The 113926-nt window shown below is 66.8% G+C and carries 105 protein-coding genes and 2 pseudogenes (2 of these 107 cut by a window edge); 83 read left to right on the top strand and 24 right to left on the bottom strand.

What is annotated here, in order from left to right; genetic code table 11:
* Window positions 1-810, bottom strand: the 5' portion of a protein-coding gene (locus ACT535_RS17105; RefSeq protein ID WP_476365455.1) for an IclR family transcriptional regulator. Its footprint begins 168 nt before the window's first position; 810 of the gene's 978 nt are visible here — the first part of the coding sequence; the start codon lies at window positions 808-810; its stop codon lies beyond the left edge, outside the window.
* A 133-nt stretch (window positions 811-943) separates the two neighbouring features.
* Here ACT535_RS17105 and ACT535_RS17100 point away from each other — a divergent pair, with 133 nt between their 5' ends.
* From ACT535_RS17100 to ACT535_RS17015, 18 genes are all read left to right on the top strand, one after another.
* Window positions 944-2095, top strand: a complete 1152-nt coding sequence (locus tag ACT535_RS17100) for an acyl-CoA dehydrogenase family protein (RefSeq protein ID WP_476365336.1) — start codon at window positions 944-946, stop codon at window positions 2093-2095.
* 10 nt (window positions 2096-2105) lie between these two features.
* A complete protein-coding gene (locus ACT535_RS17095) occupies window positions 2106-3209 on the top strand; it encodes an acyl-CoA dehydrogenase family protein (RefSeq protein ID WP_476365335.1) in 1104 nt (367 codons plus the stop codon).
* On the top strand, window positions 3209-4432 hold the full coding sequence (locus ACT535_RS17090) for a CaiB/BaiF CoA transferase family protein (RefSeq protein ID WP_476365334.1): 1224 nt from the start codon (window positions 3209-3211) through the stop codon (window positions 4430-4432). The genes ACT535_RS17095 and ACT535_RS17090 overlap by 1 nt, the downstream gene beginning before the upstream one ends.
* Entirely contained in the window at window positions 4429-5205 is a 777-nt protein-coding gene (locus ACT535_RS17085) for an enoyl-CoA hydratase-related protein (protein WP_168459401.1), read from the top strand. Before ACT535_RS17090 ends, ACT535_RS17085 begins: the two co-directional genes overlap by 4 nt.
* Window positions 5206-5290: 85 nt before the next feature.
* A complete protein-coding gene (locus tag ACT535_RS17080) occupies window positions 5291-6088 on the top strand; it encodes an ABC transporter ATP-binding protein (protein WP_476365454.1) in 798 nt (265 codons plus the stop codon).
* Between the two features lie 28 nt (window positions 6089-6116).
* Entirely contained in the window at window positions 6117-7013 is an 897-nt protein-coding gene (locus ACT535_RS17075; RefSeq protein ID WP_168459403.1) for an ABC transporter permease, read from the top strand.
* 212 nt (window positions 7014-7225) lie between these two features.
* Window positions 7226-8308 carry a phosphotransferase family protein gene (locus ACT535_RS17070; RefSeq protein WP_476365333.1) on the top strand — a complete coding sequence of 361 codons (1083 nt, stop codon included), beginning with the start codon at window positions 7226-7228 and terminating at the stop codon, window positions 8306-8308.
* 21 nt (window positions 8309-8329) lie between these two features.
* Window positions 8330-9601, top strand: a complete 1272-nt coding sequence (locus ACT535_RS17065; RefSeq protein ID WP_476365332.1) for an acyl-CoA dehydrogenase family protein — start codon at window positions 8330-8332, stop codon at window positions 9599-9601.
* Between the two features lie 70 nt (window positions 9602-9671).
* Complete coding sequence (locus ACT535_RS17060) at window positions 9672-10406, top strand: FadR/GntR family transcriptional regulator (RefSeq protein WP_476365331.1); 735 nt, start codon at window positions 9672-9674, stop codon at window positions 10404-10406.
* A 171-nt stretch (window positions 10407-10577) separates the two neighbouring features.
* Window positions 10578-11600 carry an NADPH:quinone oxidoreductase family protein gene (locus ACT535_RS17055; RefSeq protein WP_476365330.1) on the top strand — a complete coding sequence of 341 codons (1023 nt, stop codon included), beginning with the start codon at window positions 10578-10580 and terminating at the stop codon, window positions 11598-11600.
* Between the two features lie 164 nt (window positions 11601-11764).
* Window positions 11765-13261: a class I adenylate-forming enzyme family protein gene (locus ACT535_RS17050; RefSeq protein WP_476365329.1), complete on the top strand. Its 1497-nt coding sequence runs from the start codon at window positions 11765-11767 to the stop codon at window positions 13259-13261.
* Window positions 13258-14079 carry an enoyl-CoA hydratase/isomerase family protein gene (locus ACT535_RS17045; RefSeq protein WP_476365328.1) on the top strand — a complete coding sequence of 274 codons (822 nt, stop codon included), beginning with the start codon at window positions 13258-13260 and terminating at the stop codon, window positions 14077-14079. The genes ACT535_RS17050 and ACT535_RS17045 overlap by 4 nt, the downstream gene beginning before the upstream one ends.
* Before the next feature lie 28 nt (window positions 14080-14107).
* Window positions 14108-14959, top strand: coding sequence for an enoyl-CoA hydratase-related protein (locus ACT535_RS17040; RefSeq protein WP_476365327.1), 852 nt, complete (start codon window positions 14108-14110; stop codon window positions 14957-14959).
* Window positions 14960-15057: 98 nt separating this feature from the next.
* Window positions 15058-16374 carry an ABC transporter substrate-binding protein gene (locus ACT535_RS17035; RefSeq protein WP_476365326.1) on the top strand — a complete coding sequence of 439 codons (1317 nt, stop codon included), beginning with the start codon at window positions 15058-15060 and terminating at the stop codon, window positions 16372-16374.
* 113 nt (window positions 16375-16487) lie between these two features.
* A complete protein-coding gene (locus ACT535_RS17030; RefSeq protein WP_168459410.1) occupies window positions 16488-17384 on the top strand; it encodes a branched-chain amino acid ABC transporter permease in 897 nt (298 codons plus the stop codon).
* Window positions 17384-18370 (top strand): branched-chain amino acid ABC transporter permease, encoded by a 987-nt coding sequence (locus ACT535_RS17025; RefSeq protein WP_476365325.1) that lies wholly within the window; start codon window positions 17384-17386, stop codon window positions 18368-18370. The genes ACT535_RS17030 and ACT535_RS17025 overlap by 1 nt, the downstream gene beginning before the upstream one ends.
* 10 nt (window positions 18371-18380) lie before the next feature.
* A complete protein-coding gene (locus ACT535_RS17020) occupies window positions 18381-19124 on the top strand; it encodes an ABC transporter ATP-binding protein (protein ID WP_476365324.1) in 744 nt (247 codons plus the stop codon).
* Window positions 19121-19789, top strand: coding sequence for an ABC transporter ATP-binding protein (locus tag ACT535_RS17015; RefSeq protein ID WP_476365323.1), 669 nt, complete (start codon window positions 19121-19123; stop codon window positions 19787-19789). The genes ACT535_RS17020 and ACT535_RS17015 overlap by 4 nt, the downstream gene beginning before the upstream one ends.
* 10 nt (window positions 19790-19799) lie before the next feature.
* On the opposite strand, the gene ACT535_RS17010 is transcribed toward ACT535_RS17015, so the two are convergent.
* Window positions 19800-20735 carry an NAD(P)H-dependent flavin oxidoreductase gene (locus ACT535_RS17010; RefSeq protein WP_476365322.1) on the bottom strand — a complete coding sequence of 312 codons (936 nt, stop codon included), beginning with the start codon at window positions 20733-20735 and terminating at the stop codon, window positions 19800-19802.
* 441 nt (window positions 20736-21176) lie between these two features.
* Here ACT535_RS17010 and ACT535_RS17005 point away from each other — a divergent pair, with 441 nt between their 5' ends.
* Together ACT535_RS17005 and ACT535_RS17000 are read left to right on the top strand one after the other, a co-directional pair.
* Entirely contained in the window at window positions 21177-22253 is a 1077-nt protein-coding gene (locus ACT535_RS17005) for a 3-hydroxyacyl-CoA dehydrogenase family protein (RefSeq protein WP_476365321.1), read from the top strand.
* 47 nt (window positions 22254-22300) lie between these two features.
* On the top strand, window positions 22301-23485 hold the full coding sequence (locus ACT535_RS17000) for an acetyl-CoA C-acyltransferase family protein (protein WP_476365320.1): 1185 nt from the start codon (window positions 22301-22303) through the stop codon (window positions 23483-23485).
* Window positions 23486-23604: 119 nt separating this feature from the next.
* On the opposite strand, the gene ACT535_RS16995 is transcribed toward ACT535_RS17000, so the two are convergent.
* The 5 genes from ACT535_RS16995 to ACT535_RS16975 all read right to left on the bottom strand — a co-directional run bounded on the left by ACT535_RS16995 (window position 23605) and on the right by ACT535_RS16975 (window position 28429).
* Window positions 23605-24183, bottom strand: coding sequence for an amino acid synthesis family protein (locus ACT535_RS16995; protein WP_168459417.1), 579 nt, complete (start codon window positions 24181-24183; stop codon window positions 23605-23607).
* Complete coding sequence (locus ACT535_RS16990) at window positions 24170-25102, bottom strand: NAD(P)-dependent oxidoreductase (protein WP_476365319.1); 933 nt, start codon at window positions 25100-25102, stop codon at window positions 24170-24172. Before ACT535_RS16990 ends, ACT535_RS16995 begins: the two co-directional genes overlap by 14 nt.
* A 123-nt stretch (window positions 25103-25225) precedes the next feature.
* Window positions 25226-26368 (bottom strand): acyl-CoA dehydrogenase family protein, encoded by a 1143-nt coding sequence (locus ACT535_RS16985; protein WP_168459419.1) that lies wholly within the window; start codon window positions 26366-26368, stop codon window positions 25226-25228.
* Between the two features lie 17 nt (window positions 26369-26385).
* Window positions 26386-27441: an acyl-CoA dehydrogenase family protein gene (locus tag ACT535_RS16980; protein WP_476365318.1), complete on the bottom strand. Its 1056-nt coding sequence runs from the start codon at window positions 27439-27441 to the stop codon at window positions 26386-26388.
* Window positions 27442-27508: 67 nt separating this feature from the next.
* A complete protein-coding gene (locus ACT535_RS16975) occupies window positions 27509-28429 on the bottom strand; it encodes an NAD(P)-dependent oxidoreductase (RefSeq protein ID WP_476365317.1) in 921 nt (306 codons plus the stop codon).
* Window positions 28430-28863: 434 nt separating this feature from the next.
* On the opposite strand from ACT535_RS16975, the gene ACT535_RS16970 reads away from it, so the two are divergent.
* From ACT535_RS16970 to ACT535_RS16930, 9 genes are all read left to right on the top strand, one after another.
* Entirely contained in the window at window positions 28864-30162 is a 1299-nt protein-coding gene (locus ACT535_RS16970; RefSeq protein ID WP_476365316.1) for an ABC transporter substrate-binding protein, read from the top strand.
* An 87-nt stretch (window positions 30163-30249) separates the two neighbouring features.
* Window positions 30250-31002 carry an ABC transporter ATP-binding protein gene (locus ACT535_RS16965; RefSeq protein ID WP_476365315.1) on the top strand — a complete coding sequence of 251 codons (753 nt, stop codon included), beginning with the start codon at window positions 30250-30252 and terminating at the stop codon, window positions 31000-31002.
* A 2-nt stretch (window positions 31003-31004) separates the two neighbouring features.
* Window positions 31005-31709: an ABC transporter ATP-binding protein gene (locus ACT535_RS16960; protein ID WP_168459657.1), complete on the top strand. Its 705-nt coding sequence runs from the start codon at window positions 31005-31007 to the stop codon at window positions 31707-31709.
* Between the two features lie 3 nt (window positions 31710-31712).
* On the top strand, window positions 31713-32585 hold the full coding sequence (locus tag ACT535_RS16955) for a branched-chain amino acid ABC transporter permease (protein WP_168459423.1): 873 nt from the start codon (window positions 31713-31715) through the stop codon (window positions 32583-32585).
* A complete protein-coding gene (locus ACT535_RS16950; protein ID WP_210254552.1) occupies window positions 32582-33604 on the top strand; it encodes a branched-chain amino acid ABC transporter permease in 1023 nt (340 codons plus the stop codon). Before ACT535_RS16955 ends, ACT535_RS16950 begins: the two co-directional genes overlap by 4 nt.
* A 56-nt stretch (window positions 33605-33660) precedes the next feature.
* Window positions 33661-34902: a CaiB/BaiF CoA transferase family protein gene (locus ACT535_RS16945; RefSeq protein ID WP_476365314.1), complete on the top strand. Its 1242-nt coding sequence runs from the start codon at window positions 33661-33663 to the stop codon at window positions 34900-34902.
* A 99-nt stretch (window positions 34903-35001) separates the two neighbouring features.
* Window positions 35002-35805 carry a helix-turn-helix domain-containing protein gene (locus ACT535_RS16940; protein WP_168459425.1) on the top strand — a complete coding sequence of 268 codons (804 nt, stop codon included), beginning with the start codon at window positions 35002-35004 and terminating at the stop codon, window positions 35803-35805.
* Between the two features lie 231 nt (window positions 35806-36036).
* On the top strand, window positions 36037-36957 hold the full coding sequence (locus ACT535_RS16935) for an alpha/beta fold hydrolase (RefSeq protein ID WP_476365313.1): 921 nt from the start codon (window positions 36037-36039) through the stop codon (window positions 36955-36957).
* Window positions 36958-37136: 179 nt separating this feature from the next.
* Window positions 37137-38063, top strand: coding sequence for a LysR family transcriptional regulator (locus ACT535_RS16930; RefSeq protein ID WP_168459426.1), 927 nt, complete (start codon window positions 37137-37139; stop codon window positions 38061-38063).
* A 106-nt stretch (window positions 38064-38169) separates the two neighbouring features.
* Here the strand turns inward: ACT535_RS16930 and ACT535_RS16925 are convergent, their stop codons facing one another.
* Window positions 38170-38763: a thiamine pyrophosphate-dependent enzyme gene (locus ACT535_RS16925; protein WP_476365312.1), complete on the bottom strand. Its 594-nt coding sequence runs from the start codon at window positions 38761-38763 to the stop codon at window positions 38170-38172.
* The gene (locus tag ACT535_RS16920; protein WP_168459428.1) at window positions 38760-39317 is read right to left on the bottom strand and encodes a thiamine pyrophosphate-binding protein; all 558 of its coding nucleotides are present in this window, start codon (window positions 39315-39317) and stop codon (window positions 38760-38762) included. The genes ACT535_RS16925 and ACT535_RS16920 overlap by 4 nt, the downstream gene beginning before the upstream one ends.
* A 299-nt stretch (window positions 39318-39616) precedes the next feature.
* Between ACT535_RS16920 and ACT535_RS16915 the strand changes: the two genes are divergently transcribed.
* From ACT535_RS16915 to ACT535_RS16865, 11 genes are all read left to right on the top strand, one after another.
* Window positions 39617-41044 (top strand): aldehyde dehydrogenase family protein, encoded by a 1428-nt coding sequence (locus ACT535_RS16915; protein WP_476365453.1) that lies wholly within the window; start codon window positions 39617-39619, stop codon window positions 41042-41044.
* Between the two features lie 76 nt (window positions 41045-41120).
* Window positions 41121-42017, top strand: coding sequence for an NAD(P)-binding domain-containing protein (locus tag ACT535_RS16910; protein WP_210254551.1), 897 nt, complete (start codon window positions 41121-41123; stop codon window positions 42015-42017).
* A gap of 71 nt (window positions 42018-42088) precedes the next feature.
* The gene (locus ACT535_RS16905; RefSeq protein WP_476365311.1) at window positions 42089-43321 is read left to right on the top strand and encodes an ABC transporter substrate-binding protein; all 1233 of its coding nucleotides are present in this window, start codon (window positions 42089-42091) and stop codon (window positions 43319-43321) included.
* Between the two features lie 97 nt (window positions 43322-43418).
* On the top strand, window positions 43419-44906 hold the full coding sequence (locus ACT535_RS16900; RefSeq protein ID WP_476365310.1) for an aldehyde dehydrogenase: 1488 nt from the start codon (window positions 43419-43421) through the stop codon (window positions 44904-44906).
* 55 nt (window positions 44907-44961) lie between these two features.
* Window positions 44962-46125, top strand: coding sequence for an acyl-CoA dehydrogenase family protein (locus tag ACT535_RS16895; protein ID WP_476365309.1), 1164 nt, complete (start codon window positions 44962-44964; stop codon window positions 46123-46125).
* A 13-nt stretch (window positions 46126-46138) separates the two neighbouring features.
* Window positions 46139-47290 (top strand): CaiB/BaiF CoA transferase family protein, encoded by a 1152-nt coding sequence (locus ACT535_RS16890; protein ID WP_476365308.1) that lies wholly within the window; start codon window positions 46139-46141, stop codon window positions 47288-47290.
* Between the two features lie 5 nt (window positions 47291-47295).
* Window positions 47296-48165, top strand: a complete 870-nt coding sequence (locus ACT535_RS16885) for an HTD2 family dehydratase (RefSeq protein WP_476365452.1) — start codon at window positions 47296-47298, stop codon at window positions 48163-48165.
* Between the two features lie 2 nt (window positions 48166-48167).
* Window positions 48168-48998, top strand: coding sequence for an HpcH/HpaI aldolase/citrate lyase family protein (locus ACT535_RS16880; protein ID WP_476365307.1), 831 nt, complete (start codon window positions 48168-48170; stop codon window positions 48996-48998).
* A 340-nt stretch (window positions 48999-49338) separates the two neighbouring features.
* Window positions 49339-50775: an aldehyde dehydrogenase family protein gene (locus tag ACT535_RS16875; protein WP_476365306.1), complete on the top strand. Its 1437-nt coding sequence runs from the start codon at window positions 49339-49341 to the stop codon at window positions 50773-50775.
* 87 nt (window positions 50776-50862) lie between these two features.
* Window positions 50863-51642, top strand: coding sequence for an SDR family NAD(P)-dependent oxidoreductase (locus tag ACT535_RS16870; RefSeq protein WP_476365305.1), 780 nt, complete (start codon window positions 50863-50865; stop codon window positions 51640-51642).
* Window positions 51643-51677: 35 nt separating this feature from the next.
* Entirely contained in the window at window positions 51678-52904 is a 1227-nt protein-coding gene (locus tag ACT535_RS16865; RefSeq protein ID WP_210254549.1) for an ABC transporter substrate-binding protein, read from the top strand.
* 112 nt (window positions 52905-53016) lie between these two features.
* On the opposite strand, the gene ACT535_RS16860 is transcribed toward ACT535_RS16865, so the two are convergent.
* The 3 genes from ACT535_RS16860 to ACT535_RS16850 all read right to left on the bottom strand — a co-directional run bounded on the left by ACT535_RS16860 (window position 53017) and on the right by ACT535_RS16850 (window position 55242).
* Window positions 53017-53541 (bottom strand): carboxymuconolactone decarboxylase family protein, encoded by a 525-nt coding sequence (locus tag ACT535_RS16860; protein ID WP_476365304.1) that lies wholly within the window; start codon window positions 53539-53541, stop codon window positions 53017-53019.
* Between the two features lie 22 nt (window positions 53542-53563).
* Entirely contained in the window at window positions 53564-54385 is an 822-nt protein-coding gene (locus ACT535_RS16855) for an SDR family NAD(P)-dependent oxidoreductase (protein ID WP_476365303.1), read from the bottom strand.
* A gap of 152 nt (window positions 54386-54537) precedes the next feature.
* The gene (locus ACT535_RS16850) at window positions 54538-55242 is read right to left on the bottom strand and encodes a GntR family transcriptional regulator (RefSeq protein ID WP_476365302.1); all 705 of its coding nucleotides are present in this window, start codon (window positions 55240-55242) and stop codon (window positions 54538-54540) included.
* Between the two features lie 825 nt (window positions 55243-56067).
* On the opposite strand from ACT535_RS16850, the gene ACT535_RS16845 reads away from it, so the two are divergent.
* Together ACT535_RS16845 and ACT535_RS16840 are read left to right on the top strand one after the other, a co-directional pair.
* Window positions 56068-57282, top strand: a complete 1215-nt coding sequence (locus ACT535_RS16845) for an ABC transporter substrate-binding protein (RefSeq protein WP_476365301.1) — start codon at window positions 56068-56070, stop codon at window positions 57280-57282.
* 249 nt (window positions 57283-57531) lie between these two features.
* On the top strand, window positions 57532-58491 hold the full coding sequence (locus ACT535_RS16840) for an Ldh family oxidoreductase (protein WP_476365300.1): 960 nt from the start codon (window positions 57532-57534) through the stop codon (window positions 58489-58491).
* Window positions 58492-58512: 21 nt separating this feature from the next.
* Here the strand turns inward: ACT535_RS16840 and ACT535_RS16835 are convergent, their stop codons facing one another.
* Window positions 58513-59391 carry a LysR family transcriptional regulator gene (locus ACT535_RS16835; RefSeq protein ID WP_476365299.1) on the bottom strand — a complete coding sequence of 293 codons (879 nt, stop codon included), beginning with the start codon at window positions 59389-59391 and terminating at the stop codon, window positions 58513-58515.
* Window positions 59392-59483: 92 nt separating this feature from the next.
* Here ACT535_RS16835 and ACT535_RS16830 point away from each other — a divergent pair.
* The 4 genes and pseudogenes from ACT535_RS16830 to ACT535_RS16815 all read left to right on the top strand — a co-directional run.
* Window positions 59484-60644 (top strand): annotated as a pseudogene (locus ACT535_RS16830) (alpha-hydroxy acid oxidase); the annotation flags it as partial.
* 161 nt (window positions 60645-60805) lie between these two features.
* Window positions 60806-61810: an ABC transporter substrate-binding protein gene (locus tag ACT535_RS16825; RefSeq protein ID WP_476365298.1), complete on the top strand. Its 1005-nt coding sequence runs from the start codon at window positions 60806-60808 to the stop codon at window positions 61808-61810.
* Between the two features lie 10 nt (window positions 61811-61820).
* The gene (locus tag ACT535_RS16820) at window positions 61821-62642 is read left to right on the top strand and encodes an ABC transporter permease (protein WP_168459441.1); all 822 of its coding nucleotides are present in this window, start codon (window positions 61821-61823) and stop codon (window positions 62640-62642) included.
* Window positions 62643-62723: 81 nt separating this feature from the next.
* Entirely contained in the window at window positions 62724-63515 is a 792-nt protein-coding gene (locus ACT535_RS16815) for an ABC transporter ATP-binding protein (protein ID WP_476365451.1), read from the top strand.
* Between the two features lie 317 nt (window positions 63516-63832).
* Here the strand turns inward: ACT535_RS16815 and ACT535_RS16810 are convergent.
* Window positions 63833-63977, bottom strand: a pseudogene (locus tag ACT535_RS16810) (IS3 family transposase); the annotation flags it as partial.
* A 72-nt stretch (window positions 63978-64049) separates the two neighbouring features.
* Window positions 64050-64826, bottom strand: a complete 777-nt coding sequence (locus tag ACT535_RS16805) for an IclR family transcriptional regulator (RefSeq protein WP_476365297.1) — start codon at window positions 64824-64826, stop codon at window positions 64050-64052.
* Window positions 64827-64961: 135 nt separating this feature from the next.
* On the opposite strand from ACT535_RS16805, the gene ACT535_RS16800 reads away from it, so the two are divergent.
* The 8 genes from ACT535_RS16800 to ACT535_RS16765 all read left to right on the top strand — a co-directional run bounded on the left by ACT535_RS16800 (window position 64962) and on the right by ACT535_RS16765 (window position 72377).
* Complete coding sequence (locus ACT535_RS16800) at window positions 64962-65804, top strand: cyclase family protein (RefSeq protein WP_476365296.1); 843 nt, start codon at window positions 64962-64964, stop codon at window positions 65802-65804.
* A 77-nt stretch (window positions 65805-65881) separates the two neighbouring features.
* Entirely contained in the window at window positions 65882-66808 is a 927-nt protein-coding gene (locus ACT535_RS16795; protein WP_476365295.1) for a 3-hydroxyacyl-CoA dehydrogenase family protein, read from the top strand.
* The gene (gene kce / locus ACT535_RS16790) at window positions 66805-67740 is read left to right on the top strand and encodes a 3,5-dioxohexanoate:acetyl-CoA acetone transferase (protein WP_476365294.1); all 936 of its coding nucleotides are present in this window, start codon (window positions 66805-66807) and stop codon (window positions 67738-67740) included. The genes ACT535_RS16795 and kce overlap by 4 nt, the downstream gene beginning before the upstream one ends.
* Before the next feature lie 35 nt (window positions 67741-67775).
* Complete coding sequence (locus ACT535_RS16785) at window positions 67776-68915, top strand: ABC transporter substrate-binding protein (RefSeq protein WP_476365293.1); 1140 nt, start codon at window positions 67776-67778, stop codon at window positions 68913-68915.
* A gap of 30 nt (window positions 68916-68945) precedes the next feature.
* Window positions 68946-69821 carry a branched-chain amino acid ABC transporter permease gene (locus ACT535_RS16780; protein WP_476365450.1) on the top strand — a complete coding sequence of 292 codons (876 nt, stop codon included), beginning with the start codon at window positions 68946-68948 and terminating at the stop codon, window positions 69819-69821.
* Window positions 69822-69824: 3 nt separating this feature from the next.
* Window positions 69825-70874 carry a branched-chain amino acid ABC transporter permease gene (locus tag ACT535_RS16775; protein WP_476365292.1) on the top strand — a complete coding sequence of 350 codons (1050 nt, stop codon included), beginning with the start codon at window positions 69825-69827 and terminating at the stop codon, window positions 70872-70874.
* Window positions 70871-71662, top strand: coding sequence for an ABC transporter ATP-binding protein (locus ACT535_RS16770; RefSeq protein ID WP_476365291.1), 792 nt, complete (start codon window positions 70871-70873; stop codon window positions 71660-71662). The genes ACT535_RS16775 and ACT535_RS16770 overlap by 4 nt, the downstream gene beginning before the upstream one ends.
* 1 nt (window position 71663) lies before the next feature.
* A complete protein-coding gene (locus tag ACT535_RS16765; protein ID WP_476365290.1) occupies window positions 71664-72377 on the top strand; it encodes an ABC transporter ATP-binding protein in 714 nt (237 codons plus the stop codon).
* A gap of 56 nt (window positions 72378-72433) precedes the next feature.
* Here the strand turns inward: ACT535_RS16765 and ACT535_RS16760 are convergent, their stop codons facing one another.
* A complete protein-coding gene (locus ACT535_RS16760; RefSeq protein ID WP_476365289.1) occupies window positions 72434-73414 on the bottom strand; it encodes a LysR substrate-binding domain-containing protein in 981 nt (326 codons plus the stop codon).
* A gap of 134 nt (window positions 73415-73548) precedes the next feature.
* Here ACT535_RS16760 and ACT535_RS16755 point away from each other — a divergent pair, with 134 nt between their 5' ends.
* From ACT535_RS16755 to tcuB, 13 genes are all read left to right on the top strand, one after another.
* Window positions 73549-75000 carry an aldehyde dehydrogenase family protein gene (locus ACT535_RS16755; RefSeq protein WP_476365288.1) on the top strand — a complete coding sequence of 484 codons (1452 nt, stop codon included), beginning with the start codon at window positions 73549-73551 and terminating at the stop codon, window positions 74998-75000.
* A gap of 34 nt (window positions 75001-75034) precedes the next feature.
* Window positions 75035-76825 (top strand): thiamine pyrophosphate-binding protein, encoded by a 1791-nt coding sequence (locus ACT535_RS16750; RefSeq protein WP_168459452.1) that lies wholly within the window; start codon window positions 75035-75037, stop codon window positions 76823-76825.
* 35 nt (window positions 76826-76860) lie between these two features.
* Complete coding sequence (locus tag ACT535_RS16745; RefSeq protein WP_476365287.1) at window positions 76861-78096, top strand: ABC transporter substrate-binding protein; 1236 nt, start codon at window positions 76861-76863, stop codon at window positions 78094-78096.
* A gap of 54 nt (window positions 78097-78150) precedes the next feature.
* Window positions 78151-79020, top strand: a complete 870-nt coding sequence (locus ACT535_RS16740) for a branched-chain amino acid ABC transporter permease (protein ID WP_168459454.1) — start codon at window positions 78151-78153, stop codon at window positions 79018-79020.
* Window positions 79017-81584, top strand: coding sequence for a branched-chain amino acid ABC transporter ATP-binding protein/permease (locus ACT535_RS16735; protein ID WP_476365286.1), 2568 nt, complete (start codon window positions 79017-79019; stop codon window positions 81582-81584). The genes ACT535_RS16740 and ACT535_RS16735 overlap by 4 nt, the downstream gene beginning before the upstream one ends.
* Entirely contained in the window at window positions 81584-82420 is an 837-nt protein-coding gene (locus tag ACT535_RS16730) for a sugar phosphate isomerase/epimerase family protein (RefSeq protein ID WP_476365285.1), read from the top strand. Before ACT535_RS16735 ends, ACT535_RS16730 begins: the two co-directional genes overlap by 1 nt.
* Window positions 82417-83331, top strand: a complete 915-nt coding sequence (locus tag ACT535_RS16725; RefSeq protein WP_476365284.1) for an NAD-dependent epimerase/dehydratase family protein — start codon at window positions 82417-82419, stop codon at window positions 83329-83331. Before ACT535_RS16730 ends, ACT535_RS16725 begins: the two co-directional genes overlap by 4 nt.
* A gap of 10 nt (window positions 83332-83341) precedes the next feature.
* The gene (locus ACT535_RS16720; RefSeq protein WP_168459458.1) at window positions 83342-83764 is read left to right on the top strand and encodes a cupin domain-containing protein; all 423 of its coding nucleotides are present in this window, start codon (window positions 83342-83344) and stop codon (window positions 83762-83764) included.
* Between the two features lie 11 nt (window positions 83765-83775).
* Entirely contained in the window at window positions 83776-84744 is a 969-nt protein-coding gene (locus tag ACT535_RS16715) for an NAD-dependent epimerase/dehydratase family protein (protein WP_476365283.1), read from the top strand.
* 170 nt (window positions 84745-84914) lie between these two features.
* The gene (locus tag ACT535_RS16710; protein WP_168459460.1) at window positions 84915-85625 is read left to right on the top strand and encodes an SDR family oxidoreductase; all 711 of its coding nucleotides are present in this window, start codon (window positions 84915-84917) and stop codon (window positions 85623-85625) included.
* A complete protein-coding gene (locus tag ACT535_RS16705; protein ID WP_476365282.1) occupies window positions 85622-87331 on the top strand; it encodes an FAD-dependent oxidoreductase in 1710 nt (569 codons plus the stop codon). Before ACT535_RS16710 ends, ACT535_RS16705 begins: the two co-directional genes overlap by 4 nt.
* Window positions 87332-87345: 14 nt before the next feature.
* Window positions 87346-88776 (top strand): FAD-dependent tricarballylate dehydrogenase TcuA, encoded by a 1431-nt coding sequence (tcuA, locus tag ACT535_RS16700; protein ID WP_476365281.1) that lies wholly within the window; start codon window positions 87346-87348, stop codon window positions 88774-88776.
* On the top strand, window positions 88760-89971 hold the full coding sequence (gene tcuB, locus ACT535_RS16695; RefSeq protein ID WP_476365280.1) for a tricarballylate utilization 4Fe-4S protein TcuB: 1212 nt from the start codon (window positions 88760-88762) through the stop codon (window positions 89969-89971). Before tcuA ends, tcuB begins: the two co-directional genes overlap by 17 nt.
* Window positions 89972-90235: 264 nt before the next feature.
* Here the strand turns inward: tcuB and ACT535_RS16690 are convergent, their stop codons facing one another.
* The 6 genes from ACT535_RS16690 to ACT535_RS16665 form a co-directional block, all read right to left on the bottom strand.
* Window positions 90236-91783, bottom strand: a complete 1548-nt coding sequence (locus tag ACT535_RS16690; RefSeq protein ID WP_476365279.1) for a multicopper oxidase family protein — start codon at window positions 91781-91783, stop codon at window positions 90236-90238.
* 71 nt (window positions 91784-91854) lie between these two features.
* Window positions 91855-92229, bottom strand: a complete 375-nt coding sequence (locus tag ACT535_RS16685) for a hypothetical protein (protein ID WP_168459463.1) — start codon at window positions 92227-92229, stop codon at window positions 91855-91857.
* An 11-nt stretch (window positions 92230-92240) separates the two neighbouring features.
* Complete coding sequence (locus tag ACT535_RS16680; protein ID WP_476365278.1) at window positions 92241-95372, bottom strand: efflux RND transporter permease subunit; 3132 nt, start codon at window positions 95370-95372, stop codon at window positions 92241-92243.
* An 8-nt stretch (window positions 95373-95380) separates the two neighbouring features.
* The gene (locus tag ACT535_RS16675) at window positions 95381-97027 is read right to left on the bottom strand and encodes an efflux RND transporter periplasmic adaptor subunit (RefSeq protein WP_476365277.1); all 1647 of its coding nucleotides are present in this window, start codon (window positions 97025-97027) and stop codon (window positions 95381-95383) included.
* Window positions 97028-97105: 78 nt separating this feature from the next.
* Window positions 97106-98428 carry an ATP-binding protein gene (locus ACT535_RS16670; protein ID WP_476365276.1) on the bottom strand — a complete coding sequence of 441 codons (1323 nt, stop codon included), beginning with the start codon at window positions 98426-98428 and terminating at the stop codon, window positions 97106-97108.
* The gene (locus tag ACT535_RS16665; protein WP_476365275.1) at window positions 98425-99138 is read right to left on the bottom strand and encodes a response regulator; all 714 of its coding nucleotides are present in this window, start codon (window positions 99136-99138) and stop codon (window positions 98425-98427) included. The genes ACT535_RS16670 and ACT535_RS16665 overlap by 4 nt, the downstream gene beginning before the upstream one ends.
* A gap of 223 nt (window positions 99139-99361) precedes the next feature.
* On the opposite strand from ACT535_RS16665, the gene ACT535_RS16660 reads away from it, so the two are divergent.
* Window positions 99362-99604 (top strand): hypothetical protein, encoded by a 243-nt coding sequence (locus tag ACT535_RS16660; protein WP_168459468.1) that lies wholly within the window; start codon window positions 99362-99364, stop codon window positions 99602-99604.
* A 38-nt stretch (window positions 99605-99642) separates the two neighbouring features.
* Here ACT535_RS16660 and bla read toward each other — a convergent pair whose 3' ends face one another.
* Both bla and ACT535_RS16650 read right to left on the bottom strand, forming a co-directional pair.
* Window positions 99643-100545, bottom strand: a complete 903-nt coding sequence (gene bla, locus ACT535_RS16655; protein WP_476365274.1) for a class A beta-lactamase — start codon at window positions 100543-100545, stop codon at window positions 99643-99645.
* A gap of 154 nt (window positions 100546-100699) precedes the next feature.
* The gene (locus ACT535_RS16650; protein ID WP_476365273.1) at window positions 100700-101086 is read right to left on the bottom strand and encodes a hypothetical protein; all 387 of its coding nucleotides are present in this window, start codon (window positions 101084-101086) and stop codon (window positions 100700-100702) included.
* Between the two features lie 285 nt (window positions 101087-101371).
* Here ACT535_RS16650 and ACT535_RS16645 point away from each other — a divergent pair, with 285 nt between their 5' ends.
* The 15 genes from ACT535_RS16645 to ACT535_RS16575 all read left to right on the top strand — a co-directional run.
* Window positions 101372-101773, top strand: a complete 402-nt coding sequence (locus ACT535_RS16645) for a MarR family winged helix-turn-helix transcriptional regulator (protein ID WP_476365272.1) — start codon at window positions 101372-101374, stop codon at window positions 101771-101773.
* A gap of 114 nt (window positions 101774-101887) precedes the next feature.
* Window positions 101888-102058: a hypothetical protein gene (locus ACT535_RS16640; RefSeq protein ID WP_476365271.1), complete on the top strand. Its 171-nt coding sequence runs from the start codon at window positions 101888-101890 to the stop codon at window positions 102056-102058.
* Window positions 102059-102082: 24 nt separating this feature from the next.
* Window positions 102083-103483 carry an MATE family efflux transporter gene (locus tag ACT535_RS16635; RefSeq protein WP_476365270.1) on the top strand — a complete coding sequence of 467 codons (1401 nt, stop codon included), beginning with the start codon at window positions 102083-102085 and terminating at the stop codon, window positions 103481-103483.
* A gap of 455 nt (window positions 103484-103938) precedes the next feature.
* Window positions 103939-104859 carry a hypothetical protein gene (locus ACT535_RS16630; RefSeq protein ID WP_476365269.1) on the top strand — a complete coding sequence of 307 codons (921 nt, stop codon included), beginning with the start codon at window positions 103939-103941 and terminating at the stop codon, window positions 104857-104859.
* A 133-nt stretch (window positions 104860-104992) separates the two neighbouring features.
* On the top strand, window positions 104993-105964 hold the full coding sequence (locus tag ACT535_RS16625; protein WP_476365268.1) for a c-type cytochrome: 972 nt from the start codon (window positions 104993-104995) through the stop codon (window positions 105962-105964).
* Window positions 105965-105986: 22 nt separating this feature from the next.
* Window positions 105987-106481, top strand: a complete 495-nt coding sequence (locus ACT535_RS16620; protein ID WP_476365267.1) for a lipocalin-like domain-containing protein — start codon at window positions 105987-105989, stop codon at window positions 106479-106481.
* Between the two features lie 286 nt (window positions 106482-106767).
* The gene (locus ACT535_RS16615) at window positions 106768-107403 is read left to right on the top strand and encodes a response regulator transcription factor (RefSeq protein WP_168459477.1); all 636 of its coding nucleotides are present in this window, start codon (window positions 106768-106770) and stop codon (window positions 107401-107403) included.
* The gene (locus ACT535_RS16610; protein WP_476365266.1) at window positions 107403-108728 is read left to right on the top strand and encodes a histidine kinase; all 1326 of its coding nucleotides are present in this window, start codon (window positions 107403-107405) and stop codon (window positions 108726-108728) included. The genes ACT535_RS16615 and ACT535_RS16610 overlap by 1 nt, the downstream gene beginning before the upstream one ends.
* A 93-nt stretch (window positions 108729-108821) precedes the next feature.
* A complete protein-coding gene (locus ACT535_RS16605) occupies window positions 108822-109772 on the top strand; it encodes an AAA family ATPase (RefSeq protein ID WP_476365265.1) in 951 nt (316 codons plus the stop codon).
* A complete protein-coding gene (locus tag ACT535_RS16600; protein WP_476365264.1) occupies window positions 109766-110614 on the top strand; it encodes a DUF58 domain-containing protein in 849 nt (282 codons plus the stop codon). The genes ACT535_RS16605 and ACT535_RS16600 overlap by 7 nt, the downstream gene beginning before the upstream one ends.
* Window positions 110601-110942: a hypothetical protein gene (locus ACT535_RS16595; RefSeq protein WP_476365263.1), complete on the top strand. Its 342-nt coding sequence runs from the start codon at window positions 110601-110603 to the stop codon at window positions 110940-110942. The genes ACT535_RS16600 and ACT535_RS16595 overlap by 14 nt, the downstream gene beginning before the upstream one ends.
* On the top strand, window positions 110939-111892 hold the full coding sequence (locus tag ACT535_RS16590; RefSeq protein WP_476365262.1) for a VWA domain-containing protein: 954 nt from the start codon (window positions 110939-110941) through the stop codon (window positions 111890-111892). Before ACT535_RS16595 ends, ACT535_RS16590 begins: the two co-directional genes overlap by 4 nt.
* A complete protein-coding gene (locus ACT535_RS16585; RefSeq protein WP_476365261.1) occupies window positions 111889-112761 on the top strand; it encodes a hypothetical protein in 873 nt (290 codons plus the stop codon). The genes ACT535_RS16590 and ACT535_RS16585 overlap by 4 nt, the downstream gene beginning before the upstream one ends.
* Window positions 112758-113381 carry a hypothetical protein gene (locus tag ACT535_RS16580; protein WP_476365260.1) on the top strand — a complete coding sequence of 208 codons (624 nt, stop codon included), beginning with the start codon at window positions 112758-112760 and terminating at the stop codon, window positions 113379-113381. The genes ACT535_RS16585 and ACT535_RS16580 overlap by 4 nt, the downstream gene beginning before the upstream one ends.
* Window positions 113378-113926: the 5' end (the start) of a hypothetical protein gene (locus tag ACT535_RS16575; RefSeq protein ID WP_476365259.1), read on the top strand. It continues 645 nt past the right edge of the window; 549 of the gene's 1194 nt are visible here — the first part of the coding sequence; its start codon is at window positions 113378-113380; its stop codon lies off the right edge, out of view. Before ACT535_RS16580 ends, ACT535_RS16575 begins: the two co-directional genes overlap by 4 nt.

Genomic DNA, 113926 nt, shown 5'->3' with positions numbered 1-113926 from the left:
CACCAGGGCGCGCGAGAAGAAATAGCCGTCGCTCCGTGCCCGGCGCACATGGGCGAGTGTCTCGCGCAGGTCGATGGGCGTGCGCCCTTCGGGCGCCTCCGCATTGGTCCGCGCGACCACAGCGCGGATCTCCTCGTCAGACGACTGTGTAAGCAGCGCGAACCCGCTGCCGGACCAGGCGAGCAGCCGGCGCGAACCCTGGGGCACGTGGTAGCGGATCGGCGTCAGGGCCTGGATGACGTGGATGTACTGCGAATAGATGCCATTGCGGACCGCGAGTATGACGGTGTCACGGCTCGCTTCCGACAATTCTTCCATCATGCGCAGCAGGCGCCCGTCCTGAACCGGGCCTTCCTTCATCCAGGTGCCGAGCAACGCCACCCGCGCCGTCGGCACGAAGGTGCGGCGGACCCGGTCGTAATCGAGATAGCCGAGTTGTGCCAGGCTCTTGAGCAGCGCCGAGGTTGACGACTGCGGGAGCTTCAGGTGCGCCGCGATCTCGGTCACCCGGGCGTCGCGCTGGACCTCGTCGAAATATTCCAGGATGCGCAGCACCCGCGCGGCGGACTTCACAACCGCGCTTTCCTTCATGTCGTCGACGGGGGGGACGACGCGCACAGCTTCCGCATCCAGCGGCGGCTCGGCGGTCACGGATCGTTGCGCTCTGGACACCGACAACCTCCTGGCTGGAGCGCCACCCGTGCGGAATCGGTTTTCCTGCCGGGTGGACACGCCGTCAAACTCAATAAAGACAACGCGACCCGCGATCAGGACGGTCCGTTGCCCCTCGGGACGGGGCTTCAATTCCATCACGGATATGATCTTTTCGCTACATATATGCAATCCTGTTGCGACGGCGGACCTTCCCGTGTCTCCTATGCCGAAGCAAGCACCCTTTGGCGACACGCGCGTCCAAATAGAAGGGGCACCAGGGGACGCCCAGATGAAGAGTTTTCGCTTCGATATCCCGCGATTCCCCGAAGAGGTGGAAGAACTCCGTCTCGAAGTGCGCGCGTTTCTGGCGCGGGAGCGCGCCGCGGATCGTTTCATTCCGCATCGCTCATCCTGGAGTTCGTTCGATCCCGACTTCAGCGGGCGTGCCGCAGAGGCGGGATATGTCGGCATGACCCTGCCGAAGGCTTACGGGGGCCGCGAACGTTCAAGCCTCGAGCGCTTCGTCGTGACGGAGGAGATGCTGGCGGCCGGAGCGCCCTGTGGCGCGCACTGGATTGCCGATCGCCAGTCGGGGCCGCAGATTCTGCGCCACGGCACGGAAGAGGCCAAGGCGCTCGTCATTCCGCGCATCTGCGCCGGCTCCTGTTATTTCGGCATCGGCATGAGCGAGCCGGATTCCGGTTCAGACCTCGCCGCCGTGCGCACGAAGGCGGTGCGCGCGGATGGCGGCTGGGTGCTCAATGGCCAGAAGATCTGGACCACGAATGCCCATCGCGTCCATTACCTGCTGGCCCTCGTGCGTACCGGGGAGCCGGGCGCGGACCGCCACGGCGGCCTGACGCAATTTCTGATCGACCTTGCCGCGCCGGGCATCGAGGTGCGCCCCATCCTCGACATTGCCGGCCACCACGAGTTCAACGAGGTGTTCTTCACGGAGCATTTCGTGCCCGATCGGTTCGTGGTCGGTGAGGTGGGCAACGGCTGGGACATGGTCACCCAGGAACTGGCCTTCGAGCGCTCCGGCCCCGACCGCTTCATGTCCGACTACCGGCTGCTGGCCGCGCTGGTGGATCGCGTCGGTATCGATCCCGGGCCACGGGAGGCGGTGGAGACCGGACGCCTTGTGGCCCACATGGCGGCTTTGATGGCCATGTCCGGCTCGGTCGCCGGGCTGCTGGGGGCCGGCGAGATCCCTAATGTGGAGGCGGCGCTGGTAAAGGACGTGGGCACGGCCTTCGAGCGCGACATTCCCGAGGTCGCGCGCCGTCTCGTGCCGGTCGAGGCGAGCCTCGACACGACGGACGACCCGTATGGCGAGGCGCTCGCCGATGTGATCCTGCGCGCGCCGTCCTTCACCCTGCGCGGCGGCACACGCGAAATCCTGCGCAGCATGATCGCGCGCGGCCTGGGCCTGCGTTGAGGTTTTCCAAATGCTTCATACCCAAACTCACGCGCCCCATACCGAGGCGCCAGCGGCCGACGATTTCGCCGCCATCCTGGTGGAGCAGACGGATCGCCTGCTGACGCGGGAGGTCACCGCCGCCTGTCTGCGTGAGGCCGACGCGGGAGCCTTCCCCGCCGCGGCCTGGCAGGCGGTCTCCGATGCGGGCCTGCCCCACGCGCTGGTGCCAGAAGAGGACGGAGGCGTGGGCCTCGATGCCCCGGCTGCGGCCCGCATCCTGCGGCGCGCAGGCTTCCACTCTCTGCCGGCGCCGCTGGGCGAAGACATGATGGCGCGGGCGCTTTGGTCGGCTGCGGGCGGCGCGCCCGTGGATGGGCTGGTGACCTTCGCGGGCGGCCTGTGGCCGGCGGCCCGGCTCTGCGCAGCGCCGCTGCCGGCGGTGCCGTGGGCCGGCGTCGCCGACCACGTACTGGTGGCGCTATCGGACGATGCTGGCGAGCGCCTGATATTGCTGCCGCGCGATGCCTATGCCGTGGAGACACGCCGCAACCTGGCTGGTGAGCCACGCGATGCCCTGTCCATCGCCGGCGAGGATCTGGGACGGCATCCCTCGCGACCCTGGTCGTCGGCGGCGGGGGCGGACGGGCTGTCCGCCTATGGCGCCTTCGTGAGAGCGCAACAAATGGCGGGCGCGATGGAGCGCTGCCTCGGCCTCGCCGTTGCCTATGCCAATGAGCGCAAGCAGTTCGGCAAGCCCATTGGTCGCTTCCAGGCGGTCCAGCACATGCTGGCCGTGGCGGCGGGCGAGAGCGCGGCCGCTGCGGCGGCGGCCGAGGTCGCGGCCGCAGCCTTCGGGACGTCGCATTTCGCCGTCGCAGTTGCTGTGGCCAAGGCGCGTTGCGGCGAGGCTGCGGGCAAGGTGGCGGAGATCTGCCATCAGGTGCATGGGGCCATGGGCTTCACCCGCGAGCACACCCTACATGTCTTCACCCGTCGCCTTTGGGCATGGCGGGACGAGTTCGGCAACGAAACCCTGTGGCAGGAGCGGATCGGCCGGGCGGTCTGCGCGGAGGGTGGTGAAGCGCTGTGGCCACGGCTGGTCGCGCTGCGGACCGCAGGGGGATTTGCGTGATGCCATCGGACCGGCGCGGAGGGCCCCTCAATGGGGTCCGGGTGATCGACCTCACCAACGTCATCATGGGTCCGTTCGCCACCCATATCCTCGCCGACCTCGGCGCGGACGTGGTCAAGGTGGAGGCGCCGGACGGCGATAGCTTTCGTGGCTATTTGCCGGCGCGGCACGCGGGCATGGCGGGCAACTTCCTCCACCTCAACAGGAACAAGCGCTCCATCGTGCTCGACCTGAAACGGGCGGAGGCGCGCTCGGCTTTGGATCGCCTCATTGCCGGCGCCGACGTGTTCGTCCACGCCATGCGCCCTGCCGCGGCGGAGCGACTGGGCTATCCCTACGAGCGCGTGCGCGGCCTCAATGCCGGCATCGTCTATTGCGGTGCATATGGCTTCGGTGCCGGCGGCCGCTACGCCGACAAGGCGGCCTATGACGACATCATCCAGGCCGGCTCGGGGCTTTCGGCACTCCAGGAAGCCATGCACGGCGCGCCGGGCTATCTGCCCACGGTCCTGTGCGACAAGATTGCCGGGCAGGCTATTGCCTATGCCATTCTGGCGGCGCTGTTCCAGCGGGCCTCAGGCGGCGGCGGGCAGGCCGTCGAGGTGCCCATGTTCGAGACCATGGTGGAGTTCAACCTGGTCGAGCACATGATGGGCGCCACTTTCGTCCCGCCGCTTGGGTCTCCGGGCTTCAACCGGGTGATCTCGCCGCGCCGCAAGCCCTATGCGACCAGAGACGGCTACGCCTGTATCCTGCCTTATTCGGACCGGAACTGGCACGACTTCTTCGACTTCACCGGGCGCACCGAATTCAAGAGCGATCCGCGCTTCGCGCGGCTGGGCGTGCGTGTGCAGAACATCGATGTGCTCTACGCTCTCGTCGAAGAGGAAGCGAAGACGCGCAGCACCGCCGAATGGGCCGCCTTTTGCGATCGCGTCTCCATTCCCTTCATGCCGGTCAACGCGCTCGATGACCTGTTTGAGGACCCCCATCTTCAGGACGTGGGCTTCTTCTCCACCACCGAGCACCCGAGCGAAGGACCGTATCGCACGCAGCGCCGGCCGGTCTCCTTCAGCGCGGCGCCCTTTGAGATCCGCCACCACGCACCCCGCCTCGGCGAACAGACGCGCGAGATCCTCGCCGAAGCCGGGTTGTCCGAGACCGATATCCTCGCCCTGACGGGCGATCCTGACACGACCGCATCCATGGAGCAGATTTCGTGAGCGAGCACCTGAAGTTCAGCGTCGAGGACGGCGTCGGCACCATCCTGCTCGATCGGCCCGAGCGCATGAACGCCTTCACCTTCGAGATGATCGCAGCCTGGACCGAGGCGCTGCAGCGTTGCCGGACCGATCCCGCGGTGAAGGTGGTGGTGGTGACGGGTGCCGGGGAGGCCTTCTGCTCGGGCGGCGACATCGTCGAGATGGGTGACCGGCTGGGTCAGAAGCCGGCGCAGCGCAAGGCGGAGCTGTTCGAGAAGATCCAGCGCATCCCGCTCACCCTGGAGGACATCGACAAGCCCGTGATCGCCGCCCTCAACGGTGTGGCCACCGGCGCGGGGCTCGACCTCGCCCTCATGTGCGACCTGCGCTACGCGGCGCGGAGCGCGCGTTTTGCCGAGACCTACATGAAGGTGGGGCTCGTTCCCGGCGCCGGCGGCGCGCATTTCCTGCCGCGGCTCGTGGGGGCCTCGAAAGCACTGGAGCTTTTCCTCACCGGCGATTTCGTCGATGCCGAAGAGGCCCAGCGCATCGGCATGGTCAACAAGGTGTTCGATGCGGACAAGCTGATGGACGAGGTGACGGCCATCGCCCGCCGCATCGCCCGGGCTCCCGAGCTGCCGGTGCGATTCATCAAGCGTGCCATTTATCAGGGGCTGCGCAACGACCTGAGGACCAGCCTGGACCTCATCTCGTCCCATTACGCGGTGGTGACGTCCACCGATGAGCACAAGGCCGCGGTCGAGCGCTTCATCGCTGGACGCGGCAAGGGTTGATGGCGCGCGGCCCATACCGCGCATGCGCCTGGAAGCGCCCGAAAGAGGCGCTCTGGCAGAAAAATAGGGGAGGATCATGAGCCATATGCCAGCACTTTCGCAGATGCAGGCAACACTCGCGCCGCTCTTGGAAGTGGATGGGGTGACGCTGCAGTACAAAACCAGGGATCATTTGGTCACGGCCACGTCCGACGTGAGCTTCGCCATCTATCCCGGCGACCGTTTCGTGCTGCTCGGGCCTTCCGGCTGCGGAAAGTCCACCCTTTTGAAGGCCATCGCCGGCTTCATCCGTCCCGTCCGCGGCCAGCTGCGACTGAAAGGCGAGGCCATCACGCGGCCGGGCCCGGACCGGATGATGGTGTTCCAGGAGTTCGACCAGCTCATGCCCTGGAAGACGGTGCGCCAGAACGTGGCTTTCCCCCTGCGCTGCAATGGTGTGTCAGCCGACGAGGCGGACGCGCGGGCTGTCGATGTGCTCCAGAAGGTGAACTTGTCGAAGTTCCTGGATGCATATCCCCACATGCTGTCCGGCGGCATGAAGCAGCGCGTGGCCATCGCCCGCGCCATGGGGATGCGTCCTGACGTTTTGCTGATGGACGAGCCCTATGCCGCCCTTGATGCGCTCACCCGGCGCAAGATGCAGCAGGAACTCCTCGACCTGTGGGACGATGTGCGCTTCACCGTGGTGTTCGTCACCCACTCCATCGAGGAGGCGGTGCTGATCGGCAACCGCATCCTCGTGCTGTCGCCGCATCCCGGCCAGGTGAAGGCCGAGCTCAATTCCCACCATTTCGACGCCTCGCACCAGGGGGGCGCCGAGTTCCAGACCCTGTGCGGACGCATCCACCACATGCTGTTCGACGACGCTCAGCCGGTCCACTGAGCCGCGGTGCCGGGAGATGAGACACGCCATGACCCAAGCTGCGGCCCGCGTCGCCCCCAAGCTCGAGCCGGTAGTCCGGCCCGAGTATGTCAACGATACCCTGCCGCCGGTGGTTACGGGCGCGGTGGAAGCGCCCCTGCCGTTGGTGCAGCGGCTTCTCGCCCATGCCTTCGTGCGCCGGTTCCTGATCCTCATCGCCATTGCTGTAGTGTGGGAGGTCTATGCGCGGTGGCTCGACAACCCGCTCACCTTCCCGAGCTTCTCGGAAACGATGGGCGCACTTTGGGACAACACCGTCAACGGCATCATTCCGCAGCGGCTGATGGTGAGCCTCCGGGTGCTGGCCATGGGCTACGGCATCGGCATCGTGCTGGCGGGGCTGTTCACGACCCTCGCGGTCTCGACGCGGTTCGGCACCGACCTCCTGTCGACGCTGACCGCCATGTTCAATCCCATGCCGGCCATCGCGCTGCTGCCCCTGGCGCTGTTGTGGTTCGGCCTCGGTGTGCCAAGCCTCGTGTTCGTCATCGTCCATTCGGTGCTGTGGGCGGTCGCTCTCAACGCCCATTCCGGCTTCCTGGCGGTCTCGGAGACCCAGCGGATGGCCGGCCAGACGTTCGGGCTCAAGGGAATGCGTTTCGTGTCCCTTATTCTCATTCCAGCGGCATTTCCCTCGATCCTGTCGGGACTCAAGATCGGCTGGGCCTTCGCGTGGCGCACGCTCATCGCGGCGGAGCTGGTGTTTGGCGTGTCGGCGGGGCAGGGCGGACTCGGCTGGTTCATCTTCGAGAACCGCAACCTGCTGGAGACGGCGGGCGTGTTTGCCGGGCTGGTGACGGTGATGCTGGTCGGCCTGTTCGTCGAGGGGGTGATCTTCCAAACCATCGAACGCTACACCGTGCGGCGCTGGGGTATGCAACGCTGATCGGCGGTCCCTCGCGCGGGGCTCGATCAGGCTCTCCCGCAATCGCTTCTTCCGAGGCCCCGCAGCCCAGCACTGCGGGGCTTTTTCTTTGGATCGGAGGACGGGATCTTTTTCTGTTTCCTGCTCTCACGGCGATTGACAGCGCACCCGTGAATGGCTTTATTTGTCGGACAATCGAATAATCCGGTGAATAATGCGCCGGTAGGAGAGCCGTGTTGCAGGAGAGCGTCGCAATCCCGCCCGAGGTCATCGTGCCGCATGCCGCGGGCTTCGATCCGGCCCGGCTCGAAGCCTTCCTGCGCGGGCGTCTCCCGCCGGAGGGGCCCGGCTTCGGTATGGAGGCGGTGGGTGGCGGCCAATCCAATCCGACCTTTTTCCTGACTTTGGGTGAGCGGCGCCTGGTTTTGCGCAAGCGGCCGCCCGGGCCTTTGCTGCCTTCCGCCCATGCCATCGATCGCGAATTTCGCGTGCAGAGCGCGCTGAAGGGGACGGGGGTGCCGGTGCCGGAACCGCTGCTCTATTGCGCCGATGAGAGCGTGGTGGGCACGGCCTTCTACGTGATGGAGCGGGTGGACGGCCGCATCTTCCACGACAGCGCGCTTCCGGGTGTCAGCCATGCCGAGCGCGCGGCGATGTATGACAGCCTTGCCGACGTGCTCGGGCGGCTTCATCGCGTGGACTACCGGGATGTCGGCCTGGAGGGCTATGGGCGTGACGGCGACTATTTCGCGCGCCAGATCAGCCGTTGGACGCGGCAGTGGGAAATGTCCCGCACCCGCGACCTACCCGACGTCGACGTCCTCATCACCTGGCTCGCTGCGCACGTGAACAGGCCATCGGAGGAAGCGGCGCGCACCGGTATCGTCCATGGCGATTTCCGGTTCGGCAATGTCATCTTCCATCCCGCCGAGCCGCGCATCGTTGCGGTGTTGGACTGGGAACTGTCCACCCTCGGCCATCCACTGGCGGACCTTGCCCATACCTGCGTCTACAGCTGGCTGTTCAAGCCAGACGAGTATGGCGGCGGTGTCATGGGGCTGGACCTTGCCGCCCTTGGGATTCCAAGCCTCGACGCCTTCGTTGCCCGCTATGGAGCCGCCACGGGGAGCGAGGTGCGGCTCGATCCGTTCCACCTCGCCTTTGCGCTGTTCCGCAACGCCGTCATTTTCGAGGGCATCGCGGCGCGGGCGCGGGGTGGAAACGCATCCGCCGCCAATGCGCGGGAGATCGGGGCGCTGGCGCCGGTCTTCGCGCGGCGAGCGGTCGAAATCATCGAAGGCAGATGCCTCGTCTGACACCGTCGGGAGGACGGACCCATGGAGTTTTCCTATTCGCCGAAGGTCCAGGAATTGCGGGCGCGGCTCCAGTCCTTCATGGACCAGAATGTCGCTCCGGCCGATGCCGCGTGGCGCGCCAGCGTCGCCCGCCACGTCTATCCCCTCGACGTGATCGAGCCGCTCAAGCAGAAAGCCAAGGCAGAGGGGCTTTGGAACCTGTTCCTGCCGGGCCTGAAAAGCGATGAGCCCGGGACCGCGCTCACCAATCTCGAGTACGCGCCCCTCGCCGAGATCATGGGGCGCCTGCCGTGGTCGTCGGAGGTGTTCAACTGTAGTCCGCCGGACACAGGCAACATGGAGATCCTCCATCTGTTCGCGACGCCCGAGCAGCGGGAGCGCTGGCTGAACCCGCTCTTGGCCGGCACCATCCGCTCCGGCGTCTCCATCACCGAGCCGGACGTCGCCTCATCGGACCCTACCAACCTTGCCACCTCGATCCGCCGCGACGGGGACGAGTACGTCATCAACGGCCGCAAGTGGTTCACCACTAATGCGCTGCATCCGAATTTCGCGTTCACGCTGGTGATGGGCATCTCCGATGACCGCCCCGATGCGGATCCTCACTTGCGCCATTCGTTCGTCATCGTCCCCGTCGGCACGCCTGGCTTCGAGGTGGTGCGCGACGTGCCCATCATGGGCCACCACTCGCCGGAGGGGCATTGCGAGGTTCGTTTCACCGACGTGCGCGTGCCCGTCACGAACCTTCTGGGCGAGGAGGGCAGGGGATTCGCCATCGCGCAGGCGCGGCTCGGGCCGGGGCGCATCCATCATTGCATGCGGACCATCGGCCAGTGCGAGCTGGCGCTGGAACTGATGTGCGAGCGTGCGCTGGACCGCAGGACCTTCGGCAAGCCCCTCGCGGACAATGCCAATATCCGTGACTGGATCGCCGAGGCCCGCATCGAGATCGAGCAGGCGCGGCTGCTGAACCTCAAGGCCGCCTGGATGATGGATACCTACGGCAACAAGGCCGCCCGCACGGAGGTGTCCATGATCAAGGTGGCTGCGGCCCGCCTGCAGACGCAGGTCTGCGACCGGGCCATGCAGGTCTTCGGCGCCAAGGGTATCACCGATGACACGCCGCTCGCCTATCTGTGGACCTGGGGCCGCGCCCTGCGCTTCATCGATGGGCCGGATGAGGTTCACCTGAGGGGCATCGCCCGCGAGGAACTCAAGGCCGCCAAGGAGCGTGCGGCTGCGCGGGTCGCACGTGATGTGACGCCGGACGTTGAGGCGAAGGCTGTCGCCTGAGTGAAACTGCCGTAACATGCGTGCCGGTCCGCCGACAGTCCGACGGATCGGCCCATGGATGGATCGTGAGATGCTTGACATCGAGAGGTTGAAGCTGCCCCCCGCCTACTTGGCCGTTTCGCTGGAACTCCAGCGGCGGATCTTGTCGGGCACCCTCAAGCCCGGCGACGCGCTGCCGAGCGAGACGGAGCTTGCGGAGCGGTTCGGCGTCAACCGCTCCACGGTTCGGGAGGGCATCCGCCAGCTGGAGAGCGAGGGGCTGGTGCGACGGGAAAGCCGCAAGCGCCTGCTCGTCGCCGTGCCCGATGCACGCGATCTCGCGCACCGCCACACCCGCAGTCTGGTGATGCACGAAGTGACTTTCCGCGAGCTCTGGGACGTGGCGAATGTCCTCGAGCCACTGGCAGCGGAACTCGCGGCGTCCCATCTCACCCAGGACGAATTGAAGGCGCTCGCGGAGAACCTCAAGCAGACGGAGGCCGCCGTCGCCCGCGGCGAATCTCCCGGGGAGCTCGATCTCGAGTTCCATGCCATGATCTCGGAAGGCGCGCGCAACCGTGCTCTTCTGCTCGCCCGTGAGCCCATCGGCCTTTTGCTCTACCCGGCCTTCGAAGTGATCCGGCCGGGCCTGCCGCAATCCTCGGGGCGGCTCATCGCGGCGCACCGCAAGATCTACGAGGCGCTTAACGCGCGCGACGCCGCTGGCGCACGCTTGTGGTCCGCCAAACATATCGCCGACCTGCGGCGCGGATGGGAACTGCTGAAACGCGACTTCGATAGCAAGGTCTCGCCGCCTCCCGAGTGAGGAACCGGCGAAGCGGCGAAATAACGCCGCCGACCAGGTGGAGGAAAATATGGTTCAAGGAAGAACGCGCGCCGGCCTGCCGGGCGTGATCGGAGATGCTTTGCCTATTCAAAGCGGCGCGTGCGGCGCTTCGGCACGCGACGGCCTGGCGGTGGAGCGCGGAGCGGCAGCATGAGCGCGCCCATCGCAGCTCGGTCCTCAGACACCCGTCCGGGCCGGCGCGTCGCCGCCTGGGTCGTTTCGGAGCTGGGCGCGCCGGAGGCCATGCACCTGTCGGACGTGCCGGCGCCGAGCGCCGGGCCCGGGCAAACGGTGGTCCAAGTCGCCGCCGTGGGACTGAATTTCCTCGATACGCTGATGATTGCCGGGGGCTACCAGGTGAAGCCGCCTCTCCCCTTCATCCCCGGCGTGGAATTCTCCGGACGGATTGCAGCGGCAGGTGAGGGCTCCCGGTTCGCTGTCGGCCAGCCGGTGTGCGGCCAGGTGGACTTCGGCGCCATGGCCGAAGAGGTCGTGGCGAACGACCACGAGCTCCTGGCCCTGCCCGAAGATGTGGATCTCGTCAGTGCCGCGGCGCTGCCCATCGTCTATCCGACGGCCCATGCGGCTCTGGTCCTGCGGGCCGGACTCTCGGCGGGCGAGACCGTGCTCGTCCATTCGGCGGCAGGCGGCGTGGGGCTTGCTGCCGTACAGGTGGCGAAGGCGCTCGGGGCCCGTGTGATCGGCACTGCGCGCGGCGCCCATAAGGCGGCGATCGTCCGGGCCGAAGGCGCAGATGCCTGCCTCGACTATTCCGACGCGTCCTGGATCGAAGCCGTCAAGGCGCTCACCGACGGTCGCGGCGCCGATATCGTGATCGATCCGGTGGGAGGCGAGATAACGCGGGCGAGCCTCAGATGCCTGGCGTGGTCCGGACGCCTAGTGGTGGTCGGCTTCGCTGCCGGCAGCATTCCCGCCATTCCCACCAACCTGCTGCTGCTAAAAAACATCTCCCTGGTGGGCGTCCACTGGGGGGCTTACCGGACCCATGACCGCACGCAGTTCATTCGGACCTTCGACGAGGTTCTCGACCTGTGGCGGCGGGGGCTGATCGCCCCGGTGATCTCCCGGCGGCATCCCATGACGGAGGCTCCGCAGGCCCTGAGGGATCTCGCGGAACGGCGGACCCACGGAAAAGTCGTACTCGCAATCTGAAAGCCGGGCGAAGCCGCGCCGAGACGCGGCGCCTGAGGGAGGACTCCATGTCGGTGCACCCATCCGCACATCCGCCCACACGTCGGGAAGTCCATTTCGGCGGGCGCATCGTGCGTTGCTTCGTTGAGCGGCCCCGTAGCCTGAATCAATTGCTGGCGGATGCCGTGGCGTTCCGTCCGGACGGCGAGGCCCTGGTGTGCGGTGAGGCACGGCTCACCTACGCCGCGTTCGACCGTCGGGTGGCGCTGCTGGCCGGCGCGCTGGCTGCCCGCGGGCTCGGGCGGGGTGACCGCATCGTGCTCGGGCTCGGCAACGGGATCGCCTTTCCGGTGCTTGCCTTCGCCGCAGCCCGCCTGGGCGCCGTGATCGTGCCTCTCAACCCGCGTGAAGGCACGGCCGAGATGCGCCACGTGCTCGCCGATTGCGGGGCCAGCGTTTTCGTGCACGCCGCCGAGATGACGCCGCGCCTGCCCGACCTCAACGGGCTGCCGCAGCTCGCCCATATCATTCCTTTGGGCGCCGACGAGGCGGACAGCCTCGCTGCGCTGTCGGACGCGCCACCCTGCCTCATGCCGGCGGCGGTCGAGGAGGATGACGTCGCCGCCATCCTCTACACCTCCGGAACCACCGGCCGCCCCAAGGGCGCCATGCTGACTCACCTCGGCGTGGTGCATTCCAGCATGCACTACGTGCACGAAATGCAACTCGGGCCGAACGATCGCTCCATCCTCACGGTGCCGTTCAGCCATGTCACCGGCTTCGTCGCAGCGCTGGCGACCCTGGTGCGGGCCGCAGGCACCCTCGTCATCCTGCCGGCCTTCAAGGCAGACGCCTTCCTGCGGCTCGCGGCGGCGGAGCGGATGACGCACACCATCATGGTGCCGGCCATGTTCAACCTCTGCCTGCTCAATCCCCTGTGGCGCGAGGTGGACCTCTCTGCGTGGCGCGTCTCCGGCTTCGGGGGTGCGCTGATGCCGGTGCAGACACTCGCCGGCATCGCCGACCGCCTGCCGAACCTGCGGCTGGTCAATTCCTACGGCGCGACGGAAACCTCGTCCCCCGCGGTGCTGATGCCGCCGGTGCCGTTCGGCGCACGGCGCGAATGGGCGGGTCTGCCGGTGCCCTGCGACGAGGTGCTGGTGATGGATGCCGAGGGGCAGGAGGTGCCGCCTGGCACCTTGGGCGAGCTGTGGCTCGGCGGCCCCAACGTGGCGAAGGGATACTGGAACAATCCCGAGGCCACCGAGCGCGAATTCGTCCACGGCTTCTGGAAGTCCGGCGACCTCGGCATGCGCGATGAGGACGGCTTCGTGCGCGTCGTCGACCGCATCAAGGACGTGGTCAATCGCGGTGGCTACAAGATCCCGTCGGCCGAGGTGGAGGGTGCGCTGCTCGATCGGCCGGACATCGCGGAGGCTGCGGTGGTCGGGCGTCCCTGTCCGGTGCTTGGGGAGAGGGTGCATGCCTTCGTGGTGGCACGCGGCGACGGCGTGGACGTTGAGGCTGCCCGCGCGTGGTGTGCCGCGCAACTCGCCGACTACAAGGTTCCCGAGACCATCACGGTACTCGACGGCACGCTGCCCCGCAGCGCCAACGGCAAGGTGCTCAAGCGGCACCTGCGCGAACTCGCTTCCTCCCCCACCGGAAATCCCGCGCCATGACCCTGCCCGCTGTCTCCCCCGGCACTGCTGCTGACGGGCTTATGCGCCTGGACCGCGATGGCGCCCTCGCCGTCCTTACCTTTCAGCAGCCGCAGACGCTCAATGCCATCACGGCGGCATTCGCCCGCGAACTGGGGGAGCATCTGGCGCAACTCGCGGCCGACCGCGGCGTGCGCGCTTTGCTGATCCGCGGCGAAGGCCGCGCCTTCATGGCCGGCGGCGATCTCAACTACCTGCGCGCCGCCGGGCCGGCAGATGCACCGGCGCAGGCGGAGGCGGTCATCACGCCTTTCCACGAGGCCATGCGCTTCCTCGTTGCGCTGCCCTTTCCGGTGGTCGCGCAAGTGCACGGCGCGGTGGCCGGTGCCGGCCTTTCCATCATGCTCGCCTGCGACTTCGCTGTGGCGGCCGACGATACCCGCTTCGCCTTCGCCTATTCCCGCATCGCCACCAATCCCGATGGCGGCCTGTCCTGGCTGTTGCCCCGGGCGATCGGCGCCCGCCGGGCCATGCGGCTGGCCTTCGTGGAGGATGTGATCTGTGCCGCCGATGCGGTCGGGCTCGGCCTCGTCACGCAGAGCGTGCCGGCGGCAGCGCTCGAGGACACGGCGCGCGCCTTTGCGGCAACCTTGGCGAAGAAGCCCACGCGCGCGTTCGCGGAGACGAAGCGCCTCATGGGCGCGGCCCATGACCGGAACTTCGACGCCCAGCTCGATGCCGAGCGCGAGGGCTTCTGCCGCAGCGCCGCGACCAGCGATTTCCACGAAGGCATCGCCGCCTTCTTTGAAAAGCGCCCGGCCGTTTTCAATGGCCGCTGAGCCTTCCGCCATCCCGCGAGGACGATCCATGTACGAGACCATTGCCGTCACCGTCGACGGGCCAGTGCTGACGCTGACCCTCAACCGTCCAGCGCAGCTCAATGCCGCGACGAGCCAGATGCATACCGAAATCGTCGCTGCCCTGGACGTGGCCGATGCGGACGACGCCATTCGCGCCGTGGTGGTGACCGGGGCCGGCCGTGCCTTCTGCGCCGGCACCGACCTTTCCGAGGGGTTCGGCCCGCCCGAGGGCGATCCCGCCACCGGGGAAGGCGTGGTGCGCGACGTGGGCGGCCGCGTGACGCTGCGCCTGTTCAGCCTCCGCAAGCCGGTCATCGGCGCGATCAATGGTGCGGCGGTCGGCTTCGGCGCCACCTTCCTGCTGCCCATGGACTTCCGGCTTGCGGCGGAAGGCGCCCGTTTCGGCTACGTGTTCTCCCGGCGCGGGATCGTGACGGAATCCTGCTCCAGCTGGTTCCTGCCGCGCATCGTCGGCATGACGCGGGCGCTGGACTGGGCCCTCTCGGGACGACTCATTTCCGCCACCGAGGCGCTGGCGGCCGGGCTCCTCACCGAGGTGTTGCCCGCGGACGAGCTTCTGCCCCGCGCCCATGCGCTGGCGCGGGATCTCGCTGAGAATACCTCGCCAGCTTCCGTTGCGCTGATCCGCCAGCTCCTGTGGCGCATGGAAGGCGAGTCCCACCCCATGGCCGCGCACCGGCTCGAGTCACGTTGCCTGTCGGCGCTGGTGCGCCTGCCGGACGTGCCCGAGGGCGTCGCCGCCTTCCGGGAGAAGCGCGCTCCCCGCTTCTCCACCCGGCCCAGCACGGACCTCGAATTCGCCGACAAATGGTGGAGCGACCCGTCCTATTCCGATTGACACATCATCTCATTGGCCCGATAGTCCGTTTGTCCGACATATAAGCAACAAGCAGTCGGCGGCCGCAGCGAAATGGCTCCGGCGATCTGGAGGAAAACATGACGCCAAACCGAAGCGGATCGCGCATCCGCCAGCTTATCGCCGTGTCTGCGCTCGGGGCCTTGGCCGCCGCGCCCTTTTCGACCTCGGCCAGAGCCGAGGAGACGTTTCGTGTCGGTCTGGTGACCTTCCTGTCCGGCGCGGCCGCGGAGAGCTTCGGCGTGCCCGCCATGAACGCCTTCAAGGTTCTGGTGAACGCCTTCAACGACGGCACCGCTCCCGCGCCCTACGCCAAGAAGGGCTTCGGCGGTCTGAAGATCGAGGCGGTGCAACTCGACGAGAATGGCGGCGCCACCAAGCAGGTGCAGGAGCTGCGCGCCCTCGTTGACCGTGAGAAGGTGGACGCGGTGGTGGGCTATATCGGCTCCAGCGACTGCCTCGCCGTGGCGCCCGTGGCGGAGGAGCTCAAAACCGTCGTCATCATGTCCGATTGCGGCACGCCGCGCATCTTCGAGGATGCGAACTACGACTACGTGTTCCGTGCCGCCGGCATCTCCGCCATCGACAATGCCGGACTCGTGCGTTACCTCGAATCGCAAAAGAAGAAATACAAGTCGTACAGCCTGATCAATCAGGACTATGCTTACGGGCAGGATGCGAAGAAAGACTTCGTGACGGCGTTCTCCCATGCGTTCCCGGAGGCCAAGCTCCAGGGCGACCTCCTGCCCAAGTTTGGCGCCGGCCAGTATGGCACCGAGATTTCGGCCCTGCTGCGCGACGGCTCGGATCTCGTCTATTCGAGCTTCTGGGGCGGTGACCTGCAGGCCTTCATCCTGCAGGCGGAGCCGCGGGGCCTGTTCCGCCGGAGCCAGGTGGCGTTCCTGTCGGCGGACCATGTGGTGGAAGCGCTGGGCGACAAGATGCCTGACGGGGTCATCGTCGGTGCCCGCGGTGTCTATGGTTTGATGGGCCCCAAGTCCGAGCTCAACCAGTGGTTCTGGAAGTCCTATTCGGACCTCGGCAAGGGTTATCCGACCCAGCCGGCCTACCGCTCCGCACAGGCGCTTATGCTGCTGAAAGCCGGCGTAGAAAAGGCCATGGCCGCCAACGGCGGCAAGAAGCCGACCCAGGAAGAGCTCGCCAAGGCGCTCACCGGCATGGAGTGGGACACTCCCGGCGGCGTGCTCAAGCTTGCCCTCGGCAATGGTCACCAGGCGATCCAGCCGCTTGCCTTCGGCCGCACCAAGCTCGACCCGGCCACCAAGCAGGTCAAGCTGGTGGATGTGGAGGTGTTCAAAGCCGAATGCGTCAATCCGCCGGCCAACATGAAGGCCGCCGACTGGCTCGCAGCCGGCTTCCCCGGCAAGTGCGACTGATCTGCGACTGAGCTGCGGCTGACCCGCCACTGGGCGGGTCGTCCGCCCTCATCCCCCACACCATCGGCACGCCCCGGGCCTCCCGGGGACGGCCCCTGCGCGGAGGAAGCGCCGTGGACCTGTTCCTGACCATCCTGGCCGACGGGCTCATCTACGCCTCGTGGCTGTTCATCGTCGCGCTGGGGCTGACGCTGGTGTTCGGCGTGCTCAAGATCGTCAACATCGCCCACGGGGCGTTCTACGCCATCGGCGCATATGCCGGAGCAAGCCTCGTGGGCCTCGCGGTGTGGCTCGGCCTGCCCAAGCCCCTCACGCTTGTGGCGATGCTCGTCGCCGCCGCCGCGGTGGCGGTGGCGCTGGGGCCGCTGCTGGAACGCACCGTTCTGCGCTTCTTCCACGGGCGGGACGAGGTGGTGCTGCTGGTGGTGACCTATGCGCTTTTCCTGATCCTCGACGACGCCACCAAGCTGGTGTGGGGCGCTGGCGCCTATTACGCCTCCGAGCCCTACGGACTGTTCGGCGACATTGCCATCGGCCCACTGTTCTACGTGGGCTACGACGCCTTCCTGATCGTTCTGGCGCTTGCCTGCGGTCTTGCCGTCTGGTTCGCGCTCAACCACACGGCCGTGGGCAAGATCGTCCTGGCGGTGATCTTCGACAAGGAAATCAGCCAGTCCATGGGCGTGCGCATCGGGCGTGTGCACGTGACGGCCTTCACGCTCGGCGTGTTCCTCGCCGCGCTGGGCGGGGCCTTCACCGCACCCATGATCTCGGTGCAGCCGGGGCTTGGCGTCGGCGTCATCATCCTCTCGTTCGCGGTGGTGGTGATCGGCGGGCTGGGCTCCATCGAGGGCGCGGCCATCGGCGCGATCATTGTCGGGCTCGCCCGCGCGGGGGCGGTGCACCTCGCGCCCAGCGCCGAGCTGTTCAGCATCTATCTCGCCATGACATGCGTCCTTCTGTTCCGGCCCGAAGGGCTGTTCCAGGCCGCGGCCGTGAGGAAAATCTGATGATCCGCCCTATCGTCATTGCAATCGCCACGGCGGCCGCGCTGCTCGCGACGCTGCTCATCCTGCCGCCCTGGCTGGTTTCTTTGTCCACGGCGGCGCTGGCGCGCGGCATCCTCGCGCTCGGCATCGTGCTGCTCATGCGCGCGGGGCTCGTCTCGTTCGGCCAAGGCCTCTATTACGCCATCGGGGGCTACATCGCAGCGGTGGCACCCGGGCTGCTCGGCCTGACCGACGTGGTCGGGATCGTCATCCTCGCGGCCCTCGCGGCCGGCGCGGTTGGCGTGCTGGTGGGCCCGCTGCTCGCACGGTATTCGGGCGTGTTCTTCGGAATGCTCACCTTGGCTTTGTCCATGGTCTTCTACGGTGTCGCCGTGAAGACCTCGGCCATCGGCGGTTCGGACGGGCTCAACGTGATGCGCGGCACCCTGTTCGGCCAACCGCTCTCCGGCAGCGCCGCGCAGCAGGCCTATTTCGCCATCGCCGCGGTCTTTGCCTGCGTGCTTGCGGCCGCCTGCTACATCCATTTCCGCTCGGAGCGCGGCCTCGTCGCCCTCGCCATCCGCGACAATGCGCTGCGCATGGAATACCTCGGCACGCCGGTGCGCTCCGTGCTCGCCACTTCGTATGCCATGGCCGGGGCCTTCGGCGGGGTCGGCGGGGCGATTGCCGGCTTTGCCTTCGGCCACGTGGACCCGGACTTCGCCTACTGGACCACGTCCGGAGAACTCATGTTCATCGCCATCCTTGGCGGCTCGCAGAGCGTGGCGGCGGCGTTCGTCGCCTCTTTCGTGCTGGAACTGGTGCGCTCTTTCTCTGCGCTTTACTTCCCGAACATGTGGCAATTGTTCCTCGGCCTCTTCATCCTTGCCATCATCGCCTTCCTGCCACGCGGCATCGGCGCGTTGTGGGTGCAGGTGCGCCGCCCCGCGGCTGACGAGGCGAGCTCCGCTGAATCCGCCCGCAGGCTCGTCGAGACGGCAAGCTGAGGAGATTTCCATGGTACCGGCACTCTCCGTCCAGGGCGTCGAGAAGCGCTTTGGCGCCATCGTCGCCGCCTCCGGCCTCTGCGTGGATGTTCCGCCGGGCCAGAAGGTCAGCCTCATCGGCGCCAATGGCGCGGGCAAGACCACCTTCGTCAACCTTGTCACCGGCTATCTGAAGCCGGACCAGGGGCAGATCCGCCTGGAAGGCCAGGACATTACGCGCAGCGGGCCGCGCCAGATCACCCGGCTCGGCATCTGCCGCTCGTTCCAGATCCCCCAGCTCTGCGTGGAGCTGACCGCGCTTGAGAACATGATCGCCGCCGTGGCCGCCGCCGCCCCCGCGATGTCGTTCTGGCGCCACGCGGAGCGCGACCATGTGGAGCGCGCCCGCGAGCTGCTCGCCCGGTTCGATCTTCAGCCCCACGCCGACCGGCCGGTGAAGGTGCTGCCGGGCGGGGTACGCAAGCTGCTCGACATCGCCATGGCGCTCGCCCGCCATCCCAAGGTGCTGCTGCTGGACGAGCCCACGTCGGGCGTCGCCGCGGAGGAGAAGTTCGCCACCATGGATCGGGTGATGGCGGCGGTGGGCCGGGAGGCTGCCACCATCCTCTTCGTGGAGCACGACATGGACATCGTTGCCGGCTACGCCGACCGAGTGCTCGCCTTCTACGCCGGTCGCATTATCGGCGATGGCAGGCCGGACGAGGTGCTCGCCAGCGCCGATGTGAAGCGCTACGTGACAGGAGAGGCCAGATGAGCGCCCCATTGCTGCAGATCACAGCCATCGACGTGGCGATCGATGCGATGCGCGTGCTGCGCGGCTTCTCCTTGAGCCTGGAGCAAGGCCAGATGATCGGTCTCCTCGGGCGCAATGGCGCGGGCAAGACGACCTTGCTGCGCGCCGTGATGGGCCATCTGCCCCTCGTCGGCGGCCGCATCGTCCTGGCCGGGGAAGATCTCGCCAAGGTGCCGGCTCACGGGCGCGCCGCGCGGGGCGTCGGGTACATGCCGGAAGACCGTCGTCTCGTGCCTCAGCTCACGGTGGAGGAGAACATCCTGCTGCCGGTATGGGTCTCGCGCACGCTGGTGCGGGAGGAGCGGCTGGAGCTGGTCTACCGCGTGGTGCCGGAGCTCAAGGAGATGCGCGGGCGCAAGGCGCTTCTGCTCTCGGGCGGCCAGCAGAAGCTGGTGGCACTTGGCCGCGCGCTCGCCGCCGGCACCCGCCTGCTGCTGCTGGACGAGCCATTTGAGGGGGTCGCGCCGGCGCTGTCCGCACGTATTGCGGAGGTCATCGCGGAGCTGAAGTCGCGCGGCTTCTCGGTGCTTCTCGCCCAGTCGGACCTCAACCACGCGCAATCGCTGTTCGACGCGCGCGTGGTGATCGAGCGCGGCGCCAACATCGGCGACGCCGCGGCGGCCTGAGGATTTATCGTCAGGCGCTGCGCCGCAACGGTTCGAAGGCGGCTTCGTATTCCCGGATAAGGCGCTGGCACAGCTCGGCTGCCGGCAGGATGTCGTTCACGGAGCCCACCCCCTGGCCCGCCGACCACACCCTGCGCCAAGCCTTGACGTCCTCGCCCAGGTCGGCGGGAGTCTTGCCGGCGAGGGCGTCGGGATCGAGTCCGTTGTCCCGGACGCTCGGAACCAGGAAGTTGGCGTTCACACCGCTGATCGCCGGCGTGTAGAGGATGTCGCGGGCCTTGGCGCGAAGGATCATCTGCTTGTACGCCGCCTCGATCATCGCTTCCTCGGTGGCAAGGAAGCGGGTGCCCATGTAAGCGAGGTCCGCCCCGATCATCCGGGCCGCGGCAATCTGGCTGCCGGTGGAGATCGCGCCGGCGAGAACGATGGTGCCGGAGAACATGGCGCGGATTTCGGGCACCAGCGCGAACGGGCTCTGCGCGCCGGAATGGCCCCCGGCCCCCGCGCATACGGCGATGATGCCGTCCACGCCCGCCTCGATGGCCTTCTCGGCGTGGCGCGCGTTGACCACGTCATGGAACACCACGCCACCGTAGGCGTGGACCGCGTCCACCACGTCGCGCACGGCACCCATGGAGGTGATCACGAGGGGTACCTTGTGCCGGACCGTTACTTCGAGGTCGGCGGCGAGGCGTGCGTTGCGCTTGTTCACGATGAGGTTCACGCCGAAGGCCGCAGATGTGCAGGGCGCGCGGTCGAGACGCGCGCGGATGTCGTCGAGCCAGGCGGCATAGTCTTCGCTAGTTCGCTGGTTCAGAGCGGGAAACGTCCCGATAAGTCCGGCCTGGCACACGGCCGCCACCAGATCCGGGCCGGACGCAAGGAACATGGGGGAGACGATGGCGGGCAGCGCGAGGCCGGTGGATAGCGAGGCGGGGATCGACATGAACAATCCTTCAGGTTGCGGTGGGACATCGGCGGCGCCCGGTCGAAGATGATTTGGGGTTGTCCGGCGGCCATTCAGAGGGCCGCAATAAGAGTCCAAAGGCATCTATGTCGGACAACCGGATTGTCCGCTGGATGATTGCCCTTTATCATTGGTTTGCCTTCCGCGCCTCTGCAGATTCATCACACTCATGATGAATTATCGCGGGAGGGGATAAAGTGAAGGCGGTGGGATCGAATAGATGTAAAGCGCTCCGAGTATCAGTGTCAGCAGATTTCATTCGGCGAGAAGGTGAAGAGCGGATGCGCCGCACGATCGCCTGACGCCATGTCGCGGGCCCTCTCTCGCCCTGCGCATCTGATTGCGGGGTTAAGCCTCCCGAGTGGGCGGTATGAGACGCGGCGCTTACGCACGTCCCATCAATCTGGAGAAAGCAGATCCATGACGCTTGCGATGATCGGTTCGGGCCTGATGGGCGGCGGAATCGCCCTGGATGCGGCGCGGCACGGCCTTGATGTTCTGGTTTATGACGCGCGCCCCGACGGCCTCCCGCGTCTCAAGGAGCGCGCGGCCGGCGTCTACGCCCGCTGGGTCAAGAACGGCCGCATGACGCCGGAGGCGGCCGATGCCGCGCTGGCCCGCCTGCTTCCCGCGCCGACTCTGGCCGAGGTGGGCAAGGCGGACATCGTCATCGAGGCCGTATTCGAGGATCTTTCGGTAAAGCGGGCGGTCTTCGCCGAACTCGCGCCGCACCTCGGCGCCGATACGGTGGTTGCGACCAATACCAGCGCCCTGCGCGTCGCCGCCCTGGCGGAAGGGTTCGATTTCGCCGACCGGGTGCTGGGCCTGCATTACTTCAGCCCTGCCGAGGTGTGTCCGCTGGTGGAGGTGGTGCGCGCGGCACATACGGGCGATGCCGCCATCACGGGAGCGATGAATTTTCTCACCGCGACTCGTCGTACGGCGCTGGCTTGCGCCGACACACCGGGCTTCGCCATCAACCGCTTCTTCTGCCCCTATTACAACGAGGCAGCGCGCATCGCGGCGGATGGCCTCGCCACGCCGGAACAGATTGACCTCGTCGCGCGCGAGCGGCTCGGCGTAGCGGCCGGCCCGTTCACTGTGCTCAATCTCATCGGCCCGCGTGTCGCGGGCCACGCCATGGCCAATCTTGGGCCGCTCGGGCCCTTCTACGCCGTCACCCCCGCGCTGATGGCCAAGGGCGAGGCGAGCGGGCTCTACGACCTTGCGGAGGGCGCAAGCCTGCCCGCGACAGCGGATGCGGTGGAAGACCGGTTGCTGGCCGCCATTGCCATTCCCGCCCTGGAGCTTCTGGCCGAGCGCGTGGCCGACCCGCAGGAAACGGACCGCGGCGCCGTCATGGCTCTGAAGTTCAAGCAGGGGCCATATGCTCTCATGGGGGGCTATCCCCTGGCGCGGCTCGAGGCCGCCGTCGCCGCCCTTTGCGTGCGCGATGGCCACAAGGCACCGCTCATCGCGCTGCCCGCGGCCGCTTGACCGCGCCACATCACCCATTTCTCAAACTCCCACCTTGCGGATTTCCCATGAGCCAGCCTGATATCGTTTTCCTCTCCGGCGCCCGCACCCCCATCGGCAGCTTCGGCGGCTCGCTCAAGGACGTGCCGCCGACCGCACTTGGCGCCCATGTCGCCAAGGCCGCCATCGCCCGCGCCGGCATCGCACCGGAGGACGTCGGACACACCGTGTTCGGCAACGTGATCCACACCGAGGCGCGGGACATGTACATCTCGCGCGTGGCCGCCATGGAGGCGGGGGTGCCCAAGGAGGTGCCCGCCATGACGGTCAACCGTCTGTGCGGCTCGGGCCTGCAGGCCATCATCAGCGCGGCCCAGATCATCCGCCTGGGCGACGCCGAGATCGCGCTCGCCGGTGGCGCCGAGAGCATGAGCCGAGGCGGCTACCTGCTGCCCCAGGCGCGCTGGGGGCAGCGCATGGGCAATGCCCAGATGGTGGACATGATGGTGGGTGTGCTCACCGATCCGTTCGGCCACGGCCACATGGGTGTGACCGCCGAGAACGTCTCCGAGCGCTACCAGATCTCCCGCGACGACCAGGACGCCGCAGCCGTGGAGAGCCATCGCCGCGCCGCCGCCGCGGTGGCGGCCGGCCATTTCGCCGAGCAGATCGCCCCGGTGGAGATCGCCTCGCGCAAGGGGCCGGTGGTGTTCGATACGGACGAGCATTTCCGCAAGGACGCCACCCTGGCCGACATGACGAAGCTGAAGGCGGTGTTCAAGAAGGACGGCACGGTGACCGCCGGCAACGCCTCCGGCCTCAATGACGGCGGGGCGGCCGTGGTGCTCGCCGACGCCGAGGTGGCCAAGGCTCGCGAACTCACCCCCCTGGCCCGGCTCGTCTCCTACGGGCTGGCTGGTGTCGATCCCTCGGAGATGGGCATGGGCCCGGTGCCGGCCGTGCAGATCGCGCTGAAGAAGGCCGGGCTCTCCGTGGCCGACATCGACGTGATCGAATCCAACGAGGCGTTCGCGGCGCAGGCCTGCGCGGTGTCGAAGGCGCTGGGCTTCGATCCGGCCAAGGTGAACCCCAATGGCGGCGCCATCGCACTCGGGCATCCGGTCGGAGCGACGGGCGCCATCCTGGCCATCAAGACCATCTACGAGCTGCGCCGCACCGGCGGCCGCTACGGCCTCGTCACCATGTGCATCGGTGGTGGGCAGGGTATCGCCATGATCGTTGAGCGCATCTGAGAACCGCGCCGCTGCTGCCTGCGTCCACCAAGCGCGGGCAGCAATAAACGGGACAAAAAATCGGGGACATGGCATACATGCCATGTCCCCGCAGTTTTGACGGGCGGTCTCGGGAGGGATCACCTTTGCCCGTCGTGAACGCTCACATTCTCCTTCAGCAGGCCGCCCAGGCGCGAATGCACGCGCCCGCCGGTGCCCATCACCAGGGTGAACAGAATCTCGTCGGGGCGAGGCGCGTCCTGGATGCCCACCTCGATGCTGTTGAAATGGCTGCGCACGTAGGAGGCGTGGATGTAGTGTACCGGCACCATGACCCGGTATCCGGCGCTCGCCACCGCCTTCACCGCAGGCACCATGGCCTTGGGATTGCCGAGCACTTCGCGCATGGCCCAGCCGCCGGCCTCGTGCCACACCGCGCCGTGCTCCATCTCGCCATTGATCCCAACGATGGCGGCCTTGCTGTAGACCTCCACGTTCTCCTTGCCGAGCAGGTCGGCAAGCTCGCTCGCAAGCTCGTGGCCGAGCGGGCGCAGCGCCGCCATGAACGGCATCAGATCTTCCTCGTAGCGGCCCGCATAGGGGTTGCGGACAACCGCGCTCGCAGCGGCGAGCTTCAGGGGCACCTTCGCCACCGGCCCGCCTTCGTGCCAGGTGGTCTCGATGGTGAGGGCGCGCTTTCTCACGTCAATCGGCGGCATGGGCTTCCTCCTTGTGGGCGCCGGCATTTCGCCCGCGCTCCAGAAAACGGTAAATCTCGGTATTGTCGGCCTTCGGTCCCAGCGCGGCGGAGGCCTCACGCCAGAGTGCCGCGCACAGCGCGACCTGGGGCGCGTCCACCTCCAATTCATCCAGCATGGTGGCGACGATGCCGAGGTCCTTCGCCTGCAGCTTGAGGGCGAAACCGCCCGCATATGTCTCGGGGATCATGAACTGGGCGAGCTTGGTCTCGCTTGCCACGTTCCGCCCGCTCGACGCATTCAGGACGCTTGCAAGGACTGATGCGTCGAGACCGAGCGTCCGCCCCATGAGGAGTGCTTCCGACACGGCAAGGAGCCCGGCGGCATAGACGTAGTTGTTGATCGCCTTCATGGCGTGGCCGGCGCTCACGCCACCCGCGCGGATCAGCGTGGTTCCCATGCCTTCCAGCACCGGCCGGGACCGCTCGAATGCAGCGTCGCCGCCGCCGAACAGGATGGAGAGGGTGCCGGCCTTCGCCTTGGCGACGGCACCGGAGACCGGCGCATCCGCAAGCGAGATGGAGGCCGCGGCGAGGCGGGCCTCCAGCATGCGGGTGTCGGCAGGGTTGGACGAGCCCATGTCGATGACGAGCGCGCCCCGGCCGAGCAGATCGGCGAGGCCCGGCGCGCCGCCCCCGCCGAGCACCACGGCATTGGTGATGGAGCTGTCCGGCAGCATCAGCACCACGATCTCGCAGGCGGCAAGATCGTGGAGGCTTTCAGCGACGGCGAGCGTCGTGCCAAAGGCGGGATGCGCCTTCAGTTTTTCGCGCGCCTCGAGGGCGCGATCGAAGGCGACGAGATGGATGTCCGGACGCCGGGCCAGATTCTCCGCCATGGGCAGGCCCATCATGCCGAGGCCCACGAAACCGACACGCATGTTCTGTCCTCCCTTCGGCCGGCACGTTGGGCATGCAGGCCCGTGGCGCGTTGCCGGCGCGTGCTGACTTGGAATGGTCGTTGCGGCAGAGGAGCGCTGAGGAGCAGTCTCCCCAGCGCTGCGTCACCTCAGGCCGAGGCCGCGGGCGATGATCCCGCGCAGAATCTCCCGCGTGCCGCCGCGCAGCGAGAAGGACGGCGCGGCAAGCGTCGTGTAGGCGAGCACGTTGAGGAAGCTGTCTGAAGAGGCGAGGGAAGGCTCGCCCGCCACCAGCCGCCGCGCGATCTCGGGAATCTCCTGCTCCAGAAGCGCGCCGAGATCCTTCACCACCGCGGCCTCCAGTTGCGGGTCCTGTCCCGTCTGAAGCATGCCGGCCACCGAGGAGGAGAGGCGCCTGAGCACGATGAGATGAGCGGCGAGGCGACCGACCTGCTCCCGGGCGAGATCCGACGGCGATTCGCCCAGCACCCGCACCAGGGCCTTCATCAGCTCGAACGAGGAAAGGAAGCGCTCCGGCCCGCTGCGCTCGAAGGCGAGCTCGCCCATCACCTGTTTCCAGCCGTCGCCGGGCTGGCCGACCAGGCTGTCGGCGGGCAGGAATACATCCTCGAAATGCACTTCGTTGAAGTGGTGCGCGCCGGAGATGTCGTGGATGGGCCGGATGGTGATGCCGGGGGTGGAAAGGTCCACCACGAACTGCGACAGGCCTTCGTGCCGCTCGCCGGGCGTGGTGCGGGCGAGCAGGATCATGTAGTGGGCGCGGTGGCCATAGGTGGTCCACACCTTGGTGCCGGTGACGCGGAATCCCCCCTCCACCGGCTCGGCGCGGGTGCGCACCGCGGCGAGGTCGGAACCCGAGCCTGGCTCGCTCATGCCGATGCAGAAGAAGCATTCGCCCGCCGCCACCCTCGGCAGGATGGCCTGGCGTTGAGCTTCGGTGCCGTAGCGCAGGAAAAGGGGGCCGCTCTGCCGGTCCGCGATCCAGTGGGCCGCCACCGGCGCGCCGGCCGAAAGCATTTCCTCAAGCACCACGTAGCGGTGGAGCGCACTGCGGTCATGGCCGCCATAGGCCTTTGGCCAGGTCATGCCGATATAGCCGCGCGCGCCCATCTTGCGGCTGAAGTCCGCGTCGAAGCCCATCCAGGACTGGGCGCGCTCCAGTGGCGTTCGCGTCGCAAGCTCGACTGCGAGAAAATCCCGAACCTCTGCGCGGAGGGCCTCGGCATCGTCGGGCATGACGGCGGCGGGATAGGAGAAAGTAGACATGGATCGACCCGCGTTTGTCAGGCTGCGGTGAGGAAGGGCCAGAGGCCGTCCGCGCCATGGCGCAGCACTTCGGCGCCCAGCACGCGGCTCCATTCGGCCTCGTTGCCGAATTCGTCGCGCCAGGCCCAGAGCCGCTTGGTGTAGAAATGCAGCATGTGCTCGAAAGAGAAGCCCATGGCGCCGTGGAGTTGGTGAGCGATGCCAGCGGCAACGCCCGCGGCCTCGCCGGTCCGGATCTTGGCGCTGGCAATGTTGACCGGGCTCAGGTTGCCCGCCAGCGCATCGGCGGCCAGGTGCGCGGCGCCCCCGGCGGCAGCCACCTGCCCGGCGAGCACCGCCATGGACTGCTGGATGGCCTGGAACTTCGAGAGGGTGCGCCCGAACTGCACCCGCTCGCCCACATAGCCGGCTGTCATCTCCAGCACGCGGTCAAGAGCGCCCGCAAGGGCGAGGCTGCGCAACGCCGCGCCCATTAGCTTCAGCGCGTCCGGCGTGACAGCGCAGCGCGCCACGTGATTTTCCGGGAGCAGAATGTCGAACGCGAGAGTGTCACGCGGCTCGCCTGCGAGATTGACGCCGTGCGAGACGTCGGCGCCCTCGGTCGGCGCGACTGCGAGGAAGGTCTCGCCCGCGACGTCGGCGACCACAGCGACGGCGCCGGCAAAGCGCGCCCACGGCACGCGTTCGGCGGTCCCTTTCAGGCGCCACCCGTCTTCGACGCGCTGCAATACTGGGCCGAAGCCTTCACCAGCCGCGGCGAAGGTGAGCGGGCCCACCGGCACATCAATCCCGGCCCCCGCGATCAGCCGGCCCGCGAGCATGGTTTCGGCGAGGGGGAGAGGCGCCGCGTGATAGGCCGCAAGGCGCACGAGGTCGGCGGCGGCAACGCCGTCGAGCCCGACGCCGCCCGCATCCTCGGGAATCATGGCGAGCGTCAGGCCCGCTTCCTCCACTGCACGCCACAGTGCCGCGGGAAAGGTGCCCCCTTCAGCAGCAGCGAGCAGGGCATGGTCGATATGGTCGCGAAACAGGCGCGTAGCCGTCTCGGCGACGATCGCATTCACGTCGTCCATCGTCTTTTCCGTGCTTGTTCCGCTGCGGCCGCCAGACGTGGCGGCCGCAGCGCGAACCGGTGTCTGATCAGGCGGCCGAGGCCGGCGCCTTGAGGCGGGGCGGGGCGATGCCGGCCTGTTCGCACGCGTAGTCCAGCAGGGCGCTGAAATCCTTCGCGCCGTAGGGACCCTGACGGGCGGTGTCGTACGTCGCCTTAGCGGTGGCGCCCATGGGCAGGGTCAGGCCGAGTTCGCCGGCCGCCTCCATGGCGAGGCCGAGGTCCTTGTGGGCGAGCTCGATGGTGAAGCCGGGCGCGGTGTCGCCCAGGAGGGTCTTCGTGGCGAAATTCACCTGCATCTGGCCGTTGGTGGCGGTGGTGGAGCCGTTGACGCTCTTCACCGTCTCGAGCTCGAGGCCAAGCTTTTCGGCCAGCGTCAGCGCCTCGGCGGTGATCTGGGCAATGGACAGGATCTGGAAGTTGTTCACCACCTTGATGCGGATGCCGGTGCCCGGCCTGCCGCAGCGGATGATGGTGTCGCCCATGGCATCGAGCAGGGGCTTCACGGCGGAGAACACGGCCTCGTCGTCGCAACCGACCATGAACAGCGACTTGCCGGCGATGGCGTGGCTCGCGAGGCGCCCGACCGGGGTGTCGAGAAAGCGCACGCTGCGCGTCTTGCAGATCTCGATGAGCTGATCGGTGCCGCTCGGCGCGATGGTGCTCATGTCCATCAGGATGCCGCCGGGCTTCATGTTGTCGAGAACGCCGTCCGGGCCGGCGGCTACCTCAAGCACATGCTTGGTAGCCGGCAGCATGGTGATGACGATGTCGGCATCCTTTGCCGCCTCGGCGACGCTTGCCGCCGCCGTGCCACCCACGGCCACCACCCGGTCGAGGTTCGTCTGCGCGATGTCGAACACCGTCAGTGGCGTGCCCTTGCGGATGATGTTGCTCGCCATCGGACCACCCATGGCGCCGAGACCGATGAATGCAATCTTCAAAGCCACCTAACTCCTCCCTTAGACGATGCCGTGATTGATGCGGGGTGCTCTTTCCCGGGAAACGGGCTCTGCCCCCGGAAGCCGAATGCGCCAAGGGACATTGCAGCGCCGGGCCGGCTGTTCGCTTGCGATGCGTTCCTGAAGCTACGCGGGCAGCCCGAGCGCCCGTTGCCATTTCATCTGTTGAAATGATGTTACATTTACAGGCTAGCATCCTGCTGCCAGAATGCAAGCCAAGCCGATCAAAAAAGACGGCCATCAAAATAATGGATCAAATAAATGGGGAGCTTCGCGCCAATCGTTCGCTTCGTATCAATAATGCTGGACGTTTAAGCGAAATCATTTCTCCAAAATGACGGCTGAGTACGGCGTGTGAATGAGATTCATCTCATTCAATCGGCCAGTCTTGATGTGTCGAATACGTACCGAGGGAGGAGATAGTGATTCTCAAGAAAATGCCTGCGCTCGGACTGTGCGCTGCCGTGCTGTCGCTTGTTGCGCCGGGTGCGCACGCCCAAGACAAGGAAATCAAGGTCGGGGTGATCTATGATCAGACCGGGCCGTTCGCGGGTGGTGGATCGGTGAATGCTGCCATCGGCACCCAGATCGCAATCGATCTCATCAACGAGCGCGGCGGCATCGAGGGCTACAAGATCGTGCCCGTGAACGTGGATGCCCAGTCCAAGGCGGACGTGGCCATCAACGCGGCCGAACGTCTCCTGAACGAGGACAAGGTCAACCTCATCATGGGCGTCTATTCGAGCGCCGAGTGCGTGCCGATGGCCGCCAAGGTGGATAGCGCCAAAGGCTTCATGTGGGCCAACGTGTGCATCTCCTCCGCGGTGTTCAAGGATCGCAACCTCACGCGGGTGTTCCGCGCCCAGGTGCATTCCGACCAGTATGGCGAGGCTTCCTGCAAGTTCCTCGCTGAGCTTTCCAAGGAAAAGCTCGGGATCACCCCGAATGAGCTCAAGGTGGCCATCATCCACGAGGACGGCCCCTACGGCTCCGGCGTCGCCAAGGCCAATGCCGAGGTGTGTAAGGCACTCGGCATCAATGTGGTGCTCGATGAAGGCTATGCGGTCAGCGCCACCGACCTCTCCCCGCTCATCGCCAAGCTGCGCCGGGCCCGGCCCGACGTCATCCTGCACACCGGCTACAATCCGGACATCGCGCTGTTCCTGCGCCAGGCGAAGGAGCAGGGCCTGAAGTGGAAGGCGCTCATCGGCCACGGCGCCGGCTATGCCAACATCGACCGCATCCGCGAGACCGCTGGCAAGGACGTGGACTACGTGATGGACGTGGACCCGGTGGCCTCCCAGTTGCTCGATCCCAAGACGCTGGCTCCGGGCCTTGGCGACGTCATTGCCGAAGTGCAGAAGCGCTTCAAGGCAAAGACCGGCCAGGACTATGCGGAGACCAACGTGTGGATGGGCTTCAACCAGTCCTGGATCCTGTTCACCGATGTGATCCCGCGCGCCATCAAGAAGTACGGTGGCGTCGATCCCGAAGCGCTCCGCAAGGCGGCGCTCGACACAGACATCCCCGTGGGCGGCACCACCCAGGGCTATGGCGTGAAGTTCTTCCCGCCCGGCGCCTCCATGGCGGGCCAGAACGAGCGCTCCTTCCCGGTGGTGATCCAGCACAATCCCGGCGGCGCCAAAGTGGTGTGGCCGAAGGAAGTGCGCACCGCCGAGCCGGTCCTGCCCCTACCCAAGGGCCAGACCTACGCTCCTTGATCGCCTCGCGGCGCCACCCCAGCGGTGGCGCCGGCTTCTCCCGCACCGGCGGATCCATGCGCGCCCGTCGCGCCCTGGAGAAGGTTCATGCTGTCAGTCGAAGGGTTGAGCAAGGTCTTCGGCGGCTTCACAGCCGTCTCGGACGTCAGCTTCAAGGTGGATCGGGGCGAGATCCTGGGCCTGATCGGCCCCAATGGATCGGGTAAAAGCACCACGTTCAACTGCATCGCCGGGCACTATGTGCCGACGCGCGGCCGCATCGCGTTCGATGGGCGTGATATTACTGGCAAGCCTGCCAACGACATCTGCCATGCCGGGATCGGCCGCACCTTTCAGATCCCGCGACCATTCCACAAGCTGACGGTTCTGGAGAACGTGGCACTCGCCGCCTGGTTCGGCCAAAACCGCAAGGTCGACCGCACCACCTGCTGGCGGCAGGCGGCTGAGGCGCTCGAACTGGTCGGGCTTCCGCGCGACCCGCACGCGACCACCGAAGGCATGGGCGCGGCCGCGCTGAAGAAACTGGAGCTCGCGCGCGCGCTGGCCAGCCAGCCGACTCTGCTGCTCGCCGACGAGAGCCTCAATGGCCTCGACCCTGGCGAGATGCAGCAGGCAGCTGACATGCTTTCCATGATCCGGCGGGAGCGTGGAATCACCATCATCTGGGTGGAGCACATCATGGGCGTGCTGATGCGCGTCGTGGACCGCGTGGTGGTGCTGAACCACGGTGCGATCATCTATGACGGCAACCCCCACGGTGCCCAGGAAAATCCCGCCGTGATCGAGGTCTACCTGGGCCGCGAGGCGGTGAAGCACCAGAGCGGGGAGGCCCACCGGTGAGCATGCTCGAGCTTTCCGGCGTCTGCGCCGGCTATGGCGGCTTCCACGCCCTCAACGATGTGTCCATGGCGGTGGACGCGGGTGAATCGGTGGCGGTCATCGGCGCCAACGGTGCCGGCAAGACCACGCTCCTGCGCGTCATCTCCGGCATGCTGCCGGCGAGCGCAGGGCGCCTGACCATGAACGGCCAGGACCTGAGGGCATTGCCCTCCCACAAGGTGCTCGCCACCGGCATCGCCCACGTGCCGGAAAACCGCCATTTATTCCCGCGCCTCACCGTCGAGCAGAACCTGCGGCTCGGCGCCTTCCTGCCCGAGGCCCGCAAGCATTTCGCCGAGCGGCTGGAGTATGTCTATGGCCTGTTCCCGCGGCTGAAGGAACGGCGCAGCCAGTTCGCCGGCACCATGTCCGGTGGAGAGCAGCAATTGTGCGCCATCGGCCGCGCTTTGATGAGCAAGCCGAAGATCATTCTGCTCGACGAACCCTCCACAGGTCTTGCCCCAGTGGTGGTACAGCAGGTGTTCGATCTCGTGCGCAAGATTCGCGACGATGGCTATACCGTGTTGATCGTGGAGCAGAACGTCACGCAGGTGCTCCAGGTGGTGGACCGCGCCTATCTGCTCTCCGTGGGACGGGTGGAGACCAGCGGCCGGGCCGCCGACCTTCTCGCCTCGGAAGAGGTGCAGAAGGCCTACATGGGACTTTGAGCCATGACCTGTTCCCTCGACATCTTCTTCCTGGAGGCCGTGCTCAACGGCATTCTCCTTGCCGGCCTGCTGGCGCTCCTGTCCCTCGGCCTCAACCTCGTGTTCGGCGTCATCGACGTTGTCTGGATCTGCTACGCCGAACTCGTGATGGTGGGCATGTACGGCATCTATTTCGCCGTCACCTCCCTCGGCCTGCCGTTGCCGGCGGCGATGCTGATCGGCATCGTGCTTACCGCGTTCGCGGGCGTGCTGCTGCATGTGATCGTCATCCGGCCGCTGCTGGATGCGGCGCCCATCAACCAGCTTCTCGCGACCGGTGGCGTGCTGTTCCTACTCCAGGCGGCCGCGACGCTGGCTTTCGGCGTCGAATTCCGCAACGTGGGCGTTCAGCTCGGCTCCGCGTCGCTGGGCGACATGTATTTCTCCTGGGCGCGCATCATCACCTTCGTGGTGGCGCTCGTCACCATGCTCGGCCTGCGCGCCTTCCTGCGCCATACCTATCTCGGCCTCGCCATCCTGGCGCTCAGCCAGGATCGTCACGTAATGCCGCTGATGGGCGCTGATAGCCGCCGCCTCTATGCGGCGACCTCAGCGCTGGGCGGCGGGCTCGCGGGCCTCGGGGCGGCTCTGATGGTGCTGCAGTTCGACATCTATCCCCAGATCGGTCTGCAGTTCGGCCCGCTGATCTTCATGGTGTGCGTGCTCGGCGGCCTCGGCAACATGCTCGGCGGCTTCCTCGCCGCGCTGGTGATCGCGCAGTTCATCACCGTGGGCGGCTCGTGCTTCGCCACCGAGTGGGGCTACGCCATCGCTTTCCTGTTCTTCATCCTCATGATGTTCATCCGCCCGCAGGGCCTCATCGGAGCGCGCTCGTGACGAGGATAAACCCCGCCTACGCCGTCGGGCTCGTCGCGCTCCTCGCGCTGCCCTTTGGCATCCGCGCTGTCTTCCCCGGCAGCGAAAAATACTACCTGCATCTGGTCATCCAGATGCTGCTGTGGGCGCAGATCTATACCGGCTGGGCGCTGATGGGCCGCTTCGGACTGACCTCCCTCGGCCATGGGGCGTTCACCGGCATCGGCGCCTATGTCACTGTGATGCTCTGGAACTATGCCGGCCTGACGCCACTCGTGGGCATTCCGGTGGCCATCGTGGTGGCGGTCGCCCTGGCCCTGCTCATCGGCTATCCGAGCTTCCTGCAGCGCATCCGGGGGCATTATTTCGCGTTGTTGACGCTGGCCATGGTGGAGTTCGTCCGCCTGTGCATCGTGGGCCTGCGCGACTATACTGGCGGCTCCCTCGGCACCCAGCCAGCCCGCTACCATGATGGCTTGTCGCTCTACGCCGTGCAGTTCGAGGCTGACCGGATGATTGCCTATTTCGTGGCACTCGCGGTCTGGCTCGTGGGCATCATCGTATGGGTGCGGGTGGACCGTTCCATGGACCGGTACGCTCTGGAAGCCCTCGGTCAGGACGAGGAGGCCGCCGCCGCAGTGGGCATCGACGTGACGCGGGAGAAGCTGAAGATTACCGCGTTGTCGGCAGCCATGTGCGCCTTCGGCGGCGCGATTTTCGCGCAGTACCAGATGTATATCGGACCCGACACCATCGCCGGCTTCGGTATCTCTCTCAACATCGTCTTCGGCGTTGTGGCCGGCGGCATCGGCGTGATGCTCGGTCCGACGGTGGGGGCGGTGCTGACCCAGCTTCTCAGCGAGGGGCTGCGCATGTTCTTCCAGGGCTCCGCCACGCTCAACGCGCTGCTCGGCAGCCGGGCCTTGTCCCTCGACACGCTCATCTACGGCATCCTGCTGGTGCTGTTCATCATTCACATGCCCAAGGGCATCGTGGGAACCGCCATGGCCCGCTGGGCACGGCGCAGGGACAGGGCCTGAAGGGCAGGGCCTCTTCCAGGTCGCCTACCACCTACACGACATATCGCAGGGGCATTATGAGCCAAACCACCCCATCGGCACCCGGTGCCCTCGGCCATATCAAGGTGCTGGACTTGAGCCGGGTTCTCGCCGGCCCATGGGCCGCCCAGGTGCTGGGCGATCTCGGCGCCGAGGTGCTGAAGGTGGAGGCCCCCGGACAGGGCGACGACACCCGCACCTGGGGACCCCCTTTCCTGACGCAGGCCGATGGCAGCGCGGGCGATGCCGCCTATTTCTCCGCCTGCAACCGCAACAAGCGCTCGGTGACCATCGATTTCGCCAAGCCGGACGGCGCCGCGCTCGTGCGCCGACTGGCCGCCGAAGCCGATGTGGTGGTCGAGAACTTCAAGACCGGCGGCCTCGCCAAATACGGCCTCGACTATGCGAGTCTCAAGGCGGTCAATCCGCGTCTTGTCTATTGCTCCGTTACCGGCTTCGGCCAGACCGGGCCCTATGCGCACCGCGCTGGCTACGACTTCCTCATCCAGGGCATGGGGGGACTGATGAGCATCACCGGCCATCCGGACGGGGCCGAAGGCGGCGGACCCATGAAGGTTGGCGTCGCGGTGTGCGACCTGTTCACCGGCATGTATGCGGCGGTCGCCATCCTCGCGGCGCTGGCGCATCGCGACCGGACGGGGGAAGGGCAGCACATCGACTGCGCGCTGTTCGACAGCCAGGTCGCCATGCTGGCCAACCAGTCCGCCAACTGGCTGGCGGGCGGCATGGTGCCGGGCCGGCTCGGCAACAATCATCCCAATGTGGTGCCGTACCGCGTCTACCCCACCGCCGATGGCCACGTGATCGTCGCCTGCGGTAACGACAACCAGTTTCAGCGACTGTGCGCGGCCCTGGGCCGGCCCGAGGTCGCCGAGGACGAGCGCTTCCGCGCAAATGCCGGGCGAATCCGTAATCGCGAGGCTATCGATGCGCTCCTCACCGACCTCCTGTCGGCTCACACGCGCGGCGACGTGGTAACGCTGCTTGAGAAGGCAGGCGTGCCCTGCGGCCCCATCAATACCGTGCCCGACGTGTTCGCCGATCCTCACGCCCGCGCGCGGGGCGTCGAGGTCGAGATGAAGCGGGACGATGGCACGCGCATTCCGGTGGTGGCGTTCCCGGCGCGCCTCGGCGGCACGCCGGCCACCTATCGGCTCGCGCCGCCTCGCCTCGGGCAGGACACGGATGCGGCGCTGCAGGATTGGCTGGGCCTCGACACGGCCGGGGTGGCGGAACTGCGCCGCGCCGGCATCCTGTGATGCCGCTTCAGAGTTCCCTGAAATGAAATGCTGGCTCGCGTGTTGAAATAGCCTCTGAGAGCGGAGAGACTGGACGCCGCACTCTTTCGGAATGAGGTCATGCCTTCCTACAAGCCAGTGACAGCAGCGCTTCGTGTGTTGGATGTGCTCGCGGCGGTCAACCGCTTGGACAAGCGAGCGACCGTGGCCGAGATCCATCGCCGCACGGGTATCGACAAGGCTACCATCGTCCGCATGCTGCAGACCCTGGCCCACGGTGGATACCTGATCCGTGATCCCGATCAGACCATCTACCAGGTCACCGGCAAGGCGATGAGCCTCAGCACGGCGTTTGACCGCCACACGGTGGTCGGGACCATCCTGGCGCCGCTGATGGCGGAGTTCCGCCAGCGGATCGGCTGGCCGTCGGACGTAGCGCTGTTCGACGTGGACGCCATGCTGGTGGTGAAATCCTCGCGCCAGGGGGAGCCCTTCTCCTTCAATCGCGCACCCGGTTTCCGGGCACCCGTGCTCGGGACCAGCCTCGGGCTCGCCTATCTCGCCCATTGCCCGGCGTCGGAGCGGGACGCGATCCTGGAGCGGATTTCGAACGACACCGCGCCATGGTCGAAGATCACGCAGGATGTCGGGCGGCTTCACCGCCGCCTCGAAGAGATCCGTGCCCAGGGCTTCGCGACCATGGATGAGAACTATTCCCGGATTGAGTATGACGGGCGGATCGGCAGCGTCGGCGTGCCGATCATGAGCAACAGCAAGCTCTTCGCCTCCATGAACGTGATTTATCTGAACAACACCTTGCCGGCGGCAGCGGCCCGCGACGCGTTGGTGGCCCCCCTGCAGGACGTTGCGAGACGCATGGCTGGTGAGTTGGAGAAGACCGGCATCACCGCGATTACATTGTGAAGCTCTTAGGCAAGGGGGATTCGCCGCCCCCAACGGCGGTTCCATGTCTATCCGGCAACGCTGCGTCTCGGCGTGGGGGAGAATGCAATCGGACAAGTGGGGCCAGGGCATGAAACTGTTATGCGTTCGTCCACCCGTCGGGCGTGCCGGGTACCGATGGGACTGCGCCGGTCAAGACAAGCGTGGAGCGACCGCACTGCGAAGCCCCGCGACTGGGATCGGCCAAGCGCTATGACCATGCCGCCCGCCCTCAAGGAGGTCGACGCCGGCGTGCTCCGAGTCGGTTACTGGGAGTCCGGGGCGCCGCAAGGATGGCCCGTCGTTCTGCTTCACGGCTTCCCCTACGATTCCCACGCCTATGATGCGGTCGTCCCGATCCTGGCGGCTGGAGGCGCACGTGTCATCGTGCCTTACCTGCGGGGCTTCGGTCCCACCACGTTCCTGTCGGCCGACGCGCTGCGATCGGGACAGCAGGCCGCTCTCGGCGCCGACCTTAAGGCGCTGCTCGATTCCCTCAAGATCGAGAGGGCCTTTCTCGCCGGATTTGACTGGGGCGGCCGTGCCGCGTGCGTCGCCTCCGCGCTCTGGCCGAACAGGGTCGCAGGGCTTGTTACGCAGAACGGCTACGCCATCCAGGACATTGCGTCGGCGGCTGCTCCGGCGACGCCGGAGGCGGAGCTTCGCCTTTGGTATCAGTATTATTTCCATGGCGAGCGTGGACGGGCAGGCCTTGCGGGCAGCCGCCGTGAGTTCTGCAGGCTCTTATGGACGCTGTGGTCTCCCGCGTGGCGATTTGATGAGGATGCCTACCAGGCCAGCGCCGCCGCCTTCGACAATCCCGATTTTGTGGATGTGGCGATCCATTCCTATCGCCACCGCTTCGGCCTGGTCGGTGGCGATCCCGCCTACGAGGAACTGGAGCAGCGGCTCGCCAGCCAGCCCCCGATTGAAGTGGCAGCCATTTCGCTCGACGGCGGAACGGACGGTGTGAGGCCTCCCGACCCTCCCGAACAGCATGCGCGCCATTTCACCGGCTTTCATGAGCATCGCCTGATCCCGTGGGCGGGACACAACCTGCCCCAGGAAGCGCCCGGTGAGTTTGCGGCTGCGATACTCTGCCTGCGCCGGCAAACCACAGAGAAACGCTCCTGATGCCGCTTTCGTAGGACTTTCATTTCCATCCCATCGAAAACCGCGAAGGCGGCGTGCCCACGTCTATCGTGCGCCTTTGAGCGGGCGCATTCGCGGGCGTTGCCGCACGCCGCCACACTTGGCGCGCCCCGCGCAGGCTGTAAAGTCAGCCGCTCAATGTGATCGGGTTGGGTCAGGGTATGGATTTTCGCCAACTGCGTACGTTCAAAGTGGTGGCTGAACTCGGCAGTCTCAGCAAGGCAGCGGACCGGCTGCGCATTGCCCAGCCGGCTCTGAGCCGGCAGATCAAGCTGCTCGAGCACGAGCTGCGCACTGAATTGTTCGTCCGCAATGGGCGCGGGATGATCCTCACCGATATCGGCCGCATGCTCCTCGAGCGGACTGCAGGGCTGGTGCGGCAGATGGAGCAGGTGCGCGACGACATCCAGTCCGTAGGCGGCGCACCGGCCGGTCGCGTGGTGATGGGTCTTGTGCCGACCGTAAGCACCGTGATCGCAGCGCGCTTCGCCCGGCGCGTAGTCACCGAGCTGCCGGATATCTCCCTGCGTCTTGTGGAGAGCTACGGGGGTCATCTCGTAGACTGGCTGCACCGTGGCGAGATCGACCTCGCCGTGGTCTACGGACCTGCAGTGGACCTGCATCTGACGGTAGAGACCATCGGCCGCGACGAGATGGTGGTGGTGGGGCCGAGGGGCTCGGGCCTTGCCGCGATGAAGCAGGTAGATCTCGACTGGCTGGTAGAACAGAAGCTGATCCTGCCGAGCTATACTCATGGGCTACGGGCGCTCATCGAAAAAGCGCTGGCGCGCAAGGGGCTCTCGCTCCATGTGGTGATCGAGGCGGATTCCTACCGGGTGCAGACGAGCCTTGTGGAGGAGGGGCTGGGTTACAGCGTGCTGCCGCCATCCGCGATCCGCGACGAGGTGCTGGCGGGCCGGCTGGAGACGGCGCCCATCGCCAAGCCCGGCGTGACGCGCGAACTGGTGCTTGCCTCGCCCATCGACCGGCCACCGTCCATCGCCATGGCGAAGATGTCTTCGCTCATCATCGAGGAGTTCCAAAGCCTCGTCTCCGAAGGTCTCTGGTCGATCCAGATGAAGCCCTGACCGTGACCGTGCCAACGCTGGGCTTCTTGGGGCGCGGGTCAGCCGAAGTCTTGCTTGGGCGGTGCCCAGGCGGCGGGGCGGGTGGGTCTTCCCCGCCCCGCGCGCATCAGGTGACGGCGAAGCCGAGGTCCGCACGGAAGCGGTTCTTGACGAATACACCATCGCGCGGTGGCAGGGCGCGCTCGGGATTGCCCGGCGCGATGCGCAGACGCAAGAAGCGCGGGCCGGCGGTTAGGCTCTGGAGACCGGCCCGGCTGGCGCGCACCCCGGCGATATCGTGCACCGTCTCGACAGCGGGAAAGCCGGCACTCTTCGCGATGGCCGCAAGATCGACGCCAAGGCCGGCATGGCTCGGCTGCATGCCGGTCTCGCCGAAATGCCCGTTGTCCAGCACCACAATCGAGAGGTTCGGGGGGCGCTTCACCGCAATGGTCAGGAGACCGCCGATGCCCATGAGCTGCTCGCCATCGCCGGTGAGCACGCAGACCGGCCGGTCGGGTCGCGCGAGAGCAAGGCCGAGGCCTACCATGCCGGCCCCCCCCATGGCGCCCCACAGATAGAAGTTGCCGTCGTTGTCACCCGCCGCGAAAGCGTCGTAGCTGGGCGAGCCGAGGCCCGTGACGACCAGCAGGGGGCCGCGCTCGGCAAAGAGCTCGCGGACGGCTTCGCGCCGGTCCATCTGGCCGAGATCCGTGGTCATTTGCTTTCCTCCACCCACTTCTTGCGGCCGATCATCCGCTGCGAAATCAGCACCGCGACCCGCTGGTCGCCATCGAAGGCCAGCGCGGTCGCTGCGGAAACCACGTCCGCGGCCTCTTCGGGGGCCTCGATTCGAAGCACGGTCACGCCCATCAGCTCCAGCGAGGCCGCTGTGGCGCGCCCCATGGGCACCTGCCATGGGTTGAACTCCGCCCACTCGCCGCGCATGGTCACGAGCGTGAGCAGCGGAAAGCGGCACATCTCCATGAGCGAGAGCATGTTGATGCAGTTTCCGACACCGCTCGACTGCATCGCCAGAACCGAGCGATCCCCGCCGAGCCAGGCTCCGGCGCACAATGCGATGCCTTCCTCCTCAGTCGTGAGCACGGTTGCCTGCATGTCCGGGTCGGCATGAGCGAGAGTGATGAGGCGCGAATGGCCAGCGTCCGGCACGTAGCAGAGCTGGCGCACCTTAGCGGACTTGAGCGTGCCGAAGATGTCCCCCGGCCAATCGATTACTTTTTCGACGCCCTTTTCGTAGGCGGCCACATTCATGACGAACCTCGTTCTGTGGGAGCTTGTTTGCTCTTCCGTGACGATCCGTAGCTCATCGTGTCCGGCAAGGGTGTTCTCATCTCCTTCAAGCTGCCATGCCGTTCTTTTATAGGCAGCGGCATTCCGGCGGCCTTCTATAAAAAACAGCGATAGCGGAATTGCGCAGCGGTGAATTCCGCGCGCCTGTCCTTGCACCTAACGTCCCATTCCGAAAGACGGCCCGGATGACGCCGGAGCCGGGACTGGGACGTCGCATTGCCGAACGCGCCGGTTGGCGCCGCAAGGAGGTCATCGACCGCATGGAGCTCTATCGCAACCTGATCGGCGGAGAGTGGGTGGCGGGCACCGACGTGATCCGCAACATCAACCCCTCCGACACCAATGACGTGGTGGGGGAATATGCCGTCGCGAGCGCGCAGGACGTGGCGGCCGCCTTTGCCGCTGCTCGCGTCGCCGGCAAGGCCTGGGGCGTGGCCACGACTCAGGCGCGCGCCGACGCATTGTTCAAGATCGCCGGCGAGTTGCTCGACCGGCGCGAAGAACTCGGCACCCTGCTCGCCCGCGAGGAGGGCAAGACGCGCGCCGAGGGAATCGGCGAGGTGATGCGCGCCGCCCAGGTGTTCCGCTTTTTCGCCGGCGAGACCGTGCGTTACGGCGGCGAGAAGGTTGCCTCGGTGCGGCCGGGCGTCGATGTGGACATCTCCCGCGAGCCGGTGGGGGTCATCGGGCTCATCACGCCGTGGAACTTCCCCATCGCCATTCCGGCATGGAAGATCGCGCCGGCACTGGCCTTCGGCAACGCGGTGGTGCTGAAGCCCTCCGAGATCACCCCCGGGAGCGCCTGGGCGCTGGCCGACGTCATCCATCGCTCGGGTGTGCTGCCCGGGGTCTTCAGCCTCGTGATGGGGACGGGGCCGGAGACCGGGCGCGCCATCATCGCGCATGCGGACGCAGTGAGCTTCACCGGGTCGGCCACCACCGGCGCCGCCATCGTCCAGGCCGCCGCCCCCCGGCTCATCCGCGTGCAGGCGGAGATGGGCGGCAAGAACCCATTGGTGGTTCTGGACGACGCGGACCTGTCCACGGCCGTCAACTGCGCGGTAGACGGTTCCTTCTTTCAGACCGGCCAGCGGTGCACGGCGTCGAGCCGCATCATCGTCACGCAGGAGATTCACGATCGTTTCGTGGACGCGGTGGCGGACCGGCTCGCAAGCATCGTGGTCGGACACGCTCTGGAGGCGGGCACGCAGGTGGGCCCGGTCATCGATCAGCGCCAGCTCGACAAGGATCTTTCCTACATCGACATCGGCGAGAGCGAGGGCGCGAGGAAGAAGGTCGCCGGTCAGCGGCTGAACCGCGACACGCCCGGTTTCTATTTGTCGCCCACCCTCTTCACCGAGACGACCAACACGATGCGGATTAACCGCGAGGAGATTTTCGGCCCTGTTGCGAGCGTGATCCGCGTGAAAGATTACGAGGAGGCGCTCCATGTGGCGAACGACACCGCCTATGGCCTCTCCGCTGGCATCGTCACGACTTCGCAGAAGCACGCGAAGCACTTCCAGGCCCATGTCGAATCCGGCCTCACCATGGTCAATCTGCCCACGGCCGGCCTCGACTATCACGTGCCTTTCGGTGGCCGAAAGGGGTCAAGCTATGGCCCGCGTGAGCAGGGCCGTTACGCAGTGGAATTCTACACCGAGGTGAAGACGTCTTACGTGGGCTGAGCGATCAGGTGAGTAAACAGCTCGCGCCATGAAGATTATGGCGGCAGCAACAAGAAGGTCGGGAGGATCGAACAATATGACGATCGGCTTTATCGGGCTTGGCCGGATGGGGCGGCCCATGGCGTCCAACCTGTGCCGCAAGGGCTTTCACCTCGTCGTCAACGACGTCAATACCCAGGCGGTGAAGGAACTGGAGCTTCTACAGGCGGCAAGTGCCGCCACGGTAGCCGAGGTGGCGCAGCGCTCCGAAATCATCGTCACCATGCTGCCGAACGGAGCCATCGTCCGCGACGTGGTGGCCGGACCAGGCGGCATCATAGACCATGCGCCGGAGGGCGCGCTCATCCTCGACATGAGCACCATCGATCCCGAGACCACCGACGCTCTCGGCGCGCGGGCAAAGGCGAAGGGACTTGCCTTCGTCGACGCCCCGGTGGGACGCCTAGCAAGTCATGCCGATCGGGGCGAGAGCCTGTTCATGGTGGGCGCCGAGGCGAACGACTTCGAACGGGTGAAGCCGCTTCTGGAGGCGATGGGCACCACCATCTACCATTGCGGCGGAGTTGGCGCGGGCACCCGCACCAAGCTGGTGAACAACTTCCTCGCCGTGGCATCGTGCCAGTTCAATGCGGAGGCGCTCGCTTTGTCCCAGCGCTTCGGTCTCGACCTCGCCCGTACCCTGGACGTGCTCTACGGCACCACGGCGGTCAACGGGCAGCTCAAGATCGCGTGGCCCGACAAGGTGCTCGCCGGCGACGTGGCGCCGGGCTTCACCATCGACCTTGCCCACAAGGACCTCACCCTCATCCTGGAGGCGGCCCACGCGGCCAAGGTGCCCATGCCCATGGCGGCGGCGGCCCACGAGGCCTTCAGCACGGCCCGCGCCCGCGGCTTCGGGGGGCAGGATTTCTCCGCCATGGTGGATGCCCTGTGCGATCTCGCGGGCATCGAGAAGCCGCGCCTCAAGCGCTGAAGGACCGATCCCGGCGGGTTTCCCCCGCCGGCTCGCATCAAAAAAACAAGACGAATCCTGGGAGGAAAATCATGACCGTGTCGCGTCGCACCTTCATGCAAGGTGCCGCCGGGCTTGCGCTCGGCACCGCATTGTCCGGCGGCCCGGTGCTGGCGGAGGCACCGACCATCAAGATCGGCGTGCTGGCGGACTTCTCCGGCATCTACAACGATCTGCTTGGCATGGGCGGGGTTGGCTGTGCCCGGCAGGCGGTGGCCGACTTCAATCCGCAGGGCAAGGGCTTCAACGTCGAAGTGCTTTATGCGGATCACCTAAACAAAGCGGACGTGGGCGCCAACCTTGTGCGAAAGTGGTACGATTCCGACGGCGTCGACATGGTGATCGCCGGGCCGAATTCGGCAGTGGGTCTCGCAGCCTCCTTCGTTACCCGCGAGAAGGACAAGGTGTGCGCGGGGGTCGCCGTCACCACCACGGACTTCACCGGGAAGCAGTGCACGCCCAATTCCATCAACTGGACCTACGACGCCTACATGCTTTCCAAGGCTGTGGCGCTGGAGACGGTGCGCAACGGCGGCAAGCGCTGGTATTTCCTGACAACGGATAATGCCTTCGGCCAGTCGCTGCAGTCGGAGACCACGGCCTTCGTGGAGCAGGGCGGCGGCAAGGTTCTGGGCAGTTCCAAGTGCCCGCTGGGCAACAACGACTTTTCCGCCATGCTGCTGGCAGCTCAGGCCAGCGGGGCCGACGTGCTCGGCTTGGCCCTGGGTGGCAACGATCTGCCGAACTGCATCAAACAGGCGGACGACTTCGGCCTGCGCGATAAGATGAAGATGGCCGCGCTCGTGATGTTTTTGAACGACATCCACGCGGCGGGTCTGCCCGTGATGCAAAAGCTGCTTTTCACAAACAGCTTCTATTGGGAAGCCAATGACCGCACCCGCGCCTTCACCAAGCGTGTTCTTCCGGTGATGAACGGCGCCTATCCCGGCATGACCCATGCTGGCTGCTACGGTGTGACCATGCATTATCTGAAGGCCGTGGCGGCGATGGGCGTGCAGAAGGCCAAGGCAAGCGGTGCCGCCGCTGTGGCCCAGATGAAGAAGATGCCCACCGACGACGATGCCTTCGGCCCCGGTCGCATCCGGGAGGATGGGCGCGCGGTGCTCCCGGCCTATCTGCTCCAGGTGAAGACGCCGGCCCAGAGCAAGGCGCCGTGGGACTATTGCGACGTCGTCTCCACGATGCCGGCCGAAGAGACGGTGAAGCCGCTCGATCAGGTCGGCTGCCCCCTCGTGAAGACTTGATCCCTCACCTCTGGGCGCCTGCGGCCTGTCGGCGGCAGGCGCCCCGGCTTTTTTTGAGCGCACGCGCTTACGACGTCCTGAAAATCGAGCCCCGCGCATGTCGAATCTCGCCCGCTTTCTCAATACCGTCGACGGTCAGCCTCGCGAAAGCCTCACCGGCCGATGGCTTGCCTCCCTTGATCCCTTCACGGGCAAGGCCTGGGCCGAGGTGCCGCAGTGCGGTTCCGATGATGCCGCGGCGGCGGTGGAGGCCGCGCACCGCGCCTTTACCCGAGGCGCCTGGGCAAGCCTCACCGCCACCGCCCGAGGCAAGCTGCTGCGCCGCCTTGCCGACCTCATCGCGCGCGACGCGGAGAAGCTGGCCGAGATCGAAGTGAAGGACAACGGCAAGCTTCTCGCCGAGATGGCCGCGCAACTGCGCTACGTGCCCGAGTGGTTCCATTATTTCGGCGGGCTTGCCGACAAGATCGAAGGCGGCGTGATCCCTTCGGACAAGGCCGACATGTTCACCTACACGCGGCGCGAGCCCCTTGGCGTGGTGGTGGCTATCACACCATGGAACTCGCCGCTGCTGCTGCTCACCTGGAAGCTTGCGCCCGCGCTGGCGGCCGGCAACACGGTGGTGATCAAGCCGTCCGAGTTTACCTCGTGCTCGACCCTGGCACTCATGGATTTGGTGAAGGAGGCGGGCTTTCCCGACGGCGTCGTCAACACGGTGACGGGTTATGGCGCCGAGGTCGGATCCGCCTTGGTCGAGCATCCGCTCGTCGCCAAGGTGGCCTTCACCGGCGGCGACGCCACCGGCGCCGCCGTCTATGCTCAGGCCGCGCGGCACATCAAGCACGTAACGCTGGAGCTGGGCGGGAAGTCGCCGAACATCATCTTCGACGACGCCAACATGGAAGACGCTGTGAAAGGTGCCATCTCCGGCATTTTCGCCGCCTCCGGCCAAACCTGCATCGCCGGCTCGCGTCTCCTGGTGCAGCGCTCGGTCTATGATGAGGTGTCGCAACGCGTCGTGGCCTTCGCTGCCACCGCACGCCTCGGCAACCCCATGGAGCGCACGACCCAGGTCGGGCCCATCACAACCCAGTCCCAGCGCGACAAGGTGCTTGGCTATATCGACATCGCGAAGGGCGAGGGCGCGCGCTGCCTGCTCGGCGGCGGCACACCCAAGGATCCTGCGCTTGCTGGCGGCTGGTTCGTGGAACCGACCATCTTTGGCGATGTCTCGAACACCATGCGCATCGCGCGGGAAGAGGTGTTCGGTCCAGTGCTTTCCATCATCCCGTTCGAGGATGAGGATGAGGCCGTGGAGATCGCCAACGATACCATCTTCGGCCTCGCTTCCGGCGTGTGGACGAAGGACATGCGGCGCGCCTTCAAGATGGCCGAGCGCATCCGCTCGGGCACGGTGTGGGTGAACACCTACCGGGCCGTGAGTTTCCTCGCCCCGTTCGGCGGTTACAAGAAGAGTGGTATCGGTCGCGAGAGCGGGCAGGCAGCTATCGACGAGTATCTTCAGACGAAGTGCGTCTGGATCAACCTCGCCGAAGGCATTCCCGACCCGTTCATCATCCGTTGACGCGTGGGGACAGGCTTGCGCAGCCTGGTGGCGCAAAGGGCAGGATCAAGACAGCATGAAGACCGTCGGTAGCGACCAGTTTCAGGATATCCGGGACGCGGTGCGCGCTCTGTGCGCAGATTTCCCTGCGGAGTATCACCGCAAGGTGGACGAGGCGCGCGGCTACCCGGAAGACTTCGTCGATGCCCTCACCAAAGCCGGCTGGATGGCGGCTCTGATACCGGAGGAATACGGGGGTTCTGGCCTCGGCCTCACGGAAGCCTCCGTCATCATGGAGGAGATCAACCGCGCGGGTGGCAATTCCGGTGCCTGCCATGGCCAGATGTACAACATGAACACGCTGGTGCGGCACGGGTCGGAGGAGCAGCGCCGCAGATATCTACCGAAGATCGCCACTGGTGAGCTGCGGTTGCAGTCCATGGGCGTCACGGAGCCGACCACCGGCACCGACACCACGAAGATCAAGACTACAGCGGTCAGGGACGGCGACCGTTACGTCATCAACGGGCAGAAAGTCTGGATCTCCCGCGTGCAGCATTCCGATCTGATGATCCTGCTCGCTCGCACGACGCCGCTCGACCAGGTGCGCAAGAAATCCGAGGGCCTCTCCATCTTCATTGTCGACATCAAGGAGGCGATGAAGAGCGGGATGAGCGTGCGCCCCATCCTCAACATGGTGAACCACGAGACCAACGAACTATTCTTCGACAATCTGGAGATCCCGGTCGAAAACCTGATCGGCGAGGAAGGTCAGGGCTTCAAATATATCCTCACCGGTCTCAATGCCGAGCGCACGCTCATCGCCGCGGAGTGTATCGGCGATGGCTACTGGTTCATCGACAAGGTCTCAGCCTATGCCAAGGAGCGGGTCGTGTTCGGCCGTCCCATCGGCCAGAACCAAGGCGTGCAGTTTCCCATCGCGGAAGCCTTCATCGAGGTGGAGGCCGCGAACCTGATGCGGTTCGAGGCCTGCCGGCTCTATGATGCCCACCTGCCATGCGGGAGCGAGGCCAACATGGCGAAATATCTCGCTGCGAAGGCCTCCTGGGAGGCGGCCAACGCGTGCATCCAGTTCCATGGCGGTTTCGGTTTCGCCTGCGAATATGACGTGGAGCGCAAGTTCCGAGAAACGCGGCTCTACCAAGTGGCGCCGATCTCCACCAATCTCATCCTGAGTTATGTGGCCGAGCACGTGCTCGGGCTACCCCGCTCGTTCTGAGGAGGGAATGGCGATGCCTGAGGCTCCCCGCCTTCCACTGGACGGCCTGCTGGTCGTCGCCATCGAGCAGGCGGTGGCCGCGCCCTTCTGCACAGCGCGTCTCGCCGATGCCGGGGCTCGCGTCATCAAGATCGAGCGCCCCGAGGGCGACTTCGCCCGCGGCTACGACGACGTGGCCAACGGACAGTCGAGCTATTTCGTATGGCTCAACCGGGGCAAGGAAAGCATCGCCCTCGACCTTTCCCGACCCGAGGGCAGGGCCGCGCTCGCCGCCCTCGTCGACGAGGCGGACGTGCTGGTGCAGAACCTGAAGCCCGGAGCGCTGGAGCGCCTCGGCTTCGGCCGGGAAGAGTTGCGCAGGGCGCATCCGCGCCTCGTCGTCTGCTCCATCTCAGGGTATGGCGACGACGGCCCGCTGGCCGAGCGAAAGGCATACGATCTCCTCGTGCAAGCGGAGAGCGGCCTTGCCTCCATCACCGGGGGGCCGGAGGGACCGGCGCGGGTGGGCATCTCGGTGGTGGACATTGCCACCGGCGCCACCGCCTATGCCGCCATCCTGGAGGCGCTGCTGGCGCGTGCCGCGACGGGGGAGGGAGCTGACATCCGCGTCTCCATGTTCGACGTGATGGCCGACTGGCTCACCGTGCCGCTGCTCCAGCACGAGGGGGGCAAAAGCCCGCGCCGGGTCGGCCTCGCCCACCCCTCCATCGCGCCCTATGGCGTCTTTTCCACCGGCGATGGGCGCCAGATGCTCATCTCGATCCAGAGCGACCGCGAATGGGCAGCGCTGGCGCGCGTCTTCCTCGGCGATGCCGCCCTCGCCACGGATCCGCGCTTCGCCACCAACGTCGCACGTTGCGCCAACAGGGCGGCGACCGACGCGGCGGTGGCCGGAGCCTTCGCCGCGCTCGACGCCACGGCCGCGGTCGAACGGCTCGCCGAGGCCGACGTCGCCTTCGCCTTCATCAACGACATGGCCGGCCTGTCCGCCCATCCCCACCTGCGCCGCATCACCGTGGAGACGCCGGCCGGGCCGGTTTCGATGCCGGCCCCGGCAGCGGAATTCAAAGGGGCGCCGCGCAGGTTCGGGGCCGTGCCGGCCATCGGCGACCATGGGGGGCTGCCCGAGAGCGTCGAAGGCGCACCGAGGGAGGAACTGCCATGACGGCAATGTGCGAGACCGGACGCGAATCGGTCGAGCGGCCCGTCCCCGACATCGGCCGGCTGCAGGCCTGGGTCGGTCGCACCGAGGAGGCGGAGGAGGAACTGACGGCCGCGCTGGTGCGGCGCTTCCGGGCAACCTTCGATGAGGCGCCGGGCGATCCGCGTGCCGGAGATGTGGCGCCACGCCTGCTGCACTGGTGCCTCACCCAGCCGGCAGTCCCGACCGGCGCGCTGGGGGTGGACGGGCATCCTGCGCGCGGCGGCTTCCTGCCGCCGGTGCCGCTGCCGCGGCGCATGTGGGCGGGCGGGCGCCTTGCCTTCACCGGCGAGATTGGGGTGGGGGATCTCGTCCGCCGCCTCTCCACCGTGGACGAGGTCAGTCTCAAGGAGGGACGCTCGGGCGCCCTGTGCTTCGTCACCGTACGGCATGAGATCACCTGCGCCGGGCGTGTCGTAGTCACCGAGACACAGAACATCGTCTATCGCGCCGCCGATACGGCCGCCGCCGGGAAGGCGCCGGAGGCTGCGGCCGAGGGCCGCCACCGGCGCGCGGTGGATCCTTCTGCCGCAATGCTGTTCCGCTATTCGGCGCTCACCTTCAACGGCCACCGTATCCATTATGACCAGCCCTACGTCACGGGTAAGGAGGGCTATCCCGGCCTCGTGGTGCATGGACCCCTCCAGGCCACATGGCTTGCGCGCTTCGCCGCCGAGATTGGCGGGACGCCGCCGCCGCGCTTCTCGTTCCGGGGGCTTTCACCGGTCTTCGGCGGCATGCCGCTGGTTCTCCATGCGGAGGAGGAGGGCGGCAGGCTGAAACTGTGGACGGCGCGCCCCGGCGGGCCGGTGGGCATGAGCGCGGAAGCGGAGTGGTGACCATGGAACGGGAAAAGGTACGGCTGCTGCCCGACTTCGTCGTTCCGCTCTTTGCCCCTGCCGATCGGCCGGAGCGCTTCGCCAAGGCTGCCGCCAGCGGCGCCGACGCGGTCATCCTCGACCTCGAGGACGCCGTCCAGCCCGATGCGAAGGACCCGGCACGCGCGGCGCTGACCACGGCCTTCACGCCGTTGCCGGTTCTGGTCCGGATAAATGCGCGTGGGACGCGCTGGCATCTCGACGATCTTGCCGCCGTCGCGCATCTCGTTCCGGCCGGCGTGATCCTGCCGAAGGCGGAAGACCCGAGGGATCTCGACCGAGTGGCCGCCGCGCTGCCGCCCTCGGTTCCCATCGTCGCGCTCGTGGAGAGCGCCGCCGGCCTAGCGCACGCGCGCGCCCTCGCCGGCCATCCCGCCGTGGCGCGGCTGGCGTTCGGCTCTGTGGACTTCTGCGCCGACCTTGGCTGCGCCCACAGCCGCGAGGCGCTTGCCTGCGCGCGGTTCGAGCTCATCCTCGCGTCCCGGCTCGCGGGCATCGCCGCGCCTCTCGACGGGGTGACCATCACACTCGATGACCCGGCCGCGGCGGCGGATGACGCACGCCATGCGCGCGCCCTCGGCTTCGGGGGCAAGCTCGCCATCCATCCCCGCCAGATCGCGCCGATCCGCGCGGGCTTTTGCCCGGACGCGGTCGAGATTGCCTGGGCGGAAAAGGTCCTGGCGGTGGCGGGAGTGGGCGCCGTGGCCGTGGACGGGGCCATGGTCGACGAGCCGGTCCGAATCCGGGCCCGCGCCGTGCTTGCGCTGGCTGCAGCGAAGCGGGCTCCCCGCTGACGCATCCCCATACAAGGCGTGTCCGGAGGACGTGACAGCAGGCCTGCGACATTCCGTCAGAAAATTGTCGATAATGTAATTGACGATTTTGGCGCCCCTCTCCTATCTTGCGGTCGACCCAGCCGGGCAAGGTTGGACGAGGTGCCATCGAAGGGGCCGTTGCCCTGAGATTCCGGCATTTCGCCCTTGATCGCACGGCACGCGGAGCTGGTCGGGATCGCAGTCCTGCCCGATCGCGCGCGCCGCGCCGACCCGTTTCCTTGGGGACAACAAGCCTGCGGCAGGCGTCGGTTTCCCTCTAGGGGAGCCGGCACACAGCTCTGGATTCGGGGAGGCAGTGATGATCGCGTTCGACAGTTCGTTCACGATGACCATCGACGGGAAAGGCGAAGAGGGGGCGGGAACGCTTCCGGTGATTAATCCCGCGACCGAAACGCTCGTTGCCATGTCTCCGGACGCCTCGATGGCGCAGCTCGACCAGGCGGTCGAGGCGGCTCGGCGGGCATTCCCGCTGTGGCGAGCCCGTCCGCTCGCGGAGCGACAGGAGGCGGTACGGCGCATGGGCGAGGCCATCCTGGCCCATCTGGACGAGCTGAAGCGCCTGCTCACAAGCGAGCACGGCAAGCCCCATGCGGATGCCGAGCGCGAGCTGCGGGGCGCCGCCTATTGGTGCGCCACCTATGCCGGCTTCTCCCTGCCCGAACGGGTGACCCTGGACACGCCGGAGCGGCGCAGCGTGACGCGGCGCGTGCCCATCGGTGTCGTGGGCGCCATCGCCGCCTGGAACTTCCCCATCACGCTCGCCTCGTGGAAGGTGGTGCCGGCCATTCTCGCCGGCAATACGGTGGTGCTGAAGCCCTCGCCATTCACCCCGCTCACCACCCTCAAGATCGTCGAGCTGTGGCGCGAGATCCTGCCGCCCGGCGTGGTCAATGTCATCAGCGGCGGGGATGCCCTCGGCCCGGCCATGACCGCCCACCCGGGCATCGACAAAATCACCTTCACCGGCTCCACCGCCACCGGCATGAAGGTGATGGCGGGCGCAGCCGAGACCCTGAAGCGCGTAACCCTTGAATTGGGCGGAAACGATCCCGCCATCGTCTTCCCGGACGTGGACGTGGAGGCGACGGCCCGCGACCTGTTCTGGGCCGCGTTCGCCAACAACTCGCAGATCTGCGTCGCGGTGAAGCGCCTCTATGTCCACGAGGACATCTATGACGCCTTCGCCAAGGCGCTGGTGGACTACGCCGCCACCGTGAAGGTGGGCGATGGTGCGGAGCAAGGCACCGGCATCGGGCCTATCCAGAACCGCCCGCAATTCGAACGCGTCATGGCGCTCATCGAGGACGCCCGTCGCCAGGGCCTCGCCTTCCTGTCCGGTGGAACCGGCCGGCCGGAGGGCAAGGGGTATTTCGTGCCGCTCACCGTGGTCGACAATCCGCCGGACGACAGCCGCGTGGTGCGCGAGGAAGCGTTCGGCCCCGTGCTTCCGCTGCTCAAATTCAAGGATACCGACGAGGTGATCCGCCGCGCCAACGACAGCGAGTACGGCCTCGCCGCCTCGGTCTGGACCAAGGATGGCGCGCTCGCGGAGGAGGTCGCGTCCCAGCTCGACGCTGGCACGGTGTGGATCAACGAGACCCGCTTCATGTCGCCCTTCACCGCGTTCGGCGGCCACAAGCGTTCGGGCATCGGCGTCGAGAACGGCGAGGAAGGCCTGCTCGAATTCACCAACGTCCATACCACGGTGACGCGGCGCCAGACGCCGCAGGCCTGAGCCGGACGGTCGACAAGAACGAAGACGGGCATGAGCCGCGCCCCGGCGGGGCGCTGGCGTGACCCGTCGCGCCAGGAGGAAACCGACATGCGCATGAAGAATAAGGCTGGAATCGTCACCGCCGCGGCGTCCGGCATGGGCCGGGCCGGCACGCTGCTGCTGGCGCGGGAGGGCGCGTCCGTGCTGGTCGTCGACCGCGATGGCGCCGGTGCCGCCCGGGTGGCTGACGAGATCACGGCCGCGGGCGGCACCGCCTTCGCCGTTGGTGCTGACCTGCGCGATCCCGCCGCCGCCTGCGAGATCGTCGCCGAGGCGAAAGGGCGGTTCGGTGGCGTCGACTTCCTGTGGAACCATCTCGGCCACCCCGGCCCCGCCGCCGTCGAGCAACTCGATTTCGCCGATTTCGACCTGGCGGTGGACCTCAACATCCGCTCGCAGCTTGCGAGCACCATCGCGGCCTTGCCCGAGCTGCGGGCGCGCGGCGGCGGCAGCATCCTGTTCACGGCATCCACGTCCGGCCTCGTCGCCTCGGCCTTCAGCCCGGTCTATTCCTCCGTGAAGGCGGGCGTGATCGGCCTCGTGCGCGGCCTCGCCAAGCGCTACGCCAAGGAAGGCATCCGCGTGAACGCGGTGGCGCCCGGCCCCGTGGATACTCCCATGGCCCGCGAGTTCGTGGACCGCAAGGACCAGCCCGCCACCAAGGGCCAGGACCGGGAAGAGCTGGTGCAGAAGTTCGGGGCCATGACAGCCATGGGCCGTGCCGGACGTCCCGAGGAGATCGGCTACGCCGCGCTGTTCCTGCTTTCGGATGAAGCCTCGTTCGTCACCGGCGCCGTGTTGCCGGTGGACGGCGGGCTTGTCGCCTGAGCCGAGCCCTTTGCTCTTTCCAATCCATAAATTCGATGGAGGACGCCTTGAAGACAGGACCTATTGCGCGGCTCGCCGCCCTCGCGGCGCTCACTGTGTTGGTGGGTGCAACGACCGCATCCGCCGCTGATGGGCCTGTGCGCATCGGCGTTCTCACGGACATGTCAGGCCCGCTTTCGGACACGCAGGGGCCGGGATCCGTTGAAGGCGCTCGGATGGCCATTGAGGATTTCGGTGGCACCGTGCTCGGCCGCAAGATCGAGCTCGTGCAGGCCGACCACCAGAACAAGGCGGACGTGGGCGCCGCCACCGCCGCCAAGTGGTTCGACGCCGAAGATGTCCGCCTTATCGTGGACCTCGGCAATTCGGCGGTGGGCCTCGCCGTGCAGCGCATGGCGCAGGAGAAGGACCGCATCACCATCGCCACCGGCGCCGCCACCTCGGAACTGACGGGCAAGTCCTGCTCGCCCAACGGCTTCCACTGGGGCTACGACACCTATCAGTTCAGCTATGCCGCCCCTGCGCGCATGGTGAAGTCAGGGCTCAACACCTGGTTCTTCATTACGTCCGATTATGCCTTCGGCCATGCCATGGAGAACGACACCCGCAAGATCGTCGAGGCCGGCGGCGGCAAGGTGCTCGGCAGCGTGCGCCACCCCATCAACACCCACGACTTCTCGTCCTACCTTCTGCAGGCCCAGGCCTCCGGCGCCAAGGTGATCGCCCTCGCCAACAATGTTGCGGATCTGCAGAATACCTTGAAGCAGGCCCAGGAGTTCAACATCTTCGGCAGCTCCCAGGTGCCGGCGGCCATGGTGCTGCTGCTGGTGGACGTGCGCGCTGTGGGCCTGAAGGCGACGCAGGGCACGCTCGTGTCCACCGTGTTCTACTGGGACCAGGATGACGAGGCGCGCGCCTTCTCCGAGCGGTTCCGCAAGCGCATGGGGCGGCCGCCGACCGAGACCCAGGCCATGAACTATTCCGGCACGATGCATTATCTGAAGGCGGTGGCGGCGGCCGGCACCACGGACACCAAGGCGGTGCTCGCCAAGATGCGTGAGATGCCGGTGAACGACCCCATGACAAAGAACGCCACCTTGCGCGCCGACGGCCGGCTGATGCGCGACATCCACATGGCGAAGGTGAAGACGCCAGCCGAATCCAAGGGTGAATGGGACTATTTCACCATTGGCGAGCTGATCCCTGCCGAGCAGGCCTTCCGGCCCGCCGATCAGAGCCCGTGTCCGCTTCTGAAGAAGTAGCACCCGTCGGCCCCGCCGCTGCCGATGCGGTGGCCTTCGGCTGAAGGCGAAAGCGCCTGCCGGCATGCAATGCCGGCAGGCGCTTCTGTCTTGACAGGGACTTGCCCGCGCCTCAGCGCGGATCGTGGGAGTGGATTTCCAGCGCCTCCAGGAAGCGCGAGACGAGGTTGTAGGCGCCGACGGTGGCGGTCAGTTCCACCAGCTCCCGGTCGGTGAAGGCGGCGCGGACGGCTGCGAACACATCCTCCGGCACCTGGACCTGCCGCGTCATGGCGTCCACATAGGCGAGCACGGCGCGCTCCTTCTCCGAAAAGGCGCTGCTCGCCGTCCAATCGCCAAGGCCGTCGACCTGGGCCTGGGTCGCGCCCTCCTTCAAGGCGATGGGCACGTGCTGCTCCGCCTCGTAGGGCGCGTGGTTCAGCAAAGCGATGCGGATGATGACGAGCTCCCGCAACGCGCCGGGCAGGATGCCCTTCTGGCGGATGGCCGTGAGGAAAGCCAGCCACCCTTCCGCCACCGGGGGGCTGTGGATGAGCATCTGGTAAAGGTGCAGCAGGCTGCCGCGCTCGGCCACGATGCGCTCCACCAGGGGGCGGGCTTCGGGGGCGGCGGGATCGCCATAAGGAATGCGGGCCATGTCCCTGTCCTTGTCGGTTGGTCTAGCGGGTGGCGCTGGTGAGGCCACCGTCCACCAGCAGCTCGGTGCCGGTGACATAGCGGCTTTCGTCAGCGGCCAGGAACAGCGCGGCGTGGGCCACGTCCCAGCCGTCGCCCATCCGACCCATCGGCACCTGGGCGTTGCGGATGGCGACGAATTCGTCGTAGCGGCCTTCCGCATATTTATCAGCGAGGCGAGTGACCAGCGGGGTGTGAATGAGGCCGGGAATGACGCAATTGAGGCGCACGCCCTTCGGGGCGTAGATCACCGCCGTCGTCTTCGTCATCTGCATGAGGGCGGCCTTGCCTGCGGCATAGGCCACCTGGGGTTTGCCCACATAGCGCAGGCCCGCCACCGACGAGATGTTGACGATGGAGCCCGAGCCCTGCGCTTCCATGACCGGCAGGACCTGCTTCAGCATCAGGAATGCGCTCTTCAGGTTCACGTCGATCTGCTCGTCGAAAATCTCCTCCGCCATGGTGGCCGGATCACCAGGCTCGGAGCGGCCGACATTGTTCACCAGCACGTCGATGCGCCCGAACCGGGCGAGGCAGGCCTGCAAGATGGCGGCCGTGTCAGCGGCGCGGGTGACATCGCCCGCCGCGACCGCCATCTCGCCGCCTTCGCCCTCAACGATGTCGCACGTCTCGTGCGCGGCTTCGGGGTTCATGTCCACGCCGAACACCTTGGCGCCCTGGCGCGCAAAGAGCACGGAGATCGCCTTGCCATTGCCCCATCCTGGGCCGATTGAGCCGCATCCCGTAACGAGCACCACCTTGCCGTCGAGGCGGAAGGGAAGTTGCGGGGCAGGGTGGTGGGTCATGGGTGTGCCTCTTGAAGCGCGCCGGCGCGCGGTGGACGTCACGCCAGCAGATCCGTTCATGGGGACCACCCGGCGTGCCGCCGCTGGCCTCCCTCAGTCCTTATGCCGTTGCGGTGAGCCTCTCGGTCCCGAGCGCGCCGGCCGATGTCGCCTCAGACGGTCCCCTCGGGAAGGATCGAGGCGTAAGCCCTGAGATAAATGCCCTTCGACGCGGGCAGCCGGACGCGGCACAGCCGCACCAGCGCGTCGCGGTCGCCGATACGCAGTGCGTCGATGATCTCATGGTGCTGGAGCCGCACCCGCTCCGCCTCCACCGGACTGGCGAGGGCGAGAAAGCGGATGCCGTTCGCGCGATCGGACGCTGCGTCGATGGCGTTGGACAGGAAGACGTTGCCGCAGCACGCGAAAAGCTTGCGATGGAACGCGTGGTTCGACCGGTAGATGGCTGCCAGATCGTGCCCCGCCACGGCGGCGTCGTGGAGGACCTGAATGGCCTCGATCTCCTCAAGCGCGTCCTGGGGCAGCGGCAGGGGAATGAGGCGCGCCGCTTCCGTTTCCAGAAGCTCGCGCAGGGCATAGAGTTGGTTGATCTCCTCCACCGTGTAGCTGCGCACCAGGGCGCCGCGGTTGGGGATCCGTTCCACGAGGCCCATCCGGTCGAGCTCCATGAGGGCGAGCCGAATGGTGTGGCGCGTCGCTCCGAACCGCTCGAGCAACTCGTCCTCGATCAGGCGCTCGCGCGGATGGAGCCGCCCGAGGACGATGTCCTCTTCGAGTGCGGCCACGATGGCTTCGAGCGGCATGCCCTGCTTTGCAAGGGCGGCATTGCGCCCGCCCTTCTTGGTGGCTAGGGACATGCTGCACTCCTCATTCGTCAGGCGGCCCTTCCTGCTCCGCCGATGCGATATGTCTCATATCGTTGGATCGAATGGCAATGTTCAGTCGTCCATTTTGTCAATTTTATTATCAATAATTTTGCGGCCGGGCGACGCTGCCTTTTGGGCGCGTCGTGCCAAGGGTACCGCCCTTTGATGGACGGGAGAAGCCAACCCGTCCGCACCTGATCGGCCCGTCATGCGCCGGTGCGGTTATAGAAAATGTCGACATCGGCTTTGCGCTATTGCGAATTCCGGAAGCCCAATCCTCTTCGTAGTTTAAATGGCCGGCGGCTCGCAAATCCTCACAGAATGCATGCTGGATCGCGAGAGAATGTCTGACGCTGGAAGGGTGTTTTGGCACTTTCTCGATGTCCTAAATGTTCATCGTCCGAGCATCTCACCTGTATTCGTTCCTCAAAAGCGGAGCTTGCCGAAGGAAAATTGGCAGAAATGTCGTTTAGACTTGCGGGATCAAGAGTGGGCTTCCGCAGGAGTAGCTTCCCATTGTCCTCCGCAGGTGGATCAGCCGGGGAGGGCACGGCAGAGCGTTCGTTTCATCCCCACGCAGATGTTCTCGATTCCGGGGACGCTGGTCCTCGTCCGCCAAGGCCAGGCCGCAGCCCCCTTCGCTTGGACTGTCGATCATCAGCAGCGTGAGGCCGGGGTGCAGAGGAAGACGGATGCCCACGTTCCGCGTGGATGCTGCGGGCGTGGGCAGCAGGGGCTTCCATGGGAGGCTGCGGCAACACAAAACGCTCACGAGTCATAGCCGAAATAAAAATCGATAATTGGGTGGAGACCGACATGGATTGGGGACAAATTCGGAAATTGGCAGGCGTGGTATTGGTTGCCGGATGCATGGGCGAAGGGGCGGCCCAGGCCGCCGATGATCCCATTCGGGTCGGCGTCCTGACCGATCTGTCCGGCTACAATTCGGATACTCAGGGGATGGGCTCCGTCGAGGGCGCCCGAATGGCGATTGAAGACTTCGGCGGTAAGGTGCTCGGGCGCAAAGTCGATCTTCTTTACGCGGATCACCAGAACAAGCCTGATATCGGTGCCTCCACCGCATTGCGATGGATCGATACAGATGATGTCCGTCTCATCGTAGATCTTGGACATTCGGCGGTTGCCTTGGCAGTCGAACGCATTGCTGAGGACAAGAACAGGATCATGATCGCCACCGGCGCGGCATCCTCCGAAATTACGGGAAAATCCTGCTCCCCCAACACCTTCCAGTGGGGATACGATACGGTGCAGTTCAGCCTCGCGGCGCCCGCGCGAATGGTGAAGTCCGGCCTCGATAGCTGGTTCTTCATCACCAACGACTTTGCCTTCGGCCACGCGCTTGAGAACGATACGCGGCGCGCGGTCGAGGCTGCCGGCGGCAAGGTGCTCGGCAGCGTGCGCTACCCGGTGGGGACGCATGATTTTTCGTCCTACCTGCTGCAGGCGCAGGCCTCCGGCGCCAAGGTGATCGCGCTTGCGAGTGCGGTGTCCGATCTTCAGAACATTCTCAAGCAGGGCCAGGAGTTCCAGGTCTTCACCAAGAAGCAGGTTCCCGCCGCCATGGCCCTGCTGCTGGTGGACGTTCATGCTGTGGGCCTTTCGGCCACGCAGGGAACCACTGTCTCTACGGTGTTCTATTGGGATCAGGATGACGATTCCCGGGCCTTCTCCGAGCGCTTCAAGAAGCGCATGGGCCGCCCCCCGACTGAGACACAGGCCATGAACTATTCCGCGGTGTTGCACTATCTCAAGGCGGTTCAGGCCGCTGGGACGACCGATACCAAGGCGGTTCTGGCCAAGATGCGCGAGCTGCCGGTCAACGACCCCATGACCAAGAACGCCATGCTTCGGGCGGATGGACGTCTGATGCGCGATATCCATATGGCGACTGTCAAGACGCCGGCCGAGTCGAAGGGCGAATGGGATTACTTCAAGATCGGAGACCTCATTCCCGCGGATCAGGCCTTCCGGCCGGCCGATCAAAGCCCCTGCCCGCTTCTTAGGAATTAAGGCCGTTAACGTCGGTCCGACGGCGGCCGTGAAGCGGCCGCCGTTCCGCGCCCCAGCCGACCTTGGTGATCCCGCGCCGTCGCGAGGCCCTTTCATGCGGGGGGAGGCCGGGGCGTGTACAGTCCAGGAGAGAAGAATGGATCAATCCGATCGTCGCGTGCGCGTCCGCCTTGATGAAATGGAACGTTTCGCGGCAGCCGCGCTCACGGCTGTCGGAGCGGACCGGAAACGAGGGACGCGGTTATCGCGGTGCTCAGCCACGCGTCGCTCCACGGCGTTGATACGCATGGCTATCGGCTGTTGCCGCACTACCTTGAGGGTTTCAGGAAAGGGCGGCTCAATCCCCGGCCCACCATGAGTGTCATCCGCGAAAAGAGGGGGGCTGCCGTCCTGGATGCTGACGACGCACACGGGGCGCGGGCCACTCTCGCCGCAGTGGAGCTGGCCATCGAGCTGGCGCGAGAGTTCGGTGTCGGCGCAGTCGCGATCAGGGCGTCGTCACATTTCGGTGCTGCCGGAGCGTACGCGCTCAGGATCGCGCAAAGCGGCATGGCGGGGCTTGCCGTTTGCAACTCGGATTCTTTCGTGCGCCTTCACGGTGGAGCCGAAGCCTTTCACGGCACCAACCCCATCGCCGTCGGATTTCCAGCCGGGCCGGGCGAGGACCCGTGGTTGCTCGACATGGCAACAAGCGCGATTCCCTTCAACAAGGTCAAGCTGAACCGGTCCCTCGGCATGGGCCTTCCCGAGGCCACGGCCTCCAACGCACAGGGGCTTGACGTCACGGATCCACACGAGGCGGCGATGCTGGCGCCCCTAGGAGGCCTTTTTGGCTACAAGGGAGCGGGGCTCGCAGGCATGATCGACATGCTGTCTGCGGGGCTTTCCGGCGCGAAGCTCAGCCACGAGCTGGCGCCCATGCTTGACGCGGATATGACGACGCCCAGGGGCCTCGGCGCCTTCGTCTTGGCGCTCGATCCGGAAGCATTTGTGGGCCTCGCGGTGCTGGGCGATACCCTCCGCCGGTATCGAAGCGCTGTGCATGGCTCGGCGACCGCCGACGGGCAAAGTGTCATGGCAGCAGGGGACCGCGAATGGGCGGAACGCGAACGCAGGACCGCGCTTGGCATTCTGCTCGACAGTGCATCGGTGGATGCCCTGAATGATTTTGCGCGCCAAGAACAGGCTGCCGAATTGTCTTCGATATAGACCGTTGTGCCGCAGGCTCCGTTACTCGAAATCGGCTATTTCCGCAGCCAGTGCACGCAGCCGGCTGGTAATGGCGCGGTAATCGTCGCTTCGCCACTGAACGAAATAATCGAGCGAGGGTAGGCTCGGCTCGCATTCCAGGGTGCGAAGCCCGTGGCTGGCAGCGATCGTCGCGGCCCATCCGGCCGGCAGCACACCGATACCGAGACCCTCGCGTAGGATGGCGGCAACGGCACCCCAGTGATTGCACACGATCCGCCGTGGCGGGACGATTCCGCGCGCATGCAGCCAGTCGTCCACAAGCCGCGTGATGCCCGAGCCCACCGGAAGGCTGATCAGCGCGTTGTCCTCGAAGGCGTCATGCACCAGAGCCCCCGTCCAGCCGACACTCGCGCCCGCATACCAGAGGAAATGCGCGCGCGAGATTGGCGCCGATGAGATGGCGGGATTGGAGGAGCGGGCGGCGACGATGGCGATATCGAGCTCGCAGGCTGCCAGCCTCTGCTCCAGGCTGCTGCCGACAGCGACGACGGTCTCCAGGCGGACATGCGGCTTCTGCTCATGGATACGCTTCACGAAGCGCGCCAGCCAGGTCATGGCAGTCAACTCTCCCGCGCCGATCTGCAGATGGCCGGAGGAGACGTCGGCGTGACGCATGTCATCGACCAGCCGCTCGGCGGTCATCAGGAGCTCACGCGCGCGGGGCAGAAGCACGGTTCCCGCTTCCGAGAGCACTGCGCGATGCCCGCTGCGATCGAAGAGCGACTGGCCGAGAGCCACCTCCAGTTCCGATATCCGCTTCGACAGCGAGGACACGGAGAGGTGGAGCTTCTCGGCCGCGATCGCGAAAGTGAGGCAGGTGGCGGCCCAATAGAAGGCCTCGAGCTGTTTCAGCGTCATGGGCTCTAGTTCGATTTTAGAGAACAAAGATATCCATTTATTTTTACTTTATTGCCGGATCTTCGCAAGCGACATTCAGCCGCCTATCCACGATGTGGCCGAAGATGACCAGCGCCCGTACACAGAACCGCCTTGCCGGAACCTATCTCGCTCTGAAGGATTTCGAGTTGGCCGCGCGACGCCGGCTGCCGCGTCCCATTTTCGGGTATGTCGCTGGCGCCGCGGAAGACAATCGCTCGCTGACCGCGAACGCAGCGGCCTTCGATGAGATTTCCTTCGTGCCCCGCGTTCTGGTGAACGTGGCCGGGCGCCGCCAGGAGACGACGTTGTTCGGCCGCGGCTACGCCTCGCCCTTCGGCATCGCGCCCATGGGGCTGACGGCCCTGAGCGCCTATCGTGGCGATATCGTTCAGGCGCGGGCAGCCGCCGCAGCCAATATCCCCCTGATCCTTTCCGGCTCCTCGCTGATCCGCATGGAAGAGGTGATCGGTGCCGCCCCCGGCACCTGGTTTCAGGCCTATCTGCCCGGCGACGATGCTCGGATCGATGGCTTGATCGAGCGCGCAGCGCGGGCCGGATTTGAGACGCTTGTGGTCACTGTGGACATTCCGGTCTCCGCCAACCGGGAAAACAATGTGCGGAACGGATTTTCGACCCCGCTGCGTCCCAGCCTGCGGCTCGCGCTTGAGGGGCTGGTGCATCCGCGCTGGCTGATGGGCACCTTCGCCCGCACCCTGCTGAGGCACGGAATGCCGCATTTCGAGAATTCCTTTGCCGAACGTGGGGCTCCGATCCTCTCGTCCAACGTCTTGCGGGATTTCTCGGCACGCGATCACCTCGCGTGGCCGCATATCGAGCGCATCCGCGCACGCTGGAACGGCAATCTGGTCGTGAAGGGCGTGCTGAGTGCCGCCGACGCTGTGCTCGCCGAACGCGCGGGAGTGGATGGCATCATCGTTTCAAACCACGGCGGACGCCAGCTCGACGGCGCGATCGCGCCGATGCGCGTGCTGCCGGAAATCGTCGCCGCCACGCGCCTGCCTGTGATGATCGACAGCGGGTTCCGCCGCGGGACGGATGTGGTCAAGGCGCTCGCACTCGGAGCCAAGTTCGTCTTTGTCGGCCGGCCCTTCACCTATGCCGCCGCCGTCGCGGGGGAGGCGGGCGTCGCGCACGCCATCCGGCTGCTGGCGGACGAGATCGACCGGAACCTTGCCATGCTCGGCATCCGGGATTGCGCCGACATCGATCCGGCCTGCATCCGTTTCGAAGCGCGGCAGGGGGCGCCCCAATCCGCCCCCGGAACGCCGAGCCCCGTCTATCTGAAGGCGGGCTCGGCGGCCGCGCGGATCTAGGAGACGCGCAAGATCTCCGACCTGAACAACACCAATCAGCCAATAAAGGGAGACACGCCATGTTCCAAGAATTTCGCCACTCCAGACGTCGCCGCCGCGCACTGTCGCTCGTATTTGCTGCTGGCCTTACCGCGACGGGCGCCCTCTCCTTGGGGACCGATGCCGTTTCCGCGCAAGAGGTGGTGCGGGTCGGCAATCTCAAGCTCGCCCATTTCGCCGGCGTTTCCTACGTGAAGGAAATTGCGTCCAGCTGCGGCATCGCCGTCGATCTCAGAGTCTTTGCGAAGGGTCCGGACGTGATGCAGGGCATCATCGCCGGCGAACTCGATGTTGGCGCGTCAGGTGCGGAAGCGGCCATCTCCGCGCGCGGCAACGGCGCGCCGATCTATGTCGTGGGTGGCTTCGCGAGCGGCGGCATTCGCATCCTGGCGACGCCCGAAGCGGACATCAAATCGGTCGCCGACCTGAAGGGCAAGCGTGTGGGCGTGACGCGCGGCGGCATCACCGAGATTCTGCTGGTCGCCTCGCTCGCGCAAAACAACATGACGCCCAAGGACATCACGCCGGTCAATCTGGGCTATCCCGACCTCAATCAGGCGCTGTTGCAGAAGCAGGTGGATGCCATCATCCAGACCGAGCCCCAATCTGCACAGGCCATTGCCCGCGGCTTCGGTGTTGAAGTCGTGAAGCCTTTTGATACGCCGATCGGCTCGCCCATCCGCCCGATCGTGATGACAGAGGCCTTCTACAGCAAACGTCCGGAAGTGGCGAAGAAGTTCATGGACTGCTTCGTCAAGGCGCAGAAAGCCTTCATGGACGACCCCAAGCTCGCGGAGAAATTTGTCACTCAGGACGTGTTCAAAGGACAGCTCACGGCTGCCGAGTTCCAGGAAGCGCTCGCCAACTCGCCCTATACGCTGGAAATGACGAAGAATCACATCCAGAACACCACAGACGTCATGGTCAAATATGGCATTGGCAAAATGGCGGCGCCACCCAATGCCGAGGACTGGGTGAAGCTGGATCTCCTGGACGCGGCCAAAACATCCAATAACGCCAAGTGACGTGCCCTACATGCGCAATGGACGATTGAAATCCCTCGCCGAAGGCTTGGCCTTCCCCATCGCCGTGCTCGTCATCTGGCAGGTCACCTGCTCGCTAGGTCTGGCGAACGCCATGGTGCTGCCCTCGCCCGCGTCCGTGGCCGTGCGCTGGTGGACGTATCTGCTGCCGCTCGAGGCGTTCGACCCCGCGGAAGGGTCCTATCTCGCTTGGCTGTTCTCAGGCGAGATGATCCACGACGCGCTGAGTTCGCTTTCGCGGGTCGCCATGGGCTTCGCCGTCGGCGGGGGGCTTGCCCTGCCGCTCGGCCTAGTCATGGGGGCGAACGAAGCGGTGTATCGCCATATCAACCCGCTGATGCAACTGCTGCGTCCCATTCCGCCGATCGCCTACATCCCCCTGTCGATCCTTTGGTTTGGGCTCGGCAATGCGCCGGCGGTATTTCTGATCGCGATCGGTGCCTTCTTTCCCGTGCTCATGAATACCATCGCCGGCGTCCGGCACGTGGACGGCATCTATATCCGCGCTGCGCGCAGCCTGGGTGCGAGCCGGATCACCATCTTCCGGCGGGTGATCCTTCCCGCCGCGACGCCCTATATTCTCTCCGGAGCGCGCATCGGCATCGGCACGGCCTTCATCGTGGTGATCGTGGCCGAGATGATCGCCGTCAGTGATGGCCTCGGCTTCCGAATTCTGGAGGCCCGCGAATACTTCTGGTCCGATAAAATTATTGCCGGCATGCTGACCATCGGCCTGCTTGGACTTGGCATCGACGCGGCTGTCAGCCTGCTCAACAATCATCTGCTGCGGTGGCATCGCGGTTTGGAAACGTGAGGAAACATGATGTCAATTCAGGCCGCGTCTCCTGAAGCTCTTATCTCGAAATCTCGACCGGAGCGTGTGGCGGCGCAGGGGATGCCCCACATTGACATTGCCGGCCTCAACAAGCGTTTCGGTGCTGCAGCGGGCGAGATCGTTGCCCTGAAGGACATAGACCTCACAATCGGTAAGGGGGAGTTCGTCTGCCTTCTGGGGCCTTCTGGCTGTGGCAAATCCACTCTTCTCAATGCGATCGCCGGCTTTTATGCACCGAGTTCCGGCTCCATCGCGGTGGAGGGGAGGGCGGTTACTGCGCCGGGACCCGACCGGGGGGTGGTGTTTCAGGAATACGCGCTATTTCCCTGGATGACTGTTCGTGAGAACATCGCGTTCGGCCTTGAAATCAAGGGCATGGAGCGCCATGCAATTGACGCTAAGGTCGCAGAGCTGCTCGCCATGCTGAAGCTGACCGAGTTCCGCGAGAGGTTCCCCAAGGATCTATCGGGCGGCATGCGCCAGCGCGTGGCGATTGCTCGCGTCCTCGCGCTCGACAGCCGCGTCATGCTGATGGACGAGCCGTTCGGCGCACTCGACGCGCTCACTCGCCGCACGCTTCAGGACGAACTGATCCGCATTTGGTCGGCCACGGGAAAAACGATCGTTTTCGTGACTCATTCCATCGAGGAGTCGCTCTATTTAGCGGATCGTATTGTTGTGCTGACCTATCGGCCCGGCACGATCAAGCGCGATCTCACGGTGGATTTGGCGCGCCCCCGGGATAGTTCCTCTGCTGCCTTCAACGAACTGAAACGAGAGCTCTCCGCACTCGTCACCGCCGAGCAGCACCGCTTCGAGGAGGTCGAGGTCCGGGGGATAACGACCGACTGAAGGGCGTCCGATAGAACACGCCGAATTGGCAGCCCGATGGCGCATGACAGGCGCTGCCGGGCATTCATTTTCAGGGTTGGAGGGGTATCAAGGTAAGGTGCCTCCATGCTGTTTGAGTGGCTGAGCATTCTTTCCCGCATTCCGGTGTTGTGGAGCTCGCCTCGCCTGTGGCGATGGAGTGCTGCGGACTGTTGTCCAAACCGCAGGAGAGATGCGGCTCATGTCAACAACCAACGCTTCATGTGAGGCAGCAATAGCCAAGATGTCCGTCGTCGACGTCAACGGCGACGCGCCGTTGCGTGCTGCAGGATGCCGTTTTGGTCTTCCTGCGCGCGCTCGATCAGCGTGCGCTTCAGCCAGGCGTAGAAGCCGCTGGGCTGGACATGCAGGCACCGGCACATGGTGCGGATCGAAAACAGCAGGCGATGCTCGGCGACGAAACGCGTACTTCACCTTGCATCCCGCTTCGTGTCGGGCGGGAGGTGAGCGCCGCTCCGCTGCCGAATATTGTTCAAATATTCTGATCCACGATAGTCACGCCACCCGGACGTTTTTGTTGCCGGCGCCTAATTCTTCGATGATCTGGCTCTTGTGTGCTTGCAGATGGCGAATTGCGTCATCTCGCACGAGTTCAAAGCGTGAGGTGGGAACGGGGATGGAAATCGAATAGACACCGCCTGCGGCATCGCGGAAGCCAATGCCCACGGCACTGATCCCGACCGTATGTTCCTCGTGATTGAAGCCGATGCCCGTGCGTCGCACCTCGCCGATTTCTGCGAGCACCGCGTCCAGTCGCTTCGTGCCCGGGAGTTCCTTGCGAACCAAAGCTCGCGCGCGCTCGGGTTCGAGCAGAGCGAGGCAGCATTTGCCGTTGGCCGTATTGGTCAGCGGGAAAATGTCCCCGACCGCCGAGACCGCCCGCAGCCGGTGCGTCCCCGTCACCTGGTCAAGGAAGAGCACCTCACTCCCGCGCAACACAGAAAAGTCCACGGTCTCGCCCGTCGCCTGGGAGAGCGCTACGATATGGGGGCGTACCTGCTCGACGATGTCGATCTTTCCCGAGCGCGAGAGCGCGTGGATCTCGGGCCCGAGGCGGTAGCCCCCGTCGGGACCTGCGGAAATTACGAGGTCTTCCTCCAGCAGGGCATTGACGATCCTCTGCACGGTCGAGCGCGGGAGACCCACTCGGCCCGCGATCTGCGCGAGGCTGAGCCCCGAACGCACGTTCTTCAAGGACCGCAGGATGGCCGCCGCCCGAGCGATCACCTGGATTCCGCCCCCCTCGCGGATGGCCGCTCCATCCTCCGTCATCGCTCGCTCCATGGATGTGTATCGCATTACAATACACATGTATCATTATGTTTGACCACCCCCTTCATGCGCCATATCCCGGAAGCAACAAAAAAGATCCGCCCTCGCCGAGGGCAAGACGCTGGGAGGCGTTAAATGACTGTCACGATTCGTGGCATCGAGTTCCAGTCGAACCTTCATAATGACATGGGGCTCAAGTTTTATAACCTGTCGCACCGGTTTGGATTCCAGTCTCCGAACTGGCCATATTTCCAGGACGTACAGATCGATCGCATTCATTACATGGCGAAATCGGGTGTCCTGACCCAGCGCATCACGACCACGATGCACAACACGACCCATATCGACGCGCCGGCCCACGTGGTGGAAGGCACCCCCTTCATCGATGAAGTTCCCCTGCCGCATTTCTTCGGCACCGGGATCGTCGTCTCGATCCCGAAGAAGAGGTGGGAGCCCATCACCTACGAGGACCTTGAAAAGGCCGCCGGGGCGCATGTGCGTCCGGGCGACGTGGTCATCGTGAACACTGGGTGGCACAAGCTCTACGACGACAATGCCGAGTATTTCTGCTACGCGCCCGGCTTCGTGGCCTCGGCCGGCGACTGGTTCGTCGAGAAGCGGGTGAAGGTGGTTGGCCACGATACCCAGGCCAACGACCACCCGCTGGCGACAGCCATCGGCCCTCACCGCAACGGCCCCCTGCATCCCCACCTCGCCGAGGAATACAAGGCATGGTCCGGCGGCCGGGACTGGAAGGAGGATCACCCCGAGTGGGAGCCGGTCCACCGCAAGCTTTTCACCAACGGCATTCTCGGCATCGAGAATGTGGGTGGCGACCTCGACGCGGTTACCGGCAAGCGCGTGACCTTCGCCTTCTTCCCCTGGAACTGGGATCGGGGCGACGGCTGCATCATCCGCCTCGTCGCCATCGAGGATCCCGAGCAGGCGTACCGCATCGAGGCGGGCACCCCCCTCTGAGCAGCACCCGACCTGACCCGTTCCGGCATCGAGCCGGGACGGGTCGCACCCTGGGGGGGACGCGGGAGGAGAAGGGCATGACCGGAAAACCAATCACAGCCATTGTCGGCGCCGGCCTCATGGGCCATGGCATTGCCCAGGTGTTCGCGGAGCGGGGGCACGAGGTCCGGGTGTTCGACCCGATGCCCGATGCGCTGGCGTCCCTGCGCTCACGCATCGGTGCCAACCTTTCCGCGCTCGGCCAGGACCCCGCCGCCGCACAACGGGTTCTGCCTTGCCAGAAGCTCAAGGATGCCGTTGCCGGCGCTGACCTCGTCATCGAGGCGGCGACCGAAAACCTCGACGCCAAGCGCGCACTGTTCGCCGCAATCGAGGCCGACGCCCCGGTCGACGCCATTCTCGCAACCAACACCTCCGTCATCCCCATCGGCAGCATCATGGCCGGCCTCGCCAGGCCGGAGCGGGCGCTCGGCACCCATTGGTGGAACCCACCCTTCCTGGTCCCGCTGGTCGAGGTGATCGGGACGGACCGCACCGCGCCCGACATTGTCGCACGCACGATGGACATCCTCGCGGCAGCGGGAAAGAAGCCGGTCCATGTGCGTCGGGACGTGGCGGGCTTCGTCGGGAACCGGCTGCAGCACGCGCTATGGCGGGAGGCCATCTCCCTCGTTGAAGAGGGGGTCTGCGACGCCGAGACGGTGGATACGGTGGTCAAGTCCAGCTTCGGGCTGCGCCTTGCGGTCCTCGGGCCGCTGGAGAATGCGGATCTTGTAGGCACCGACCTGACCCTCGCCATCCATGAGACCATCCTCCCCGCGCTCAATCGCGATCCCGCGCCCTCGGCCTATCTGCGCGCTCTCGTCGCGCAGGGCCGGCTCGGCATGAAGTCCAGAGAAGGTTTCCGCCGCTGGGAGGCGGGGGATGCCGACCAACTGCGCGCCACCCTCGTGCACCATCTGAAGGACGCGGTGCGCAAGATCGGCCAAGGAGAAGACGCATGAAGCGGCCCAACAAGGTCATCATCACCTGCGCCATCACCGGGGGCATCCACACCCCCACCATGTCGCCCGCACTGCCGTTCACGCCCGAGGATATCGCGGCCCAGTCCATCGCCGCCGCGGAGGCCGGTGCGGCCATCCTCCACCTGCACGCCCGCGATCCGCGAGACGGCCGCCCGACGCCGGATCCGAAGGTCTTCATGCAGTTCCTGCCGGTCATCAAGCAGGCGACCGATGCGGTGCTGAACATCACCACCGGCGGCAGCCTGAACATGAGCGTGGAGGACCGCCTCGCCGCCCCGCTGGCGGCGCGGCCGGAAATGTGCTCGCTCAACATGGGCTCCATGAACTTCGGCATCTATCCGCTGGCTGACCGCTACAAGGACTGGCGGTTCGATTGGGAAGAGCCCTACCTGCGGAGCACCGATGACTTCATCTTCCGCAACACCTTCCGCGACATCGAACGGATCCTGAAGCTTCTCGGCGAGGAGCATGGCACGCGCTTCGAGCACGAGTGCTACGATGTTGGCCACCTCTACAACCTCGCCCACTTCGTGGACCGCGGCCTCGTAAAGCCGCCGTTCTTCGTCCAGACCATTTTCGGCATCCTGGGCGGCATCGGTCCCGAGATGGACAACGTCCTCTTCATGAAGCGCACCGCAGACCGGCTGTTCGGCGCGGACTATGTCTGGTCGGTGCTGGCTGCAGGTCGGCACCAGATTCCGGTCGCAACTCAAGCGGCCATGCTGGGCGGGAATGTGCGGGTGGGGCTAGAGGACAGCCTCTTCATCGGTCGCGGACGGCTCGCTGCGAACAACGCCGAGCAAGTGAGGAAGGTCCGCCAGATCCTGGAAGAGCTCGGCCACGAGATCGCAACGCCAAGCGACGCGCGGTCGATGCTCGCCCTCAAGGGAGGTGACCGCGTCGGTTTCTGAAGTGTCGAATAATCATAAAATCTGGGAGGAAGAACATGAAGCAATCAGTGTCGCGCCGGGCGGTCCTGGCCGTGCCCGCGCTCGTCTTCGCGCTTTCTGGAACGGGCAAACCCGTTGATGCCGCGGAACCCATCCGCATCGGCGCCATCCTGTCGACCACCGGGCCCGGCGCAGGCGCCGGCATTCCTCAGCGCAACGGGCTGCAGCTGGCCGTAAAGCTGGTGAACGAGAAGGGCGGCATCGACGGCCGCCAGGTCCAGCTTGTCATTGAGGACGACGGGTCGAGCCCGGATGTGGCGGTCACCAAGGCGAACAACCTGATCTTCTCGCAGAAGGTGCAGGCCATCATCGGCCCGACGCTGACAGCCTCGACCCTTGCCGTGGGCGGCGTGGCCGACCCGGCCAAGATCCCCGTCATGGCCTTCACCGGCCTTGGCGTTCCCATGGAGAAGACCCGGCGCTGCGTGTTCCACATGCTCCCGTCCCAGGACCTCAACGCCCGCGCGCTGCTCGAGGTCGCGACCAAGGCGCTGGGCGCGAAGAAGCTCGGCGTGCTGCATGATTCTGCCTACGGCAACATCGTGATGGCGAAGATCCGCGAGGTGAGCCCCGATTACCCCGTGGAGATCGTGGCGGTGGAGAAATGGGAGGTCGGCGCGACCGATGCCACCACACAGGCCGCCAAGGTGAAGGCCGCAGCCCCCGACGCCGTCGCCGTCATCGGCAACTCGGCGACGCCCTTCCGCAACGCACGGCAGATCCGCATGACCGTGCCGCTCCTGTCGGGCATCGGAACCGCGACTTACGAGTATGTGAAGGCCATGGGCGACGCGGCGGACAACATCGTCTTCGCCGAGTTCCTTGTTGCGGAGGATCCGCTGCCCGGCCAGAGCGCGTTCGTGGACGCCTTCCACAAGGAATACGGGGTGCTGCCCAAGACCATGGAGGCGAGCGCCTGGGACGCCTTCAACGCGGTGGCCGCCGGCCTCGCCAAGGTCGGACCGGACGCCCAGCCTGGCGCCCTCTGCGAGGCGATCCGCGGTCCCTTCGACGGCGCCATGGCGCGGTTCGACTTCTCGCAGGACGACCTGACCGGGCTCACGCTTAAAAGTTACGTTTTCTCGAAGCTCGACAAGGGCAAGTTTGTCCGCCTGCCGTTCAAGGCCGGTTCCTGAACCCAAACAGGGGGACCTCCCTTGGCCTTGATGCTCTTCACCCAGGCGCTGCTCGCCGGCGTCACCAACGGCTTCGTCTATGCCCTCGTCGGGCTCGGCATTGCCGTCATCTTCAAGGGTAGCCACGTCATCAACGCCATGCAGGGCGAGCTCGCAGTGGTGGGCGCGGCGACGGCGGTGTTCGCCGCCGTCGTGTGGGGCCTTCCGCTCTGGCTGGCCGTGGCTGTCGGGGCTCTCACGGGAATGGCCATCGGCATCCTCGTGGAACTCGGCCCCATCCGCGCCCTGTTTGCGCGGCGGGCGCGGGAGGAATCCTTCCTCCTGCTCACGGTGGGCCTCGGCTTCACCTTCTCGGCCGGGGTGCTCTACCTGTTCGGGCGGGAGGAGCATCTCCTGCCTCCGCTCGGTGACGACGTCTATGAGGTCTTCGGCGCCATCATCCGCGAGCATGCCCTCTGGGTGATTGCCATCTCCGCCGCGTTGATCCTGGGGCTTCGCCTGTTCTACCGGCACACCCATCTGGGTCTCTCGATGATGGCGGCCTCCATCGATCCCGACGGCGCTGCCACCACCGGCATCAATGTCCGTGCCATGCGCACGGCCACCTTCGCGCTGGGCGGCCTGCTGGCGGCGCTGGCGGGCCTGCTCGTCGCCCCGCTCATCGGCGTCGGCTACCAGATGGGGCCGCTGCTCACGCTGAAGGGCTTCGCGGCGGCCATCTTGGGCGGCCTTTCCAATCCGCTCGGGGCGCTGGTCGGGGGGCTCATCATTGGCATCCTGGAGGCGATGTCCATCGTCTTCGTCTCGTCCGGGATGAAGGATGCCGTCGCCCTCACCCTGCTCATCGTCATCATGATCTTTGTTCCCGATGGAATCCTCGGCCGCGCCGGCCGCAAGGGAGGCTGAGCCATGCTGCCCAACAAGACCTCTCTGGCCCCGCTCGGCATTGCCGATGAGCCAGCTGTGCGACGGGTAGGGACCACCCTCCCATCGGCGGCTGCCCTGTCCGCGCTCGCGCTCGCCGCCGGCCTCTACCTAATCCTGCCGCTGGTCCTGGAGCGCCACGCCGTGGACCTCCTGGTGTTCTGCGGGCTCTATGCCATCGCGGGCGCCGGCGTCGGCTTCCTCCTCGGACAGGGCGGGATCGTCAATCTCGGCCAGGCGGCCTTCTACGGCATCGGCGGCTACGCCAGCGCCTATTGCTCGGCGCGGCTGGGCTGGCCGGCGCCCGCGGGGATCGCCATCGGCATCGTGCTTTCGATTGCCATCGCCGCGCTTATCGGCCGGCCCATCCTGCGGCTGTCGGGTTACTTCCTGGCGCTGGCGACCCTCGCCCTCGGCATCATCTGCACCAACATCTATTTCGAGGCGGACTTCATCACCGGCGGCACGCTCGGCGTGCCGGGGGTGCCGAAGCTGGCGATCGGCGGCTTCGTCTTCGACACGCCGGAAAAGTACTACTATCTGGTCTGGCCCATCGCCTTCGCCATCATCCTTGCCATGCACAATCTGATGGGCAGCCGCATCGGCCTCGCCCTCCAGGCCATGCGTGACGCTCCGGATGCGGCCATGGTGATGGCCATCGACAACGCCCGGCTGAAGCTCTGGATCTTCATGCTGTCGAGCGGCCTCGGCGCGCTGTCGGGCAGCCTGTTCGCCCATTATGTGGGGTTCGTGAACGTGGACAGCTTCGGCGTGGACAAGTCCATCATGTTCCTGCTGGTCCCGGTCATTGGCGGCGCGTCGGTCCCGGCCGGGGTCATCATTGGCGCGCTTTTCATCGGCCTCGTGCCGGAACTGCTCAGCGCGCTCGGCGACATCCATCGCGTCCTCTTCGGGCTCGCGCTTGTCGCGTCCGTGGTGTTCTTCCCGGATGGCCTATGGGGCCTTGGCCGCGGCCTGGTGGATCTTGTGAGGCGCAGGTCCGGTGTCGCCGCCAGCGGGGAGGCCACGCCATGACCCTTGCTCCCCGCATTGCCGCTCGCGCCCCCGATGCTCCGTTGCTGGAGCTGAAGGCCATCGCCCACCGCTTCGGTGGCTTCCTGGTGCTTCACGACGTGAGCTTCGCGGCTCCGGCCGTGGGCATCACCGGGCTGATGGGCCCCAACGGCTCGGGCAAGACGACCTTGTTCAACATCATCTCCGGCTTTCTCACGCCCACATCGGGTGAGGTGATGTTCGATGGACGGGATGTCCGTGCCGAGAGTGTGCGCCGGCGGAGCCTCGACGGCCTGGTGCGGACCTTCCAGACGCCGAAGATATTCGAGCGCCTGACCGTCGCGGAGAATGTGATGGTGGGCGCCTTCAAGGCGGGCCGCTCGGGCTTCTTTGCCGGCCTTGCCGGCCTCCCCTCGGCGCGGCGCGAGATGACGGACATGCGTGCGCGGGCCTATGAGACCGCGCAACGCTTCGATCTCGGAGCCGTCTTCGACCGGCCGTCGCCCCTTCTCACCGCCGGCCAGCGGCGCCTGCTGGAGCTGGCCCGGGCCTATCAGGGCCAGCCGAGGCTCCTGATGCTGGACGAACCCTCCTCGGGTCTCACCACCACCGAGATCGAGGTGCTCATCACCAAGTTGAAGCTTCTGGCGGACGAGGGCATCGCCATCCTGCTCGTCTCACACAACATGGACCTGATGGGGGTGGCGCAAGCCATCCACGTGCTCAACTTCGGACGGATCATCGCCTCCGGCACCATGACGGAGGTCCAGGAGAATGCGGCCGTGCGCGAGGCCTATCTGGGGGTGTGAGATGTTGAGCGTGAAGGGCCTCTGCGCCGGCTACGGCGCGCTGACGATCCTCAAGGGGATTGATCTCGGCATCGGCAAGGGGGAAGTGGTCGGTCTGGTGGGTGCCAACGGTGCCGGCAAGACGACGCTGGTACGCACGCTGGCCGGTCTCCTGCCCGCGCGGGACGGCGAGGTCCGCCTGGACGGCAAGGACATCACCCGCATCCCGCCGCATCTGCGCAGCGGGTTCGGTCTCGCCGTGGTGCTTGAGAACCGGAACCTGTTCGGCGAGCTGACGGTGCGGGAAAATCTGGCACTGGCCGAGCGGGCAGGCCGGGGACGCCGACGCGTGTTCACCCTGGAGCGGATCGTCGATCTCTTCCCCGCGGTGGGCGAAAAGCTGGGCGCACGATGCGACCTCCTCAGCGGAGGTCAGCAACAGCAGGTCGCCATCGGCCGCGCGCTTCTCCTCCAGCCGGACATCATGCTGATGGACGAACCCTCCACCGGCCTCGCCCCCAAAGTGGTGAAGGACATCCTCGATGTTCTCGGCCGGCTGCGCGCCGATGGCATGAGCATCATTCTGGTGGAGCAGAACATCGCCATCGCCTCGAGTGCGACCAGCCGGGCCTATGTGATGGCGACCGGGCGGGTCGCCCACGAGATCGGCGACGGTGACTGGCCCCGCTTCATGGCCGACGAGAAACTGGTGAGCGCCTATCTGGGCCATCATTAAGGGGCCACCCACCAGTACGGCAGTTGGTCCGGCCATGCCGTCAATGTGCGCGGGGCTTATTCGGCCGCGGCTTGCGAGGTGACGTTCGTATCGTCGTGGGGCTCGACAAGTGAGACGCCTTGCCATTTTCCAGTCGTCACGAGAACGTTCACTGTATGGTGCAGTTCAAGAGCGACGGCCGACGCCGCCGGAGACAGTAGGTCTCTAGATATCGAGTAGAGATAGTTTCGACGATTGAGCGTTGCATCGGTTATGCGTATGGCGCGCCAGTTTCGGCCATGTTCGTTTTCATGATGTAGCGCGGACATCGGTTTGATGGTGACGCCCATGCCATCATAGACGCATTTCATCAGGAGTGTGAGCGAGTCGATCTCAGCGACGACATGCGGGGTGAGATCGCGGCGATCGAATTCCGCAACGATGCGGCGACGCAGTCCGTGTGTGCCGGTCGGCAGAATGAGCGGCAGTTTGGCGACATCAGTGACCGAGATACTGACCTGGTCTTCCGGCACATGAGTGCTGTGCCGTGGCAAAAGAAGAAATAACTCCTCGTCCAGCAACGGAATCGCGTCGAGCTTGGACGAAACGTCGCTTGTGAACAGGATTGCAAGATCCAGCTGTCCGAGCCGCATCATCTGCGCGATATGCCCGCTCATGCCCTCAACCACATTGAGCAGGACGCCCGGATACTTTTCATGGATGCACCGCATCAGCGGCAAGCCCAGCGCAACCAGTGTGGTCGATGGAAGTCCGAGCGAGACCATGCCGCGGACGACACCTGTGTCCTGGCGCGCAATCGACAGGGCCTGGTCAAGCTGGCGCAACATGAAGCGCGCGTGGTGATAGAGGGCGAGCCCGTTTTCGGTTGGGGTGACGCCGCGCGCGGAGCGATGCAGCAGCGGCTTGCCGACTTCGTCCTCCAGCTTGGCAAGCTGCTGGCTTAGCGCCGGCTGAGCCACGAACAGGCAACGCGACGCCTTGGACAGGCTCCCGCTTTCGACGATCTGGGCGAAGTACCGCAGCTGGCGCAGATCCATGGGGCACCGGGCATATGAGGAGTTCGGCGAAGGGATATAGGTGCTGCTTATAGCACCCAATGTAAATCGGTATTTTCGCTTATGCCCAATCGGCTCTAAGCCGCAAAGGAACGAGAAAACGGGGAGTTGAAGCAATGGCAGATGCCGCGGCGCCGCACATTACGGCCGCTTTGCCTGCCTGCCGGCTGTTGATCGGCGGCCAGTGGACGGAAGGCGCGTCCGCTGTGGCCGCGATGGATAAGTACCGCCTTGAGCCGTGCATGTATGTGCAGCTGCCGTCACGCCAACAGGTGTCCGAGTGCGTTGCCGCGGCCAATGCGGCGTTTCAGGCCAGCACACTCACTCCCTATGCGCGCGGGGCCATCCTCGATCGTGCCGCCGCGTTGATCGAGCAGCGGGCGGAAGAGCTCGCCGACGTACTGGGCAAGGAGGCGGGCTTCCCGCGCCGCGATGCCGTGGGCGAGGTCCGGCGCACGGCGGTCACGTTCGGGCTCTCCGCCGAGGAAGCCCGCAACTTTCGCGGCCAAACGGTTCCCATCGAGGGCGCGGCCGGCCAAGCCGGGCGGCTCGGCTTCACCTTGCGCGTGCCGCTCGGGGTCATTTGTGCCATCACGCCGTTCAACGCGCCGTTGAACACGGTCGCCCACAAGGTCGGCCCCGCGCTGGCCGCCGGCAACGCCGTGGTCTTGAAGCCATCGCTGCATACGCCCATGTCGTCCTGCATCATGGCCGAGTGTCTCCTCGAAGCGGGACTTCCCTCGGGCTTGATGTCGGTCCTCCATGGGGATGCCGAAGTCGCGCAATGGCTGCTCCAGGAGCCGCTGGTGCGCTTCTACGCCTTCACTGGCAGCACCGAGGTGGGGCGGTCGATCCAGGCGGCCGCCGGCTTGCGGCGCACGCAGATGGAACTCGGTTCGATCGCCCATTGCATTCTCTGCGAGGACGCCGATCTCGACGTCGCGCTGCCGAAGGTGATCAACGCCAGCTATCGCAAGGCCGGGCAGGTCTGCACCTCGATCCAGCTCCTGTTGGTGCAGCGGCCTCTGATGGAGCGCGTGATCGATCGCCTGGTGCCGATGGTGAAGGCGCTACCATACGGCGATCCGGCTGATGACAGGACGGTCGTCGGGCCAGTGATCAGCGAAGCATCGGCGCGGCGCATCGAAGCTTGGATCCGACACGCGGTCGATCACGGTGCGCGTCTCCTGGCGGGCGGCGAACGCGAGGGCGCAGTCGTTCCGCCGGCCCTGCTCACCGACGTCCAGTCGAGCACGCCACTCGGCTGCCAGGAAGTGTTCGGACCCGTGCTCTGCGTCGCGCCGTTCGATTCGATGGACGAGGCGATCGCGCGCATCAATTCCACACCGTTCGGCCTGGCCGCCGGCATCTTCACCAAGCGCATCGATGTTGCGATGCAGGCCGCCCTCAAGCTGCAGGTGGGCGGCGTCCACATCAACGAGACGCCGAGTTCTCGTGTCGACGTCATGCCCTATGGCGGCTCCAAGGACAGCGGCTTCGGGCGGGAAGGCCCGCACTACGCGATCCGCGAGATGAGCGAAGAACGCATGATCACCATCTTGGCCTGAGATGCTTGGTGGCCGAGAACCATAGGAAAAAATTATGGCAAAAATGAAGGGTGGCGAAGTCATCGCCGAGTATCTTGTCAAGCAGAACGTGCCCTTCGTCTTTGGGATCTGCGGACACGGTAACGTCGGCATCCTGGACGCGCTGCACGCAGTACGCGACAAGGTCAAGCTGGTGTCCCCGCGTCATGAACAATGCGCCGGGCACATGGCGGACGCCTATTTCCGCGTGAAGCATCAACCCGTCGCCACGCTGACATCGACCGGGCCGGGGTCGGCCAACATGGTGATGTCGCTCGCGACGGCGCTGGCGGATTCCTCCACCTTCATGGCGATCACCGCCAACGTGCCGACCTCCCAGGCCAATCGCGGGCCGTTCCAGGAGCTGTACGCGCATAACCAGGCCGACTTCGCCCAGGTTCTTCGCCCGGTGGTGAAGCGCTCGTTCCAGCCCAGCCGCGTCGACATGCTGCCCCTGGCGCTGCGTCAGGGTTTCGATACCATGGTCACGGGCCGCCCCGGACCGGTCAACCTCGACATCCCCTATAATGTTTTCCAGGAGGAAGACGACGTCGAGCTTCCGCCCCTGTCCCATGTGCATGGGGGGCATCGTCCCAGCGCCAGCGCGGACGATGTGGCGGCGGCCCTCGATCTCCTGTCGCGCGCGAAGCGTCCCGTCTTCTTCATCGGCCACGGCACGACGCTCGCGGAAGCTGGCCCCGAGATCGCGGAACTGCAGCACAAGCTGGGCATTCCGGTCATCACGTCGCCGAATGGCATGGGTTGTGTTCCCGCCGATGACCCCCTCACGCTCGGCTTCATCGGTCGAAATGGGGCCTATCCGGCCAACCAGGCCGGCCGTTTTGCGGATCTAGTGATCTGCATCGGCACGCGCTTCGATGATCGCTCGTCGTCGAGCTGGCATCCCGGCTATTCATGGAACTTCCCGAACACGAAGCTGCTGCAGGTCGATATCGATCCGGCGGAGCTCGGCCGCAACTACCCGCCGACCCTCGGCATCATCGCCGACGCCAAGGCGTTCGCCGCCCAGATGATTGCCGCGCTGCCGGAGCATCCCGAGATCGCCCGCGAAGCCTTCGCGCCATGGCGCGAGGACGTGGCGAAGTGGGTTGCTGAGTGGGAGGCGTTCGTGCGCCCGAACTTCAGTTCGGTGACGACGCCGATCCGGCCGGAATATGTCGTCGGCGCGCTGCTCGACGTCCTACCCGACGATGTCATCCTCTCGCTCGATTCCGGTGTGCACCACAACTGGTTCATGCAGTTCTGGAAGCCTAAGCGCTCGCAGAGCATGCTGAACAGCTGGGGCTATTCGTCGATGGGCTTCGGCGTCTGCGGCATCCTCGGCGCGCAGCTGGCGGCGCCCGATCGTCCCTGCGTGGCGGTGGTTGGCGACGGCGGCTTCATGATGGCGCCCTACGTGGTCGCCACGGCGGTCGAATATGACCTGCCCTGCATCTGGATCGTGTGGAACAACTTCGCCTGGGGCGCCATCCGCGACCTGCAATACGGCCTGTTTGAAGGCCGCGAACTTGGCACCGCCTTCTACAAGGGCAACCAGGGCCCCGGCGGCGATCGTTACAACCCCGATTTTGCGGCCTGGGCGCGCGCCTGCGGCGCCGATGGCGTGACCGTCACCCGCAGCGAGGATCTGCGTGGCGCCGTCGAGGCGGCGATCAAGAACCGTCGCCCCTGTGTGATCGACGTGCATGTCGATTCGGATGTGCGGCCGCCGTCGACCGGCACATGGGAATTGCCCCCCATCCCCTTCAAAGAACCGATTTTCGGCAAACCCCACCGCACGACCTGAAGCAAAACACAAAACAATACGGGAGGAGAACGAGCATGACGAAAAGTCCTACTCAGCGAAGAGCCTTCATCGGTGCCATTGCCGGCGCCGTGGCGCTCTCGACCTTGGGCCTTGGGGCTGCTTATGCGCAGTCCGCAGAGCCCATCCGCATTGGCCTGATCTACTCGAAACAGGGTCCCGGCGCCGCCATCGGCCAGTATCTGCAGCGCGGCAGCGAACTCGCCGTGGAGCAGGCCGGCGGCAAGGTGCTCGGTCGTCCCATCGAGCTGGTGTGGCTCGACGAGCCCAATCCGCAAGTTTCTCAGCAGAACATGCAGAGGCTGGTTGACGAGAGCAAAGTGGTTGCCGTCGTCGGTGGCAACTACAGCTCGTCGGCGCTGGCGATGATGAGCGTCGCCAATCGCGAGAAGATCCCGCTGATCCTGACCGGCGCTGCGGCTAGCGAGATCACCGGCAAGAGCTGCAGCCGCTATACATTCCGGACCCAGGCGACCGTGCCGGTCCAGATGGAAGGCCTGATGCCTTACGTCTCGCAGATCGGCAAGAAGGTCTACTTCATCACGGCGTCCTATGCGTTCGGGCAGGACATTCTCCGCGCTTCGCGCGCCCTGCTCAAGAAAGTGGGCGCAACTGAAGTTGGCGTGGATGAAGTTCCGATCAATACCGCCGACTACAGCTCCTACATTCTGAAGATCCGACAGGCGAAGCCTGATGTCGTCGTCGGCGGCCTCGTGGGCGGCGATTTCTCGAACTTCCTCAAGCAGTGGAACGAGATGGGGATGAAGGACAAGATCCCCTACGCCGCCATCGCCGTGACCGATACCGATTTCTGGGACGTCGGTGCCCAGGCGTCGACCGGAATCTACGTGAAGCCGTGGTATTACAACAACCCAAAGAATACGGCGGCAGAGAAGAAAATGACCGCCGATTTCGAGAAGAAGTATCACGAACCGCCGTCCGATAAGACGTGGTCGGGCTGGATCGGCATGCGTGCCCTGCTCGAATCGATCGAGGCCGCGAAGTCCACTGATCCGAAGGCGATCGTGACCCAGCTGGAAAAGTGGAAGAATACCGAAGAGGCCTTCCCATTCTTCTTCCGTGAATGGGACCACCAGATGGTGCGCCCCGCCGTCATCGTCGGCGTCAAGAAGCAGATCACCGACAAGTGGGACTATTTCGACGTTCTGAAGAATACGTCCGACTCTGCAGCCAGTACGGAGACGGCGTTCGGCACCAAGGAAGAGGTTGGCTGCAACATGCCGCCTCTCTGAGCCGGCAGGTCGCGCGCCGCCCTGTTTCGTCGCAGCTTCCGAACGGATGGAAACATGCTTGACACCCTCGTCTCACAGACGGCCAATGGTCTCGTCCTTGGCTTCATCTACGTCCTGATTGCCGTGGGACTTTCCATCACGTTCGGACTGCTCGGCGTGATTAATTTCGCGCACGGCGCGTTCTTTGCGCTCGGTGCCTACGCGGCCTGGCAATTGTTCCAGCTGTTCGGCTGGCCGGCGGTGATCTTTGCGCCGCTCCTGGTCGGCTTGGTGGGCATGCTCGTGGAGGTGACGATCATCCGTCGCCTCTACGGCAAGGAGCCGTTGCTGAGCCTCATCGTGACGTTCGCGCTTGCTCTGCTGATCGAAGCGCTGATCCGCTATATCTGGGGTGCGGATGGCAAGCCCTTCAACGCACCGCCCGCGCTGCTCGGGGTCGTCGAGGCCGGGCCGCTGTTGATCACGAAGTATCGCGTCGCTGTGCTCGGTGCCACCATCGCGACCCTGCTCGGCCTGTGGGCCTTTCTGGCCTGGACGCCGTATGGCCGGGTTCTGCGCGCCGGCAGCCGGGATCCCGAAATGGTGGAACTGCTGGGCATCAACCTGCCGCGCGTTCTCACGGCGGTGTTCGGCCTCGGCTGCGGGCTGGCCGCCATTGCTGGCGTCCTTGCAGCCCCGCTCTGGACGGTCTCGCCCTCGATGGCGGCGAACGCGGTAATGCCGGCCTTCGTCGTCGTCGCCATCGGCGGTCTCGGATCGTTCCGGGGCGCGGTCGTGGCCGGGCTCGCCGTCGGAATCGTCACGTCACTGACGATCCAGTTCAAGCCCGAGGCTGCCGCAGCTTCGATGTACGTCCTCATGTTTGCAATCATGCTGCTTCGGCCGCGCGGCCTGTTCGGCGAGCGCTGGGAGCGATTCGAATGAGAAATGGTCGCTCAATTCTGTACCGCCTCTGGGACCACCCCATCTTCATCATGACGGTGGTGCTGATCGCGGCGACGGGCATCGCGCTTGCCACGGGCATGCCGATCCATCGCATCACCCAGATCGCCATCTACACGCTCTATGCCGGCGGTGTGAACTTCCTGATCGGCTATGTTGGACTGGTCCCGTTCGGTGCCTCGTTCTTCTTTGGTTGCGCCAGTTACGCCCTTGCCATCGGCAGCGGCATGCTCGGCGGCAACGAGATCACCGGCATCATCATCGCCGCTCTGTTCTCGCTGCTTCTGGCCCTGGTTGTCGGTGCCATCATCCTGCGGCGGCGCGGCCTTTATTTCTCGCTGCTGACGCTGGCCTGTTCGCAGATCGCCTTCGAAATCGCGTTCAAATGGACCAGCGTGACCGGCGGCGAGAACGGCCTGCAGAATGTCGAGCGGCCCCTGTTCGGTTCGGCGGTATCGTTCCACATCTTCGCGCTGGTCACGGTTCTGGGAAGCTGCTGGGTCATGTGGCGCCTGGCTCACGCTCCGTTCGGCCGGCTGATGCAGGCGATCCGCGACAACGAACAGCGCGTATCGAGCCTCGGCTTCGACACCTACCGCACGAAGCTGATCGCGCTCATCGTCGCGGGCGGCGTCATCGGCGTGGCGGGTGGCCTCATGTCGCTGCTGCTGCAAGGCGTCTATGCCAACAATCTGAGCTGGCAGCATGCCGGCGACCCGGTGCTGATGGCGGCGCTGGGCGGCGTGCATCACTTCCTGGGCCCGCTGTGGGGCGCAATCATCTTCATCACCCTTGAAGACCGCCTGAGCGCGATCACTGAGAACTGGTGGCTGCTCTTCGCTCCTATCATCATCGCCTTTGCCCTGCTGTCCCATGAAGGCGTGCAAGGCATTTTCCAACGCCTGATGGGGCGCAGCCGCTGGACGCTGACGCGGTCGGTGATCCCGCCCCGCCCGTCGAAGATTGCGCCGCTCACATCGGCCCAGGCCGTCGTTTCGGACTCATCGACGCCAATTCTCCTGATCGAGAACGTGTCGAAGCGCTTCGGCTCGATCGTCACCCAAGATGCGGTCTCGCTGGAGGTGAGCCGGATCGGCCTGCACAGCCTGATCGGTCCGAACGGCGCGGGCAAGACGACCCTGTTCAATCTCCTCACCGGCGTTCACAAGATCGATGCCGGCGCCATCCTGTTCGAAGGCAGGCCGATCCAGCATCTGGCGCCGCACAAGCGGGCGCGGCTCGGCATGTCGCGCTCGTTCCAGATCCTGAGCGTATTTCCCAACCTCACGACCTTTGAGAACGTGCGCATCGCGGTGCAGGCCGCGCAGCACCAGTGGGGCGGCTACTGGAACGACGCCTATGACAACGAAGCCGCGAACGCCAAAGTGTGGTCGCTGCTCGATGCCGTGGGCCTCGCAGACCGGGCGGAAGAGACGTGCGCATCGCTCGCGCACGGCGAAAAGCGGCTACTGGAAATCGCCGTGTCGCTGGCGACGGAAGCCAAGCTTCTGCTGCTCGACGAACCACTGGCCGGTCTTGCGGAGTCCGATCGCAAGGTCGTCAGCCGCCTGATCCAGCGCCTCGCGAAGTCCTACGCGGTGCTGCTCATCGAGCACGACATCGACCGCGTCCTGTCCATGTCGGACCGCATCACCGTGCTGCATCAGGGGCGATTGATCGCCGATGGCAAGCCGTCCGAGGTGGCCGGGCATCCGGAGGTGATCGCAGCCTACCTGGGCAGTGCCCATGGCAAGGCGTTGCCGCCACCGCGCGCCGCCGCGGATCGTCCGGTCACCACGTCCGCTGCGTCCGCGGCTCCGCTGCTCAAGGTCGAAGGCATTTTCGCCGGCTACGGCGGAGGTACCGTCCTCGATGGTTTGGACCTCGTGGTTCAGCCAGGCGAAGTCGTGGCGCTGCTGGGGCGCAATGGCGTCGGCAAGACCACGTCGCTGCGGGCGATCACCGGCGTGCTGCCGTTGGCCGCGGGGCGGATCACCTTCGACGGCAAGGAGATCAACGGGCTGCGTCCCGACGAAATCAATCGCCTGGGCATATCCCTGGTGCCGGAAGGCCGTCGCTTGTTCCCGAACCTGACCGTCGAGGAGAATCTCAAGCTGGCGGTGCGGCGCGGCGGCGCCTCGCAGGAGGAAATCTGCGATCTGTTCCCGAAGTTGCGGGGGCTGATGCGGCAGCGGGCCGAAAACCTCTCCGGGGGCGAACGCCAGATGGTCGCGATTTCGCGCGCACTGATGGTGCCGAGCCGGCTGATCCTGCTCGATGAGCCCTTCGAAGGCCTCGCGCCCGCCGTCGTGCAGGAGGTGCGTGAAGCTGTGGCCAAGCTCACTCGGAAGGCCAGCCTCGTGATCGTTGAACATCACGCCGAGAGCGTTCTGGCGATGGCTGATCGGGCCTACGTCCTGGTCAGCGGCAAGGTGGCGTTCAGCGGCGATGCCGAAACGCTGGCGGGCGACATCGCGCTGCAGGAGCGGCTGCTGGGCATCACCAAGGTCGCCGATCTGGCTCCCACCGAATTGCGGGCCGTCTGATGGCGCGCGATATCGGCATCAACACCTACGGCTATATCTGGTCCACTCCGGCGGCAGCCTGCGTGCGCCGTCTGGGACGGCTCGGCTATCGCCAGATTGAGTTCCTGCTGCAGCCCCCGCATCTGTCGTTCGACGATTTCGGACCAGCCGCGCGGCGCGAACTGCGTGCGGTCCTGCAGGATGCAGGCGCTTACAAGACCGCGATCAACCTGCCGAGCCTGGACCACAACCTCGCCAGTCCGTTCGCGCGCGTGCGGGCCGCGTCGGTGAAAATGTTCGAGGACACCATCGATCTCGCCGCCGATATCGGTGCCGCGACGGTGGTGGTGGTGCCGGGGCGGATGAGCCCGCTGTTTCCGCCGAGTCTCGCCGATCGCACCGGCTGGGTCGGCGATGGCATAGGCAAGCTGTTGCCCCATGCGGAGGACCGCGGCGTCGGCCTCGCGATCGAGAACGTGCCGTTTGCCGCCTTCCCGGACGCGACGGCGCTGGAGCAGTTCGTGCGCGAGTTCGCCTCGCCCGCGATCGGGGTGTGCTACGACGCCGCCAACGCGCATTTCATCGGGGAAGACGCGGCCGCCGGCATCCGGCAATTGGCCGATCTGCTGCGGATCGTCCATTTGTCCGATACCGGGCGGGACAAATGGCGTCATGACCCGATCGGCACCGGGACCGTGCCGTTTGCCGAGGTCGCCAAGGCGCTCGACGCGGTCGGCTTCGAGGGGGCGACCACCCTCGAGATCATCGACCAGGATCCCGATGCCGCAATCCTGAGCAGCCATCGCGCGCTGGAGCCCCTCGGCTTCGTGCCGTGCATGGCCGGAGTTGTCCCATGAGCACCATTCTTGTCACCGGGGCCGCCGGATTGCTGGGCCGGTTCGTCGTGCGCGAACTGATGGCGCATGGCCACCATGTGCGGGGTCTCGATCGACGCGCCGGCGATGCCCCTATCGACTGGCACGTGGGCGATGTCACCTCGCCCGAACTGGTGCAGCGCGCCATGGCCGGAGCCGATGGCGTCCTGCACCTGGCGGCTATACCGAATATCTGGTCGGGCGACGGCCAGACCATCATGCGCGTCAATCTGCTTGGCACATACACCGTGCTCGACGCAGCGGAAGCGGCAGGTGTCGGGCGCGTGGTGTTCTGCTCAAGCGATTCCGTGGCGGGCTATACGGTGCGCGAGGGCCGGATGCTGGCGCCGCATTATGCGCCGCTCGATCTCGATCATCCGCTCCTCGCGACCGATCCCTATGCCATCAGCAAGGTTGCTGGCGAAGACCTCGTTCGCGCCTACGCGCTGCGAGGCCTCTCGGCGGTGGCCCTGCGCACCGTTTTCGTCGCCTATCCCGAGATGGCGGGCGAGATCGTGGCGCGGGCCAGGGATCCGGACCGCTACCGCGGCCCGATGGTCGGGGGCCCATCATCGGCCGGCGGCGGTCCGTTGCATCACCACATCGACCCGCGCGATCTCGCCCGTGCCTTCAGGCTCGCTTTCGAACTTCGGATGGAGCCGGGCGCGTTCGAGCGCTTCTACCTGTCGGCGCAGGTGACACTTTCGCCCGAGCCGACCCTCGACCGGCTGCGCCGGCTGCATGGCGGAGCCGTCGAAATTCGCAATCGGGACGTCTATGTCCGGCAACCCTTCGCGCCGCTTTATGACCTGTCCCACGCGGCCGAAGGTCTGGGCTTCGTCGCCGAATATGACCAGCGCCATCTGCTTGCCGGCCTCCCCGTATTCTCTTGAGGAGTTATCAATGACCTTCGTGTCTCCCGAATCGAACGCCTTCGCCGATGCTGGCGAAAAGAAATATGCGGTCACCCGCAATCTCGCCGAACTGCTCTGGATCCAGTATCCGGGGCACTTCAATCAGGCGCTCTCGAAGGCGATCGTGACGCCCGAGACCGTCGGCAGCCGGTTCTTCGACCATCGCATCTCGTGCTACGAGCCGGGTGCTCATGTGGAAAGTCATTCGCACAAGGTCCAGGAGCAAATCTATCATGTGCTGGGCGGCGAAGGCATTCTGATCGTCGACGGCGAGCGCCGCCTCGTGCGCACCAACGACGTGACCTATATTCCGCCCGGCGTCGTCCATGAGTTCCACTGTACCGGAACCGATACGCTGACATTCCTGGTGATCACCTCGCCGCCGACGGATGACGAGCCGCAGCCGCGGTGACGGGGACCACCATGGCAAAGAAAATTCTCGTCACCGGCGCCGGCGGCTGGCTCGGCGGCGCAATCGTCGAGGCGCTGCTGAAGCGGGGCGATGCGGTCATTGCGACCGATATCGCGGTGTCGCCTGCGCTCGCCGCGCTCGCGGCGCACCAGCCGCAGCTGACGACTGCGTTCGCTGATCTGGGCGAGTGGCATCAGGTGGTGCACCTGTTTGAAACCCATCGACCCGATGCGGTGATCCACGCCGCCGCGATCGTCGGTGTGGTCCAGGCCGCGGACATTCCGATCAAGGCCCAGCGCGTCAATGTGGAAGGCTCCATCAACCTGTTCGAGGCCATGCGCCTCGGCGGCGTGAAGCGGGTCATCCATATCAGCACCGAAGAGACCTACGGCGATTTCCGCGTGCCCGTGATCGACGAGGATCATCCGCAGACGCCCCTCAGCGTCTACGGCCTTACCAAACTCGCGGCCGAACATTACGGCCGGGTCTATTCGCGCGAACACGGCCTCGAATGCATCAATGTGCGGACCTGCTGGGTCTACGGCCCGCATCTGCCGCGCTTGCGGATGCCGCGGACGTTCGTCGAGGCGGCCCTGCGCGGGGAACCTTTCCACCAACCCGATGGCGGGGCCTTCGCGGTCGATCAGGTCTATATCGACGACACGGTCGCCGGCGCGTTGCTGGCGCTCGACAAGGCCAAGCACGCCTATGACGCCTACAATATCGCGACCGGCGTCGCTCCCACGCTGCGCGACACCGCGGAGGCGGTCAATCGGGCCATTCCAGGGGCAAGGATCACGGTCGGCGACAATGGCCCGTATCACCACGGCGGCCGGATCTTGAGCGCGGTGAAAGGCGCCCTCGATATCAGCCGGGCGAGGACCGAACTCGGCTATGCGCCACGCTACGATCTTCAAAGCGGCATCGAGGCAACCATCGTGGCGACGCGGGAACGCATGGCCGGTCCACCGTCGTCCTGACGGGACGGCCCGTCAGGATCGCTCCGCCGCCTGCGCTTGTGTGCAATGCCATCGCGCGCGATCCGGCGGATCAAAGAGGGTTGGTTCGGGCAGTGCACGCCGGATTGGTTTCATCTGTCGCGCTCGAACCGCCGGCGTCCTCCCCATCCCCTTTCCCAGAGGACCATCTTATGACGACGTCATCTCCCGTAGTGCTCATTTTCGGCGGTTCGCGCGGCATCGGTGCCGCCTGCGTCAAGGCTTTTTCCGACGCCGGCTGGCAGGTCGCCTCGACCTATTCGACCCAAGCCTCCGCCCCGGTCTCCGGCAAGAGCTATCAGGCCGACATCCGCGATGCGGCGTCGGTGGCCAAGGTGTTCGATAAGGTCGAGGCCGATTTCGGCGCCGCGCCGCAGGCCGTCATCGCCAATGCCGGCGTCAACGTGCCCGGCGCGCCGATGGTGAGCTTCAGTCCGGACCACTTCCGCGAGCTGCTCGACGTCAATGTCGTCGGCGCGTTCAACGTGCTCGCCGAATCCGCGCGCCGGGTGAAGGACGGCGGTGCGATCGTGGCCGTCACCACGTCGCTGGTACGCCACGCCGTTCCCGGTACCGGCCCATATGCGGCGACCAAGGCCGCCGTGGAAAGCCTGGTGCGTGCGATGGCGAAGGAACTGTCAGGTCGTGGCGTGCGCGTCAACGCCGTGGCTCCGGGGCCGGTGGACACCGACCTTTTCAACGCGGGCAAGACCGAAGAAGCCAAGCAACGGATGGCCGGCTTCAGTCCATTCAACCGTATCGGCCGTCCGGAAGAGATCGCGGAGGTCGTGCGCTTCCTCGCCTCCGGGCAGGCATCCTGGGTGCAGGGCCAAATCGTGCAGCCGAATGGCGGCATGGTATGACATCATCGGGTCCTGATGCACCGGACGAGGTCTTCGACGTCGTCGTAGTGGGCGCGGGTGCCGGCGGCCTCACCGCCGCCAGCACCGCGGCGGCGCGGGGGTGCTCGGTCCTGCTGCTTGAGCAAGCCGAGGTCGTCGGTGGCACGACGGCAATCTCCGGCGGAATGGTATGGATTCCGGCCAACCACAAAGCCGCCGGGCAGCGTCCGGATAGTCTTGAGGCGGCGCGCGCCTATCTCGCGGCAACCGTGCCCGGGACCGATCGCACGCGGCTGGAGGCCTTCCTGGCGAGTGGCGACGCGGCGATCCGCGATCTGGAAGCGCGCACCAGCCTGCGCCTGCAGCCGGTCGTCACCTATCCCGACTATTATCCCGATCTGCCCGGCGCGACGTCAGGCGGGCGCGTCCTCGAACCCGTCCCGTTCGATGCGCGCGCCCTCGGCAAGGCCTTCGCGCTGGTGCGCGATCCGCTGCCGGAATTCACCCTGTTCGGCGGCATGATGATCAGCCGGCAGGACATTCCGCACCTGCGCCGTATGACGAAGTCACCGCGCGCAGCGTTGCACGTGGCAAAACTGCTGTTCAGATACGGCGTGCAGCGTCTTGGTGCCCGCCGCGGCACGACGCTTTACCTCGGCAATGCCCTCGTGGCGCGGTTGCTGAAATCCGTCATCGATCTCGGCGTCACCCTTCGCACCGGCACGACGGTGGAAGCGCTGCACGCGGGCGGGAACGGTCGCATCGCGGTGCTGGAAACGCGGGATGCGGCGGCGCGCGCGCGGTGCGTGGGCGCGCGCCGGGGTATCGTGCTCGCCACCGGCGGCATCTCTCACGATGGGGAACTGCGCCGCGCCTTCGTCCCGGACAGCGCAGGCGCGCTGACGGCGACGGTGTGTCCCGGCACCGCACCGCGCGGGGCGCGGCTGGCGACGGCGGTCGGCGCCCAGCTCTCAGCGCCGACACGCGATGGCGCCTTCTGGGTACCGGCTTCGACCTTCACGCGGGCCGACGGCAGCCGCGGTGTCTATCCGCACACGGTGACAGACCGCGCCAAGCCGGGTCTGATCGCCGTCGATGGCCATGGACGGCGCTTTGTGAACGAGGCCGTGTCCTATCACGAATTCGTCCGTGCCCAGCTGGCGCATGCCAACAGCGCAATCCCGGCCTGGCTGATCTGCGACAGCCGCTTCCTCTGGAAATACGGGCTCGGCAAGATCAAGCCGTTTGCTGCCTCGGTGCGGGCAGACGTGACGTCGGGCTATCTCAAGCGCGCCGATACGATCGGCGCTCTCGCCCGGCTGATCGGTGTCCCACCCGACGAACTGGAACGCACCATCGCCACGTTCAACGCGCACGCCGATTGCGGCGAAGATCCGGCGTTCGGGCGCGGCAGCAATATCTATCAGCGATCGCTTGGCGACGCCGATCAGCAGCCCAATCCCTGCGTCGCGCCGCTGAAGACTGCGCCGTTCTACGCCGTCGCCGTGATGCCTGCCGATCTCGGCATGTCGGCAGGCATCGTCACCGATGAAGAGGCGCGCGTGCTGGCGGTCGACGGCAAACCGATCCCTGGCCTGTATGCCTGCGGCAACGATATGGCCTCCATCATGGAAGGTGCCTATCCGGGGCCGGGGATCACGCTCGGTCCCGCTTTGACATTCGGCTGGCTTGCGGGACGAAACGTTGCAGCGGAGCCCATGGCGTGACGACACCCTCATCCATGCCCGACGTTCTCGTCATCGGCGGCGGCAACGCGGCCCTGTGCTCGGCCCTTATGGCGCGCGAGGCGGGAGCATCGGTGTTGATGCTGGAAGCCGCGCCGAAAGAATGGCGGGGTGGCAATTCCATGCATGTGCGCAATCTGCGCTGCATGCATGACGCGCCGCAGGACGTGCTGGTCGACGCCTATCCCGAAGAGGAGTTCTGGCAGGACCTGCTGAAGGTCACCGGCGGGCTGACCGACGAGCGGTTGGCGCGCCTCGTGATCCGGCATTCGTCGCGCTGTCGGCCGTGGATGCGCAAGCACGGCGTCCACTTCCAGCCGCCCTTGTCGGGCGCGCTCCATGTGGCTCGAACCAACGCGTTCTTCATGGGCGGCGGCAAGGCGCTGGTGAATGCCTATTTTCGAAGCGTAGAAGCGCTGGGCGCCGAAGTTCGCTACGGCACGCCCGTGAAGAGTCTCGAACTGAAGGACGGCCGGTTCATCGCCGCAATCACGCAGGGCGGCGAGCGCATTGCCGCGAAAAGCTGCATCCTCGCGTGCGGCGGCTTCGAGTCCAATCTCGAATGGCAACGCGAGGCCTGGGGCCAGAACGCGCGCGGCGAATGGACCGCAGAGAATTTCCTCATACGTGGCACCCGCTTCAATCAGGGCGTTCTGCTCAGATTCATGATCGATGCGGGGGCGGACTCGATCGGTGATCCAACCCAGGCACATTGCGTCGCCATCGATGCCCGCGCACCGCTCTATGACGGCGGCATCTGCACCCGCATCGACTGCGTCTCGCTGGGTGTCGTGGTCAATCGCGAAGGCAAGCGCTTCTACGACGAGGGCGAGGATTTCTGGCCGAAGCGCTATGCGATCTGGGGCCGCCTCGTGGCGCAGCAGCCCGGCCAGACCGCGTGGTCGATCATCGACCAGAAGGCCATCGGGCGCTTCATGCCGCCGGTGTTCGAGGGCACCAAAGCGAGCAGGCTGGACGAGCTCGCCGTCAGGATCGGCATCGATCCGGAGTCCTTCGTCGCGACGCTCGCCGCCTATAATGCCGCCTGCCGCCCCGGCACCTTCGACCACACTTCGCTCGACGATTGCCGCACCGAAGGCCTCGCGCCGGCCAAGACCCACTGGGCACGCGTGATCGACACCCCGCCCTTCTACGCCTATCCGCTCAAGCCCGGCATCACCTTCACCTATCTCGGTATGAAGACTGATGCGACCGCCGCGGTGCGCTTCAAGGGCGTGCCGAGTGACAATCTGTTTGCCGCCGGCGAGATGGTTGCGGGCAACGTGCTGGGCAAGGGATACACCGCTGGTGTCGGCATGAGCATCGGCACGGCCTTCGGACGCATTGCCGGCGTCAACGCCGCCGCGAGCACTGGGCACCGCCACCCCACATTTCAGGAGGAAATGGCTTATGCCGCCGCACGATGATCCGGCAGCGCCCGTTGCTGGCGGCGCCTGCGAGGGCGGCGTGAACCTCGCGGGCGCCCTGAGCGCGGGCGAGGCAGAGATTGCCCGCGTCATGCAGATTTGCAACGCCTGCCGCTACTGTGAAGGCTTTTGCGCCGTCTTCCCGGCGATGACGCGGCGGCTGGAGTTCAGCAAGGCCGACACCCATTACCTGGCGAACCTCTGTCACAATTGCGGCTCGTGCCTCTATGCCTGCCAATATGCGCCGCCGCACGAATTCGCCGTCAATGTCCCGCAGGCCATGGCAAAGGTGCGGGTGCGCACCTATCAGGATTATGCGTGGCCGCGGACGTTCGGCCGGCTCTATGACCGGGCCGGACTGACCGTCGCTCTTGCGCTCGCCGGCGGTCTCGCGCTGTTCATGATCCTCGCGATCGCCATGAACGGGCGGCTGATCCACGAGCCGCTGGCGGGAAATTTCTATGCGATCTTCCCGCACAACTTCCTCGCTGTGCTGTTCGGCGCGGTGTTCCTGTTTGCGATCCTCGCGCTTGGGGTTGGTGTCACCAGATTCTGGCGAGCGGTTTCGCCCACCAGATGCGGGGATCTTGCTGCCATCGCCGCCGCTGCCAAAGCGCGCGCGCCGGCCGCGGTGGAGGCTGTCACGGACGTTGCGCGCCTGCGCTATCTCGGTGGCGGTCACGGCGATGGCTGCAACGAGGGCGATGACGCATTCACCCTGTGGCGCCGCCGGTTCCATCAGCTGACGCTCTACGGCTTCCTGTTGTGCTTCGCGGCGACCTGTGTCGCGACGCTGTATCATTATCTGTTCGACCTGCACGCACCCTATGCCTTCACCAGCGCGCCGGTCATTCTGGGATCGCTCGGCGGCCTCGGCCTGATCATCGGTCCGATCGGCCTGTTGTGGCTGAACCTGAAGCGCGATGCGCTGCGGGCCGACGTCGAGCAGAACGGCATGGACCGCGGCTTCATCATGCTGCTGATCTTGGTCAGCGCCACAGGCTTCGCACTTCTGCTGCTGCGCGATACCCGCTTCATGGCGCTGTGGCTCGCCATCCATCTCGGCACGGTAATGGCGCTGTTCCTGACGCTACCCTATGGCAAGTTCGCCCACGGCATCTTCCGCTCTGCAGCACTGCTCAAGTTCAATCTTGAGAAGCGTATGCCCAACCGGTTCGGGCTCGGAGAGGAGTGAAGGGACTGCCTGCGCCGCGCGGCAGCTGACTTAGCCCATGAACCGAGCGCGACTTCGGCAGAACCAGACTGGTGGCCTACAGATGGCGACCAAACGACTCCAAGATGTCCGGGCGGCGCTCCCGTTTCACCGCCCGAGATACTTTATGAGCGCGGCGATGCTGAGCACGACAAGCGCCAGAACGAGAAGGCCGAACAGCCACATCCCCCACATGCCGCCGCTCATCATCTGATCGTAGTGCATGACGGTCTTCCTTCTGCGGGATCAAGCAATCTTCACCACCGCCATCATGCCCGTGGCCATGTGGTAGAGGTGATGGCAGTGCAGAAACCACTCGCCCTTCGGTCCGGCGTCGAAGGCGACGGTGACGGGCACGTGCGGCGGCACCATCACCGTGTCGCGGATGGCGCCGGAGAAACGGCGCCCGCCAATGCCGACCACCTGGAAATGGTGGCCGTGCAGGTGCATCGGATGGCTCATGGTGGTGGGATTCATGAACGTCAGTTCCACCCGCTCGCCGGAGCTTGCCTCGAACGGCTTGGCCTCGCCATAGATGTGGCCGTTGATGGTCCAGCGGTAGCCGGCCTCCTCTCCGAGCATGATGGGAATGACCCGGTCGGCTGTGCGCGGCACGAGCGGCTTCGCCGCCGCGAGGCGCGCCTCGAACGTGAGATCGACAAGACCCTGCGGCCGGTCCGCGCTCTCGGCGATACGCGCCACGGAGGCCCCGGCGGTCGCCAGGACGAGGCCGGTGCGGCGCGGCGAAGACTCCACCTGGGCCAGTACGGGAAAAGCGCCGCCGCCCGCAGGAATATCCACGATGAGGTCGATCCGCTGCCCCTGGGCCACGGGGAAGGCGTCTGCCTCGACGGGCAGGCACGGCGAGCCATCCACCGCGATGCATCTGGGCCTGAGGCCGGGCACGCTGATGAAGAAGGCCGTGGCCGTGCCGCCGTTGATGATGCGCAGGCGCACCCGGCCGCCCTTCTCCACCTGCACCGTTTCGGGGTCGGCGAGCGTGCGCCGGTTGGCGAGGAAGGCGTCGTAATCGACATCGTTGGCATGGGCCATGCCGCCGGCCATTCCTCCGGTCATCCCGCCACCCATGCCGTGGCCCATCTGGCCGGCGGCAGGTGACGCGGACATCCCGCCGCCCATAGCTCCCCCCATGGCTCCCATGCCGCCCATTCCACTCATCCCATGCCCGGAATGGCCCATTCCCGGCATGGCCATTCCCTGCACGGACCCGCCCATGCCGTGGCCGCCATGGGCGCTGCTCCCGCCGAGACCGGCGAGGATCTCCTCCGGGCTTCTGAAGGAGAAGTCGTGCAGCATCACCACCACATCCTGCACATCACCGGCGTCGGCTTCCCGGGTCACGAGGGGGGCGGCGAGAAGCTGCTGCTCGCTGAGCGTATGGGAGTGCATCCAGTGGGTGCCCGGCGTGAGGCGAAAGTCCACCTGATCCGTCCCGCCGGGCGCCAGCTCGCCGCCGCCGGGACGGGCGCGATCCTGGTCGGCCGGGGCAAAGAGCTGGCCGTGCCAGTGCAGGACCGCCGGCGATCCGGAGACATTGAGCACCCCGCCAGCGAGCCGGTCGCCCTCCTTGGCGAAGATGCCTTCCCCGCTCGGGCCTTTCACCGTGAACACCTTGGCCGCCTTGCCGTTCACGTCGAGCGTCATGCTCTCGACGCTGAGAAGGGGCGCCGCGAGGGCGCGGCTCCACCCGCCGGAAACGGCGAGCGCGCCCATTGCCGCGCTGCCCGCGAGGAAGGAGCGGCGGGTGATAGAGGGGGTCATCGGTCGGGTCATGGTCAGCCTCTGGATCAGCTTCCTGGGCGCGTCGCCGGGCAGACAAGGCGGGCCCGGGAAATCAGGTGTCTTCAGTATTTGGCTTGGGCTGAGGAGCCGTCCGGAGCGGTGATCTGGACGGCGCCCTTCACCCCCTTGGGAACGGCCACTGCGGCGGTGCCGGCAAGCCGGTTGGCGCCGGCGGGAGCGAGCGGGAAGCGCTGGGCCTTGCCGTCCACCACGAGGATGGCGTTGGCCTTGAAACCATCGGCCGCGACGGGCTTGTCGGATCCGTCGCTGAGATAGAGCGCGACGGCGGGGGTGCCGTCGGCCACCAGCTCGGCATGATAGTGCCCGGCATCCACCCGCACCCCGCCGTTGGCTCCGACGCCGGGCTCGTGCGCGAACAGCGGCGTGGCGGAGAGGGGCAGAGCGAGGAGGGCGGGAACGAGGCGTCGGAAATTCATGGCAGGCTCCGTCAAAAGGCGTCGGCGCGCGCGGCGCCGGCAAGGGGAGAAGCCTCGCCGGCCGCGGCCACGAGCCGTTCAAGCGGGCGGCGGCCGTAGGCGAGGACGAGGACGGGCGTGAGCACGGCATCGAGCAGCGTGGCGCCGACGAGGCCGCCGAAGATGGTGATGGCGACCGGATGGAGGATTTCCTTGCCCGGCACCTCCGCCCCGCTCATGAGCGGCAGCAAAGCGATGCCGGCGGAAGCGGCCGTCATCAGCACCGGGGTCAGTCGCTCGAGGCTCCCGCGCGTCACCAGCGCCGGGCCGAAGGGCATGTTCTCCGCGATGGCGAGATTGATGACGTGGCTGATCTTCAGGATGCCGTTGCGCGCGGCGATGCCGGTGAGCGTGACGAAGCCGATCATGCTCGCGACCGAAAGAGGCTGCCCGGCGAGCCACAGCGCCGCCACGGCGCCGATGAGCGCCAGCGGAACGCTGCCCATGATGACCAGCGCGAACAAGGCGGAGCGATAGCGGCTGTAGAGGATGGCGAAGACCAGCAGCAGGGACACGGCCGCAAGGCCGCCGATCGTGCGCATGGAGTCCTCCTGCGCCGCGAAGGTGCCCTCAAGGCTGGTCGAAGTCCCCGCCGGAAGGGCTGTCTCACCGACGACACGACGCATGTCTGCAATGACGGCCGCCGTGTCCCGCGCGCCGGAGGTGTTGGCCAGCACCACGATGCGCCGCCGCCCGCCTTCGCGCAGGATCTGGTTCGGCCCGTCGGTCTCCTTGACCTCCGCCACCTGCGAGAGCGGTATCCAGCCGGATGGCGTCTCGATGAGGAGGCCGGCCAAGCCGTCAGAGCTGCGTGCCGCGTCGGGGAGGCGGACAACAAGGTCGAATCGCCGGTTCCCGTCCACGAGGGTCGAAACCACGCGCCCGTTGGAGAGCCGCGCCAGCACCTCCGTCAATTGGGCCGGCTGGAGGCCATAGAGGGCGGCGCGGCCGTAGTCCACGTGCACCGTCACCTCGGGCACGCGCACCTGCCGCTCCACCTGCAGGTCGACGAGGCCGGGAACAGCGGCGAGGCGCTGGCGCAGACCCTCCGCAGTCGCGCGCAGCGTGTCGAGGTCTTCGCCGAACAGCTTCAGGGCGATCTCGGCCCGCACGCCCGAGAGCATGTGGTCGAGTCGGTGCGAGATGGGTTGGCCGATGTTGAAGGACGCGGGCAGGATGGCGAGCCGGTCGCGGATGTCGGCGGTGATCTCGGCGCGGCTGCGGGCAGAGGGGTGAAGGTCCACCTCGATCTCGGAGGCGTGCACGCCCTCCGCATGCTCGTCCAGTTCCGCCCGCCCCGTGCGGCGGCCCACCGCCTTAACCTCCGGAACCTCTAGGATGAGCCCCTCGGCGATGAGCCCCATGCGATGGCTCTCGGCGAGCGAGAGCCCGGGACGGAACGACATGGAAATGGTCAGCGAGCCTTCATTGAAGGGCGGCAGGAAGGCGCGCGGCAAGCCGGCAGCGGCGGCAAGGGCGGCGACGAACAGCAGGGTCGTCGTTCCCATCACGAGGCGCGGGTGGCGGAAGGCGCTGGAGAGCACTGCCGCGTACCCGCCCTTCAGCATGCGCACCAACGCGCCGTCCCGCTCCGTATGCCGGCTGATGGCTGGGAGAAGGTAGAAGGCGAGCACCGGCGTCAGCGTGATGGAGGTGGCGAGGCTGGCGAGGATGGAGACGATGTAGGCCTGTCCGAGCGGCGCGAACAGGCGCCCCTCGATGCCGGGCAGCGCGAAAAGGGGCACGAACACCAGCACGATGATCAGCGTCGCGTAGACGATGCCCGAGCGCACCTCCCGGCTCGCCGCCACCACCACGTCGAACACCGGGCGGGGAGCGGCCACCGCTGCGTTCTCCCTGAGGCGCCGGTAGATGTTCTCCACGTCCACCACGGCATCATCCACCAGCTCGCCGATGGCAATGGCGAGGCCGCCCAGCGTCATGGTGTTGATGGAAAGGCCGAAGGCCTGGAACACGATGGCCGTGCTGAGGATCGACACCGGAATGGCGGTGAGCGAGATCAGCGTGGTGCGCCAGTTGAGCAGGAACGCGAACAGCACCACGGCCACCACCGCCATGGCTTCCATCAGCACCTTCTCCACATTGCCGATGGAGGCCGCGATGAAGTCGGCCTGCCGGAACACCGGCGGGGAGATGCGGATGCCATCGGGGAGCGTGCGGTTGAGATCGGCCACCGCCGCTTCCACCGCGCGTGTGAGGGCGAGGGTGTCTGCCTCCGGCTGCTTCTCCACCGAAAGGATCACGGCCGGCCGCCCCATGTAGCCGGCATCGCCGCGCTTCAGCCGCGCGGCATAGTCGACCTGCGCGATCTGGTGGAGAAAGACGTTGCCCCCGGCGGGGCGGGGCAGCACGAGGGTCTTCAGGTCGTCGAGGCTGAGCGTGCGGGCGATGTTCCGGATCAGGAACTCACGCCCGCTCTGGTCGGCGAAGCCGCCGCCTGAATTGGTGCCGAACTGCTGGAGCGCCTTGTCCAGAGCATCGAGGGTGATGCCGTTGGCGCGCGTCGCAGCAAGGTCCGGCGAGACGCGGATCTGCCGCACCTCGCCACCCATGGGAATGACCTGGGCGATACCGGGAATGGCGAGGAGCCGGGGCCTGATGACGAAATCCGCGGCCTCGCGCACAGCCATGGGGGCGGCCGTGTCGCTGGTCACGGCGAACATCAGGATCTGCCCCATGATGGAACTGATCGGCCCCATCTGCGGCGATACGTTCGCGGGCAGGCGGTCCCGCACCAGCGCGAGGCGTTCGGCGATCTGCTGGCGGTCGCGGAAGATGTCGGTGCCGAAGTCGAATTCCACATAGAGGACGGAGAGGCCGACGCCCGACACCGACCGCAGGCGGATGAGGCCCGGCAGCCCGTTCATCGCCGTTTCAAGCGGAAAGGTGACGAGTTGCTCGACTTCGGCCGGGGCGAGGCCCTCCGCCTCGGTCATGATGGTCACGGTGGGACGATTGAGGTCCGGCAGCACGTCCACCGGTAGGCGGGTCACCGCATAGGCGCCGGTGACCACCAGCACGGCCGCGAGCGCCAGCACCAGCAGGCGGTTGCGCAGGGACTGGGTGACGAGGACCGTGAACATTTGCGGCCTCAGCGGATCTGGTCGATAAGCTCGGCGCCGTCGGTCACGACGCGCTGGCCGGGGGAGAGGCCCGCCACCACCAGCACGCGGGCGGCGTCGAGGGGCGCGGTCTTCACCTCCAAGGAGACGAAGCGCTCGGCGCTGACGTGCGCATAGACCACGGACTGGCCGTTCGCCCCGCGCACCACCGCGGAGCGGGGGATCGCGATGCCCATGCGCGGGGCGCCGGCCTCGGCGAATACCGTCAGGAACTGGCCTGGGCGCAGCTCCGCGGTATCCGAGGCGACCGAAAACAGGAGGGGGAGCGTCTGGGCGCGGTCGGATATGCCCGCCCCCAGAAAGGTGAGGGCCACCGTGCGCCCGTTCGGAAGGCGGCCGGTGGCGCCGGATCGTCCCGCATCCGGCGAGAAGCCGAGCGCCTCCACCCAGAGCCGGGAGGGATCGACGATGCGGAACACAACGGTGTTCGGGTCCGCCATTTGCCCCGCCACGGCGTCGGCGGAGGCGATGATCCCGGCCACCGGCGCGCGGAGGGCCTCCGGCTCGCGCTGCACCCGCTCCAGCTTGGCCCGGCGGGTCTTGAGGCCGTTCAGCTCGATCTCCGCCTCCTCCACCTCGCGGCGCGTGACCGCGTTTGGAATGGCCGAGAGCCGCTCGTAGCGGCGCTTCACGAGGGCGATCTGCTGATCCAGTTCGTAGCCCTGCTGCTCCAGGTCCTTGAGATCGGAGGCGCCGATGGGCGGATGCACGAAAGCGAGGATTTCCCCTGCAGCGACTCGCGTGCCGAGCGGCTTGAACCCGCCTTCCGGCGGCGCGAGGCGTCCGCCCACAGCGGTCTGGACCAGGCCGCTCGCATTGGCGTCCGGCACCACGCGGCCGGGCAACTCGACCGTTGGGGAGAGCTTGCCCTCCGCTGTGACCACCGTCCTGACCCCCAGAATGCGCTGCGTCGGCTTGGGCACGATCAAGGATCCGTCGGGGAGGCGCTGGGCGCTGTCCCGCGGGCTCGTCTTCGGCGCCTCTGTGGCTCGGGCTCCCGATGGCGCCACGGAAAGCACGATGCCCAGTACGGTAAGGACGAGAAGGGTGGGTGTGCGCCGGCGCGATACCACGAACGCTCCGGCGAGGAAGCCGATGACAAGTCCGGCGCCCAGGCCCGTGAGTGTCCCGGTCGGCAGCCCGCCGAGCTGCGCCAGGGTCGCAGGAGGGACCGGTCTGGTGTCGGAGAGGCCAGCCGGGGGCGGGACTGTCAGCCTGGCAGCGAGCACGTCCACCGTGTCGCCGGCTGTGATGGTGAAGGCGAGATCATGCGCGCCCGGCGTCGCGACGAACGGCGCGGGCAGAACATATGTGCCCGGCCCCGCGGGCTTCGCGGCGTGGGAGCCTTCCGGCGTTTCCACCTCGACGGTGGCGTCGTCGACCGGGGCGTTGTCGGCGAAGCGGTCGAGATGGATGGTAAGGGCACCGTCGCGCAGGACGGCGACCAGCTCGAAATCGACGGAGGCCGCTTCGGCGCGGGGGGCTAGGGTGGTGACCTGGGGCGGCGGTTCGCCATGGTCATGACCTTCATGCGCAAAGGCGCCGGCCGAAAAAAGCAAGGCGCCGAGAAGGCCGCACAGCCCAAGACCCAATCCGTGCAGCACGTGGCGCGACATGCCTCTCCCCGTCGGTTTGTGACTCCGGTACGGGAGGCTGATAGCGCGCGAGGCGTCACGCCGCGTTTCGCTTCTGTATCAGTTTGTTTCAGGCTGGGCCTTGGGCAGGCGTACCGAGGCGAGGAGCCCGCCATCGGGCGCGTTGGCCAGGGTCAGCGTACCGCCGTGTGCCTCGGCCACCGTGCGCGCGATGGTGAGGCCGAGCCCCACACCTCCCGTCGATCGGCTCCGCGAGCCTTCCAGCCGCACGAAGGGCTCCAGCACGGCGGCCAGCTGATCCTCCGGGATGCCCGGGCCGTGGTCGCGCACCGTCACCACTGCGTCAGCACCCGCATCGGTGAGGGACACAGACGCGGCGCCGCCATAGGTGACAGCGTTCTCGATCAGGTTGGAGACCATCCGCTTCAGGCTGACGAGACGCCCCGCGACCACGAGACTCGGCGGCGCAGAGAGGTCGGCGGGACGTCTGCGATCCCGCACATCGTCCACGATGGTCTCCACCAGAGCCACGAGATCGAGCGGCCGCAGGGGCTCTTCGCTCGCCTCTCCACGCAGGTAGGAGAGCGTGGCCTCGACCATCTGCTCCATTTCCGCGATGTCGCCTTCCATGGCCGCGCGAAGGTCGGCATCGGTGACATCTTCAAGGCGGAAGCGCAGCCGGGTCATGGGGGTGCGCAGATCGTGGGAGACGGCGGCAAGGGCCTGGGTGCGGCGTTCGACCAGCCCGGCAATCCGCGCCTGCATGTCGTTGAAGGCATGCGCCAGCTCCCGAACCTCCTTCGGACCGGTCTCGGCAAGCCGGATGCGGGAGGCATCCTGCGGCAATGCCGTGACCGCGCGGGCCATGGCCCGGAGAGGGCGTGTGAGCCACGCGGCGATGGCAAGCGAGAGCAACAGCACACCGGCCGCCATGAGCGTGGTGGAGAGCAGGGATCCATGAGCGCCGGTCGACTCTGGGGGCGAGGCGAACACGCGGGCGCTCAGCCAGCTGCCGTCAGGCAGGCGCAGGGCAACGAGGCTGAGGTGGGGATCGGCCCCCGCGCTCATCAGCACGTCCTCCGGCTGAAGGTCCGGCGCCAACGTGCGGACCTCGTCGGCGAGGCGCTGTCCCGCCTCCGTGGGGCGAGGTCCGGCCGTGGCCATGGCGTCCCGGCTCCAATGGGCATCGATGGCGCCGCCCGAAAGGTCGTGCGCCGCATCCTCGCGGCCTTCCGGCTCCACCGCGGCTACGGAGCGGCGCAGCGAGACGAGTTGGTCCGCGAGACGAAGGGCATGGGCGGCGTGGCGCTCACGCTCCATGGCGTGCTCGTAGGTCCACAGGCTGAGCACATGCACCACCACGATGCCCACCACAGCCACCAGGGCCGTGCGCAAGGCGAGGCTGTCGAGGGCGCGGATCACGAGCGCTCCACCTGCGGGGCGAAGAAGTAGCCCGCGCCGCGCACGGTCTTCACCATCTCAGGGCCGCCATGGGAATCGAGCTTCTTGCGCAGCCGGCTCACCTGGATGTCGATGGCGCGGTCGAAGCCGGTGGCGGTGCGGTTCTTGGCGGCGTCCATGAGCTGGTCGCGCGTCAACACCCGTTGGGGATGCTCAAGGAAGGTGACAAGGAGGTCATATTCCCCGGTGGAGAGGTCGATGATGGCGCCATCGGGATTGACCAGCTCCCGCCGTCGCGTGTCGAGGCTCCAGCCGGCGAACGTGAGGCACGAGCCGCTCGTGGCGACGGCGGTTCCCGATGGCCGGGCACGACGCAGAACCGCGTGGATGCGTGCGAGCAATTCCCGAGGGTTGAAGGGCTTCGCCAGATAGTCGTCGGCACCGATCTCCAGTCCGACGATCCGGTCCACGTCGCTGCCGCGCGCGGTCAGCATGATGATGGGCACATTCGAGGTGCGGCGAATGTCCCGGCACAGATCCAGCCCATTCGCGCCGGGCAGCATGATGTCGAGAATGACGAGATCCACGGTGCCGGCGGCCATCGCTTCCCGCATTTCTCGGGCATCCTGCGCGGCCGTGACCTTGTGCCCCTGCTCGCGCAGGAACTTGCCGGCGAGACGGCGGATCTCGGCGTCGTCGTCGACAATGAGGATGTGGCCTTCAGGGGACACGGTCGCGAACTCCAGGGAGCCGCATTTCTATCGCTTCGACGATGGCGCGCAACCGCCGTCAGGCCCACGGCCATCGGGCTGGACCCGGCCAGGGAGGCAATCAGTTCCGGCAGGGCGGGGTAGCCGGGAACATGACGAACCGCGCCTGCCGTTTGGACACCATCGAACCGCAGCCGGGGCGGTGATAGCTTGCCTTCACGGGCCTAGCCTGGGAGGAAAAATCATGAAGACGCTCGCAATCGCGTTCACCCTGCTGTCGCTTTCTGCCGCCGCCGCCTCGGCTGACACCTGCGTTGCCAATGCCGACGCGAAGAAGCTCGCTGGCGCGGCGCGTACAAGCTTCCTCACCAAGTGCCAGAAGGACGCGACCGCGGCTTGCGATACCCAAGCAGCGGAAAAGAAACTGCAGGGAGCTGCACAGACCAGCTTCACCACGAAGTGCGTGAAGGATGCCGTGGGGCAGTGACGGTTAACGCTCGCCGCAGCAGTTTCATGTTCGCTCCGTCAGCCGTCCAGGGCGGCGACGGCGCGGGCGACTGAGGCGTGGATTCCATTGCGCCGCGCGTCGTCGCCGGGCGCCTGCGTGAGGTAGGAAGCGATGACGAGTGGCGGGCGCCCCGGTGGCCAGATCACCGCGACGTCATTGCTGGTGCCGTGGCTGCCGGAGCCGGTCTTGTCGCCGGCCCGCCAGTCCGCCGGCAGTCCGGCGCGGAGCTTCGCCGTTCCGGTGGTGCAGGCAATGAGCCATCCGTTCAGGCGCTCACGCGATGCGGTACTCAGGGCGGTACCTGCGGAAAGCACCAGCATGTCGCGCGCCATGGCGGCGGGGGTGGTGGTGTCGCGCGGGTCGCCGGGCGTCGCCTCGTTGAGGTCCGGCTCCATCCGGTCGAGCCGGGTGCTCGTGTCGCCCAGCGTACGGACAAACGCCGTGAGCGCGGCCGGACCGCCGAGGGCCTCCAGCAGCAGGTTCGCCGCCGTGTTGTCACTGACCAACACCGCAGCCGCGCACAGGTCGGCGATGGTCATTTCTCCGCCCACATGCTGCTTCGCCACCGGCGCATAAGAGAGGATATCCGCCTGCGCCACCGGGATGCGCCGCCCCAGTTGCTCCGTGCCGGCATCGACCCGGGCGAGGATGGCAGCGGTGGCGAGGGCCTTGAACGTGCTGCACAGCGGAAAGCGCTCATCCGCGCGATATCCCGCGGACGCACCGGTCGCCGTCAGCACTGCAACCCCGAGCCGCCCGCCGCTCTCGGCCTCGATGGCCGCGAACGCCTGTTCGAGCCCTGTAAGCCTGGGCGGTGCCTCCACCGGCTCCGCCCGGGATGGCGACCCGCAGGTCGCGGTTAGTGTCGCAAGTGCTGCGGCTGGAGCACTTCGGAAGAGGAATGAGCGTCTTGTCGTCACTGGTCGCCTGTCGGAGCGTGCGGCGGTTGGTCGGCGCTTGATGGACCGGCATTGGGCCGGCGGTAAGGCAGCCTGACGGCTCAGCGGCGGATCGTGTCGAGCCGGCCTTGTTGCGCCTGCTTCGGTTGGGCGTTGTCGGGGCTGGCGCCGACGCTCATCGCCAACGGTTCACGAGCCATAGCGCGCCCCAAACCCCCAAGAGCGTGAGGGCCAGCTGGCCCGCAAGCGCAATTGACATCTTGGCCCCGCTGGCCGCAGCCAGCGACGATGCGCCGTCCATGAATGGCAGAAGCAGTGCCACCATCGCGCCGCCGGCGAGAGGAGCGATCAGAAACACGCCTGCGAATGAGACAATGAGGTTGACGATCCAGCCGAGGACGCCTCGCTTCTTCGTCCATGCCTCGTGGATCGCGACCGCCAGCGCACCCAAGATTGCAGCAGCCGCGATCACCAGCGCGCCGCCAACGCTATCCATTGGTATGGCGCCGCTCCACTGCAGCAGCAGAAGGCCTCCGACCGCTATCAGCACAATGTAAGTCATGAACGTTCACCCCAGCCGTGCAGATCGTGCTCAAAAGCGTTGCTGATGTGACGGCCAAGTATGAGCGCCCGTTCCACACGGCCGTCAATGCGCGGCGCAGCGCAAGCCGGCCTCACGACGATGCGCGCGCACGATACGTCGGTGCGGTGCCCCGGCCGGCCGGCTCGCCCGACTTGGCCATCGGCGCATGCCCTGGGGCCATACCGTCTTCGGCGTGGCGTCCGCTGGCTTCTTCCCCTTCGGGTGGACTGGACGGGGACAGGTTGCGGGTATATACACGTTCGTATGGATACCCCCTGCCACTGTGCCCGGCTGCGGCGTGCGACGCGTCGGGTCAGCGCCATGTACGACGAGGCGCTGGCGCCGCTCGGGATCAACGTTGCGCAGTATTCTCTGCTGCGCTCCGTCCGGGACAAAGGCGAGGTCAGCATGACCGAGCTTGGCCGGCTCCTCGAGCTCGACCGTTCCACCGTTGGCCGGAATGTGCGGGTGCTGTCGAAGCATGGACTGATGGAGATGCGGCGCGGCAAGGACGACCAGCGCGAGGCCTGCATCGCCCTCACCCCGCAGGGCACCGAACTCATCAAGACCGCCGCCGAGGCCTGGGCGCGGAGCCAGAAGGCGATGGAGGAACGGCTGGGCAAGGAGAGGCTCGAACAACTGCGCGATCTCCTCGCCGCTCTCTGAGGGCTAAGGGGGCGCGAGTCGTCATATTTGATGCGGGTATATACCCGAAATAGATTGGCTGATGGATCACGCGGGCGCAGGGGAAGTGCCGCAGCCCCCGAAGGAGTTGACCCGATGAAGTCTCGACCGTTCGGCGGCACCGGCCTCAGGGGTTCCGAGATCGCCCTCGGCCCTCCCACCTTCGTCGGTCGCTGGCGACGCGGCACAGATACGGACGAGAGTGCCGCCATCTCCAATGCCTATGCCGAGGCCGGCGGCAATTTCATCGCCACCGCCGATATCTAGCCTTCGAAACAATGTGAGGCCGACATGTACCGCGCCCCGATAGATCCGGCCGTCGCCGCGCCAGGCGCGACGCCCCCGCGCCCGGCCGCCGATGCCCGAACCCGACGGCTGGTGGAAGCGCCCATCGTGCCGCTTCTGGTCCGGCTCGCCTGGCCCAACGTTCTCATCATGCTCGCGCAGGCCTCCGCCGGGCTGATCGAGACCTTCTTTGTGGCGAAGCTTGGCACGGCGGCGCTGGCGGCCATGGCGCTGGTGTTTCCCGCCGTCATGCTGATGACGACGCTGTCGGCCGGCGCGCTGGGCGGCAGCATTTCCTCCGCCGTGGCGCGGGCGCTCGGTGCCGGAAAGCAGGCGGCGGCGGATGCGCTGGTGCTGCATGCCATCGCCGTGAGCCTCGCCTTCGGGTTTGCCTTCGCGGCGCTATTCCTGCTGTTCGGCAGGCAGATCTACGGGGCGATGGGCGGCTCGGGGCCGGAGCTGGAGGCGGCGCTCATCTATTCCAACATCGTTTTCCTCGGCACGCCGCTGACCTGGACCATGAACGGCCTCGCCAGCGTCGTGCGCGGCACCGGCAACATGCTGCTGCCGGCTGTCGTCATCTGTGTCGGCGTGGCCCTCCTGATCCCGATCTCGCCGGTGCTGATCTTCGGCTTCGGCCCCATCCCCGGATTCGGCATCGCGGGGGGCGGGCTGGCGCTCATCGCCTATTATCTTGGCGGCACGCTGGTGCTCGGCGCCTATATCCTCTCCGGGCGCAACCCCGCCCGCTTCCGCTGGGTGCGGCTCGACTGGCGGGTGATCGGCTCGGTCATGCGGGTCGGGGCGCTGTCGTCGCTCCAGTCAATCCAGACCAACGTGATCGTCGGCGGCGCGACGGCTCTCGTGGCCATTCAAGGCGGCGTCGATGCGGTCGCCGGCTTCGGGACCGGCGTGCGGCTGGAATATCTGCTCATTCCGCTCATCTTCGGCATCGGCGCGCCAATGGTCGCGATGGTTGGCACCAATCTCGGCGCCGGCCGCGGCGATCGCGCGCTTCATATCGCTCTGGCCGGGGCGGGCCTTGCCTTCGTCGTGACGGAAACCGTGGGGCTTGCCGCGGCAGTCTTTCCTGAGGCGTGGCTCTACTTGTTCAGTGCCGAGCCGGCCATGGTCGCAACCGGCAGTGCCTATCTGCGCATCGTTGGGCCGTTCTACGGCTTCTTCGGTATCGGGCTCGCGCTTTACTTCGCGGCGCAGGGCGCCGGGCGACTGTTCTGGCCGGTCGTGGCCGGTTTCCTGCGCGTCGCCATCGCGCTCGGCGGCGGGTTCGTGGCCCTCTGGCTCACCGGCTCCATCGCGGCACTGTTCGCCGCGCTCTCGGTCGCCCTCGTGGCCTATGCCGTGACCACGCTGGTCGCCGTCAAGACGGGGGCTTGGCTCCGGTGACGCAGCAGCTCGGGGTGGCCCGTGGCGATCGTTCAGGTCGCCGGGTGTTTTGCGTTCATCGTCAGAGTCACTGACGCCCGGAGATGTCCAGCGTCCCGATGGATTGCTCGCCGACACCCATTGGCGGCTTAGCCACGCGGACGGGCCCGCTGAACGCGCCCTCCTCGTTTTGACGTCGCCGCCGGGCCGTGACCCCCGATTCCATCACATGATCCGCCTGCGTTACCACGTGACAGGGCCTGCATGCGCGGAGGCGAGCGCAGGGAAGCGCATAAGCACCAAACTCGGCGCCGTCGGTGTGCCGTTACGGAATGTAATCGTTGCGTTCTCCGCGCTGCGGGCGATGATTTGGATGGTATAGTTTCCGGTCTTCGCGATGCCGCGTTGCGCCTTTGCGTTTCCGCTTAGTCGAATCCCGGTTGTCGCTGCGTCTGGATGCGTTTGAGGGGGCGGGCATGGACGTGGGGGTGCGGGTGCCGGTAACGGTAGAGGAGATCGCCGAACATCCCGACTATCTGCGCGCGCGGAAGCTCTATTGCGACAGCTTCCTGGCTCTGTTCGACCGGAACCCCTTCCTCATCCGCCTGCTGACGGATTCCAGCCGCTACCTCCTGTTCACGCTGTCTGTCATCCTCAACGCCAATCACGATGCGGAGCGGCGGGAGACCTGGTTCTCGGTGGGGCGGCTCAAGGAGCAGATGGCGGCCTTCGGCATGACGAGCCCCCGCCATGTGGACCATCTGATCGAGCGGATGCAGGCGGTGGGCTTCGTCGAGATTCACCATGCCCCGCGCGACCGGCGGGTGAAGCTGCTGCGCCTCACGGACAGGATGCTGGCCCACGACCGGGAGTGGATGGCGACGGACTACATCATCCTCGACACGCTGTGCCCGCAAAACCGCTATGCCGGCGTGCGAAACCGGGATCCGGCGGTCCATGCCGCCATCCGGCGCCAGTCCCTCGCCTTGCTGCCGGAGGGCGCGCGGCTGCTCTCGGCGCAGACCGATTTCCTCCTGTTCTTCAGCCGGCCGGGCGGGCTCATGGTTCTGGAGGCGCTGTTCGAAGGCGCCTTGTCGTCGCCCGAGGGGCGGGAATGCCCGTTCGCCTTTGGTGACGTGGCAGAGCGGTTCGGTCTGTCGCGGTCCCACGTGCGCGGGGTGATGCAGGACGCGGAGGCGGCGGGCTTTATCCGCCTGCATGGCCGTGGCGGGCGCGCGGTGGAAATCCTGCCCCGGCTCTGGCGCAGCGACGCCGTCGGCCATGGCGTCGGCGCCCGGCTGCGCGACATCGCCTTCCTGCGCGCCTCCGCCGAGCTGGCGGCGCAGCCCCATTCCCCAGTGGAGCCGGCCGAAACGGAGTGGGCGCGCCAGGCGTGACCGGGCGCCGGGCGACGCATCCGCTCGTCAAAAGGCGCAAACTTTGCCGTCCATGACGCCCGCGGCCCGATAATAATCTGCCCGGCGCCGCATCAGGGGGCGGCTGCCGCTCGCACAATCATCGGGGCTGCAGATGTTTTCTCCGGGCCGGCTGGCGCGGGACGTGATCGTCGCCGCATTCTGCCTCGTCGCCTCTGCCGCTGGCGCAGAAGAGCCGCCGCCCGTCTGGGCCTATCCCATCGCGACGCCCGACTATGTGCCGCCCAAGGATGACGGCAGCGTCCGGCATGTCCCGGGCAGCAGCCGCGGCTACACGCTGACCGAGATCCGCGACCTCTTCGTTGCCCGGGACTGGTTCCCCGACGCCCATCCGCCCATGCCAGACGTGGTGGCGCAGGGGCGTCAACCTGACGTGCGGCCCTGTGGCGTGTGCCACCGGCCCGAGGGCGTCGGCGGGCCGGAGAATGCGAGCCTCGCGGGCCTGCCGGCCGACTACATGCTGCGCCAGATCGATGATTTCCGCAGCGGCGCCCGCTCCACCGGGGTGAAGGAGCGAACCCACGTCTTCCGCATGATCGCCGCCCTCAGGAGCCTGAGCGAGCAGGAGATCGCCGAGGCCGTCACTTATTACGCCGCGCAGAAGCTGCCGCCGCGCATCACGGTGGTGGAGACGGACACCGTTCCCGCGAGCACGGTGCCCTCCTGGTACTACACGCCGAAGAAGGACGGGACATCAGAGCCGCTCGCCGGCCGCATCATCGAGATGCCGGACGACGAGGAGAATTTCGTCAACCGGGATTTCCACGTCACCTTCACCGCTTATGTTCCGCGCGGCAGCGTCGCGCTGGGCGAGAGCATCGCGAACGAGGGGCTGGGCACGCGCATCCCCGCCTGCGTCGCCTGCCACGGCGAAGGACTGAAGGGCATCGGCGACATCCCGCCGCTCGCCGGCCGCTCGCCGTCCTATCTCGTGCGCCAGCTCTACGAGTTCAAGCACGGGCTCAGGGACGGCCCCATGGCGGCGCCCATGCGCGCGACCACCGAAGAGATGAGCCTGCCGGAGATGGTGGCGCTGGCCGCCTATGCCGCATCCCTGAAGCCCTGACGCCCCGAAGAGGAGAGACCGCATGTCCCCGAGGACGTTCATCCCCGCTGCCGTCGCCGCGCTTGCCATAAGCGGTGCGGGCGCGGCCTTCGCCGCAGACACGCTCGGCGCCCGCCTCGTGGGCGCGTGGAAGATCGTGAGCGTGTACGACGAATTCGCCGACGGGTCGCGGCGCGACACGTGGGGAGCCGGGGCGCAGGGGCTCGCCGTCTTCACGCCCGGCGGTCAGTTCAGCGCCATCATCGTCGGCCGGGACCGGACGGCGCGGGCCGGCGGTGTTCCCTCCGAGCCGGTCGGACCCGCCATGGCCTATGGTGGCGCCTACAGCGTCGACGAAGCGGCGCACACCTTCACCACCTCGGTCTGGCAATCGACTTTTCCCCAGTGGCAGGGCCAGTCTCTGGTGCGCACCATCGAGACGCTCGAGGGCGACCATTTGAAGGTCAAGGCGGCGCCGATCACCGATGCCTCCGGCCGGCAGTTCGTGCCGCATCTGGAGCTCGAACGTGTGAAGTGACGAGGGGCCTTCGCGGCTCCCCGCCGGGCGCCCGCCCGGCTTTCAACGAATCCCACCAGTCAGGCAATGGCGCGACCGTGCCGGGCAATCCTCCGATGGATGGTGGGCAACTGGCGCGGCCCGCCGGCGCTCCTCCCCGCAGGGGAGCGTGAGGACCTCGGCGTGACGACCTCCCGCCATCCGGCGGCCGCGCCTCTTTCTTTCCCGGCTGGAGGCAGACAAGCGGAGCCTTGACCCGACGCCAGCGCCCCATTGTGCGGGCGCCGCGGAGGGATATCCTCGCCCCATGGACCTGATCCGCATTTTGCTGGTCGACGATCATCCGATCGTGCGCGAGGGCTACCGCCGGCTGCTCGACCGTCAGCCCGGCCTTTCTGTCGTGGCCGAGGCGGACGACGGGATCGCGGCGCTCGCCGCCTTCGCCGCCCATGCGCCTGATATCGTGCTGATGGATCTTTCCATGCCCGGCGGCGGCGGCTTCGCAGCGGTGGAGGCGATGGTGGACCGCGATCCAGGGGCGCGGATCATCGTCGTATCCATGCACCAGGGCGCCATCTTCGCCCAGAAAGCCATGGCGGCTGGCGCGCGGGGCTTTGTATCCAAGAGCAGCCCGCCGGAAGAACTGGTCAAGGCCATCACGGCGGTGGCGGCGGGGCGGCGGGCGCTGTCGTCCGACATGGCGCAGGAGCTGGCCCGCACCTCCCTCGGCACCGACGAGATCGCCAGCCTCACCCCGCGTGAGCGCGAGATCCTGCTGCTCGTGGCGCGCGGCATGAACGGCCGCTCCATCGCCCGCAGCCTCGGACTCTCCTCCAAGACCGTCCAGAACAACCTGTCGCTGATCCGGGCCAAGCTCGGAGCCGCCGGTGACGCCGACCTGGTGCTGAAGGCTCAGCGGTCCGGCCTCGTTCCGGCCATCTGATGCGCCGGCTCCTGCCCCAGCTGGTGCTGCGCGTGCTGGCGGCAGGGCTTGCCACGGTGGTGATCGCCGCCGGCTGGGTGCTGTGGGACACGGCGGAGGCGGCGCGGCAGGATGTGGCGACCACTGCCGTCCGCGTCGCCGACGCCATCGCCGCCCGCCCGAGCTTCGAGGGGCTCGCCTTCGGTGGCGTGGCGCCGGTGCCGGTGTTCCGGGACTGGCAGGCCTTTCCCGCCTGGACCCTCATCGCACCAGGCATCTGCGTCGAACTCGGCGCGCGGGAGAATCCGCTGCACCGGCGCTGCGGCCCCTATGTCGCCGCCGATGTTGCGCCGCCGGGCTGGTTCGTCTGGCTGGCGGGGCACCTCGGCCTGATGCCTCAGCCCATGTCCGTGCCGGTGCGCACGCGCTATCTGACCGATGCCTATGTCACCGCTTCGGCCGACACCGGCGTCGTCATGAGCCGGGCCTGGACGCGGACCGGCGACCTGATGCGGGTGGCGGTGGGCATGGCGGTTGGAGGCTCCATTCTCACCGGCCTGCTGATGGTCCGGCTCCTCGCCCCGTTCCGCATCATCCTGAGCGGCATCGAGCGGCTCCAGCGGCGCGACTTCTCAGCCGGGCTGCCACCGCTCCACGTCGCCGAGTTCGATCGCCTGAGCACCGCGCTGAACCATACGGCGGAGACGCTCAAGGAGGCGCAGGCCCTGCGCACCGAGCTGACGCGCCGCCTGTTCACCATGCAGGAGAGCGAGCGGCGCGCGCTCGCCCGCGAGCTGCACGACGAGTTCGGCCAGTGCCTCACCGCCACCCGCGCCCTCGCCACGGCCATCGCGCAGTCGAAGGAATCCTCCGCCGAGGACGGCGCGCGGATCGCCGAGATCAGCGGCCAGATGATGGACAGCCTGCGCGCCGAGCTGTCCCGCCTGCGCCCGCCCGACCTCGACGACCTGGGCCTGCGCCACGCGCTGGAACGGCTCGTCGCCGACTGGCGCAGCCGCGTGCCTGCCATCCGCTTCGCGCTGGAGCTGAAGGGTGACATGGAGGCGGTGCCGGACACCCTCGCCCTCAGCCTCTACCGCATCGCCCAGGAATGCCTCACCAATGCCGTCCGCCATGGCGGCCCCGGCAGCGTCATCCTGACTCTGGAGGTCGCCGACACCATCACCCTGACCGTCGAGGACGACGGCGCCGCGCGGTCCGATAGCCGGGCGGGCGACGGCTACGGCCTGCTCGGCATCCGCGAGCGGGTCGATGCGCTCGGCGGAAGCTTCGCGCTGCTGCCGTCGGGCGGGGGCATGCGGGCGACGGCACGTCTTCCCCGCTGATCCGGGAGATCTTCCCGGGCCGGCCGGGAAGGCCTCTCTGGCGGCGCTGCGCCGGGCACCGGCATTCTCCCGTACCATCGGGAGACGCCGGGCATGAACGACATGAGCCATCCGATCACCCGCCTCGGCAGCGCCGTCGCCGCGGGACTGATCGGCCACGAGGCGCTGGTTGAGCGGCTGTTGATCGCCCTGCTGGTCGGCGGGCACGTGCTGATCGAGGGGCCGCCGGGCATCGCCAAGACCCGTGCCGTCAAGCGGCTCGCCGCCAGCCTGCCGGGGAGCCACGCCCGCATCCAATGCACCCCGGACCTGCTGCCCTCGGACCTGACGGGCACCCAGGTGTTCCGGCCGGAGACCGGACGCTTCGATTTCGTCGCCGGTCCGCTGTTCCACGCGCTGGTGTTGGTGGACGAGATCAACCGGGCGCCGCCGAAGGTGCAGTCGGCACTGCTGGAAGCCATGGCCGAGGGGCAGGTGACATCCTCGGGCGTCACCCGCCCGCTGCCGCAGCCCTTCATGGTGGTGGCGACCCAGAACCCCATCGAGCACGAGGGCACCTTTCCCCTGCCCGAAGCCCAGATGGACCGCTTCCTGCTCCACCTGTCCCTCGGATTGCCCCAGGCCGAGCAGGAACGCGCGATCCTCGATCTCGTCGCCGCGGAGCGGATCGCAGGTCCGTCGCAGGCGGAGGCCGCGCTGTCGCCGGACACGCTGGCGCAGGCCAAGGCCGAAGTCGCGACCGTCCATCTCGCTCCGGCGCTGAAGGATTTCATCGTGCGGCTGGTGATGGCCTCGCGGCCCGGTGGCGTGGTTGCCGAGTGGGTGGAACACCCGGTCTCGCCGCGCGGCACGCTGGCGCTGGCCGCGGCGGCGCAGGCCCTCGCCTGGCTGAAGGGGCGCGACTACGGCCTGCCCGAGGATGTCATCGCCCTCGCGCCCGACGCGCTGGCCCATCGGCTGGTGCCGACGTGGGCGGCCATCGGCGAAGGGCGCACCGGCCGCAGCCTCGTCGCCGACATCCTGAAGGCGGTGGAGCCATGGTGACGGCGGCGCTGGATGTGCCCGGTATCCGGCTCGTCGCGGAGGAACTGCTCGCGCTGCGCGACACGCGCCTGCCGCGCGCCCGCCACCGCCCGGTGACGCGGCGCCCCGGCGCGGTGCAGGCGCGTCCCGCCGGCTCCGGCATGGACCTTCGCGAAATCCGGGCCTTCGCCGAAGGCGACGACTTCCGGCGGATCGATCCCGCCGCCACCGCCCGCACCGGCGCGCCGCACATCCGCAGCTTCCACGAGGAGCGCGATGACACGGTGCTGCTGATCGCCGATTTCCGGCCGTCCATGTTGTGGGGCACCGGGGACAGCCTGCGCTCGGTGCGCGCCGCCCGCGTTCTGGCGCGGCGCGGCTGGCAGGCGGCGGCGCGCCGCGCCGTCCTCGCCGCCATCAGCCTCGATGCGTCCGGCGTTGCCGTCGCCGCCGCAGGCGCTGGGGTAACGCAGATGGGCCGCATCAGCCGCATGCTGGCCGACAGCCACGACCGCGCGCTCGCGGCGGGCCAGAGGGGGGACGAGGCGACGTTCCTGCGCGAGGTGCTGGCGCGGGCGGTGGCCATGGTCCCGTCGGGCGCGGAGGTGCTCATCGCCACCGGTCCGGATGGCATCCGGCCGGCCGACGAGGCGGCGCTGGCACGCCTCGCGCGTCAGCGACGGGTGCGCGTGCTGCTTCCGCTCGATCCGGTCGAGATGGCTCCACCCGCCGCGCCTTTGCCGATCCATGCCGGCCCGGACCAGCGGCTGGCGCGGCTCCGGCCGTTCGATCCCGCGCCGCAGGCCGACCGCATGGCCGGCCTGAATGTCAGCCTCGAGGTGCTCCCGGATGACGCAGGCTGAGCTGATCGCCGCTTTGCCGGAGGGGCGCCTGCCGCCCTCCCTGATGGCGCTCCATGCGACCGATCTCGTCGCCCTGTTCGGCCTCGGCCTGCTCCTCGGTGCGCTGTGCTGCGCCCTCGTGCTGCCGCTCCTCGCGCAGCGCATCCCGCTCCGCGCGCGGCTCCGGGCGCTGCGTTCCCTAGAGCCCCAGGCGCGGCTGCTCGCCATCGCTCGCATCCTCGGGCACCTGCCGGACGACCTGCGCCCCGCCGCCTACGGCGCCGCCCCGCCGCCCGGAGACGAGGCCATCGAGCGGATCGCCCTGAAGGCGAGGCGCGCGCGCCGATGAGCCTCGCTTTTCCCCTCGTCCTGCTGCTCCTGCCCCTGCCGTGGCTGGTCCGGCACATCCTCGCGGCGCGGGCGCCGGCGATGGCTTCGCTCGCCGTCGATGCCGCCGCCTTCGCCGCCGCCGCCCCGTCCGGCCTGCGCCACGACCCCGCCGCGGCCCTGCTGCGCGTGGGCGCCTGGATCGCGCTGGTGGTGGCGCTGGCCGGGCCGCGCGTCGCCGCTCCCGTGAGCCTCGCTACCGCGTCCGGCCGGGAGATCATCCTCGCCCTCGACCTGTCGGGGAGCATGGCGAAGACGGACTTCGTGCTCGACGGCCGGCCGCTGTCGCGGCTCGACGCGGTCAAGGCGGTCGCGACGCGCTTCATTGCCGGCCGGCAGGGCGACAGGATCGGCCTCGTCGTCTTCGGCGACCGGGCCTATGTGGTGCAGCCGCCCACCTTCGACGTGGCGTCCACGGCCCGCGCCGTGGATACGCTGCAGATCGGCATCTCCGGTCTTTCCACGGCAATTTCCGACGGGCTCGGCCTCGCCGTCCGCCGCCTCTCCCGCAGTGATACCAAGTCCAAAGCGGTGATCCTGCTCTCGGACGGCATCGACACCTCGGGCAAGGTGCTGGCGAGCGACGCGGCGCGGCTTGCGGCGCGCCACGGCATCCGCGTGCACACCATTGCCCTGGGGCCGGACGATCTGGAGAGCCAGCCGGACGCCAGCGATGCGGTGGATGTCGCCGGCCTCAGGGCCACCGCCGAGGCCGGCGGCGGGGCGAGTTTCCGGGTGCGCACCCTCGACGATCTGATGGACGTGGCCGCGACCCTGGACCGGTTGGAGCCGAACCCCATGCGACGCCCCCCGGTCCTGTACTGGCGCTCCCTCTGGATGTGGCCCGCGGCGGCGGCGCTCGTCTTCGCCGCTCTGTTGGCCCTCCTGCCGGCCATGGGGAGGCGTTCATGAGTAGTTTCGTCCTGCTCCGCCCGTGGTGGCTCGCCGCTTTGCCGCTGCTTGCCGCGCTGGCCTTCTGGCTGTGGCGACGCGGCCCTGTGGCGGATGGCTGGGGGCGGGTGATGACGCCCGCCATGCTGGCGGCGATGCGCGCCCTCGGCCATCTGCGACGGGACGATGCCAGCGCCAGCCGGATGCCGGTGGTGGCGGCGGCGCTGGTCGGCCTAGGCCTTGCCGGACCCGCGATCCCGCGCGCGGATGCCCCGCAACTGGCCGGGGCCGGCGCCGTTCTGGTGGCCATCGGCCTGTCGCCCGGCGTCGCCGGAGCGACGCTGGCCGATGCGCAGGCCGCCGCCGCCGGCATCATGGCCGCGGCAGCCGGGCGGCCGGTGGGCCTCATCCTCTATTCCGACGAGGGCTATGACGTGGCGGCACCGACGGCTGATCCCGCGGTGCTGGAGAGCCTGATCGCCGTGCTTGGCCCCGATACCATGCCGAGCAGCGGCGCCCGGCCGGCCGCTGCGCTGCGGCTCGCCCGCCGCATGCTGGAGGGGACGCCGGACGCCGATCTCGTGCTGATCTCGGACGGCGGCGGCATCGATGCCGCCGCGCGCACCGAGGCCGCGCGGCTCGCCACGGGCGGCATCCGCCTCTTCACCCTCGCCTTGGGCGCGGGGAGCGACAAAGCCGCGTCGCTGGAGGCGCTGGGCGTCGCAGCCGCCCCGGCCCGCGCGCCCCGACCGGTCATCGACCGCCTGTCCGGTTCGGCGACGTTGACGCGCGACGGGCGGGCGGCGGGGCTTGCGTTCCAGGATCTCGGCCCCTTGGTCGCGGCGCTCGCGCTCGTCCCGTTCCTCGCCCTGTTCCGGAGGCGCGCATGAGCGGCCTTTCCCCGGCACGGCGCATCCTCCTCATGGCGGCGGCGGGCCTCGCCTGCCTCATGCTTGCGGGGCCGTCCTCACTTGCGCGGCTTGCTTTCTGGGCCGGGGCGCCGGGGACGGCGCGCTGGCAGGATGATGCGGCGGCGCGGGGCATCGCCTTCTACCGGGCGGGCGATTATTCCGCCGCGGACGCGGCCTTCGCGGAGGCCGGCCGCAGCGAGACCTTCAACCGTGCCCTGACCCTTGCGGCGACCGGCCGCTACGCGCTGTCCGTCGCCTATCTGGACGCCGTGCTGTTCGTGGACCCGGCGGACGCCGAGGCGCGCCGGCTGCGCGAGATGATCGATGCGCTGGCGCCCAAGACGGTGGGCGTTAGCGTCGTTCGCGGCCATATCCCGGCTGCTGTCGGAATTGCATCCGCGAACAAGGGCGACGGCGTCGCGGCCACGCCCGACCCGGAGCTGAAGAAGCCGATCGAGGCACGCGGGATCGTCGCCTCCGATGCCTGGCTCGACACCATCGCCGACGATCCCGGCGCGTACCTGCGCCTGCGCCTGCGCAAGGAATTCGAGCGGCGGGCGGCGCTCGGCCTGATCGGGCGGGATGGAGACGCACCATGACGATCCGTGCGCTTTGCCTTCTCGTCCTCCTGTCTCTGGCCGGCGGCGCCCGCGCCGAGAATTTACGGCTGATCATCCCCGAGATGCGACCGGTGGCGGGCGAGATGATCCCCGTCACCGTGCGCGGCGAATATGAGCGGCAGATCACGCTGGAAAAGCTGAGCTTTCCGGATTCCCCCGACTATGACTGGATGCAGCTCGCCCGTGACCAGTGGCGGACGGAGCAGGTGGAAGGGCGGGCCGTCCGCGTGTTCGAGCGGCGCATCGCGGTGTTCCCCCGCCATGCCGGTCCGCTCACCATCGGGCCGGTGACGCACCGGCTGACCGTGGTGGGCACCGATGCGCCGCGGGAGGAGCTGCCGGTTACGGCGGAGCCCGTCACTGTGGCGGTGGCACCGTTTCCGGCCGAGGGGTCGATGCTCGCGGCGCGGGGCCTCACCGTCACCGACGCGCTGTCCACCGAGCCCGGTAAGCTGCGCGATGGGGAAACCCTGGTCCGCCGCGTTACCATCGAGGCGGTGGGGGCACCGTCGCATCTGGTGCCG

The sequence above is a fragment of the Xanthobacter sp. DMC12 genome, assembly GCF_056314105.1.
The sequence above is the reverse complement of the archived record's forward strand: the minus strand, read 5'-3'. Positions and strand labels throughout refer to the sequence as shown.

Bases quoted from the DNA above. Each gene is read 5' to 3' on its own strand.
- ACT535_RS17100 (WP_476365336.1), top strand. From the start codon at position 944: ATGAAGAGTTTTCGCTTCGATATCCCGCGATTCCCCGAAGAGGTGGAA.
- ACT535_RS17095 (WP_476365335.1), top strand. From the start codon at position 2,106: ATGCTTCATACCCAAACTCACGCGCCCCATACCGAGGCGCCAGCGGCC.
- ACT535_RS17090 (WP_476365334.1), top strand. From the start codon at position 3,209: ATGCCATCGGACCGGCGCGGAGGGCCCCTCAATGGGGTCCGGGTGATC.
- ACT535_RS17080 (WP_476365454.1), top strand. From the start codon at position 5,291: ATGCCAGCACTTTCGCAGATGCAGGCAACACTCGCGCCGCTCTTGGAA.
- ACT535_RS17075 (WP_168459403.1), top strand. From the start codon at position 6,117: ATGACCCAAGCTGCGGCCCGCGTCGCCCCCAAGCTCGAGCCGGTAGTC.
- ACT535_RS17065 (WP_476365332.1), top strand. From the start codon at position 8,330: ATGGAGTTTTCCTATTCGCCGAAGGTCCAGGAATTGCGGGCGCGGCTC.
- ACT535_RS17060 (WP_476365331.1), top strand. From the start codon at position 9,672: ATGCTTGACATCGAGAGGTTGAAGCTGCCCCCCGCCTACTTGGCCGTT.
- ACT535_RS17055 (WP_476365330.1), top strand. From the start codon at position 10,578: ATGAGCGCGCCCATCGCAGCTCGGTCCTCAGACACCCGTCCGGGCCGG.
- ACT535_RS17045 (WP_476365328.1), top strand. From the start codon at position 13,258: ATGACCCTGCCCGCTGTCTCCCCCGGCACTGCTGCTGACGGGCTTATG.
- ACT535_RS17040 (WP_476365327.1), top strand. From the start codon at position 14,108: ATGTACGAGACCATTGCCGTCACCGTCGACGGGCCAGTGCTGACGCTG.
- ACT535_RS17035 (WP_476365326.1), top strand. From the start codon at position 15,058: ATGACGCCAAACCGAAGCGGATCGCGCATCCGCCAGCTTATCGCCGTG.
- ACT535_RS17025 (WP_476365325.1), top strand. From the start codon at position 17,384: ATGATCCGCCCTATCGTCATTGCAATCGCCACGGCGGCCGCGCTGCTC.
- ACT535_RS17020 (WP_476365324.1), top strand. From the start codon at position 18,381: ATGGTACCGGCACTCTCCGTCCAGGGCGTCGAGAAGCGCTTTGGCGCC.
- ACT535_RS17015 (WP_476365323.1), top strand. From the start codon at position 19,121: ATGAGCGCCCCATTGCTGCAGATCACAGCCATCGACGTGGCGATCGAT.
- ACT535_RS17010 (WP_476365322.1), bottom strand. From the start codon at position 20,735: ATGTCGATCCCCGCCTCGCTATCCACCGGCCTCGCGCTGCCCGCCATC.
- ACT535_RS17005 (WP_476365321.1), top strand. From the start codon at position 21,177: ATGACGCTTGCGATGATCGGTTCGGGCCTGATGGGCGGCGGAATCGCC.
- ACT535_RS17000 (WP_476365320.1), top strand. From the start codon at position 22,301: ATGAGCCAGCCTGATATCGTTTTCCTCTCCGGCGCCCGCACCCCCATC.
- ACT535_RS16995 (WP_168459417.1), bottom strand. From the start codon at position 24,183: ATGCCGCCGATTGACGTGAGAAAGCGCGCCCTCACCATCGAGACCACC.
- ACT535_RS16990 (WP_476365319.1), bottom strand. From the start codon at position 25,102: ATGCGTGTCGGTTTCGTGGGCCTCGGCATGATGGGCCTGCCCATGGCG.
- ACT535_RS16985 (WP_168459419.1), bottom strand. From the start codon at position 26,368: ATGTCTACTTTCTCCTATCCCGCCGCCGTCATGCCCGACGATGCCGAG.
- ACT535_RS16980 (WP_476365318.1), bottom strand. From the start codon at position 27,441: ATGGACGACGTGAATGCGATCGTCGCCGAGACGGCTACGCGCCTGTTT.
- ACT535_RS16965 (WP_476365315.1), top strand. From the start codon at position 30,250: ATGCTGTCAGTCGAAGGGTTGAGCAAGGTCTTCGGCGGCTTCACAGCC.
- ACT535_RS16960 (WP_168459657.1), top strand. From the start codon at position 31,005: ATGCTCGAGCTTTCCGGCGTCTGCGCCGGCTATGGCGGCTTCCACGCC.
- ACT535_RS16955 (WP_168459423.1), top strand. From the start codon at position 31,713: ATGACCTGTTCCCTCGACATCTTCTTCCTGGAGGCCGTGCTCAACGGC.
- ACT535_RS16945 (WP_476365314.1), top strand. From the start codon at position 33,661: ATGAGCCAAACCACCCCATCGGCACCCGGTGCCCTCGGCCATATCAAG.
- ACT535_RS16940 (WP_168459425.1), top strand. From the start codon at position 35,002: ATGCCTTCCTACAAGCCAGTGACAGCAGCGCTTCGTGTGTTGGATGTG.
- ACT535_RS16935 (WP_476365313.1), top strand. From the start codon at position 36,037: ATGACCATGCCGCCCGCCCTCAAGGAGGTCGACGCCGGCGTGCTCCGA.
- ACT535_RS16930 (WP_168459426.1), top strand. From the start codon at position 37,137: ATGGATTTTCGCCAACTGCGTACGTTCAAAGTGGTGGCTGAACTCGGC.
- ACT535_RS16925 (WP_476365312.1), bottom strand. From the start codon at position 38,763: ATGACCACGGATCTCGGCCAGATGGACCGGCGCGAAGCCGTCCGCGAG.
- ACT535_RS16920 (WP_168459428.1), bottom strand. From the start codon at position 39,317: ATGAATGTGGCCGCCTACGAAAAGGGCGTCGAAAAAGTAATCGATTGG.
- ACT535_RS16915 (WP_476365453.1), top strand. From the start codon at position 39,617: ATGGAGCTCTATCGCAACCTGATCGGCGGAGAGTGGGTGGCGGGCACC.
- ACT535_RS16910 (WP_210254551.1), top strand. From the start codon at position 41,121: ATGACGATCGGCTTTATCGGGCTTGGCCGGATGGGGCGGCCCATGGCG.
- ACT535_RS16905 (WP_476365311.1), top strand. From the start codon at position 42,089: ATGACCGTGTCGCGTCGCACCTTCATGCAAGGTGCCGCCGGGCTTGCG.
- ACT535_RS16900 (WP_476365310.1), top strand. From the start codon at position 43,419: ATGTCGAATCTCGCCCGCTTTCTCAATACCGTCGACGGTCAGCCTCGC.
- ACT535_RS16895 (WP_476365309.1), top strand. From the start codon at position 44,962: ATGAAGACCGTCGGTAGCGACCAGTTTCAGGATATCCGGGACGCGGTG.
- ACT535_RS16890 (WP_476365308.1), top strand. From the start codon at position 46,139: ATGCCTGAGGCTCCCCGCCTTCCACTGGACGGCCTGCTGGTCGTCGCC.
- ACT535_RS16885 (WP_476365452.1), top strand. From the start codon at position 47,296: ATGTGCGAGACCGGACGCGAATCGGTCGAGCGGCCCGTCCCCGACATC.
- ACT535_RS16880 (WP_476365307.1), top strand. From the start codon at position 48,168: ATGGAACGGGAAAAGGTACGGCTGCTGCCCGACTTCGTCGTTCCGCTC.
- ACT535_RS16875 (WP_476365306.1), top strand. From the start codon at position 49,339: ATGATCGCGTTCGACAGTTCGTTCACGATGACCATCGACGGGAAAGGC.
- ACT535_RS16870 (WP_476365305.1), top strand. From the start codon at position 50,863: ATGCGCATGAAGAATAAGGCTGGAATCGTCACCGCCGCGGCGTCCGGC.
- ACT535_RS16865 (WP_210254549.1), top strand. From the start codon at position 51,678: ATGGAGGACGCCTTGAAGACAGGACCTATTGCGCGGCTCGCCGCCCTC.
- ACT535_RS16860 (WP_476365304.1), bottom strand. From the start codon at position 53,541: ATGGCCCGCATTCCTTATGGCGATCCCGCCGCCCCCGAAGCCCGCCCC.
- ACT535_RS16855 (WP_476365303.1), bottom strand. From the start codon at position 54,385: ATGACCCACCACCCTGCCCCGCAACTTCCCTTCCGCCTCGACGGCAAG.
- ACT535_RS16850 (WP_476365302.1), bottom strand. From the start codon at position 55,242: ATGTCCCTAGCCACCAAGAAGGGCGGGCGCAATGCCGCCCTTGCAAAG.
- ACT535_RS16845 (WP_476365301.1), top strand. From the start codon at position 56,068: ATGGATTGGGGACAAATTCGGAAATTGGCAGGCGTGGTATTGGTTGCC.
- ACT535_RS16835 (WP_476365299.1), bottom strand. From the start codon at position 59,391: ATGACGCTGAAACAGCTCGAGGCCTTCTATTGGGCCGCCACCTGCCTC.
- ACT535_RS16825 (WP_476365298.1), top strand. From the start codon at position 60,806: ATGTTCCAAGAATTTCGCCACTCCAGACGTCGCCGCCGCGCACTGTCG.
- ACT535_RS16820 (WP_168459441.1), top strand. From the start codon at position 61,821: ATGCGCAATGGACGATTGAAATCCCTCGCCGAAGGCTTGGCCTTCCCC.
- ACT535_RS16815 (WP_476365451.1), top strand. From the start codon at position 62,724: ATGCCCCACATTGACATTGCCGGCCTCAACAAGCGTTTCGGTGCTGCA.
- ACT535_RS16805 (WP_476365297.1), bottom strand. From the start codon at position 64,826: ATGACGGAGGATGGAGCGGCCATCCGCGAGGGGGGCGGAATCCAGGTG.
- ACT535_RS16800 (WP_476365296.1), top strand. From the start codon at position 64,962: ATGACTGTCACGATTCGTGGCATCGAGTTCCAGTCGAACCTTCATAAT.
- ACT535_RS16795 (WP_476365295.1), top strand. From the start codon at position 65,882: ATGACCGGAAAACCAATCACAGCCATTGTCGGCGCCGGCCTCATGGGC.
- kce (WP_476365294.1), top strand. From the start codon at position 66,805: ATGAAGCGGCCCAACAAGGTCATCATCACCTGCGCCATCACCGGGGGC.
- ACT535_RS16785 (WP_476365293.1), top strand. From the start codon at position 67,776: ATGAAGCAATCAGTGTCGCGCCGGGCGGTCCTGGCCGTGCCCGCGCTC.
- ACT535_RS16780 (WP_476365450.1), top strand. From the start codon at position 68,946: ATGCTCTTCACCCAGGCGCTGCTCGCCGGCGTCACCAACGGCTTCGTC.
- ACT535_RS16775 (WP_476365292.1), top strand. From the start codon at position 69,825: ATGCTGCCCAACAAGACCTCTCTGGCCCCGCTCGGCATTGCCGATGAG.
- ACT535_RS16770 (WP_476365291.1), top strand. From the start codon at position 70,871: ATGACCCTTGCTCCCCGCATTGCCGCTCGCGCCCCCGATGCTCCGTTG.
- ACT535_RS16765 (WP_476365290.1), top strand. From the start codon at position 71,664: ATGTTGAGCGTGAAGGGCCTCTGCGCCGGCTACGGCGCGCTGACGATC.
- ACT535_RS16760 (WP_476365289.1), bottom strand. From the start codon at position 73,414: ATGGATCTGCGCCAGCTGCGGTACTTCGCCCAGATCGTCGAAAGCGGG.
- ACT535_RS16755 (WP_476365288.1), top strand. From the start codon at position 73,549: ATGGCAGATGCCGCGGCGCCGCACATTACGGCCGCTTTGCCTGCCTGC.
- ACT535_RS16750 (WP_168459452.1), top strand. From the start codon at position 75,035: ATGGCAAAAATGAAGGGTGGCGAAGTCATCGCCGAGTATCTTGTCAAG.
- ACT535_RS16745 (WP_476365287.1), top strand. From the start codon at position 76,861: ATGACGAAAAGTCCTACTCAGCGAAGAGCCTTCATCGGTGCCATTGCC.
- ACT535_RS16740 (WP_168459454.1), top strand. From the start codon at position 78,151: ATGCTTGACACCCTCGTCTCACAGACGGCCAATGGTCTCGTCCTTGGC.
- ACT535_RS16735 (WP_476365286.1), top strand. From the start codon at position 79,017: ATGAGAAATGGTCGCTCAATTCTGTACCGCCTCTGGGACCACCCCATC.
- ACT535_RS16730 (WP_476365285.1), top strand. From the start codon at position 81,584: ATGGCGCGCGATATCGGCATCAACACCTACGGCTATATCTGGTCCACT.
- ACT535_RS16725 (WP_476365284.1), top strand. From the start codon at position 82,417: ATGAGCACCATTCTTGTCACCGGGGCCGCCGGATTGCTGGGCCGGTTC.
- ACT535_RS16720 (WP_168459458.1), top strand. From the start codon at position 83,342: ATGACCTTCGTGTCTCCCGAATCGAACGCCTTCGCCGATGCTGGCGAA.
- ACT535_RS16715 (WP_476365283.1), top strand. From the start codon at position 83,776: ATGGCAAAGAAAATTCTCGTCACCGGCGCCGGCGGCTGGCTCGGCGGC.
- ACT535_RS16710 (WP_168459460.1), top strand. From the start codon at position 84,915: ATGACGACGTCATCTCCCGTAGTGCTCATTTTCGGCGGTTCGCGCGGC.
- ACT535_RS16705 (WP_476365282.1), top strand. From the start codon at position 85,622: ATGACATCATCGGGTCCTGATGCACCGGACGAGGTCTTCGACGTCGTC.
- tcuA (WP_476365281.1), top strand. From the start codon at position 87,346: ATGCCCGACGTTCTCGTCATCGGCGGCGGCAACGCGGCCCTGTGCTCG.
- tcuB (WP_476365280.1), top strand. From the start codon at position 88,760: ATGCCGCCGCACGATGATCCGGCAGCGCCCGTTGCTGGCGGCGCCTGC.
- ACT535_RS16690 (WP_476365279.1), bottom strand. From the start codon at position 91,783: ATGACCCGACCGATGACCCCCTCTATCACCCGCCGCTCCTTCCTCGCG.
- ACT535_RS16685 (WP_168459463.1), bottom strand. From the start codon at position 92,229: ATGAATTTCCGACGCCTCGTTCCCGCCCTCCTCGCTCTGCCCCTCTCC.
- ACT535_RS16680 (WP_476365278.1), bottom strand. From the start codon at position 95,372: ATGTTCACGGTCCTCGTCACCCAGTCCCTGCGCAACCGCCTGCTGGTG.
- ACT535_RS16675 (WP_476365277.1), bottom strand. From the start codon at position 97,027: ATGTCGCGCCACGTGCTGCACGGATTGGGTCTTGGGCTGTGCGGCCTT.
- ACT535_RS16660 (WP_168459468.1), top strand. From the start codon at position 99,362: ATGAAGACGCTCGCAATCGCGTTCACCCTGCTGTCGCTTTCTGCCGCC.
- ACT535_RS16650 (WP_476365273.1), bottom strand. From the start codon at position 101,086: ATGACTTACATTGTGCTGATAGCGGTCGGAGGCCTTCTGCTGCTGCAG.
- ACT535_RS16645 (WP_476365272.1), top strand. From the start codon at position 101,372: ATGGATACCCCCTGCCACTGTGCCCGGCTGCGGCGTGCGACGCGTCGG.
- ACT535_RS16640 (WP_476365271.1), top strand. From the start codon at position 101,888: ATGAAGTCTCGACCGTTCGGCGGCACCGGCCTCAGGGGTTCCGAGATC.
- ACT535_RS16635 (WP_476365270.1), top strand. From the start codon at position 102,083: ATGTACCGCGCCCCGATAGATCCGGCCGTCGCCGCGCCAGGCGCGACG.
- ACT535_RS16630 (WP_476365269.1), top strand. From the start codon at position 103,939: ATGGACGTGGGGGTGCGGGTGCCGGTAACGGTAGAGGAGATCGCCGAA.
- ACT535_RS16625 (WP_476365268.1), top strand. From the start codon at position 104,993: ATGTTTTCTCCGGGCCGGCTGGCGCGGGACGTGATCGTCGCCGCATTC.
- ACT535_RS16620 (WP_476365267.1), top strand. From the start codon at position 105,987: ATGTCCCCGAGGACGTTCATCCCCGCTGCCGTCGCCGCGCTTGCCATA.
- ACT535_RS16615 (WP_168459477.1), top strand. From the start codon at position 106,768: ATGGACCTGATCCGCATTTTGCTGGTCGACGATCATCCGATCGTGCGC.
- ACT535_RS16610 (WP_476365266.1), top strand. From the start codon at position 107,403: ATGCGCCGGCTCCTGCCCCAGCTGGTGCTGCGCGTGCTGGCGGCAGGG.
- ACT535_RS16605 (WP_476365265.1), top strand. From the start codon at position 108,822: ATGAACGACATGAGCCATCCGATCACCCGCCTCGGCAGCGCCGTCGCC.
- ACT535_RS16600 (WP_476365264.1), top strand. From the start codon at position 109,766: ATGGTGACGGCGGCGCTGGATGTGCCCGGTATCCGGCTCGTCGCGGAG.
- ACT535_RS16595 (WP_476365263.1), top strand. From the start codon at position 110,601: ATGACGCAGGCTGAGCTGATCGCCGCTTTGCCGGAGGGGCGCCTGCCG.
- ACT535_RS16590 (WP_476365262.1), top strand. From the start codon at position 110,939: ATGAGCCTCGCTTTTCCCCTCGTCCTGCTGCTCCTGCCCCTGCCGTGG.
- ACT535_RS16585 (WP_476365261.1), top strand. From the start codon at position 111,889: ATGAGTAGTTTCGTCCTGCTCCGCCCGTGGTGGCTCGCCGCTTTGCCG.
- ACT535_RS16580 (WP_476365260.1), top strand. From the start codon at position 112,758: ATGAGCGGCCTTTCCCCGGCACGGCGCATCCTCCTCATGGCGGCGGCG.